Annotated in this window: 103 protein-coding genes, 2 tRNA genes and 1 other RNA gene (1 of these 106 only partly in view); 38 read left to right on the forward strand and 68 right to left on the reverse strand. The window is 41.3% G+C overall.

Annotation, left to right across the window (positions count from 1 at the left end):
• Positions 1-227 precede the first annotated feature (227 nt).
• The gene (locus BMZ78_RS00270) at positions 228-980 is read left to right on the forward strand and encodes a carbohydrate-binding protein (protein ID WP_093226977.1); all 753 of its coding nucleotides are present in this window, start codon (positions 228-230) and stop codon (positions 978-980) included.
• Positions 981-1,027: 47 nt separating this feature from the next.
• Here the strand turns inward: BMZ78_RS00270 and BMZ78_RS00275 are convergent, their stop codons facing one another.
• Entirely contained in the window at positions 1,028-2,374 is a 1,347-nt protein-coding gene (locus BMZ78_RS00275) for an O-antigen ligase family protein (protein ID WP_093226979.1), read from the reverse strand.
• Between the two features lie 346 nt (positions 2,375-2,720).
• On the opposite strand from BMZ78_RS00275, the gene BMZ78_RS00285 reads away from it, so the two are divergent.
• Positions 2,721-3,530, forward strand: a complete 810-nt coding sequence (locus tag BMZ78_RS00285) for an ABC transporter ATP-binding protein (protein ID WP_093226982.1) — start codon at positions 2,721-2,723, stop codon at positions 3,528-3,530.
• A gap of 72 nt (positions 3,531-3,602) precedes the next feature.
• Here the strand turns inward: BMZ78_RS00285 and BMZ78_RS00290 are convergent, their stop codons facing one another.
• Positions 3,603-5,372, reverse strand: a complete 1,770-nt coding sequence (locus tag BMZ78_RS00290) for an adenine deaminase C-terminal domain-containing protein (RefSeq protein ID WP_093226984.1) — start codon at positions 5,370-5,372, stop codon at positions 3,603-3,605.
• Between the two features lie 120 nt (positions 5,373-5,492).
• On the opposite strand from BMZ78_RS00290, the gene BMZ78_RS00295 reads away from it, so the two are divergent.
• The 7 genes from BMZ78_RS00295 (at position 5,493) to BMZ78_RS00320 (ending at position 15,538) form a co-directional block, all read left to right on the forward strand.
• Positions 5,493-5,732 (forward strand): YgaP family membrane protein, encoded by a 240-nt coding sequence (locus BMZ78_RS00295; RefSeq protein WP_093226985.1) that lies wholly within the window; start codon positions 5,493-5,495, stop codon positions 5,730-5,732.
• Positions 5,729-5,854 (forward strand): EYxxD motif small membrane protein, encoded by a 126-nt coding sequence (locus BMZ78_RS19295; protein WP_281244505.1) that lies wholly within the window; start codon positions 5,729-5,731, stop codon positions 5,852-5,854. The genes BMZ78_RS00295 and BMZ78_RS19295 overlap by 4 nt, the downstream gene beginning before the upstream one ends.
• 457 nt (positions 5,855-6,311) lie before the next feature.
• Positions 6,312-8,288: a sigma-54-dependent Fis family transcriptional regulator gene (locus BMZ78_RS00300; RefSeq protein WP_093226987.1), complete on the forward strand. Its 1,977-nt coding sequence runs from the start codon at positions 6,312-6,314 to the stop codon at positions 8,286-8,288.
• 259 nt (positions 8,289-8,547) lie between these two features.
• The gene (locus BMZ78_RS00305) at positions 8,548-10,686 is read left to right on the forward strand and encodes a hydantoinase/oxoprolinase family protein (RefSeq protein ID WP_093226988.1); all 2,139 of its coding nucleotides are present in this window, start codon (positions 8,548-8,550) and stop codon (positions 10,684-10,686) included.
• A gap of 20 nt (positions 10,687-10,706) precedes the next feature.
• Positions 10,707-12,926, forward strand: coding sequence for a hydantoinase B/oxoprolinase family protein (locus BMZ78_RS00310; RefSeq protein WP_175482213.1), 2,220 nt, complete (start codon positions 10,707-10,709; stop codon positions 12,924-12,926).
• 23 nt (positions 12,927-12,949) lie between these two features.
• Complete coding sequence (locus tag BMZ78_RS00315; protein WP_093226991.1) at positions 12,950-13,444, forward strand: acetone carboxylase subunit gamma; 495 nt, start codon at positions 12,950-12,952, stop codon at positions 13,442-13,444.
• A gap of 102 nt (positions 13,445-13,546) precedes the next feature.
• On the forward strand, positions 13,547-15,538 hold the full coding sequence (locus BMZ78_RS00320) for an acetoacetate--CoA ligase (protein ID WP_093226993.1): 1,992 nt from the start codon (positions 13,547-13,549) through the stop codon (positions 15,536-15,538).
• A gap of 170 nt (positions 15,539-15,708) precedes the next feature.
• On the opposite strand, the gene BMZ78_RS00325 is transcribed toward BMZ78_RS00320, so the two are convergent.
• The 6 genes from BMZ78_RS00325 to gatC all read right to left on the reverse strand — a co-directional run bounded on the left by BMZ78_RS00325 (position 15,709) and on the right by gatC (position 20,307).
• A complete protein-coding gene (locus tag BMZ78_RS00325) occupies positions 15,709-16,380 on the reverse strand; it encodes a YidC/Oxa1 family membrane protein insertase (RefSeq protein WP_093226995.1) in 672 nt (223 codons plus the stop codon).
• Positions 16,381-16,406: 26 nt separating this feature from the next.
• Positions 16,407-16,655 carry a hypothetical protein gene (locus BMZ78_RS00330; protein ID WP_093226996.1) on the reverse strand — a complete coding sequence of 83 codons (249 nt, stop codon included), beginning with the start codon at positions 16,653-16,655 and terminating at the stop codon, positions 16,407-16,409.
• 83 nt (positions 16,656-16,738) lie between these two features.
• Positions 16,739-17,044: a hypothetical protein gene (locus BMZ78_RS00335; protein WP_093226998.1), complete on the reverse strand. Its 306-nt coding sequence runs from the start codon at positions 17,042-17,044 to the stop codon at positions 16,739-16,741.
• Between the two features lie 64 nt (positions 17,045-17,108).
• Positions 17,109-18,542, reverse strand: coding sequence for an Asp-tRNA(Asn)/Glu-tRNA(Gln) amidotransferase subunit GatB (gene gatB / locus BMZ78_RS00340; RefSeq protein ID WP_093226999.1), 1,434 nt, complete (start codon positions 18,540-18,542; stop codon positions 17,109-17,111).
• Positions 18,539-20,005: an Asp-tRNA(Asn)/Glu-tRNA(Gln) amidotransferase subunit GatA gene (gatA, locus tag BMZ78_RS00345; protein WP_093227001.1), complete on the reverse strand. Its 1,467-nt coding sequence runs from the start codon at positions 20,003-20,005 to the stop codon at positions 18,539-18,541. The genes gatB and gatA overlap by 4 nt, the downstream gene beginning before the upstream one ends.
• 11 nt (positions 20,006-20,016) lie before the next feature.
• Entirely contained in the window at positions 20,017-20,307 is a 291-nt protein-coding gene (gatC, locus tag BMZ78_RS00350; protein ID WP_093227002.1) for an Asp-tRNA(Asn)/Glu-tRNA(Gln) amidotransferase subunit GatC, read from the reverse strand.
• Positions 20,308-20,642: 335 nt separating this feature from the next.
• Between gatC and BMZ78_RS00355 the strand changes: the two genes are divergently transcribed.
• Complete coding sequence (locus tag BMZ78_RS00355; protein WP_093227004.1) at positions 20,643-22,718, forward strand: carbon starvation CstA family protein; 2,076 nt, start codon at positions 20,643-20,645, stop codon at positions 22,716-22,718.
• Positions 22,719-22,722: 4 nt separating this feature from the next.
• Positions 22,723-22,938, forward strand: coding sequence for a YbdD/YjiX family protein (locus BMZ78_RS00360; RefSeq protein WP_093227005.1), 216 nt, complete (start codon positions 22,723-22,725; stop codon positions 22,936-22,938).
• A gap of 118 nt (positions 22,939-23,056) precedes the next feature.
• On the opposite strand, the gene BMZ78_RS00365 is transcribed toward BMZ78_RS00360, so the two are convergent.
• The 7 genes from BMZ78_RS00365 to pruA all read right to left on the reverse strand — a co-directional run bounded on the left by BMZ78_RS00365 (position 23,057) and on the right by pruA (position 29,326).
• Complete coding sequence (locus tag BMZ78_RS00365; protein ID WP_093227007.1) at positions 23,057-23,245, reverse strand: twin-arginine translocase TatA/TatE family subunit; 189 nt, start codon at positions 23,243-23,245, stop codon at positions 23,057-23,059.
• A gap of 193 nt (positions 23,246-23,438) precedes the next feature.
• Positions 23,439-24,053, reverse strand: a complete 615-nt coding sequence (gene uptA / locus BMZ78_RS00370) for an undecaprenyl phosphate transporter UptA (protein ID WP_093227008.1) — start codon at positions 24,051-24,053, stop codon at positions 23,439-23,441.
• 238 nt (positions 24,054-24,291) lie between these two features.
• On the reverse strand, positions 24,292-24,945 hold the full coding sequence (locus tag BMZ78_RS00375; protein ID WP_093227009.1) for an amino acid ABC transporter permease: 654 nt from the start codon (positions 24,943-24,945) through the stop codon (positions 24,292-24,294).
• A gap of 14 nt (positions 24,946-24,959) precedes the next feature.
• On the reverse strand, positions 24,960-25,610 hold the full coding sequence (locus tag BMZ78_RS00380; protein ID WP_093227011.1) for an amino acid ABC transporter permease: 651 nt from the start codon (positions 25,608-25,610) through the stop codon (positions 24,960-24,962).
• Between the two features lie 186 nt (positions 25,611-25,796).
• Positions 25,797-26,645, reverse strand: a complete 849-nt coding sequence (locus tag BMZ78_RS00385; RefSeq protein WP_425263895.1) for a glutamate ABC transporter substrate-binding protein — start codon at positions 26,643-26,645, stop codon at positions 25,797-25,799.
• Between the two features lie 18 nt (positions 26,646-26,663).
• Positions 26,664-27,392 (reverse strand): amino acid ABC transporter ATP-binding protein, encoded by a 729-nt coding sequence (locus BMZ78_RS00390; RefSeq protein WP_093227657.1) that lies wholly within the window; start codon positions 27,390-27,392, stop codon positions 26,664-26,666.
• 389 nt (positions 27,393-27,781) lie between these two features.
• Positions 27,782-29,326 carry an L-glutamate gamma-semialdehyde dehydrogenase gene (pruA, locus tag BMZ78_RS00395; protein ID WP_093227014.1) on the reverse strand — a complete coding sequence of 515 codons (1,545 nt, stop codon included), beginning with the start codon at positions 29,324-29,326 and terminating at the stop codon, positions 27,782-27,784.
• Positions 29,327-29,645: 319 nt separating this feature from the next.
• On the opposite strand from pruA, the gene BMZ78_RS00400 reads away from it, so the two are divergent.
• The 4 genes from BMZ78_RS00400 to BMZ78_RS00415 all read left to right on the forward strand — a co-directional run bounded on the left by BMZ78_RS00400 (position 29,646) and on the right by BMZ78_RS00415 (position 33,589).
• Positions 29,646-30,566, forward strand: coding sequence for a proline dehydrogenase family protein (locus tag BMZ78_RS00400; RefSeq protein ID WP_093227016.1), 921 nt, complete (start codon positions 29,646-29,648; stop codon positions 30,564-30,566).
• 395 nt (positions 30,567-30,961) lie between these two features.
• Complete coding sequence (locus BMZ78_RS00405) at positions 30,962-31,453, forward strand: Lrp/AsnC family transcriptional regulator (protein WP_093227018.1); 492 nt, start codon at positions 30,962-30,964, stop codon at positions 31,451-31,453.
• Complete coding sequence (locus tag BMZ78_RS00410) at positions 31,450-32,643, forward strand: aminotransferase class I/II-fold pyridoxal phosphate-dependent enzyme (protein WP_093227020.1); 1,194 nt, start codon at positions 31,450-31,452, stop codon at positions 32,641-32,643. Before BMZ78_RS00405 ends, BMZ78_RS00410 begins: the two co-directional genes overlap by 4 nt.
• Positions 32,644-32,854: 211 nt before the next feature.
• The gene (locus BMZ78_RS00415) at positions 32,855-33,589 is read left to right on the forward strand and encodes a YheC/YheD family protein (protein WP_175482214.1); all 735 of its coding nucleotides are present in this window, start codon (positions 32,855-32,857) and stop codon (positions 33,587-33,589) included.
• A gap of 286 nt (positions 33,590-33,875) precedes the next feature.
• On the opposite strand, the gene BMZ78_RS00420 is transcribed toward BMZ78_RS00415, so the two are convergent.
• The 6 genes from BMZ78_RS00420 to BMZ78_RS00445 form a co-directional block, all read right to left on the reverse strand.
• The gene (locus BMZ78_RS00420) at positions 33,876-34,484 is read right to left on the reverse strand and encodes a hypothetical protein (protein WP_093227024.1); all 609 of its coding nucleotides are present in this window, start codon (positions 34,482-34,484) and stop codon (positions 33,876-33,878) included.
• A 145-nt stretch (positions 34,485-34,629) separates the two neighbouring features.
• Positions 34,630-34,971: a DUF4309 domain-containing protein gene (locus BMZ78_RS00425; protein WP_093227026.1), complete on the reverse strand. Its 342-nt coding sequence runs from the start codon at positions 34,969-34,971 to the stop codon at positions 34,630-34,632.
• Positions 34,972-35,014: 43 nt separating this feature from the next.
• On the reverse strand, positions 35,015-36,295 hold the full coding sequence (locus tag BMZ78_RS00430) for a DUF4309 domain-containing protein (RefSeq protein WP_093227028.1): 1,281 nt from the start codon (positions 36,293-36,295) through the stop codon (positions 35,015-35,017).
• 437 nt (positions 36,296-36,732) lie between these two features.
• The gene (locus tag BMZ78_RS00435; RefSeq protein WP_093227030.1) at positions 36,733-38,508 is read right to left on the reverse strand and encodes an acyl-CoA dehydrogenase family protein; all 1,776 of its coding nucleotides are present in this window, start codon (positions 38,506-38,508) and stop codon (positions 36,733-36,735) included.
• Positions 38,509-38,566: 58 nt separating this feature from the next.
• Positions 38,567-39,745 (reverse strand): acetyl-CoA C-acyltransferase, encoded by a 1,179-nt coding sequence (locus BMZ78_RS00440; RefSeq protein WP_093227032.1) that lies wholly within the window; start codon positions 39,743-39,745, stop codon positions 38,567-38,569.
• A gap of 29 nt (positions 39,746-39,774) precedes the next feature.
• Complete coding sequence (locus BMZ78_RS00445; protein WP_425263896.1) at positions 39,775-42,156, reverse strand: 3-hydroxyacyl-CoA dehydrogenase/enoyl-CoA hydratase family protein; 2,382 nt, start codon at positions 42,154-42,156, stop codon at positions 39,775-39,777.
• Between the two features lie 407 nt (positions 42,157-42,563).
• Between BMZ78_RS00445 and BMZ78_RS00450 the strand changes: the two genes are divergently transcribed.
• Entirely contained in the window at positions 42,564-43,370 is an 807-nt protein-coding gene (locus tag BMZ78_RS00450; RefSeq protein WP_093227034.1) for a PIG-L deacetylase family protein, read from the forward strand.
• Positions 43,371-43,454: 84 nt separating this feature from the next.
• On the opposite strand, the gene BMZ78_RS00455 is transcribed toward BMZ78_RS00450, so the two are convergent.
• From BMZ78_RS00455 to fabI, 9 genes are all read right to left on the reverse strand, one after another.
• Positions 43,455-45,239 (reverse strand): HAMP domain-containing sensor histidine kinase, encoded by a 1,785-nt coding sequence (locus BMZ78_RS00455; RefSeq protein WP_093227035.1) that lies wholly within the window; start codon positions 45,237-45,239, stop codon positions 43,455-43,457.
• Positions 45,236-45,952, reverse strand: a complete 717-nt coding sequence (locus BMZ78_RS00460; RefSeq protein ID WP_093227037.1) for a response regulator transcription factor — start codon at positions 45,950-45,952, stop codon at positions 45,236-45,238. Before BMZ78_RS00460 ends, BMZ78_RS00455 begins: the two co-directional genes overlap by 4 nt.
• Before the next feature lie 118 nt (positions 45,953-46,070).
• On the reverse strand, positions 46,071-46,916 hold the full coding sequence (bioC, locus tag BMZ78_RS00465; RefSeq protein WP_093227038.1) for a malonyl-ACP O-methyltransferase BioC: 846 nt from the start codon (positions 46,914-46,916) through the stop codon (positions 46,071-46,073).
• Between the two features lie 167 nt (positions 46,917-47,083).
• Positions 47,084-47,938 (reverse strand): sporulation protein, encoded by an 855-nt coding sequence (locus tag BMZ78_RS00470; protein ID WP_093227040.1) that lies wholly within the window; start codon positions 47,936-47,938, stop codon positions 47,084-47,086.
• Positions 47,939-48,086: 148 nt separating this feature from the next.
• Positions 48,087-49,091, reverse strand: coding sequence for a biotin synthase BioB (gene bioB, locus BMZ78_RS00475; RefSeq protein WP_281244507.1), 1,005 nt, complete (start codon positions 49,089-49,091; stop codon positions 48,087-48,089).
• A 218-nt stretch (positions 49,092-49,309) separates the two neighbouring features.
• Entirely contained in the window at positions 49,310-50,158 is an 849-nt protein-coding gene (locus tag BMZ78_RS00480; protein ID WP_093227041.1) for a hypothetical protein, read from the reverse strand.
• A gap of 204 nt (positions 50,159-50,362) precedes the next feature.
• Positions 50,363-51,871 (reverse strand): carboxypeptidase M32, encoded by a 1,509-nt coding sequence (locus tag BMZ78_RS00485; protein ID WP_425263897.1) that lies wholly within the window; start codon positions 51,869-51,871, stop codon positions 50,363-50,365.
• Between the two features lie 132 nt (positions 51,872-52,003).
• Positions 52,004-52,405 carry an adenosylmethionine decarboxylase gene (speD, locus tag BMZ78_RS00490; RefSeq protein ID WP_093227044.1) on the reverse strand — a complete coding sequence of 134 codons (402 nt, stop codon included), beginning with the start codon at positions 52,403-52,405 and terminating at the stop codon, positions 52,004-52,006.
• Positions 52,406-52,704: 299 nt separating this feature from the next.
• Positions 52,705-53,478, reverse strand: a complete 774-nt coding sequence (gene fabI, locus BMZ78_RS00495; protein WP_093227046.1) for an enoyl-ACP reductase FabI — start codon at positions 53,476-53,478, stop codon at positions 52,705-52,707.
• A gap of 236 nt (positions 53,479-53,714) precedes the next feature.
• On the opposite strand from fabI, the gene BMZ78_RS00500 reads away from it, so the two are divergent.
• Positions 53,715-54,068 carry a L,D-transpeptidase gene (locus BMZ78_RS00500; protein ID WP_245739680.1) on the forward strand — a complete coding sequence of 118 codons (354 nt, stop codon included), beginning with the start codon at positions 53,715-53,717 and terminating at the stop codon, positions 54,066-54,068.
• A 46-nt stretch (positions 54,069-54,114) separates the two neighbouring features.
• On the opposite strand, the gene BMZ78_RS00505 is transcribed toward BMZ78_RS00500, so the two are convergent.
• Positions 54,115-55,038 (reverse strand): alkaline phosphatase family protein, encoded by a 924-nt coding sequence (locus BMZ78_RS00505; protein ID WP_093227049.1) that lies wholly within the window; start codon positions 55,036-55,038, stop codon positions 54,115-54,117.
• A 158-nt stretch (positions 55,039-55,196) separates the two neighbouring features.
• Here BMZ78_RS00505 and BMZ78_RS00510 point away from each other — a divergent pair, with 158 nt between their 5' ends.
• On the forward strand, positions 55,197-55,592 hold the full coding sequence (locus BMZ78_RS00510) for a DUF4383 domain-containing protein (protein WP_093227050.1): 396 nt from the start codon (positions 55,197-55,199) through the stop codon (positions 55,590-55,592).
• Between the two features lie 392 nt (positions 55,593-55,984).
• On the opposite strand, the gene BMZ78_RS00520 is transcribed toward BMZ78_RS00510, so the two are convergent.
• The 5 genes from BMZ78_RS00520 to BMZ78_RS19300 form a co-directional block, all read right to left on the reverse strand.
• Positions 55,985-56,218, reverse strand: a complete 234-nt coding sequence (locus tag BMZ78_RS00520; RefSeq protein WP_093227053.1) for a DUF2553 family protein — start codon at positions 56,216-56,218, stop codon at positions 55,985-55,987.
• A gap of 337 nt (positions 56,219-56,555) precedes the next feature.
• Positions 56,556-57,518, reverse strand: coding sequence for a 4-hydroxy-3-methylbut-2-enyl diphosphate reductase (locus tag BMZ78_RS00525; protein WP_093227663.1), 963 nt, complete (start codon positions 57,516-57,518; stop codon positions 56,556-56,558).
• 354 nt (positions 57,519-57,872) lie between these two features.
• Positions 57,873-58,016 (reverse strand): hypothetical protein, encoded by a 144-nt coding sequence (locus BMZ78_RS18650; RefSeq protein WP_175482215.1) that lies wholly within the window; start codon positions 58,014-58,016, stop codon positions 57,873-57,875.
• A 124-nt stretch (positions 58,017-58,140) separates the two neighbouring features.
• The gene (locus tag BMZ78_RS00530) at positions 58,141-58,326 is read right to left on the reverse strand and encodes a hypothetical protein (RefSeq protein ID WP_093227055.1); all 186 of its coding nucleotides are present in this window, start codon (positions 58,324-58,326) and stop codon (positions 58,141-58,143) included.
• 3 nt (positions 58,327-58,329) lie between these two features.
• Entirely contained in the window at positions 58,330-58,461 is a 132-nt protein-coding gene (locus tag BMZ78_RS19300; protein ID WP_281244509.1) for a hypothetical protein, read from the reverse strand.
• A 230-nt stretch (positions 58,462-58,691) separates the two neighbouring features.
• Here BMZ78_RS19300 and BMZ78_RS00535 point away from each other — a divergent pair, with 230 nt between their 5' ends.
• Entirely contained in the window at positions 58,692-59,594 is a 903-nt protein-coding gene (locus BMZ78_RS00535) for an ABC transporter ATP-binding protein (RefSeq protein ID WP_093227056.1), read from the forward strand.
• Positions 59,595-59,619: 25 nt separating this feature from the next.
• Positions 59,620-60,300: an ABC transporter permease gene (locus BMZ78_RS00540; RefSeq protein ID WP_093227058.1), complete on the forward strand. Its 681-nt coding sequence runs from the start codon at positions 59,620-59,622 to the stop codon at positions 60,298-60,300.
• 59 nt (positions 60,301-60,359) lie between these two features.
• Here the strand turns inward: BMZ78_RS00540 and BMZ78_RS00545 are convergent, their stop codons facing one another.
• The 3 genes from BMZ78_RS00545 to holB form a co-directional block, all read right to left on the reverse strand.
• Entirely contained in the window at positions 60,360-61,694 is a 1,335-nt protein-coding gene (locus BMZ78_RS00545; protein ID WP_175482216.1) for a helix-turn-helix domain-containing protein, read from the reverse strand.
• A 227-nt stretch (positions 61,695-61,921) separates the two neighbouring features.
• Complete coding sequence (locus tag BMZ78_RS00550; RefSeq protein WP_093227061.1) at positions 61,922-62,149, reverse strand: hypothetical protein; 228 nt, start codon at positions 62,147-62,149, stop codon at positions 61,922-61,924.
• Between the two features lie 255 nt (positions 62,150-62,404).
• Complete coding sequence (gene holB / locus BMZ78_RS00555) at positions 62,405-63,388, reverse strand: DNA polymerase III subunit delta' (RefSeq protein ID WP_175482217.1); 984 nt, start codon at positions 63,386-63,388, stop codon at positions 62,405-62,407.
• Positions 63,389-63,659: 271 nt separating this feature from the next.
• On the opposite strand from holB, the gene BMZ78_RS00560 reads away from it, so the two are divergent.
• Together BMZ78_RS00560 and BMZ78_RS00565 are read left to right on the forward strand one after the other, a co-directional pair.
• Positions 63,660-65,000, forward strand: a complete 1,341-nt coding sequence (locus BMZ78_RS00560; RefSeq protein WP_093227064.1) for an APC family permease — start codon at positions 63,660-63,662, stop codon at positions 64,998-65,000.
• Positions 65,001-65,510: 510 nt separating this feature from the next.
• Positions 65,511-66,677 (forward strand): polysaccharide deacetylase family protein, encoded by a 1,167-nt coding sequence (locus tag BMZ78_RS00565; protein WP_093227066.1) that lies wholly within the window; start codon positions 65,511-65,513, stop codon positions 66,675-66,677.
• A gap of 79 nt (positions 66,678-66,756) precedes the next feature.
• On the opposite strand, the gene murC is transcribed toward BMZ78_RS00565, so the two are convergent.
• Positions 66,757-68,091: a UDP-N-acetylmuramate--L-alanine ligase gene (murC, locus tag BMZ78_RS00570; RefSeq protein ID WP_093227067.1), complete on the reverse strand. Its 1,335-nt coding sequence runs from the start codon at positions 68,089-68,091 to the stop codon at positions 66,757-66,759.
• Positions 68,092-68,358: 267 nt separating this feature from the next.
• Here murC and pgsB point away from each other — a divergent pair, with 267 nt between their 5' ends.
• The 6 genes from pgsB to pyc all read left to right on the forward strand — a co-directional run bounded on the left by pgsB (position 68,359) and on the right by pyc (position 77,212).
• On the forward strand, positions 68,359-69,573 hold the full coding sequence (pgsB, locus tag BMZ78_RS00575) for a poly-gamma-glutamate synthase PgsB (RefSeq protein ID WP_093227069.1): 1,215 nt from the start codon (positions 68,359-68,361) through the stop codon (positions 69,571-69,573).
• A 12-nt stretch (positions 69,574-69,585) separates the two neighbouring features.
• Positions 69,586-70,053: a poly-gamma-glutamate biosynthesis protein PgsC gene (pgsC, locus tag BMZ78_RS00580; protein WP_093227070.1), complete on the forward strand. Its 468-nt coding sequence runs from the start codon at positions 69,586-69,588 to the stop codon at positions 70,051-70,053.
• A 16-nt stretch (positions 70,054-70,069) separates the two neighbouring features.
• Complete coding sequence (locus BMZ78_RS00585; protein ID WP_093227072.1) at positions 70,070-71,251, forward strand: CapA family protein; 1,182 nt, start codon at positions 70,070-70,072, stop codon at positions 71,249-71,251.
• Complete coding sequence (gene ggt / locus BMZ78_RS00590) at positions 71,241-72,872, forward strand: gamma-glutamyltransferase (RefSeq protein ID WP_093227074.1); 1,632 nt, start codon at positions 71,241-71,243, stop codon at positions 72,870-72,872. The genes BMZ78_RS00585 and ggt overlap by 11 nt, the downstream gene beginning before the upstream one ends.
• Positions 72,844-73,428: a hypothetical protein gene (locus BMZ78_RS00595; RefSeq protein WP_093227075.1), complete on the forward strand. Its 585-nt coding sequence runs from the start codon at positions 72,844-72,846 to the stop codon at positions 73,426-73,428. Before ggt ends, BMZ78_RS00595 begins: the two co-directional genes overlap by 29 nt.
• A 337-nt stretch (positions 73,429-73,765) precedes the next feature.
• Positions 73,766-77,212, forward strand: a complete 3,447-nt coding sequence (gene pyc / locus BMZ78_RS00600; protein WP_093227077.1) for a pyruvate carboxylase — start codon at positions 73,766-73,768, stop codon at positions 77,210-77,212.
• A gap of 83 nt (positions 77,213-77,295) precedes the next feature.
• On the opposite strand, the gene BMZ78_RS00605 is transcribed toward pyc, so the two are convergent.
• Both BMZ78_RS00605 and fdhF read right to left on the reverse strand, forming a co-directional pair.
• Entirely contained in the window at positions 77,296-77,784 is a 489-nt protein-coding gene (locus tag BMZ78_RS00605) for a helical membrane plugin domain-containing protein (protein ID WP_093227078.1), read from the reverse strand.
• The gene (fdhF, locus tag BMZ78_RS00610; RefSeq protein WP_093227080.1) at positions 77,784-80,792 is read right to left on the reverse strand and encodes a formate dehydrogenase subunit alpha; all 3,009 of its coding nucleotides are present in this window, start codon (positions 80,790-80,792) and stop codon (positions 77,784-77,786) included. The genes BMZ78_RS00605 and fdhF overlap by 1 nt, the downstream gene beginning before the upstream one ends.
• Before the next feature lie 329 nt (positions 80,793-81,121).
• Here fdhF and BMZ78_RS00615 point away from each other — a divergent pair, with 329 nt between their 5' ends.
• Positions 81,122-81,595, forward strand: a complete 474-nt coding sequence (locus BMZ78_RS00615; protein ID WP_175482218.1) for a DinB family protein — start codon at positions 81,122-81,124, stop codon at positions 81,593-81,595.
• Between the two features lie 270 nt (positions 81,596-81,865).
• Here BMZ78_RS00615 and BMZ78_RS00620 read toward each other — a convergent pair whose 3' ends face one another.
• Together BMZ78_RS00620 and BMZ78_RS00625 are read right to left on the reverse strand one after the other, a co-directional pair.
• On the reverse strand, positions 81,866-82,687 hold the full coding sequence (locus BMZ78_RS00620) for an SDR family NAD(P)-dependent oxidoreductase (protein ID WP_093227083.1): 822 nt from the start codon (positions 82,685-82,687) through the stop codon (positions 81,866-81,868).
• Between the two features lie 119 nt (positions 82,688-82,806).
• Positions 82,807-83,934, reverse strand: a complete 1,128-nt coding sequence (locus BMZ78_RS00625; RefSeq protein ID WP_093227084.1) for a glycerate kinase — start codon at positions 83,932-83,934, stop codon at positions 82,807-82,809.
• A gap of 316 nt (positions 83,935-84,250) precedes the next feature.
• On the opposite strand from BMZ78_RS00625, the gene BMZ78_RS00630 reads away from it, so the two are divergent.
• Entirely contained in the window at positions 84,251-84,559 is a 309-nt protein-coding gene (locus BMZ78_RS00630; protein WP_217644976.1) for a DUF5052 family protein, read from the forward strand.
• 364 nt (positions 84,560-84,923) lie between these two features.
• Here the strand turns inward: BMZ78_RS00630 and BMZ78_RS00635 are convergent, their stop codons facing one another.
• A complete protein-coding gene (locus BMZ78_RS00635; protein ID WP_093227086.1) occupies positions 84,924-85,130 on the reverse strand; it encodes a DUF1657 domain-containing protein in 207 nt (68 codons plus the stop codon).
• Between the two features lie 140 nt (positions 85,131-85,270).
• On the opposite strand from BMZ78_RS00635, the gene BMZ78_RS00640 reads away from it, so the two are divergent.
• Positions 85,271-86,131 (forward strand): DUF421 domain-containing protein, encoded by an 861-nt coding sequence (locus tag BMZ78_RS00640; protein WP_093227087.1) that lies wholly within the window; start codon positions 85,271-85,273, stop codon positions 86,129-86,131.
• Positions 86,132-86,340: 209 nt separating this feature from the next.
• On the opposite strand, the gene BMZ78_RS00645 is transcribed toward BMZ78_RS00640, so the two are convergent.
• The 4 genes from BMZ78_RS00645 to BMZ78_RS00655 all read right to left on the reverse strand — a co-directional run bounded on the left by BMZ78_RS00645 (position 86,341) and on the right by BMZ78_RS00655 (position 88,888).
• Positions 86,341-86,811, reverse strand: a complete 471-nt coding sequence (locus tag BMZ78_RS00645; protein ID WP_093227089.1) for a PepSY-associated TM helix domain-containing protein — start codon at positions 86,809-86,811, stop codon at positions 86,341-86,343.
• A gap of 95 nt (positions 86,812-86,906) precedes the next feature.
• On the reverse strand, positions 86,907-87,047 hold the full coding sequence (locus BMZ78_RS18655; RefSeq protein ID WP_175482219.1) for a hypothetical protein: 141 nt from the start codon (positions 87,045-87,047) through the stop codon (positions 86,907-86,909).
• On the reverse strand, positions 87,025-88,287 hold the full coding sequence (locus tag BMZ78_RS00650; RefSeq protein ID WP_093227090.1) for a sensor histidine kinase: 1,263 nt from the start codon (positions 88,285-88,287) through the stop codon (positions 87,025-87,027). The genes BMZ78_RS18655 and BMZ78_RS00650 overlap by 23 nt, the downstream gene beginning before the upstream one ends.
• Before the next feature lie 241 nt (positions 88,288-88,528).
• Entirely contained in the window at positions 88,529-88,888 is a 360-nt protein-coding gene (locus BMZ78_RS00655; protein ID WP_093227092.1) for a hypothetical protein, read from the reverse strand.
• A gap of 87 nt (positions 88,889-88,975) precedes the next feature.
• Here BMZ78_RS00655 and BMZ78_RS00660 point away from each other — a divergent pair, with 87 nt between their 5' ends.
• Positions 88,976-89,647 (forward strand): hypothetical protein, encoded by a 672-nt coding sequence (locus tag BMZ78_RS00660; RefSeq protein ID WP_093227094.1) that lies wholly within the window; start codon positions 88,976-88,978, stop codon positions 89,645-89,647.
• A gap of 78 nt (positions 89,648-89,725) precedes the next feature.
• Here BMZ78_RS00660 and BMZ78_RS00665 read toward each other — a convergent pair.
• Both BMZ78_RS00665 and BMZ78_RS00670 read right to left on the reverse strand, forming a co-directional pair.
• Positions 89,726-89,801 (reverse strand) — tRNA-Ala (locus BMZ78_RS00665).
• A gap of 353 nt (positions 89,802-90,154) precedes the next feature.
• Positions 90,155-90,856: a TerC family protein gene (locus BMZ78_RS00670; RefSeq protein ID WP_093227095.1), complete on the reverse strand. Its 702-nt coding sequence runs from the start codon at positions 90,854-90,856 to the stop codon at positions 90,155-90,157.
• A gap of 405 nt (positions 90,857-91,261) precedes the next feature.
• Between BMZ78_RS00670 and BMZ78_RS00675 the strand changes: the two genes are divergently transcribed.
• On the forward strand, positions 91,262-92,560 hold the full coding sequence (locus tag BMZ78_RS00675; protein WP_093227097.1) for a homocysteine synthase: 1,299 nt from the start codon (positions 91,262-91,264) through the stop codon (positions 92,558-92,560).
• A gap of 108 nt (positions 92,561-92,668) precedes the next feature.
• Here the strand turns inward: BMZ78_RS00675 and sat are convergent, their stop codons facing one another.
• The 6 genes from sat to BMZ78_RS00705 are packed head-to-tail and all read right to left on the reverse strand — an operon-like array spanning position 92,669 to position 98,200.
• Positions 92,669-93,835, reverse strand: a complete 1,167-nt coding sequence (sat, locus tag BMZ78_RS00680) for a sulfate adenylyltransferase (RefSeq protein WP_093227099.1) — start codon at positions 93,833-93,835, stop codon at positions 92,669-92,671.
• Between the two features lie 19 nt (positions 93,836-93,854).
• Positions 93,855-94,577 carry a phosphoadenylyl-sulfate reductase gene (locus BMZ78_RS00685; RefSeq protein WP_093227100.1) on the reverse strand — a complete coding sequence of 241 codons (723 nt, stop codon included), beginning with the start codon at positions 94,575-94,577 and terminating at the stop codon, positions 93,855-93,857.
• 13 nt (positions 94,578-94,590) lie between these two features.
• The gene (locus BMZ78_RS00690; RefSeq protein ID WP_093227102.1) at positions 94,591-94,824 is read right to left on the reverse strand and encodes a DUF3906 family protein; all 234 of its coding nucleotides are present in this window, start codon (positions 94,822-94,824) and stop codon (positions 94,591-94,593) included.
• On the reverse strand, positions 94,821-96,446 hold the full coding sequence (locus BMZ78_RS00695; protein WP_093227103.1) for a nitrite/sulfite reductase: 1,626 nt from the start codon (positions 96,444-96,446) through the stop codon (positions 94,821-94,823). Before BMZ78_RS00695 ends, BMZ78_RS00690 begins: the two co-directional genes overlap by 4 nt.
• Positions 96,447-96,458: 12 nt before the next feature.
• Positions 96,459-97,271, reverse strand: coding sequence for a sirohydrochlorin chelatase (locus BMZ78_RS00700; RefSeq protein WP_093227105.1), 813 nt, complete (start codon positions 97,269-97,271; stop codon positions 96,459-96,461).
• Positions 97,272-97,297: 26 nt separating this feature from the next.
• Positions 97,298-98,200: a sulfite exporter TauE/SafE family protein gene (locus BMZ78_RS00705; protein ID WP_093227107.1), complete on the reverse strand. Its 903-nt coding sequence runs from the start codon at positions 98,198-98,200 to the stop codon at positions 97,298-97,300.
• A gap of 483 nt (positions 98,201-98,683) precedes the next feature.
• On the opposite strand from BMZ78_RS00705, the gene BMZ78_RS00710 reads away from it, so the two are divergent.
• Positions 98,684-98,884 carry a copper ion binding protein gene (locus tag BMZ78_RS00710; protein WP_093227109.1) on the forward strand — a complete coding sequence of 67 codons (201 nt, stop codon included), beginning with the start codon at positions 98,684-98,686 and terminating at the stop codon, positions 98,882-98,884.
• Between the two features lie 187 nt (positions 98,885-99,071).
• Positions 99,072-101,489 carry a heavy metal translocating P-type ATPase gene (locus BMZ78_RS00715; protein ID WP_093227111.1) on the forward strand — a complete coding sequence of 806 codons (2,418 nt, stop codon included), beginning with the start codon at positions 99,072-99,074 and terminating at the stop codon, positions 101,487-101,489.
• Positions 101,490-101,637: 148 nt separating this feature from the next.
• Here the strand turns inward: BMZ78_RS00715 and BMZ78_RS00720 are convergent, their stop codons facing one another.
• The 5 genes from BMZ78_RS00720 to BMZ78_RS00740 all read right to left on the reverse strand — a co-directional run bounded on the left by BMZ78_RS00720 (position 101,638) and on the right by BMZ78_RS00740 (position 107,445).
• Entirely contained in the window at positions 101,638-102,069 is a 432-nt protein-coding gene (locus BMZ78_RS00720; protein ID WP_175482220.1) for a VOC family protein, read from the reverse strand.
• 65 nt (positions 102,070-102,134) lie between these two features.
• Positions 102,135-102,587, reverse strand: a complete 453-nt coding sequence (locus BMZ78_RS00725) for a pyridoxamine 5'-phosphate oxidase family protein (RefSeq protein ID WP_093227115.1) — start codon at positions 102,585-102,587, stop codon at positions 102,135-102,137.
• On the reverse strand, positions 102,584-103,789 hold the full coding sequence (locus BMZ78_RS00730; protein WP_093227117.1) for an acyl-CoA dehydrogenase family protein: 1,206 nt from the start codon (positions 103,787-103,789) through the stop codon (positions 102,584-102,586). Before BMZ78_RS00730 ends, BMZ78_RS00725 begins: the two co-directional genes overlap by 4 nt.
• Positions 103,790-104,001: 212 nt before the next feature.
• Positions 104,002-105,453, reverse strand: a complete 1,452-nt coding sequence (locus BMZ78_RS00735) for a sigma-54 interaction domain-containing protein (protein WP_093227119.1) — start codon at positions 105,451-105,453, stop codon at positions 104,002-104,004.
• 522 nt (positions 105,454-105,975) lie between these two features.
• Positions 105,976-107,445, reverse strand: a complete 1,470-nt coding sequence (locus tag BMZ78_RS00740) for a catalase (RefSeq protein WP_093227121.1) — start codon at positions 107,443-107,445, stop codon at positions 105,976-105,978.
• A 342-nt stretch (positions 107,446-107,787) separates the two neighbouring features.
• Here BMZ78_RS00740 and mutT point away from each other — a divergent pair, with 342 nt between their 5' ends.
• Entirely contained in the window at positions 107,788-108,192 is a 405-nt protein-coding gene (gene mutT, locus BMZ78_RS00745; protein WP_093227667.1) for an 8-oxo-dGTP diphosphatase MutT, read from the forward strand.
• Here mutT and BMZ78_RS00750 read toward each other — a convergent pair.
• Positions 108,169-110,337, reverse strand: coding sequence for a DUF3427 domain-containing protein (locus BMZ78_RS00750; RefSeq protein WP_093227123.1), 2,169 nt, complete (start codon positions 110,335-110,337; stop codon positions 108,169-108,171). The two genes, mutT and BMZ78_RS00750, sit on opposite strands and share 24 nt — an antisense overlap.
• A gap of 360 nt (positions 110,338-110,697) precedes the next feature.
• Here BMZ78_RS00750 and BMZ78_RS18660 point away from each other — a divergent pair, with 360 nt between their 5' ends.
• Together BMZ78_RS18660 and BMZ78_RS19525 are read left to right on the forward strand one after the other, a co-directional pair.
• Positions 110,698-110,868: a hypothetical protein gene (locus tag BMZ78_RS18660; protein ID WP_175482221.1), complete on the forward strand. Its 171-nt coding sequence runs from the start codon at positions 110,698-110,700 to the stop codon at positions 110,866-110,868.
• A gap of 107 nt (positions 110,869-110,975) precedes the next feature.
• Positions 110,976-111,323, forward strand: coding sequence for a C40 family peptidase (locus tag BMZ78_RS19525; protein ID WP_425263900.1), 348 nt, complete (start codon positions 110,976-110,978; stop codon positions 111,321-111,323).
• Positions 111,324-111,680: 357 nt separating this feature from the next.
• Here BMZ78_RS19525 and BMZ78_RS00760 read toward each other — a convergent pair.
• From BMZ78_RS00760 to BMZ78_RS00780, 5 genes are all read right to left on the reverse strand, one after another.
• Positions 111,681-111,756, reverse strand: a tRNA-Thr gene (locus BMZ78_RS00760).
• Between the two features lie 21 nt (positions 111,757-111,777).
• Positions 111,778-112,138: a transfer-messenger RNA gene (gene ssrA / locus BMZ78_RS00765) on the reverse strand.
• Positions 112,139-112,213: 75 nt separating this feature from the next.
• Positions 112,214-112,681 (reverse strand): SsrA-binding protein SmpB, encoded by a 468-nt coding sequence (gene smpB / locus BMZ78_RS00770; RefSeq protein WP_093227124.1) that lies wholly within the window; start codon positions 112,679-112,681, stop codon positions 112,214-112,216.
• Between the two features lie 214 nt (positions 112,682-112,895).
• Positions 112,896-115,184, reverse strand: a complete 2,289-nt coding sequence (gene rnr, locus BMZ78_RS00775; protein ID WP_093227126.1) for a ribonuclease R — start codon at positions 115,182-115,184, stop codon at positions 112,896-112,898.
• Positions 115,185-115,202: 18 nt separating this feature from the next.
• A protein-coding gene (locus BMZ78_RS00780) for an alpha/beta hydrolase (RefSeq protein WP_093227128.1) crosses the window boundary here: on the reverse strand, positions 115,203-115,343 show its 3' end. Its footprint extends 633 nt past the window's final position; only the last 141 of its 774 coding nucleotides appear in the window; the start codon falls outside the window, past its right edge — the gene reads right to left on this strand; its stop codon occupies positions 115,203-115,205.

Genomic DNA, 115,343 nt, shown 5'->3' on the forward strand with positions numbered 1-115,343 from the left:
TTACTTTTTCGTCAATTTTAATAAAACGGGCAATAATCCCTTCGTAAAAATATTTTTAGACTCTTATTGAATAGAACATGTATATAATTAAAATACAAAAAGATTTTCTGGACATAATTTGATTCATTTTAACAAATATATGATTAGAATATTTATATTTATTGATTTTTTTCTTATCTATGCTATGATTAAATTCCAAGAAGAGACAACTGGAGGTTCTGACTTCTATGAAACAAAAACAGGGTAAATCGGTGAGACCCAAAAACTCAAAACCAGTGATCCCTACTCCTCCACTTCCTAGCAGGAAGCAGCGACATAAAAAGCATTCACCGAAGTGGTTTATTGGATTTGGTGTAATAGCTTTACTATTCATGGTTTCCGGCGTTATTTATGCAATGCAACCAAGTCAGGATGAGACAAAAAGCAATTATGCTGCTAAATCCAATCAATCCAATCCAAACCATACACCACCAACAACTCCAGAACCAGAAGAAAATCTTGCTGAAGATAATGATATGAAGGCGAGCGACACAGGCAATAAAACCACACAGACTTCATCTTCCTCTAATTCAGATGAATCTAAAACGGATTTGAGTCAAACAGGCTCTTCCGTTAAAAATGATGGGTCTGAAAGTAGCAGTAGCAATCCATCCACCCCATCTGATTTGGAGAAACCTTCCAAACAGCCTGATCAAACAAAAGAGGAACCTTCGACAGAACCACCAACAAAACCAGAAAAACCTGACAAACTGGAGGAACCGAAAAAACCGGAGAAACCAAACCTGCCCAATCCTTCAGAAAATCCAAAGCCCAATTTGCCGCAAATACCTGCTTGGCAAAAAGGGAAATGGTACCAAGCCGGAGACAAAGTTTTCTATAACGGAAAAATATATCAAGCTACCATGTTAAATAAAAATACGCCACCAGGACAATTTATTTTCTTTGGTTTAATCAATCCGTGGAATGAGGTCGAATCTTAAAAGCCCCTATGATCCATATATGGCAAAAGAGAGCTAGTCTGTTTGATCTAGCCCTCTTTTTTTAGTTTAAAAACATTCTTTACTCCCATAATAACAGCTGACAAGGACTTCGGTACCATGAGTTTTAGTGGATATAGGTTTTGTCCTGTATTCCCCTTTGTCTGATTTTTCTCCACACGTTCCGCCAATAAATGAATCATAATGATACTAAGCATAAAAATGAGGCCTACTTGTGGTGTAAGTAATGGATAATCATACAACCCATGTCCCAGCAAAGCAATGATTAACGAAACAAGCATACCTGCTAAACATTTTTCCTCTTTGCTCTTTGTCTGTTTGCGCCAAGATCGTGCCTTGATGATGGTCACAATAATTAATGTCATAAACAGGCTCAAACCAATGATCCCAAATTCCACAGCAATCCCAACAAATACATTGTGCGCATGATATACAGCCATTCCCGTTTTTTCACGAAAGAGTTCTCCAAAGTGCAGTGGAAGCGTTCCAAGTAACCAATTCTCTTTAAAGATCTCCAAAGCCACCAGCCATATTTTTAAACGAGCCTGGAAAGTAGACATCATGGTTTCTGATCGTGGAATCAGGTTTGGAAATAGAACCACCAAGCCAGCCAAAGAAAAAGAAATGCCTAGCGTAATCTTTCGATAACCCATCATCCATACTTGTGCAAATAATCCAGCGACCAAACCAATCCATGCACCACGTGAACCTGTGACATAAATGGCATAGCAAAACAAAAAGAAAATAGCGAGAGTTGTGATCTTCTGCCATCTTTTTCGCAAAATAAATAAAGAATAAACACTCATCAGAGCAAAACAAATTAATAATGCTGCCGTAATATTGGAGTTTCCCGTGGTCCCAACACTGCGACTCGTGTTTTCAGACTGCCACTGAAATTCCTTGTAAAACTGTAACACATCTTTTAACCATGAATCAGGCCAATGAGTCCAGTCCAGCTGCTGAAGAAAAACAATCGCCACAACATATAATCCACTTAACCAAAACTGTAAATACATCTTTTTTACATCTTCAAAAGACCAACAAACGATCCGCTTCAACCAAATCGTTAAAAGATAATAAAACCCAAATAAAAAAACAGGAATAATTCCTACGGGAAAAGCTTGTATGGGTACAGGCTCCGTGGTAATCGTATACCAACTTGGATTGAATAACCAACTGACCGCACTAAGAAGCAGAAAGCTTAAAAAAATCTTTTCAGGCCAGCGATTCACAAACCAACGCTCTTTATAAATAAAAAACGTAATAATTCCAATAAAAAACAAAAAAACAGGTGGTAAGTAAGGAGTAAACAAAATCGAAAAAAATAGCAATTTAGTTAATCCTACAACCCACTTTCTTGTGATGTTCGGTTTCAAGAGTATAAACTCCCTTTACTTAATATAAAAATGTCTATAGTATTATAGCGATTACCATAAAAAAGGGCAAGGCAGGCTATGTAATATGAGATTTCCTATTATCCCTGATCCTGACTAACACTCCGATATATGTCAATTTCTCCACCACCTCTATTAAAATCCTGCCCCTTTTGAAAAACGGCATTTTCTTTTTACCCGTTTCCATCCATTTTATTGCAACATTGCCCGTTTTTTCTCCATTAAAGAGAATGATACTCATTGACGATTGAGAATGATTTTCATAAAATGAGATCAGAAGCAAATCGTTGACAGGTACTTTTTTGACCCACATCTGGAGGGGATCATCTTGTCACAAGGACTGGAAACAAAAAATTTAACTTTATCTTATGGAGCATCGACCATTATTCGAGAGCTCAATCTCACCATTCCTCAAGGGAAAATATCTGTTTTGGTCGGAAGTAATGGCTGTGGAAAATCGACGTTGTTACGTTCACTGGCCCGTCTGTTAAAACCGCAAACGGGAGCCATATTATTGGATGGAAAAGAGATCTCGAAACAGCCAACGAAAGAATTGGCCAAACAGTTAGCGATTTTACCCCAAAGTCCAGAAGCACCAGAAGGACTTACTGTTATCCAATTGGTAAAACAAGGACGTTATCCTTACCAGACGTGGCTAAAACAATGGTCCAAAGAAGATGAAGAAAAGGTTCAATGGGCGTTGGAAGTGACACAAATGTCCGATCTAGCCCATCGTTCCGTTGACTCCCTCTCTGGAGGACAACGTCAACGTGCTTGGATCGCCATGACCCTGGCCCAGGACACAGACATCTTACTATTGGACGAGCCTACGACTTATCTGGATCTGACACACCAAATTGAAATTTTGGATCTGCTCTTTGATTTGAATGAAAAAGAAGGACGCACCATTGTTATGGTTCTTCATGATTTAAATCTGGCTTGCCGCTATGCTCACCATATCATTGCCATACGCAACCAGACGGTATATGCTGAAGGAAAACCGGAAGATATCGTAACCGAACAGATGGTACGGGAGGTCTTTGATCTTCATTGTCAAATAACTGAAGATCCGATTTTTGGAACTCCTTTATGTATAGCACATGGAAAAGGAAGAAACTTGCTTTTGTCTGCAAGTTAATAAAATGTGGGGACGATTACAACGATTCATTGTCCCCTTTTTCCATTTTGCCATGATTCATTTGATAGCGACTTATGTCCTTTTGATTGATGGATATACAATCTTTTTCTCTTTCACTCGTAACAAACCATCTGCTGTTAGACGAACCTGGGGCAAATGAGTCGAAGACAAAAAGAGGAATGTGTAAATGGGATCCGAAAAGGCATATCCAAAAGCACGCAGTCTGTTCATAAATGGCTCCAATTGCTCTATCAACTGATCCACTGAATCCATGCTCAAATAACCATTAATTGGAAGAGGGAGATGAAAAACAATCTCTCCATCTTGAACCCAGGTAATGCCCCCGCCTTGTTCCAATATATGATTGGCTGCCCGTACCATCGCATTGCGATTCCGTCCGATTACGAGCAAGTCATGAGATCCATTATAACTCGAGGCTAATCCATCAATTCCTCGACCAAACCCTTTCAATACAGCAGAAGAAATCCATTTTCCTGCTGGGTCAATTAGATAAACCAGTAAACGATCATCTTCTGTTCGCCACTTGATCCACCCCTCTTCCACATCCAGCGGTTCTTCCGACAGTTTGGTAATCACAACATTGATCATTTCAATCGTTGGTGCCAAATGGTTGCGAACCGGTGGCAAAGGCAAATCACATTCTTGCAGCCGCCAGTCACTTCCCCATTTGGTTCTTCGATACTTCGACCAGTCCATTCTGTTCCATGATCGAGTTAAAACACCTCCTTTAGCCACCATTTCTCCTTCAGCGATCACCATCACAGGAGTAGGTTCCTGTAAAGAAGCTAACACATTGATATCCGCCAGTCGGCCAGGAGCCAATCCTCCAATATGCTCATCCAGCCGATAATAATTCGCAGGATTAATGGTGACCATCTGATAAGCATGAATGGGGTCACAGCCATGTTCAATGGTCAAACGAATGACATAATCCTGGAAACCTTCCTTAAAGTAAAGAGGTGTTGCCCCATCCGTCGTTAACATCAAGCGATGCCAAGGCACTCTTTCTTTTTGTAATAATCCTTTTATCAATGTAGGCAAATCAGGTCGAATCGAACTATGGCGAAGGGTTGTCATATAACCCAATTGCAAGCGATTCCAAACTTCATCAACGGAAATGCTTTCATGATCAGCCGTAACCCCTGCAGCTGCCAAGCGTGATAAAGTACGATAGGACGCTCCTGGTGAATGCCCTTCAACTCTTTTTCCCAATCGTTTGGTTGTATAAATCCATTTAAGCATGTTTGAGTCGCCTGCAAGTAATGGCGGCCAGTCTGTTAGCTCACCAGCTTGAACAACCAGTGGATGAGCCAAATGTTCCTTGACTCGTTCGAGTGAAAACAGCTCCTTTTTCTCTTCCACCAAATAGTTTTGTGAATCCAGGCGAGTCCACCAAAACTGTTTCACAGGATACTGATCCAGTTGTTCCAATAAATGGAATATTTCATCTAAATCCCACATCGAAAAAAAGAAGAGATTATCGTTGATAACCGTAGTGGTTCCCAATGTCGAAATTTTTTCAACAAAAGTGAACGGATTATACACTTGGGTTGGATGCGCATGCGGTTCAATGTACCCTGGTACTAGCACATATCCGGTAAGATCAAGCTTTTCCACTGTATGATCGATGTCCAAACCGCTTTGTCCCAAATCCCCTATATAAGCGATTCGACGTCCAGCTAAAGCGATATCTTTTCTTTCCAGACAGCCTGTATAAACATTTAAAACAGTTCCACCTGTAATGAGTAAAGACGGCTTTTTTCTTCCCATGGCCACTTCCAATAGATATTGTTGTTCCTCCTGTGTGAATCGTATCAACACAACATTCCCCCCTATCACTTGGATCTTTCCTATATACTTTCGATACTTGAATTATTTATCCTCCGTATAAGATATAGCTGTCTGTAAATAATAACTACAAACTGACAAGGGAGTGAGGATATGCAAAAAAATATCGGCACATGCAATTCGATGATCCGTATCACTTGTGGTTTGGTTGGATTAGCATGGAGCACCGCCCGCATGGTTCGTTATCCATGCCGTGGTCTTCCATGGTTGATTGCAACCATGTCGGCTATGAAAGTAGCTTCCGGCGTTACACGTTATTGTCCAGTTACTGCTTTGATTAAAAAGTCCTCCCAAGAAACGGAATCAAAAGAGACGAGGGACAATAGCATATGAATCGCATGTTTTATGAAGCAATTAGTGATTATGGTTTCGTTATTCTGTTAGCGATTGGTATGATTGTGACCGCTGCTTTAATCTTTGATTTGTATCGCCGACGTCGCACAACTCGCCCCTAATCCAACCTCCTCTGCCACATGAAGTGGTGAGGGGGTTTTTAATATGAAACCTTTACCCAAGTATCCGAAATTCGCTGAGTGCTGGATTGTTGTTTAGAAGAAGACAAAGGAATTCAACTCTTTTTTGTAGAAATAATCTATACAAAAAAAGCAAACTTTGAGAAGTCATTCAATCTTTGAACCTTGGTTCTTGTTTTCAAAACAGAATATTCTGATGAATATCTCCTTGTCCGCTCCCCCAACTAAAAGCAGTGATTACAAACGATCTACAACTCCCAGTATTCAAATGCTGTTTTTCTTGCAGGTTGATTCCCAGTAATGACATAAACGGTCCGGCAACACATGTCCCATGCCTCCCCGGAAAAAGAACCAGGTACTCCTTTCCATTCTCTTTTCACCAGGAAGTAAGCATGATTTAGGTTTGTACTACCAGATTTGAGATAAAGGAGGAGGAGAAGTGAAAAGTGTCGTTATAACCAAGTTTGATGAATTCAATGATATTGACCGTCTTCTAATGGATAAGTGGGAAAAGCTGTTATCTGATAGTGAAGTACCAGAATACAATCGCAGTATCATCACCTCATCATGGAAACGATGCCTGGCTAAAAAAATTGATCCGTTGCGCAAAGAGGCGGATGTAATTTATTCTGGGGATGATCTGAAAGAGCAGCAGGAAAAAAATCAATTTTTGCTGGAAATCGCTTCGCCATATATTGATGAGTTGTTTGAATACTATTCAGGTCAACCTACACTTGTCATGCTTACTGATCCAAAAGGGATTATCCTTAAGGGGATTGCGACTTCTGAAGCATGGGCTAAAGTAGATCCTATCCGTTTCGTTCCGGGAGCGGATTGGAGCGAAGAGGCAAGCGGAACAAATGCAATCGGTACTGCGATTATTGAAGGAAAACCGACTCAGGTTTTTGCAGCTGAACATTTCTGCCAAGGATGGCATCCATGGGTATGCTCGGCAGCACCCATTCGCGATCCCTTTACCAATCAATTGCTGGGTGTATTGGATTTAACAGCAGAAAAAAGGCTGGTTCAAGCCCACGATCTCCATCTTATCACAAGCCAAGTGCGTAAAATCGAACATGAAATAAGAAATATTATTTCTAAACAGAATTTAACGTTAATTGAAAATATAATGGATATCATCCATGACCCTTTGGTCATTTTTGATGCACAAGGCAGGATCACCCGTTATAATAGCCCTGCATTACATCTTCTGCGTATTCAGTCCGGTGAATTCATCCAAACCCTTTTTGGCTGTTCCATGAATGATATAAAAGATAAATCATGTACTATGAAATTATCGAAACACGGTCAGGAATGGGCTGTGCAGTTTCAACCTTACAAAATAGACACACGTTTTATGGGCGGTATGGCTTTATTTAGAAAAATAACCCCTTCCAATACCAAATTCAAGCAGCTCTCTACCACTTCTTTGTCCCTCCCTGCTTCTTCAACAAGATACCGCTTTGACCAGATCATCACCCGCAATCCGAAAATGAAGCATGTGATTCAATTAGCCAAAAAAGCAGCGTTTTCGGATAAAACGTTGTTGATTACCGGCGAATCAGGAGTGGGCAAGGAAGTATTTGCTCAATCGGTTCACTCTTTAGGTCCACGAAACCGCTTTCCGTTTGTTTCCATCAACTGTGGTGCGATCCAGCGGGATTTGTTGGCCAGTGAACTGTTTGGATATGCCCCCGGTACATTTACCGGTGCTGATCCAAAAGGGAAAAAAGGCAAATTTGAACTGGCTCACAAAGGAACTCTATTCTTGGATGAAATCGGCGAGCTGCCCTTGGAAGCTCAAGCCTATCTTTTACGCGTTCTGGAAGAACAAGTTGTAGTACCTGTGGGAGGTAGTGACCCAATTCAGGTTGATGTTCGAGTCATTGCCGCAACGAACAGAGATCTTGCCCAAGAAGTAAAAAATGGTAATTTCAGAGAAGATTTGTTTTATCGTTTAAATGTTCTTCACCTTGAAATTCCACCATTACGCGAACGAAAAGAAGATATCCCTCTGTTGGTCAACCATTTTTTATACAGTCAGAAAGAAAAGGATCAAATACAATTGATTGATACTTCAGCATTGGAAAAATTGATGCAGTACCACTGGCCTGGGAACGTTCGCCAATTAAAAAATGTCTTGGATAAAGCGATGTTTCACGACCAGGACGGTTGCATTTCCGAGGAAGATCTGCCAGCAGAGATCATTGGTTCCGCTAAGCGATGCGAGAATAAGGCCAGTGATGGTGATTTTAGAGACAAGAAACACAAATTGTCCAATCCAGTTATAACGAAGGAAATGTTGACTCAAACACTTAAGTTAACCGGTGGGAATATATCAAAAACAGCTCGCTTGCTACAGGTCTCCCGGACGACCATCTATCGAAAAATGAGTAAATTCGGTCTTTTGATGTAAACATGTACATGTTCACCTCCATTATGTGACACTTTCTGTGACAGGCTTGGAAAACACGTTATTTCTTAAAAATAAAAAGAATACTTTATTTACCGGCAATCCGGTCTTTTTTTTTTGCCGTTTCTCCTTTGGCATCTATCTTGCTTAATACTTGATGCGAGGAGGTGACTCACCCATAAAAGGGGCCTTCCATCCGTTTGACATGGATGCAAAAAAGTTCAGCTTTTCAGGGAGTAAAAAAGCAAGGGAGGAGATGCCAATGACGAACAAAAACACGATCCAACCAAGAATTTTGGCAATCGATGCCGGTGGTACCATGACAGATACGATTCTCGTCAACGAAGAAGGGCAATTTGTCGTTGGAAAAGCACAGTCCAATCCTGAAGACGAATCGATTGCTTTTATCAATTCCCTCCGCGACGGGCTAAATTACTGGAATTTGACGCTCGAAGATGCGGTTCCGGCATTGGCTTCAAGCATTTACTCAGGAACAGCCATGTTGAATCGGCTATTGGAAAGAAAAGGGCGGAAGCTCGGTCTCATTGTAACGGCAGGGTTTGAAGATTACTTGCGTATGGAGCGGGGTATTCAGACATATCTAGGCTATTCCTATTCGGATCGTCTGCATCTGGTAACCCATCGACACAACGAACCACTTGTTCCGCGTGAGCGTATTTTCGGGGTTCGAGGAAGAATCGACTTATTTGGCAGCGAGCAAATTCCGCTTTATGAGAATGAAGTACGTGAAGCAGTCCACAAGTTGATCGATATGAATGTTGAAGGGATTTGCGTCAACCTTTTGCATTCCTATGTCAATCCGGAACATGAAAAACGTGTAAAAAACATTGCCCAGGAAATCATCCGTCAACGTGGAGCTGATACGCTGTTGTTTATCTCTTCCGAGTTGTACCCCGTATCGCAAGATTTTGCCCGTCTAAACACAGTACTGGTGGAAGCCTACGCTGCCGATCCGTCACGAGATCAGTTTAAACGCATTAACCGTAAGATGCGAGAGTTAGGGGCCAATCACGAGTTACGCGTGATGGCATCCCATGGAGGAACCATTTCTACAGAAGCGAAAGAATTGGCTCGTACCCTCGTTTCCGGTCCGATCGGTGGTGTGGTGGGAGCCCAATACCTAGCTAAGGAGCTGGGATTCGAAAATGTTGTCTGTACTGACATCGGCGGTACCAGTTTCGATCTCGCCCTGATCACTGGAGGACAATTCACCATCAAGACTCAGCCGGACATCGCCAGATTTATGCTCAAGTTGCCTTTGATCGAGATTGACTCTGTCGGAGCAGGTACTGGTTCCTTTGTCCGGTTGACGCCCAGCTCAAAGCGTATTGAAATCGGTCCCGATTCCGCCGGCTATCGAATCGGTGTCTCCAACCCGGTTAGCGGTTTGTCTACGGTGACCATCAATGATTGCAATGTCGTACTTGGCTACCTCAATCCAGACAACTTCCTGGGCGGAGATGTAAAACTGGACAAGGAACGGGCGTATAACGCGATTAAAGAGCAAATTGCAGACCCCCTCGGGCTCGACGTGTATGAGGCGGCAGAAGGTATCATTTCTCTGTTTGAAGATCATCTGCGAAACGAAGTAATTTCTCGCGTATTGGGAAAAGGGTATGCCCCAGAAAACTATCGCCTCATTTCCTACGGCGGAGGTGGCCCAGTACACGTCGCTGGATACACCGCTGGTTTGAACTTTGAAGATATTTTAGTTCCGTCTTGGGCAGCAGGTTTTTCGGCCTACGGCTGTGCATGTGCTGATTACGAATACCGCTCGGATAAAACCGTTCAGGCGCAAATCGCTAATCTGGAAGACAATATCACTCCGTTTGCCGAAACGATCAATTCTGCCTGGCGGGAATTAAAAGATCGGGTCATCGAGGAGTTTGCGAAAAGTGGCGTTAAACCTGATCAAGTAGAATTTCGCCATTTGCTCCGGGTTCAGTATGTTGGCCAATTAAATGATGTTGAAATCCTCTTCCCAGGTGACGAAATAAAAACGGCAGGGGATGTCCAGATTATTATCGATCGTTTTGAAGAAGCGTATGCAAAAATGTATTCGCGGTCTGCTCGGTCACCGGAGCTTGGTTATCTTGTCACTACGGCGATCATTACGGGTGTCACCGAGAGCGAAAAGCCAAAGTTGCCGACAGAACCTCTTGGACCGGCTACACCTGATACAAAATATCAGGAAACACGCCTTGTATATTACAAGGGAAACTGGGAACAGGCAAATGTTTATCAAATGGATCACTTGCGCCCTGGAAACACGGTTTATGGATTTACCATTATCGAATCGCCAAATACCACCTTTGTCGTTCCGAAAGGATACAAAGCGTATCTTGATGCCCACCGTATTTTCCATTTGAGTCCAGAATGATCCGAAGGAGGTTTTCTGCGATGAACTTGAAAAAGGAAACTTTGGTGAAGAAAAAAGGAATTGGTTGGAACGGGATGCGGCTGAAGGACATGCTGGAGCAGTCAGAACAATTGTTTCGTGAGACCAAAAGGTACTGGGGAATCGAAAAGCTGGAATTGCGAGAAAAAGATCCGATTCGCTATGAACGCATTTTTTCCTCCCTGCGCGGCGGCCTAGTCAATGCCCGGGAAACAGCTTTGAACATTTCCGCTTCCCCGATTGTGAAAGAGATCGGTGAACTGTGTTTTGCCCTATATACCCCGGAAGGGGATTCCATTGTCCTGTCTACAGGGATTATTGTCCACGTACACACCATGAGTGACGCCATTAAGTACATGATTCGCAACAACTATGAAGAAAACCCCGGCATTCGTCCTGGAGACATTTTCTCCAATAACAATTCCATTATCGGTGATGTTCATACCGCCGATGTACACACCATTGTTCCTATTTTCTGGGAGGGTGAACTCATCGGTTGGGCCGGCGGTGTAACCCATGAGATTGATGTTGGTGCGGTAACACCAGGTTCGATGGCTTTCGGGCACGAAGACCGTTATGGTGACGGGTTGTTGCTCTCTTGTGAAAAAGCTGGAGAAAATGATGAATTTTACCAAAGTTATTTAAAGAAATGCGCCGATTCAGTTCGGGCAGAGCGATACTGGCTATTGGATGAACGAACACGTCTGGCTGGCTGCCATATGATCCGGGACCAGGTATATCGGGTCATTCAAGAAGAAGGTATTGAAACCTATAAACAGTTTATCCGGGAAGTCATCGAAGAAGGACGGCGCAGTTTTAAGGAACGTGTAAAAGAAATTTTGTTTCCCGGCACCTATGAATCCCCCCGTTTTACTGACGTGCCATGGAAAAATGATCCGACTGTGTCGGCCAAAGCACGGCGAGATCTAATCATGCATGCCCCGTTGACGCTGAAAGTCAGTGCTGATGGCGAGTTACACATGTCATTTGAAGGAGCCAACAAATGGGGGTACCACTCATTCAATTGTGCACCATCCCCGATGCAAGGAGCACTTTGGGTGCAGTTGACCCAAACGCTCATTCCCAATGACAAGATCAACGACGGCGCTTACTACGCAACCTCACTGAAATTGCCTTACGGTTCATGGTGTAACCCTGATTATGAAAAAGTGTCCACCACACTATCCTGGCATTTTCTGATCCCGGCATTCAGCGGTATGATCCGCAGTCTAGCCCGTGGTTACTATGCCCGTGGTTACCTGGAGGAAATAAGTGCCAGCTTCCCAATGACGGGGAACATTCTGCAGGGCGGTGGCGTGAACCATTTTGGCGTTGAATCCGCTTTCACCAACTTTGAAATGTCTTCAGAAGGAACTGGGGCCATGTACTTCAAGGACGGGGAAGACTGTACGGCTGCAATGTGGAATCCCGAAGGAGATATGGGAGAAGCAGAAACTTGGGAGGTACTCGAACCGCTCCTCTACCTTGGACGTAGTATCAAGCCGATGACATCTGGTCCTGGAAAGTACTGTGGCGGAGCTGGAATCGAGACTGTGCGTATGCTTTACCGTACGAAGCAGCAAACACTCTTTAACGGATTGGCTGATGGACATGTTTTTGGTAGTGCAGGCATTTTCGGCGGGTACCCAGGAAATGCTGGATATCGCCACAGCTTGCACGGCACGAATATGAAGGAGATTATTGCTAAGCAACTTCCTTACCCAACCCATGACGGGGACCCTGAAAATTCAGAAGTGGACCGCTTGGTTCAAGCGCGGGAAAATGTGTTTGACAAGATTGCAACGGCGGGGCCGCAGCTTTTTGAAGAATACGATATATATGTCTCCGTGCATCGTGGCGGTCCTGGTCTTGGAGATGTCCTCGAACGCGATCCGGCACTGGTCGAGGCTGACTTGAACAGCGGAAAACTTCTTCCACGGTATGCCGAGTCGATTTATGGCGTAGTCGCAAAGCAGAACGACGAGGGAAAATGGCAGGTAGACCATAAGCGTACCGCAGAAAAACGAAAGGAAATGCGGTTAAATCGCTTGAAAAAGGCTGTACCGGTCAAGGAATTCATGAAGAAAGAGCGCGAACGTATTCTGAAGCGTGACTTTATCGAACCTGTTCGGGATATGTATCAGAGCTCGATGGAATTGTCATCGGAGTGGCGCGAAAAGTTTATCACGTTCTGGAATTTGCCGGAAGATTTTGAGATGTAAAGGGAAAGGAAGCGTGATGAAGTATGCGAGAGTATGATCTGGAGACATTAAGGCAACTGAAACGCGGCGAATTACCCTTTGAAAAAGTTCACGAAATGCAGTCCTCCCACAAGGACCGGGACCGATTTCTCAAGATGCTGGCCATTGCTCAAGAGTCGGTGCCGTGGAACGATCGGATCCTTCTGCCTTATGCTGAACATCTGTATGTGGTGGAAAAGCCAGATAAAAGCCGAGTTGTGAAATGCGATTGCGGTTATGAGTTCGGTGATGTCAAACAAAATTGGAAATTGTCAGCCCTTGTGTATGTCCGTGACACCAAGGAAAAAATCAATGAAATTTACCCGGACAAAATGGGATGCGATCCTGATTGGATGCACATTCGTGAGTACATTTGTCCAGGGTGCGGAGTCCTTCTGGAAACTGAAGCAGTACCGCCGGGTTATCCCATTGTCTTTGATTTCCAGCCTGATATTGACACTTTCTATGAAAAATGGCTGAACCAACCTCTCTCTAAGTAATAAAGTTACAAACTGAACTCTGCAAAGTATTTGTTCCTTTAAGAAAATACTTTGCAGAGTCCTTCTTCCTCTCATTAAACATATGGATGGGTGAGTGCACGGATGGAGCGAAAAATCAAAGAGGGAGCGGTGATCTGGGAGCCGCCATACGATTTTCAGCATAATTCCAATATTTTCCGCTATATATCCTGGCTTAAGTACAAAAAAGGGCTTTCTTTCCGGGATTATCATCAGCTATGGAAATGGTCAGTGAATGACATTACTGGATTTTGGGAAACAATTTGGGAATATTTCGATATCATTGCTTCCAAACCGTATAAGGCTGTTCTAGAAAATCCGGTTATGCCAGGAGCCAAGTGGTTTCCCGGAGCCGAGCTAAATTACGCTGAACATATCTTTCACAATCGAGATCTGAAAAAAACAGCACTGATCCATGCTTCAGAGCTAAGGCCACTGGCTCACATGACTTGGCGTGAGTTGTACGATCAGGTAGCGGCAATGAGGTTGGCACTTAAGACTCTCGGGGTAACACGCGGAGACCGTGTTGTTGGATATTTGCCCAATATCCCTGAAACAATAGTCTCTTTTTTGGCTTGTGCCAGCATTGGCGCCATATGGTCGAGTTGTTCACCTGATTTTGGCAGTTTATCTGTTATTGACCGTTTTAAACAAATTGAGCCAAAGGTGCTCATCGCAACAGATGGTTACCGATATGGCGGAAAAGACTTTGTACGAACGGATGTAATCAAAGAAATTCAGCAAGCGATTCCCACCTTGCGAAAAACAGTAATCGTCCCTTATTTATCTAATCACCCCAACACATCACAGCTGGCCAATGTGGACCGGTGGGATGAGCTTATAGCGGCAAACCGCGGGCAAGCATTAACCTTTGAACAAGTGCCTTTCTCTCACCCGCTTTGGATTTTGTACTCCTCAGGGACAACGGGAATCCCTAAAGCGATCGTCCAAGGACACGGGGGAATCTTGCTGGAACATTTAAAGATGGAAACATTTCATATGGATCTGAAACCGAATGATCGTTTTTTCTGGTTCACGACCACAGGTTGGATGATGTGGAATGTTGTCGTCAGCGGGTTACTGACAGGAGCAACTGCTATATTGTTTGACGGGAATCCTGGCTATCCGGATCTAAATACGTTGTGGAAGCTGGCTGAGGAGACCCAGATGACCGTTTTCGGAACCAGTGCCAGTTTTATCAAAGCTTGTATGGATGCCGAGATTCATCCCGGACGCAATTTTGATCTTAGCCACTTAAAGAGTATCGGATCCACTGGGTCACCGTTATCGCCCGAAGGATTTCAATGGGTGTATGATCACGTCAAAGAAGATTTATGGTTGGTGTCGACAAGCGGCGGAACAGACCTGTGTTCCGCTTTCGTCGGAGGATGCCCACTCCTTCCGGTCCGTGCCGGCGAAATTCAATGCCGGGCATTAGGGGCAGCTGTAGAGGCTTTTGACGACAAGGGAAAGTCTGTGACAGATACCGTTGGTGAATTGGTGGTAAGGAAACCCATGCCATCCATGCCCCTCTTTTTATGGAACGATATTCATGGTTCGCGATATCAAGAGAGTTATTTTGACATGTATCCAGGGGTATGGAGACATGGTGATTGGATAAAAATCACCCGGGATGGAGGCTGTGTCATCTACGGCCGTTCCGATTCCACGATCAACCGTGGTGGAGTCAGAATCGGTACCAGTGAAATTTATCGGGCAGTTGAAAGCATTCCGGATATCGTGGATAGTCTGGTGATTGATGTGCAACGGAAAAAGAGTGAATCAGAGATGTTGCTGTTCGTTGTCCTGAAAAATGGAAAAACACTTGACGAAGAACGAAAGAAAGAGATCAAACAACGAATTCGAAGTAATTGTTCACCCAGACATATCCCAAATGATATTTACGAGGTTCCCGACATACCGCGGACATTAAATGGTAAGAAATTGGAGGTGCCCGTGAAAAAAATATTGCAGGGAGAACCGCTTGAAACCGTAGTGAATAAAGGGGCTTTAAGCAACCCTGATTCTCTTCAGTTTTTCGTCAAGCTTCAGGAAAAATACACAAAGGGTGCATAAACGTCCTATCCATGCAATTCCTATCCATACGATCCCACCAGAAATAAAGGTAGATGAATAGAACCAGCCAAAGTCATCTTCTTTCTGATCAGTATTGTAGTTTACAATAAAGAACACAGGGTGAATTGATTTTCCCTGTGTTCTTTTTGTTGGGGTTTATTGGCCATCATTCACACTGAAACAGATGTCTGCAATCCCTCTTGTTCAATCTGCTTTCGTACACGTTTTCGCCAAAGGATACGTTCAAACGCTCCCCAAAGACTGGAAGTACAGTAATAGAGCGAGATAGCTACAGGTGCTGACCATAAGATAAGCAATGACACACCTGTAATCAAGTAAAACGAAAAATGGGATGGTGATGAAGAGGTCGTTAAATCACCAGGAATGAGAGTGATTTTAGACAATAATCCACTTAAAATAGCAACCACAATCGGCAGGATCATAAGAGGATCAGGAAGACCAATACTGCTTACCCATGGGACCAAAACCGAATGGGCTGTTGGACCCAGATGGCGAAACAATGCATACACGGTCATAAAGATGGGGGCCTGAATCACAACCGTTGTCAACATCCCCAATGGATTAAACCCTTTTTCTTGCATCATCTTGGCCATTTCTTCCGCCATCTTTTCCTGATTTCCTTGCATACGTTCCTTTAACTCGGCCATTTGCTGTGAAAACAAATATTGTTTTACAGCAAAATCGGATTGCCGACGTGAAAAAGGAATCAAGCAAAGCCGTACCAATACAGTAAACAAAATAACGGCAAGCCCCCAATCACCTACTCCGTGCTCCAGTAGGATAAAAAAAGGTTTGACCCATTCCATCAATTGATTGATCAAGTGGTATACCTCCCTTGTTTTGTTTTTTACAAAACAAGGGGCATGGTATCGCTCTCTTGATCATCCTCTCCTATTCGTAAACGTTTCGTAAAAAATATTTGGATCCGCAAGAAAACAGCAGGTGAAACACGTGAAAAACAAAGCCGTTTGGGAGAAGAAGATGGTTCCATTCCCAACGGTTTTACCTGATATTGGACTCGCCACACGATCGCACTGATAAACATGGCCATGAATAAAATCATCCAATTACAGGTAGACCAAAGATCGAGTTCCATTCTTCTCCTCCCTCTCTTCATCATTCATATCCAGTTTATCACAGACAATCCCCAGATTCTATCTATAAAAAACGGTCCGCTTTTTACTTCCATGCTTTCAAACGTTTCAGTGATTGCCAGGCAGAAAAGGCAAACAACAGGCTAATGACCCCGTGAAATATGGATTGGATAAAAAATAATTGGAATACTCCGTCTGCAACCAATAACAATGTAACTAAGTAGTATACTGGCAATTGAAATGGTTTACCATATATTTCATAAATGGTTATAAAGAAATATAAACTAAAAATCAACATATGCACGGCATAAACAGGTTCTTGAACCACAAATAAGGAATGAATGCCATAAAAAAAACTGATCAACATAAATAAAACATAAATAGCTACCAAAGTTATTTACCTCCCTCTCCACAAAAAGGAGCTCGTCCCGAATGGGACGAGCTGGTCGCTACACTCATACACCAATCTGTTCGCGAATCAGCTTATTGACCAACTGTGGATTGGCTTTTCCTTTTGTCGCTTTCATCACTTGCCCAACAAGGAATCCAATCGCCCGGTCCTTCCCATTTTTGAAGTCTTCAACGGATTGGGGATTATTGGCCAACACTTTTGCAACTTCTTCTTTCAGTTGACTTTCGTCGCTAATTTGAACCCAACCTTTTTCTTCCACAATTTGTTTTGGTTCTTTCCCCGTATCCAGTATTTCTTTAAACACTTTCTTTGCTAACTTCGAGCTGATGGTTCCATCTTGGATCAGGCCAATCATCTGAGCCAAATGTCCAGGCGTCATTCTCACTTGATGCAGCTCTAATCCTTCACTATTTAAATAACCGAGCAAGTCACTTATAATCCAGTTTGCCGCAAGTTTAGGATCTGCTTTTTCAACGACCGTCTGCTCGAAAAATTCTGCGGTCGCTTTGGAAGCTGTCAAAATCCCCGCATCATAGCTGGATAGCCCAAAATCACGCATATATCTCTCTTTTCGGGCATCCGGCAACTCCGGAATAGACGAACGGATCTCTTCCTTCCAGGCTTCATCGATATAGAGACGAACCAAATCAGGCTCTGGGAAGTACCGATAATCATGAGCTTCTTCTTTGGTACGCATCAATTTGGTTCGGTTTTCATTTTCCAGCCAGCGCAACGTTTGTTGGACAATCTCCTCACCGCGATCCAGCATTTCAGCGTGACGTTTTTGTTCATACTCAAGTGCCCGTTCCACATTGCGGAAGGAGTTTAAGTTTTTCAATTCGGTTTTTACACCAAATTCCTTACTGCCTGCAGGACGTAAACTGATATTGGCATCACAACGCAAAGATCCTTCTTCCATCTTTACGTCGGAAACCTCAATGTATTGCATAATCGCTTTGAGTTTTTCCAAATAGGCTTTTGCTTCTTGCGGAGAGCGCAAGTCAGGCTCTGAAACGATTTCGATGAGTGGTACACCGACCCGGTTATAGTCCACCAGTGAAGCTTCTCCATCTTCCTCATGGTTTAACTTCCCAGCATCTTCTTCCAAATGCACACGGGTAATCCCAATTCGTTTCTTTTCGCCATCCACTTCGATTTCAATCCACCCATTTTGTCCAATGGGCTGATCATATTGTGAAATTTGATACGCTTTCGGCAGGTCTGGATAAAAGTAGTTTTTCCGATCAAATTTACTGTATTCAGCGATTTCGCAGTTGAGAGCCATTGCCGCTTTGATCGCATAGTTCACCGCTTCACGATTCAGTACAGGCAACACTCCTGGGTGTCCTAAACAAACAGGGCAAGTGTGTGTATTGGGAGGGGCACCAAATTCAGTCGAACAGCTGCAAAAGATTTTTGTTTTGGTCGACAGCTCGACGTGTACTTCCAATCCAATCACTGTTTCATATTTGCTCATACACGGATCCCTCCCACTTGCGGTACTGGCAAACGCTCACTTGCCTGTTCAAAGGCATGTGCCACACGTAGAATGGTTGCTTCATCAAATGCTTTACCAATGATTTGCAAGCCAACAGGCATACCTTCCGACAAACCACAAGGAACACTGATCGCAGGTAAGCCTGCTAAGTTTACAGGGATAGTCAAAATATCATTCAGATACATCGTTAAAGGATTATCTATTTTTTCTCCGATTTTGAAAGCAATCGTTGGCGCGGTCGGTCCTACCACAACATCATACTTCGCAAAGATTTGCTCAAAATCTTGCCGAATCAATGTCCGCACTTTTTGCGCTTTCAAGTAATAAGCATCATAGTAACCAGAACTTAGCGCATAGGTTCCTAACATAATGCGCCGTTTTACCTCTGGTCCAAATCCCTGGCTACGCGTTTCAAGATACAGATCCAACAGGTTTTTTCCTTCTTTACGCACACCATACCGAACGCCATCATACCGGGCCAGGTTGGAAGAAGCCTCAGCTGGTGCAATCAAATAATAGGTAGCTACTGCATAATCAGCGTGTGGCAAAGACACTTCTTCAATCACTGCACCCAGTTCTTCCAGTTTGGCAAGCGCATTTTTCACCTGTTCACGAACACCTGGCTCAATGCCTTCTCCCATCATTTCTTTCGGTACTGCTACCTTTAACCCACGAATATCCCCGGTCAAGTGAGAAAGATAGTCCGGTACATCCACTTTCGCTGACGTGGAGTCCTTGGCATCATGCCCGGCAATTACTTGCAAAACATAAGCAGCATCTTCCACGTTTTTGGTCAGTGGTCCGATCTGGTCTAAAGAAGAAGCATAGGCCACCAATCCATAGCGGGATACACGGCCATATGTAGGTTTTAAACCAACCACACCACAAAAAGCTGCAGGTTGACGAATCGATCCACCCGTATCCGATCCCAAGGCAAAATATACTTCACCTGCTGCAACAGCCGCTGCAGAACCACCACTTGAACCACCAGGTACCCGTTCCAAATCCCATGGATTATGGGTCGGATAGAAGCCAGAGTTCTCATTGGATGAACCCATGGCAAATTCATCCATATTGGTTTTTCCCACGGTAATGGTTTGCGCAGCAGCCAACTTCTCTACAACTGTTGCATTATAGATTGGCTGATAATTCGCCAATAGCTTACTTGCACAAGTGGTTCTCAAACCTTCTGTACACAGATTATCCTTTAATCCAACAGGCAAAGCCGCTAACAAACCACGTTTTTCTTCTTTAGCCAGCTCGGCATCCAGTTGATCTGCTCTCTTTCTGGCTCCCTCTTCATCTACCGTCAAGAAGGCCTTTACTTGACCATCGACTTCTTCAATGCGTTTCAGCGACTCTTCCACCAAATCTTTTGCTGAGAGTTCACGTTTGGCCAAACGATTATGTATTTCAGTTAAGGGTAAACGCAAAAGCGACATAGTTCTCCTCCTTATTCTTCAAATACAGCTGGTACGCGAAACATGCCATCTTTTTGATCAGGTGCATTTAGCAAGGCCTTTTCACGTGGAATAGATGGACGAGCTTCATCATCACGCAGCACATTGGCGATCGGCAATACATGACTGGTTGGCTCAATTTGTTCGGTATCCAACTCATTCAGCTTTTCAGCAAACTGAAGGATGTCATTAAGTTGTTGGGTAAATTGCTCAGCTTCTGTTTCTGTCAGTTTCAGTCGAGATAAAGCAGCTACATGGTACACTTGTTCTTTTGATATAGCCACTCTCGTTCACCTCCGCTTTCTTCATGCCAAAACTATATATCAACCATCGCTTTAATAGCTAGTGTATCCAGCGTGCTCTTAAGACAGTATAGCATAAATTTCACTTCTTTCCTTGTTCCTTCTTCAATCCAATAAAAAAAATCATTTTTCCCCACTTTAAGATGCAACTCAGGGAGTACGGGAAAACATTTACTGAGATTTTTCACCTATATTTTCCTTATTCTTCATTATCTGTTTTCTATTAAAAAAGTCATTTATTTTTCTATTTTTTTGTGTATAATAAATGGTAAAATATAAAGATTAATTATTCAATTAGCAAAGAAGGGGCTGATCAAATGAAGAAGCGATGGTTGTCTTATGTAATTTGGGGACTCATTTCTGCTCTTGGTGCTGTTGCTTTAGCTCTTATCGCATTGCAACGTGGTGAAACAGTCAATTCCTTTTGGTTATTAACCGCCGCTGTCTGTATTTACGCGATTGGCTATCGCTTCTATAGCCGTTTTATGGCTCGTAAAGTTTTTGAATTGGATGACAATAGAAAAACACCAGCCGAAGTTCATAATGATGGCAAGGATTATGTTCCAACCAATAAGTGGTTTCTGTTTGGTCACCACTTTGCAGCTATCGCCGGAGCTGGCCCTCTCGTTGGCCCCATTCTGGCTGCACAAATGGGCTATCTACCTGGTACTCTCTGGATCGTGATAGGGGTTGTTCTGGGTGGAGCAGTTCAAGATTTTATCATCTTGTTCGGCTCCATGCGTCGGAATGGTAAATCCCTTGGAGAAATCGCGAAAGAAGAAATAGGTCCTGTTGGTGGATTTATTGCTCTGATTGCTATTTTAGCCATTATGATCATTCTTCTTGCTGTGTTAGCCCTTGTTGTTGTCAACGCTCTGGCAGCAAGTCCTTGGGGTATGTTTACCTTGGCGATGACGATCCCAATTGCTTTGTTTATGGGTGTATACATGCGTTATATCCGGCCAGGTAAAGTTTTGGAAACTTCCATTATTGGATTTGTTCTTCTTTTCTTCTCTTTATGGGCCGGAAAATACGTAGCTGATCATCCCGGTCTCTCCAAGATTTTCACATTAGATGGTGAAACGATCGCATGGCTTATGATCATCTACGGTTTTGTTGCTTCGGTGATCCCTGTCTGGCTTTTACTCGCACCGCGCGATTATTTGAGTACATTTCTCAAAATTGGAACAATTTTTGCCCTTGCTCTTGGTATATTGCTGGTATTACCAGAACTGCAAATGCCAGCTCTCACTAAATTTATTGATGGAACAGGCCCAGTCTTTGCCGGAAACTTATTCCCGTTTGTCTTTATCACCATTGCCTGTGGTTCGATTTCAGGCTTTCACGCACTGGTTTCATCAGGAACCACTCCAAAGATGATCGCCCGTGAGTCACATGCTCGTTTGATCGGTTATGGTGGTATGATTACCGAATCATTTGTAGCCATTATGGCCATGATTGCTGCCTGTGTACTCACACCAGGCGTCTATTTTGCCATGAATAGCCCGGCCGCTGTAATCGGAACCGATGTAGCCACTGCAGCGCAAAAAATCACTCAAATGGGCTTTACGGTTACACCACAAGACTTGCAACAATTGGCAAAAGATATTGAAGAAAACAGCATTCTCTCGCGTACAGGCGGTGCACCCACTTTAGCTGTGGGAATGGCAACCATCTTCTCGAACATCATCGGTGGTAAGGCGTTTATGGCTTTCTGGTATCACTTTGCCATTCTATTTGAAGCGGTCTTTATCTTAACTACCATTGACGCGGGAACTCGTGTCGGCCGTTTTGTTCTTCAAGAACTATTGGGACATATTTCACCGAAACTCGGAAAAACAGATTGGTATCCAGCCAACGTACTGGCAAGTGCAATCATCGTCGCTGGATGGGGTTATTTCCTCTATCAAGGTGTCATTGATCCACTGGGTGGAATCAATACCTTGTGGCCGTTGTTTGGGATCGCAAACCAAATGCTGGCTGTTGTAGCTCTGGTCGTTGGAACCACCATTCTCATCAAAATGGGTAAAAAAGCCTATGCATGGGTAACATTGGTTCCTCTTGCCTGGCTCACCACTGTTACAATGACAGCAGGATGGCAAAAGCTGTTCCATGCGAGCCCTAAAATTGGGTTCCTTGCCGCAGCGGATAAATATAAAGCCGTAGCGCAAGCTGGAAAGGTACTCGCTCCAGCAAAAAGTCTCGATGACATGTATCGTATTGTCTTAAACAACCAAATTGATGCGGTACTAACCGCCATCTTTATGATTCTGGTCTTGATCATTATTATTGATGCCGCTCGTGTTTGGTATAAAGTGGTCATTAAACATGAAAAATTACCACTGAAAGAGTCCAAGTATATTCCAAACGAGCCAAGTACAGTGGGAGGTTGATCAAATGGATCAAGCCAATCAAGCTTGTCCACGTTGGAAAAAACCTTTCCGGCTCATCGCTGAGTATCTGAATACCATGGCAGGAGTTCCCAGCTATGAAAGATATTTGGAACATTTTCGCAAGCACCATCCTGGAGAAACCCCTATGAGCGAAGCAGAATTTCACCGTAAGGCTACAGACGAAAAATATGGTGGTGGAACGATCCGTCGTTGCTGTTAAGCAAAACATCCCTGGTGAATAGAAAACATGATTCACCAGGGATGTTTTTTACTTCCCATTTCGCTCAAAAACAAAAAAACTGCCAACCACCGTGAGTCAGCAGTTTACACAGCTACATTCAAGCTTTAGGCGTTTCTTCTTTTTTCGCTTGTTTTTTATCTTCATCATCTAGCATACCACTAGTAGCTTGTTTGAACTCACGAATACTTTTTCCCACTGCTCTGCCCAACTCAGGTAACTTTTTTGGACCGAACAAGATCAACGCAACAACAAAAATTAAAACCCACTCAAGTCCTCCGATACTCATACGTTTGCCCGTTTATTCGAACATAGACAGATGGAAGATCTTCTTGCTTCGTCCCATTCTCCCTCGCCGAAGCTCCACCTATGTCTATGCCAACCACTAACAGGGCTCCACCTCCTTTGCTTAAAAGGCGAGCTACTCGTCTGGGACTCTGCACCTCTATTATACTACTTTTTACACGGAGGTATTTAGAAAATCAATAACGATTATACACCGGTTTTGATTTTTTTTTCTTATACCAGCTGTAAAGAAAATATAAAACCAGCAATATACCTGCACCGATTGCAATCTTGGTAGTATAAGGACCAGCGACTTCTTCGATTTGATCCCAGTGATTTCCTAATTTATAGCCAAGATATATAAATCCGATTGACCAAGGAATAACGGCAAGTGTGGTTAAAGTGGTAAAACGAACCCAGCTCATCTTTGCAATACCTGCTGGAATTGAAATCGCATGACGTACCACCGGAATAAAACGGGCTCCGAAAATGACACCCATTCCGTAGCGATTAAACCAACTTTCAGCCACATCCAGATGTTTTTTGTTTATGAGAATATATTTTCCATACTTTTCCAACACCGGACGCCCTCCATAGTATCCCAACCAATAGAGGAAGAGCTGGGCCAATACTCCACCGATCGTTCCAGCAATGACTGCACCGATAAAACTGATCTTTCCACTGCTTACAAGAAATCCTCCATACGCTAACACAATTTCACTTGGAATGACTTCCACCATCAATCCAAGCATAATTCCGAGATATCCCAAATCAGCAAGCCATTCAAGAAACGACATGATAAACTCTTTCATACGTCCCCAACCTTTTCGACTATTTTTCTGTCAACTTGATGATAACGAATCCCCCTTGATGCGTCTACCTTTTTGAAAACCTGTCACATAAATATGCGAATCTGAGATAAAAAAACACGCCCATGAACACATGGACGTGAAATCCCTTTTTGGTTCAGTTTTTTTTTGCCTGTATGGATTGAGCGGGAATGAAACCTCTGACAACTAGTCAAAAACCCAACCCGTATAGAAACATTTATTAACCTGCCAATCTTCTTTCCAAATAACGGCTAATCAATGATAGTGTATAGTTAATGACAAAGTAAATCATGGCGACCAAGATTAACAGAGGAATCGTTGCATTATATTTAGAGTTATAAATAATCTGGGCAGCATGGGTTAACTCCGGCAACGAAATCGCTACAGCCAGCGATGTATCTTTTAAAAGAGAAACGAACTGGCTAACCATTGGTGGTATCATTTTCTTCAAAGCCTGGGGCATAATGATATACCAAAGTGTTTGTATATAAGTAAACCCTTGGGAACGAGCCGCTTCAATCTGTCCTTTGTCCACCGAATTCAGACCACTGCGTACAATTTCTGCTACCAATGCTGAAGTAAAGACAGTCATGCTAATAATAACAGATAGAGTAATCGGAATCTGAATTCCCCAATCTTTAAAAGCAAAATAACCAAAGAAAATAATGAGGAGTAGCGGCAAATTACGAATGATTTCAATATAAAGGGTAGCAATATGTGACACAACGGGAATTCGCGTATAACGAAGAACACCCAAAATAATGCCAAATACAAAACTAAGTGCAATGGCTGAAAAAGCAACAGATAGTGTGACTTGCAAGCCACTGAGTAAAGCAGACCAATGCGTCGGGTCAAATACACTGGAAAAATCCACAGATTCCCCCCCCTTTATCCCTTTTTGGCCCATCGTTTTTCCAAATAATTAACACCGATACTGAGCGGGATCGTAATCACCAAATACAAGAGGGCTACCAAAACATAGACAGAGGTCACATCATAGTTCGCAATGGCAACATCTGCGGCATACAGCAAGTCCGTACCTGCAATAATCGCCAATACCGATGAGTTTTTTACCAAATTGATAAACTGGTTACCAAGCGGTGGAATAATCAATTTGAAAGCTTGCGGTAAAATCACATGCCACATGGCCTGAACATATGAGAGCCCCGAAGAACGAGCGGCTTCCATCTGACCTTTGGGAACCGCCTGAATACCTGCACGAATCGCTTCCGCCATAAACGAGCCGGTATAAATGGCTAAACCGAGAGAACCTACAAAGAATTTGGATAGATTAATATGAATGGAGGCTAAACCAAAATAGAAAAAGAATACTTGAATCACGAGTGGAGTATTACGGAAAAACTCAACATAAGCTGTACCAATCGCTCTCAAAATAGCTAAAGGAGAAATGCGAAATATAGCGATAATGGTACCGATGATCAAACTTAATACCAAAGCTACCAGACTTACACTCAAAGTAGTCAAGAATCCATCAATAAAGTCTTCTTTATGAACCTCAAGAAAACTAAAATCCATCAAATCACTCCTTCCCTAGGCTGAATGGAAAAAATGGGCTTTATTAAAAAGCCCATAGCTTGTTGACAAAGTTTCTGTGATATGCCGGTTTTCCTTCTCCGTTTCACTCTTCAAGCAAAAGTCGTTCAACTGGAAAAAGAAAACCGGGTTTGTCAACAGCCTCAATAGGCTATATTAAAAAGCCCATCTTTACTTCGGATGTTTTTGAACAGCATCTTTCGGCAAGTTTGCTGGTGGTTCTTTCTTGAACCATTTTTTATAAAGCTCTCTATATTTTCCATTCTTTTGAACTTCATCCAGGAATTCGTTCACGAATTTTTTCAGCTGTTCATTTCCTTTCTTGATTCCTAAACCATATGGCTCTTCTGTAAACTTTTCAGGTAATACGACATAATTGTTATCGCTTTCAGCCATACCCAGAAGAATACTATCATCCGTGGTTACTGCATCGACTTTTTTACTTTTTAAAGCAGTAAACGCATCTGCATAATTGTCATATTCTTCAATAATGACACCAGGGACATACTTTTCCAAGTTCTTTCCACTTGTTGCTCCCTTTGCTGTAGAAACCTTTTTCCCTTTTGCATCTTTTACTGTTTTAATTGAACTGTTTTTCGGTACTAACAGAGATTGTCCAGCCATATAATAAACATGAGAGAAATCCACTTGTTTTTTCCGCTCTTCCGTAATGGTCATTGTCGCAGCAATTAAATCGATATCGCCACTTGTTAACATTTTGATTCGTGTTTTTGAAGTTACTTCTTTAAACTCTACTTTGTTGGGATCACCAAACAATTTTTTTGCCAATTCGCGCATCAAATCCACTTCAAAACCTTTTACCTGGTTATCCGCTGGATCTTTGTAACCAAACAACCGTGTATCATATTTCACACCTACTATTAACTTTCCGCGTTTTTTGATCGCATCCAAATCTCCACCCGCTGCTTGATCTTTACCAGAAGAACAAGCTGCCATAACCAGCACAAGCAATAGCGAACAGGCGAGCGCAAACCATTTCTTCATTACTTTCATAAACATCCCCCTTTATACTATCAATCAATGATGTAGAATTCGGCTCAAAAAGAGCTTTGTTCGTTCCTCTTTTGGATTATTAAAGAACTCTTCTGGGGTTCCTACTTCCAAAATCCTTCCTTCATCCATAAAAATAATGCGATCAGCCACTTCGCGCGCAAATCCCATCTCATGTGTCACACAGACCATGGTCATTCCTTCTTTGGCCAAGGTCCGCATAACATCCAACACTTCTCCAATCATTTCCGGGTCCAAAGCAGAAGTAGGTTCATCAAACAACATGATTTTGGGCTTCATGGCGAGTCCTCTGGCAATAGCAACCCGCTGCTGTTGTCCCCCAGATAATTGAGAAGGATAAGCGTTGGCTTTCTCAGGAATCCCTACCTTGGTCAGTAATTCCATCGCCCCTTTTCTAGCCTCTTCAGGATTCATTTTTCTTACTTTGATCGGCGCCAAAGTAATATTCTCCAAAACAGTTTTATGAGGGTATAGATAAAAGTGTTGAAAAACCATTCCGATTTCTTGCCGCAAAAGATTAATATTTGTATTTTTGTCATGAACCTTGAAACCATCTACAATCAGTTCACCTGAGGAGATATCCTCCAAACGGTTGATACAACGGAGTAAGGTACTTTTTCCTGAACCACTGGGGCCCAGGATAACCACAACTTCTCCAGATTGGATGGTTAAATTGATATCTTTTAATACATGAAAATCACCATAATACTTATTGACATTGGTAAACTGGATAATGGTCATCCCCTCCTTTTTGTTATTTTTTTGAATCTTGTAAAAATATAAGCTTTTAGTTATAGATTAGTACGAATATAGACTCTATTATAATATAAAATTTATACATAAAAATGTCAACAATTATACTAAATTAATTGTTATTTATTGTGTTTCTTTATTATATAATTTCGTTTTCAATTTTTATTTTGTCCTTCCTATTTACAGAAAAACGAATACCTTGTACTCCAGCATCGTATGATCTTATGAAATTTCTTGTTGAATCTTACGGTTTGGTCCGCTCTAACAAAAAGTTATTGGCTCCGTTTTATATATGATCGCTGGTGCCTATTGTCACATGATCATAAAAAACCTAACACCCTCATCGAGTGTTAGGTTTGCCTCCTAAATCTTTACAGCTGCTCAGAAACGAGTTTTTGTTGCATGAAGAGCAAGAGATAGTCTCTTCCACCCGCTTTGGAGCAAGTACCAGACATGTTGTATCCACCAAATGGATGAACACCAACCAGAGCTCCTGTACATTTCCGGTTGAAATACAAATTACCAACATGGAATACTTCGCGTGCTTTTTCCAATTTTGCACGATCGCGGGCAATTACTGATCCAGTTAATCCGTATTCGGTATTATTGGCAATTTCCAGGGCATGATCAAAGTCATTGGCTTTAATGAAAGCAACAACAGGTCCAAAGATTTCTTCCTGAGCAATCCGAGCTTGTGGATCCACATCCGCGAAAATGGTTGGTTGAATGAAATAACCATTTCCTTCTGCTTTCCCTCCACCGATCATGAGACGGCCTTCTTTTTTACCAATCTCAATATATTCCAAGATCTTGTTATAAGCCTTGTCATCAATAACTGGACCTAAATCAATACCCAGTTCCTTTGCTTCTCCTACTTTTAGCTGTTTTGTTCTTTCGACGACACGGCTTAGGAGCTCATCATAAATATCTTTATGAGCGATGACGCGAGAGCAAGCCGAACATTTTTGACCAGAGAATCCAAATGCGGATTTGACAATGGCATCCACAGCCAGATCCAGGTCTGCATCGCTGTCAACTACGATGGAATCTTTTCCTCCCATTTCTGCCACTACACGTTTAATCCATTTTTGACCTGGAACCGTTTTCGCAGCAAGTTCGTTGATCCGCAGCCCTACTGCACGTGAACCGGTGAAGGAAACAAAACGGGTTAAAGGATGAGTAACCAAATATTCCCCTACTTCTGTTCCAGGACCTGGCACGTAGTTAACGACACCATCTGGCAAACCTGCTTCTTTGAGGATTTCCATAAACTTATAAGCAATCACATTGGTTGGGGTTGCTGGTTTCAATACAACCGTATTACCAGCCACAATTGCCGAGGTGGTCATTCCTACAGTAATCGCAAGCGGAAAGTTCCACGGTGGGATAATGGCTCCAACACCAAGAGGTATGTACGTTAATTCGTTATCTTCACCGGGGATCGATGTAAGCGGTTGCGGTTTGCCCAAACGAATCATTTCACGGCCATAAAACTCCATAAAATCGATAGCCTCTGCAGTGTCAGCATCAGCCTCTGGCCAGCTTTTTCCTGCTTCGAGCACCATCCAGGCAGAAAACTCATGTTTTTTACGGCGCAAAATCGCAGCTGCTTTAAAGAGAATGCGCGCACGTGCCTCTGGTGAATATTTTTTCCAAGTTTCAAACGTTTTTACAGCTACTTGCATTGCTTTCTCGGTTAACTCTTTATCTGCTTCATTAACAATTCCAATCACTTCATCCAGATTGGAAGGATTAATGGATTTGACTTTACGATCCGTCTTGATATGTTCGCCACCAATAATGATATCGTATTCTTTTCCTAATTCGGAACGAACTTTGTTCAAAGCTGCTTGAAACGCCTGACGATTCTCTTCTTTAGAAAAATCTGTGAAAGGCTCATTTTTAAATTCAATCATTAATCTATAACCTCCCAATAATGGTTTCCTAAACCATTTTAACGTACAACCTTTTTTACTTCAAATCAATTTACCTAAATATAGTTTATTCCTTTTTCGTTTGTATAATAAACTCTTTTTTTACGAAGTTAAGAATAGAGATCAATATCTGCATGCCAAAATCTTTATCTTTCGTAGTGTCGATTCCCTTTCTCGATCTATCATGGGTTGAAACGATTTATTTAAGAAAAAAATCCTTTTTCCATGCAAATTTTGGATCATCAATACTGCTGATATTACGAAGTCATTACAAATCCATTCCAGAAAGAGGGAAAAACTTATGTCTTTTTATCGTAGCCTTGTTTTAACGCTAGCCCAAAATCGCCTTGTTACCTCCTTTGCTACGAAATATGGGATGAAACTGGGTGCATCCCGTTTTGTAGCAGGAGAAACTTTGGATAAAGCGATCCAAGTCGTCCAACAATTAAATGCGGAAGGTCTCGTTGTCACATTGGATCACTTGGGCGAAAGCGTTGCTCACAAAAACGAAGCCATCGAAGCTACCAATACGGCCATTCAAATCTTTGAGGCCATTGATCAATCCGGGGTTCAGTCAAATGTATCTGTTAAGCTTACCCAGCTCGGTTTAGATATTGACCCCTCTTTTTGCCTTGAAAATATGGATCGAATCGCTGCAAAAGCCAAAGAAAAAAACAATTTTGTTCGAATCGATATGGAAGACACCCCTCGGCTTGAAGCAACGATGGATATTTTTCACAAACTCCTGGATCGCTATGGAAAAGAACACATCGGCCTGGTCATCCAATCTTATTTATACCGTTCCGAACAAGATGTAACGGAACTCGGAAAGAAAAAAGTCAACCTCCGAATTGTAAAAGGAGCTTATAAGGAACCGGCCACGGTCGCCTTTCCAAACAAAAAAGATGTAGATATGAACTACATCCGGCTCGTCCAACAACACTTGCAAAATGGCTGTTATACTGCGATTGCTACACATGATGAACAGATCATCCATACATTAAAAGCCTGGTTAAAAGCCAACCAAATCCCACATCATCTGTTTGAATTTCAAATGCTATATGGCGTACGAAACGGACTGCAGCGACAATTAGTCAAGGAAGGATACAAAGTGCGTGTGTACACTCCATTCGGAAAAGATTGGTATCCATACTTTAGCCGTCGTATTGCCGAAAGTCCAGCCAATACCATGTTTGTGCTAAAAAATCTGTTTAAAAGCTAGTGTCCTTCAGCCGTATTACCACCCCAGTCTAATGGCTTGTTTTTAAGGAATCCCGTTTTTTTATGGCTATACTTTAGTCACCAACCGATCAGGACAAACTCTACTCTGACACCAATGAACATCAAGACCTGTTATACAAATCCTAAGAGATGTCTGTTGACAATCCCGGTTTTCCTTTTCCGACTAAACGACTTTTGCTTGATTTGATGGAGCGGGAATGAAACGGAAAAGGGAAACCGGCATAAAAAGCTAATAATGTTTCATTATTTTTATTATCAATGGAAAAGTGATATGATTAAACGTCTTTTTCTGTTTCTTTCTGTACCATTTCCGTTCCCCAGTAGTACTATTTGTTATATAATAAAATGTGATTTTGTTTAGGGAGGGTGTAAGACATGCCTGACCCACTTCGGCTGGAAATCCTCTCCTTATTGGAAGAGAATGCCCGTTTGACTCCAGAACAGATCGCTCATATGTTAGACTTATCGAAAGATAAAGTTGAAAAGATCATTCAAGAATTGCATGATGAAGGCATTATTTTAAAGTATGGAGCTGTAATCCATTGGCGTAAAGCGGGTAAACGCAGGGTGAATGCTTTAATCGATGTGAAAGTAACACCCCAGCATGGGTATGGTTTTGATGCAGTCGCCAGACGCATTTATCTGTTTCCGGAAGTGCAAAGTGTTTATTTAATGTCGGGAGCATATGATTTGTCTGTTGCTTTGGAAGTGGATACCATGGAGGAAGTGGGTCGCTTCGTAGAAAAACTAGCTTCCTTTGACTTTGTTGTCAGCACGACAACACACTTTGTACTCAAAAAATACAAAGAAGACGGAATCATCCTGGATGAACCAGACAAAGATCAACGGTTGGTGATAAGTCCATGAATCTCGAAGAAAAAATTTCTCCAGTAGTGCGTAACTTGGCTCCTTCTGGTATTCGCCGTTTTTTTGACCTCATCCATTCACGGCCTGATGCGATTTCTCTAGGGGTAGGCGAACCAGACTTTACCACTCCATGGCATATTCGTGAAGCTTGTGTCGACGCATTGGAACGTGGCCTGACTTCTTACACTTCCAATCAAGGCATGCCTGAATTACTTGAAGCGATTAGCCAGTATTTATATGAACGTTTTTCTCTGTCTTATCATGCGGGATCAGAAATTTTAGTCACTTTTGGTGCGAGTGAAGCGATCGATATTGCTTTGCGTACGTTGATCACCCCCGGAGATGAGGTACTTGTTCCTGAACCATGCTATGTTTCCTACACTTCATGTGTACAACTGGCTGGTGGAACTCCTGTCTCCATTCCCACTTACGCACAGCATGGCTTTAAGTTGCGGGCAGAAGATCTGGAAAAAGCGATTACTCCTCGCAGCAAAGTGCTGATTCTCTGCTATCCCAACAATCCAACCGGAGCTGTCATGCGTAAGGAAGATTGGGAACCGATTGCAGAGATCATTAAAAAACATGAATTATTGGTCATTTCTGATGAAATTTACGCGGAATTGACTTACCGTGGTAAACATTTCTCGTTGGCTTCTTTGCCTGAAATGAAAAATCACGTGATCTTGATAAGTGGATTTTCCAAAGCATTTGCCATGACTGGCTGGCGGCTCGGCTACGTCGCAGCTCCACCTGTCTTACTGCAGGCCATGTTAAAAATTCATCAATATACGGCTCTATGCGCTCCGATCACCAGTCAAATTGCAGCTCTGGAAGCCTTAAAAAATGGCTTGCCGGAGTGCGAAGCCATGGTTTCGCAGTATGATCGTCGGAGACGTTTTGTAGTGAAAGCCTTTCAAGAAATTGGACTTACTTGCCATGAGCCTCAAGGTGCTTTTTATGTTTTCCCATCCATTCAATCGTTGGGAATCGATGCACATACTTTCGCAGAACAACTCATTCAAGAAGAAGGCGTAGCAGTAGTGCCCGGAGATGTGTTTGGCCCCAGTGGAGTGGGACACATCCGCTGTTCTTATGCGACTTCCCTAGATCGCTTGGATGAAGCTCTTCGACGCATTGAACGATTTGTCAAAAGAAAACGGGAACAACTCCCTCTCTCATCCATCTGTTAATAGCCAAAGCCAGTTACCCATTCAGGGTAACTGGCTTTTTCATGTTCACTCTTGTTGATGCTGCAAAATATTTTTTATAAACCCAAACAAAGGATTTTTCATTCTACAACCCAAAAAAGAATTTTTTCTTGCAGGACGTAAACCCTTCCGGGTCCAGACCATGCATCATATTTTATATAAAACAAATGATAAAAGCAGGAAGGGAGATAGAATGAGTATTATTAATAAAATCGAAAACACCCGTCACCTGTTAACAAACCAACATATCGCTCCACATATCCCTGAGACCAAGAGATTATCTGAACAAAATCTGAGAAATATGCTTAAAAAATTTTCGACTGTATACCTGAAGCCCGATAATTCCTGTCAAGGAAAAGGGATTATGCGCATAGACCGTCAACCAAATGGTACCTATCTTTTGCGGATCCAATCCCAACCATGGAAATGGATTTACAAACATCCTTTTCCACTATGGAAAAAAGTACTTCAATTAAAAATGAAACGTCCCTACATTATTCAACAAGGAATCGATAGCTTTACATCAGCCGGAAATGTCTTTGATATTCGCACACATCTGCTCCGAATCGATGGCGAATGGGTAGTTGGCGGAATCATCGGCCGAATCGCAGCAAAAGATCATATAGTCACGAATGCGTATAGTGGAGGGAAATCAAAAAAAATCATTCCTTTACTTATGGAAGAGCTGGGCATGGATACTGATGAAGCCCATCATACAATCAATCAATTGATTCAGTTATCCAATGAATCAGTCAATGTCATCAGCCAAGTCCACCCCAAATGGTATGAATATGGGCTGGATATTGGGATCGATTCCAAACGTCATCTATGGATTTATGAAATCAATATCAAGCCTGGATTGCTCGTTTTCAAAGATGATCCCGAAACACATCAAAAAATCATGAAATTACGTGAACAAGCTTCCTAAAGACAATGGGGACGAAGAATCCTATTACTTCCATCCCCATTGTTCATTTTTATCTGTTCGTGTATGATTTCAGTATTTATAGCCAATTTGCCAACTTTTTCCATTGATAAAACAGCTGGAAAGACAGTGTTTTTCATTGCTTATGCTTTGTTGGACAGCTCTAGGATGCCCACTTTTTTGAACGCCACATTTTTCCATCCGCTGCCGAATGTACGGTTTGTTTCCTTACTTTTCCTGATCAACTTTTTCCAAGTGAGTGATCTCATGCACCTATTGATTATTCTTTCTAGTTTTTAAGATTACGCAGAACAAATTCTTCCGAAGGAGTGGATATGGCCTTCTTTTTCTTTTGATCCAGATCCGCTGCTTTTATGGTCTTCACTATCAATATGAATTGTTTTTCGTCAGAAATGATCGGCAACTGCCATTCCCATGTCACTGTTCCGTTTATTACATCTGTCCCTGCCATGTGCAAATTGCCAGATTCGGAGTCAGCATACATTTTTCCGGAGGAATCGACTAATTGAAGATGAAAAGAGGGAATCACTTCTTTTAGGTTTAAAGCCTGACTGGCTTCCGTTTTTCCCTGATCCGTGAACTGCGCAATGAATCGCAGGAAATTTCCCTGTTCCGTTTTCTTGATCCCTTTCAGTACCAGAATAACACGATCATCGATAATATATGGCTCATTTACTTTCAAATCTTTTTGAGTCCAGGGTAACTTCATCCCCTGAACGAAGAAGTAAGTGGCAAAAACAGAAAGCATCACAACCATGATTACCATTCCCACTAACCAAATAGGCTTCAACGGTGGTAAAAATGAAATCCTTTTCTTCTGTTGATCATCCTGCTCCTTCTGATCTATACCAATTTTTCCATTCTGGATTTGAGACAATTTCCATCACCGCTTTTCTTTATCCTCTTATAATATTTCTATTTCCATGGAGCATCCCTCTTTGGCCATCACCGTAAAATGGACCAGACGATATTGATCATTCAGTTCCAGATCTACTGCAAAGAGTAACTTAAATGGCAATGATTCATCCCAAATAGTAATGATAAAGAATGTTCACTCCGCCATTATAAAAATACAGCTCTTTAAACATTTCCTGTATCTTTTTAAAAGAGACCATCTGATACCTTGCAGGAATTTGAGCCTTTATCTCGCCTGATGAATCCGGTTTAACATGAACATATTTAATGCCACAAACTTTTTGGTTTTTATTTACGAATAATTCCACATCCCTATCCCAATAACCATACTTGGTCGTTTCTGAATCTATCGATTCCGTTTTTGCAGGATTACCCCAAGCTTGTACAACCTTTTTGATGGGTGTACCGATTCCAAAAGGAATCCCATACACTTTTCCATCATATGCCAAAAAAAATTTTTAAATCTCTTTACATCTGATTAAACAGAATCGTCTATTTCACTTCATTCATGTTCTGTTCCGTTCGTTCCATCATCTGCTTTAATTGAAGACTCATAAAGGCATTGCATTTCTCCGTTCCTACCGTAAAACCGACAAGGGATTCTTCTATATATAAAGGACTAGCCCCTTCACTTATTTCTAGCAGATACGGTAAAGCTTTATATAGATGTAAATTGTGCCCCCGCCAATAATCCTCATAAACGGGTTGACCAAAATTATTTTTTATATCAGAAATGAAAAGACCTTTATATCGCTTCGGTAATTCCCTTGCCGGAAAATGATCTGGTCCATTTTCATGGGAAAGGTGAATCGAACAGACTCTTTGTCTGTCATCTGTATGTATTATCACATCCTTTTGATCTAAAAAATAATACGCTTCTTTTCCTGACTGATTAGATGCCCCCCACGCTTGTTCCACCTCTTGAATGGGAGTCCCAACTTTAAAAGGAATTCCAAAAACATGTCCCTGTTTGGCCAACGACTGGATTTCCTGTACTAATCTTGTTTTCTCATTCACCGGTTCTTTGGCCATAATCTTTGCGAGCGATGGCAAATCCAGTTCAATCGCTTCAGGCTCAACAGCCATATATCCCTTTCCGACAAAATTGAGATCCATAAAGGGGATTTTGGTAATTTCCATATAAAAACTGTTGGCTTTTTCATTGAACCGCTTGGGAATGGCATATTCATAGGTCACTCCCTGCTCATCCCGTTTGATAAACTGTGCATGAATGGAAGAAGCAGAAACCCATTCACGATCCTGATCATCCAACAGGCGAAACTCGATGAGAGGCATCACCGGAATTTTTTCCTGGAGCTTTAATGCCCCCTTTTTTCCTTCATCCGTCAGTTTCATATTGATCGTAAATACAGTGCCTTGTTCACTTTTTCTCACTTCCTTCAACTCAAGGACAAGAAGGTCTGCTACGGTTACAGGCTGGTTTAAGGCAAGTTTTTTTGCATGAAGCTTAACCACGAAAATAACAACGATCACAGATAGCAAAATGACGAAACTGGCTATTCCTATCCACAAATGTTTTTTCCTTTTCGATTGTATTGTTTTTGCCTTTTCATCCAAATTCGATTGAATACGTAACAGTTGTTGGTTATATATTTGACGTTTCTCCACATCTAATAGGACATTTTGAATTTCTTCAAGTAATTGAATCATCTCATCTGACTGATTCGCCAATTTTTTCGTATCAATGGCTTGACGAATTTCCTCTGTTGTAGCTGTTTGGGATATTCCTAATATTTGATAGTAGTTTTTCATCAAACCTCTTCCTTTTAAAATATTAGTCTAGGTAATTTTATATTTATCATTATTCTTATTATTTAATGTATTATTTTATCATTAACATATCTTTTATACAATCAAAAATAAAGCAATTTATCTTCATTGAAGTATATTTAAAATTTAATTCATTAAAGAATAATTATAGAATACCCTTTATCAAGCCCAAGTTTTTTTAACTCATACCTGAAATTTAGTAGATCGTAGCGAAACCACTTCCCTTTTATATTAGAAAAAATAATCAGATCAGACAAATTGCTGCACTTAACATTACTAACGCGAAAGCCTGGCAATACTTGTTGATCACTAGAGAGTTGTATCTACAAAAAAGCTAACATGATATCGTTGGTTTATTTCTCATTCGTGAAAAAGAAAGGAGTTGGATCTTCTCCAACTCCTCAACATTTTCCTTTCCCTTAAACCACATATTTTTCAGCATCAAGAACCCGTTTCGCAATCGCACGTTTGATTGCAACTTCATTTAATGGCTCAATGCGGGTGAATTTTTTCAGCATGGAAAGCTGGGTACGCAAGGTATCTCCTTCTTCCATTGCTGCCAAAGCATGACGTGCGAAGGCATCAACACGTTGCATGGATTCATAGATAAAGGCGCGGCAGAGATCAATTTTAGCTTGTTCTTTGGCTTCTCCATTTTTTGCAATCGCTTTGAGTGTACGCAAGAGAGCACTTTCCATCGCAAAAGTTTCAATCACGATATCTGAAATATCCCGAACAACTTCCTGCTCACGCTTAATATCGTCACCATATTTGAGTGCAGCCAACCCAGCAATCATCAGGAAAATCTTTTTCGCATTTTCTACATAGCGTTTTTCAGCATCCAGTACAGGTGCATCTTCTTCCGGCATGTATGGCATATACGTTAGAATTTCTTCCTGAAGCTGTTGTGCAGCCTGGAACAGCGGCAATTCGCCTTTCATCGCTTTTCTCATCAGTGTAACAGGGATGAGCAACCGGTTGATTTCGTTAGTTCCTTCAAAAATGCGGTTGATCCGGGAGTCACGGTACATATTTTCGATTTCATACTCGGACATAAATCCATAACCACCGTGAATTTGTACCCCTTCATCTACCACATAGTCGAGTACTTCTGAACCGAATACTTTTGCCACAGAGCACTCCAGTGCATATTCCCCGATCGCATTGGCCACTACAGAGCCCTCAGCATCCTCTACTCCTTCCAGACCTGCATCAAACTGTCCAGCAATGCGGTAGGCCAAGCTTTCAAGTGCATAAGTTTTGATAGCCATATTCGCGATTTTTTCGCGGATCAGACCAAATTTTGCAATGGGGATATTGAACTGTTTCCGTTGATTTGCGTACTGAGCTGAAATTTCAATCGCACGTTTTGCGGACCCCAATGTACCGACAGCCAGTTTATAACGCCCAATATTCAAGATGTTAAAGGCAATTTTATGCCCTTTACCAATTTCACCCAAGAGGTTTTCCACTGGTACTTTTGCATCTTCCAGAATGAGGGTTCGAGTAGAAGAACCTTTAATCCCCATTTTCTTCTCTTCTGGACCTACAGAAACACCTGGGAAGTCACGTTCGACGATGAATGCAGAAAATTTATCTCCATCCACTTTTGCATAAACCACAAAGACATCCGCAAAGCCAGAGTTCGTGATCCATTGCTTTTCTCCATTCAGGATATAATATTTGCCACAATCACTCAGTTTTGCTGTTGTTTTTGCACCTAAAGCATCCGAACCTGAAGAAGGCTCTGTTAATGCATAAGCAGCGATTTTACGGCCTGTCGCCAGATCAGGAAGATATTTTTTCTTTTGTTCTTCATTACCGAAGAATACGATCGGCAATGTACCAATTCCAACATGTGCACCATGTGACAAACCAAAGGAACGTCCCAAGGACATTTTTTCGGTAATCAAGCTAGAGCTGATTTTATCCAGCCCAAGACCTTCGTACTTCTCTGGAACATCTGCACCGAGAAGACCAAGCTCTCCTGCTTCTTTTAGCAATTTAACTGTATGCTCAAATTCATGTTGTTCAATTTTTTCAAGTACAGGCCAAACTTGATTTTTTATGAATTCTTCTGTGGTTTTGGCAATCATTTTTTGCTCTTCAGTAAAATCTTCTGGAGTAAAAACGCCAGATGGTTCTGTTTCTTCGAGCAAGAAAGCGCCACCTTTTACTTTTTTTACATCTGCCATTGGTAACCTCTCCCCTTTTTTCTTGATAAAAATCATGGAATCCTTTCATATACTGACTCTAAACACGCTCAATCAATCCAGCAGCTCCCATACCGCCACCAATACACATAGTCACTAAACCATATCGCTTTTGCCGACGCTCTAGCTCATTGATAATCGTTACAGTTAAACGTGCACCTGAACAACCCAGTGGATGACCTATCGCAATCGCACCGCCATTGACGTTAACAATTTCAGGATTCATATCAAGTTCACGAATAACAGCCAAAGATTGGGAAGCAAATGCTTCATTTAATTCAATCAGATCGATATCCTGTAAGCGGACACCCGTTCTTTTGAGAAGTTTTGGCACAGCGACAACGGGTCCGATTCCCATTACATCCGGATCAACCCCACCGACTGTAAAGCCACGGAAAACAGCTAATGGTTTGACACCCAACTCTTCCGCTTTTTCTCTGGACATAATGAGTACAGCCGCAGCTCCATCACTGGTTTGTGATGAGTTCCCAGCCGTAACCGTTCCATTTACTCGGAAAGCCGGGCGAAGTTTTGCCAACGCTTCTAATGATGTATCTGGACGTACGCCTTCATCCGTTTCGAAAATTTTTTCCGTTTCCTGTAATTTACCCTTTTCATCGATGTAGCGATCTACTACCTTAATCGGCACAATTTCATCTTTAAACTTTCCAGCCTGGATCGCTGCATATGCTTTTTGGTGACTGGCCAAAGCAAAGCGATCCTGATCTTCACGGGAAATGTTATACCGTTTCGCTACTTCCTCCGCTGTATGCCCCATCGACATATAAGCTTCTGGCATATGTTCAATCAGATAAGGGTTTGGTGAAGGTTTAAATCCAACCATGGGTACCATACTCATGCTTTCAATTCCGCCAGCAATCATGATATCCGCAAAGCCTGTCATAATTTTCTCTGCTGCAATCCCGATCGTTTGTAAACCTGACGAACAAAAGCGATTAACCGTCATGCCAGGAACACTGGTCGGTAACCCGGCACGCAAGGCAACAATCCGTGCCAGATTCATGCCTTGCTCTCCTTCAGGGAAGGAACATCCCATAATCACATCGTCAATCTCTTTGGGATCTACTTGAGGAACACGCCGTAAGAGATCTTTCACTACAGCTGCACCGAATTCATCCGGACGGGTATTTCTTAGCGTACCTTTGTGAGCTTTTCCGACCGCGGTTCTAGCCCCCGCGACGATAACTGCTTCACGCATGGGATCTCTCCTCCTTTATTTCTCTTCCCTTAATTGCGTAATGGTTTTCCTTTTGCGAGCATATATTGCATCCGCTGTTGTGTTTTCGGCTCCCCGATCAGACTGAGGAACGCTTCACGCTCCAGATCCAACAAGTATTGTTCACTGACCAATGTTCCTTCAGGTACATTTCCACCTGCAAGTACAAAGGCCAATTTGCAAGCGATTTTATAGTCATGCTCTGTAATATATCCGCCCAAGAGCAATTCACGAGCCGCCAATTTCATCAAGCTATAACCTGTTTCACCTACAACAGGAATTTGGACCGGTTGTGGTGGTTTGTAACCGGATTTTGCCAAGCCGAGAGCAACCTGCTTCGCATCATAGAGGAGGTGATCACGGTTCACAGTGATGCCATCACACGGACGCAAGAATTTGTACTTACGTGCATCCAAGGCACTCGTCGATACTTTGGCTTGCCCAATGGCCATAAATACATGGTTTACCATTGGTTGAAGTGCAACTTTGTCTTTTGGATCAACGCCTTCCATCCAACGGATCAACATTTCTTTGTTACCGCCACCACCTGGAATAAGACCGACACCAACTTCAACCAGTCCCATATACGTTTCAGCAGCTGCCTGAATCCGATCGGCTGGTAAACATACCTCCACACCGCCACCTAATGTCATGCCAAATGGTGCAGCGACTACAGGTTTATCTAAATAGCGGAGAGAGCCCATCGCTTTTTGGAATTGACGAACCATCAGATCAATCTCGGGCCAGTTATAATCTTGCGCCTCCATCAGCATTAACATCAGGTTCGCACCTACACAGAAGTTTGGCGCCTGATTACCGATCACTAACCCACGATAGTTCGCAGAAACTTCCTTGACTGCATAGTTGATCATCGTAATAATCTCTGCACCAATCGCTTGTTTTGGCGAATGGAACTCCAAACAAGCAATATCATCTCCGATATCAATCAAGCTGGCACCACTATTTTTCTTAATCACTTTGCCTTGCTCTTTCAAAAGAGCCAGATTAATCACTTTCTCATGTTCTTCAACTTCTTTCCATTTACCACCAATATGGAAAGCATGAACTTTTCCTTCTTCTTTTTGATAGAAAGAGGTTCTTCCAGAAGCAAGCAGGTCTTCAACCAACTTTGGAATCGTTTCTCCTTCTTCCCGCATACGGGCAACGGATTTTTCGACTCCAATTGCATCCCACATTTCAAATGGACCTAAATCCCAATTGAAGCCCCATTTCATCGCTTGGTCAATTCCGACAATATCATTCGCAATTTCTTCCAGATGTTGTGCTGAATACAAGAGGACTTTCTTCGTGATCGTCCAAGCCAATTTACCAGCGGTATCATTGGAATAAACCAATGCTTTTAGCTGGTCTGCCAAGGTTTTTCCCCGTTTTGCCTGATCCAATGAAGGCGCTTTTAATTTTTTGCGCGGACGATACTCCAGTGTTTTCGGATCAAGAGCCAGAATTTCATTACCTTTATCGGTTTTTACTTTTTTATAGAAACCTTGTCCAGTCTTGCTACCCAGCCATTTATTATCCACCATTTTTTGCAACAAAGGCGAAACTTTAAAAACAGCTTTCTCTTCTGGATCATTCACGTTCTCATAAACGTTATTGCATACATGTACATAGGTATCCAATCCAACCAAATCCAAAGTACGGAACGTAGCGCTCTTGGGCCGCCCCATCGCCCGACCTGTTACTGAATCGACTTCATCCGGTCCAAGTCCCAGATCTTCCATTGCTTGCAAGGTCACTTGCAAACCATACGTACCGATTCGGTTAGCGATAAAGTTCGGAGTATCTTTACACAAAACCACTCCTTTACCCAACACTTCTTCTGCAAACGCTTTCATTGATTGTACAATCGCCTTGTCTGTGGAATGACCAGGTATAATCTCCAGCAATTTCATATAGCGTGGGGGGTTAAAGAAGTGTGTACCTAAAAAATGCTTTTTAAATTCTTCAGAACGACCTTCCACCATTTGATTGATGGAAATACCGGAGGTGTTTGAGCTCACAATGATACCGGGTTTCCAAACTTTTTCAATCCGTTCAAACAAATCTCTTTTGATCTGCAAATTTTCAATAACCGCTTCCACAATCCAGTCCACTTCACTTAATTGATCAAAGTCATCTTCCAAGTTGCCAACCTTGATCAAACCAGCTACTTCCTTGCTATATAGCGGAGAAGGCTTTTCCTTAAAAAGACGATCCTTACCTGCTTGAGCCAAACGATTTCTTGCTTTTTTATCTTGCTTTTCCTCATCGGTTAAATCCCGTGGAACAATATCTAACAAGTACGTAGAAATCCCAACATTAGCCAAATGCCCAGCGATGGCTGCACCCATGACTCCAGCGCCGATTACGGCAGCTTTTTTGATTTTCGCCAAGGTGATTCCTCCTCCTACATCCAATATGAATGAACAATCATTCATTTTTCGTGATAAAAAAAACATCACTAACAACGACGATTCATATCAAAAATTGAACTTCTTTTTTAACTCATTACAATAATATTATTTATCGGTTTTCAATCTGAGTCAAGGGGGATAGACATAGTTTTGTTATAAAAAATAATATAATATCCCTTGACAAAAAATTCCCCCTTTTCACAGGAACCATTTATATAAAAACGTATCTTTTCCAAGGTACCTTTGAATTGTCAACGACCTGATATCATCACTAATCTAACAGCAGCTAAAACGGTTTTGATGCAATTCATCATAAGACAGATGAAACTGTGAAAAATTATGTTATGATAAACAAGGAATGCTAGAAATTAGAGGAGTAGAACAAATTGAAACAGAAATCGATCATTATTCAATTGATCGTAACAGCAATATTATTTTTAACCATTGGCTTTTATGTCACTTCTGGCCAAGATATTGCAGCAGCTGAACCACCTCAATCTCGAGGAGATGATGGTACCAAGACAGTCATTTACTACGCTCCTCATGCTGATGATGAAGTATTGACTTATGGAATCCCCATTATTAATGATATTCGTGATGGGAAAAATGTAGTTTTGGTTCTTTTATCACAAGGAGAAGTTTCCAAAGCTTTGCATAATATCAATCGACGACTGAAAAAAAAGATTACCCGTGAAGAATTCGCCAAAGCACGGGTCAGGGAGTTTCACCGGGCCGCATCCATACTGGGAGTCAAAGCGGAAAATCAGTACGATTATAAACTCAAAAACATGGACTTCGATCACAAAGAACTGCAACATATAATCCTTTTCTTCGAAAAAAAATATCCCCATGCCATACACAAGGGGATGAGCATATACGACTATCACAAAGACCATGCTGATGTAGGACGAGCACTTCTTACCTTAAAGCTTCAAGGAAAGATTCAGCATTATGTCACCTATGCTTCAATCTATACGGATCGTTTAAACAAAAATCGCATTCCGAGTCATCGCATTTCTGGCAGAATTATTCATTTACGGACATACTCGGATGCTTTGATCCTTGATCGTGCAATTCAGGTGTATAAAGACTGGGACCCGGAAAATGGTTGGTATGCTTGTGGATACCTTAGTGTTCCAAGACAATTCAAGCTACTTCAATATCGCAAATATACCAAGGAAACCAACTACTGATTTCAGTGATTGAATCGTTGCAGAATCGGTTTCTTGAATTTAGCCAGAAACCGATTCCTTCACTTAGCTACTGTACTTTTTGGACTATGGAAATTTTTTCTCCTCCAGTTGAGCGACAGATGCTTCCAATAAAAAGCTCAAGCGAATTTTGGTTCCTCTACCTATTTCACTTTCAATATCAATCCTTCCATCATGCGCCTTAATCAACTGCTCAGCAATCGCCATTCCAAGACCTGTACCTGTCTCATTCTTTTTGGCACGGGTACCACGAAAATACCGATCAAACAAGTGTGCCAACGTTTCCTGATCCATTCCAACCCCATTATCTTCGATTACAATAAAAATCTGATCTTTGGTGACATCTTGTTCAACGCTTACATTTATTTTGGTACCTGGAGGATTATGAACGACTGCATTTATCAATAAATTATTTAAAGCTCGCTTAAACCACTTCACATCCACTGGATAAATCAATTCTTCTTTCGCTGGATGAAACTCAATTTCCATTGCCTCTGCCCGTGGATCATTGACGATATCAATGACAGCTCTTCGTACCAATTCAACCAAATTAAACGGTTTCTTTTGTAGATGGAGTGCATCATTTTTCAGGCGGAAGGTAAGATTCAGATCGTTAATTAAATTTTCCATGTAATTGGCTTTATCCTGAATGACTTTTGCATACTGGCGTACCTCTTCTTTACTCCATTCGTATTGAGGTTCTGCCAACAAATCTGCATATCCCTTTACGGCTGAGAGAGGAGTCTTTAAATCATGGGACACCCCAGCAAGCCATTCCTCACGTGTTTTCTCCAGCTTTCGCCGATCCTGATCATTTTTCTTTAATACAAAAGTAAGGTATTTCAACGCTTGAATGACTTCAATAAAATCACGGTACGACCTTTTCAGGTCTCCAGTAAAACGGCTAATACTGCGAGGAACACCGTTTTTGCTAGGCTCTTCATAGATGCCTACAGCCAACTGTTTCAACCATTGCATAATATGCAACATGGGAGAGGTAAAACGCAAAGCAAAAATAATCGACACGATGACAAGCGACAGTACAAAGCTGACAATCCCTCTCAAAGTCGTATATGTCGCTTTTTCTGCTATATCTTGGGACATACCAAAATCACGATAATATTTTTCTAGAATTGGCTCGGAAAAGCCAAATAACCATGTCAACCTTTTTCCATTTACTGTATCCGTCATGTGAAAAATGTGTTGCTGTAAATTAATGGTTTCATCATAATAAACAAATTCACCGGGTGCATAATGACGAGGATATGAATCGGGGCGATGATATTGGTATACTTCGTTTCCATTTTCATCCAAAATCTGGAGCCAGGCATTTGCTAACCGAATTTCCCGTAAAGCCTCCTCTGAAACAGCTATTTTATCTGCACTTACAACGGTGGATTTTTTGACTAACTCTGTATCAAAGGGTGCATAACCAAAAACCCAAGTCAATTTTCTGTCATTGACCGTTGAATAAAATGTATACACTTGATATCCTGTTGAAAAGTTTCCTTTTTTCAGATCCGTCAATTGTAAATAGGTATACTTCTCTGGCATCGTTTTTGGTTTTTGATATTGATAAATCTCGTTTCCCTGTTCATCTAAAATTTGGAGCCAATCTTTCCTGGCATCCAATTTTCGGAGGGTCTGAGTCGAGATCGAAACTTGATGATTATGGAAACGGGTTTGGTTCATAATCTCTTGATACAGTTCTTGTTTCCCTTTTTCCTCTGCATGTTCCCATGGCCATCCATACACCATGTAGTAACCAATGCTGTTAAAAAAAATAAACAGAAAGAGATACAAAAACACGATAGCCAGCAGGATGAAAATAAACCTTCCCCAAGTTCTCATTTTATCTTCCCTCGATCAACTACCATCTTATATCCCAAACCCCTCACCGTTACCAAATACTGTGGGCGACTTGGATTTGGCTCGATCTTTTCACGAATGCGTCGAATATGTACCATGACCGTGTTATCGTCCCCCAGACTCTCTTCACCCCACACCTGTTCATATAATTGCTGTTTACTAAAAATTTGATTAGGATGTGCACATAAATAAGCTAACAGCTTAAATTCCATTGCAGGACATGGCACTTCCTGTCCATCTACCATCAGTTGTCCGGAATCCAGATCAAGACGAAAATGTCCATAATCATACACTTTTCTCTCCTTTTGCTCTGGAAGATGAATTCGATGGATTCGCCTGAGTTGCGCTTTTACACGTGCAGCCACTTCCAGTGGGTTAAATGGTTTGGTAATATAATCGTCCGCTCCCATACTGAATCCAACCAATTTATCCAAATCGGTATTCTTGGCTGTCAAAAACAAAATCGGAACATCTGTAAACTTTCGAAACTCCCGGCATACATCAAATCCTTCCATATCCGGTAACATCACATCCAGAATAATGAGATGGGGATGGAATCGTTTTCCTATGTTGATCGCAGTTTGTCCATCCAATGCGGTATAGATATGCCGAAAACCTTCTTTCGTTAAGACAATTTTTAAAAGATCTATAATCGATTGTTCATCATCCACCAATAAAATGCGTGCTTCTGACATACCTGACTTCTCCTTTATTTTGAGTCAATCTCTCATTATTTTAGCAAAAAAGATCCCTCTTACAGGGATCTTTTATGAAAATTTAGGATTCGTTAAGATAAAAAATAATACCAATTCCTTAATACATTTCTTGATTTTTAGGCATAGGATTTCCAGTTTTCCTACCTGAAATAAAGATCATGTGATAGGTAGCATACACTTTCTTCTTCCAACGAAATGCAAGCGAATATTTATCCATTACTTCCTGTAATATATGCGAACTTGTAATAATATTCCGTCTCATATCACTAAAACTTTCACCAGTCGCTTTAATGGTATATAAAAAGTCACGACAACTTGGATATAATTGTCTTAGCCACTTTTCCTTGGAATCAACATCTGCATATCCACCTTGTCGGAAAAAACCTTCCCAAATATCTGAGGGATAAAATGGCAAGATATGAACTCCTGGTACTACCCCCATGTCATTTTCCACTTTTCGAAACAGATCAGCAAGTTCTTGTAAAGTATCAGGCCCATAAGTGGACAATAAAAGAGCACCCTGCGTTGTCAAGGCTTTTCTCCATTTACGAATCGCTTTTAGTGGTGATTGGAACCAGTGAATCGTTGCATTCGAAATAATTAAATCAAAACTGTTTTCCTTCCATTCCATCTCTTCCGCATCTTCTACAATAAATTGAACCCGAGAAAGTGGACTTACTTTTTCACGGGCAAGCTGAACCATATTATCTGCAAGATCCACTGCTGTTATCTTCACTTCCGGATAGTAGTCCAATAAAAGCTGGGTCAGATAGCCAGTCCCACATCCAATTTCAAGGATATGCTGTCCACACCATGCACTGTTTCTCAATTGCCATAAGAGCTGATAGGCCATTCGTCTTTGGATCACTGCGTGTTCGTCATAGGTGAATGCCGCCCGATTAAAGCGTTTCGCTACCCATTGTTTATCGATATATACTTCCAATCATGATCGAAAACATAGTCAAAGATGACTTGTTTTCTTCCTCCTTTCATATAAATTCATTTGTATACAAATTTGCTATTCTTCCTCTTTTTTTACTTTTATTTCCTTTCATGCATATCAATAAGAAGAAGAGCCTCTCGCCAAGCACTTCCTCTTATAAGAGCACGTCACAAACAACCGATATGATCTAAAATAAATTGCTGAACTGTTTGAGTCGCTTGTTCGATTGTGGCTAATTCATTGAAGCGAAAACAAAAGTTTCCCTTTTTCTCTCCCGTGTTCGCATATCCTTCTACGGATCCATCCAAGTTGCGAGCTTTTTTATGAAATTTGAACAAACCACTTACTTCCTCATTGATGTTGGTTATCTGATACATAAAGATGATTTCATCCAGTTGATCATGCAACCACATTTCAGGATAAAACTTTAGAATCTGAATCGTTCCGAATTTGGCACCTGTATAACCTTCATTGTGCAATCGAAAACCGAGTGCTTCAAAAGCTCCCAAAAAATTTTTTTGTAAACCAATCGGATGAACAGCCACATAATCTCGATCAAATGAGTCCAAACCGTATTTAATTTCCAAATTGCTCTGGAAATAGAAACGCGTATGGATGCGGGAAACGGGCAAGCACTTAGGACAGATAAATTGAAATGGAAATTCCCTTGTTTCTCCTTCTTTGATTAAAGTCCTCTGATTCACTTGAATCACAGCGACCGTTTCATCTATATCAATAAACTCCCCATCTTTTTTGAAACTGGAAGCGAGTCGAAAATCAACATATAAGCTTTCGATTTCTTGTTCAACTTTTCCCCCTTTCAACACAATTTGACCGATAACAGGTTCTCCCATCGTCAACGATTCCTGATTTAATATTAAATCAATTTTGGCTGAACCAATCCCCGCAGAAGCCAATAACTTCTTAAACATAAAGTAATCAACTCCTTTGGGGATATCGTAACATAATATGTAAATGATAGAAACCAAAAAGGGCTGATCCAATGGATGTCGATTTATCATGAAACCCCCTAAAAAAATAACCCGTATCACAATCAAGTGATACAGGTCAATCCAGCTTGTTGACAAAGTATCTGTTATGTGCCAGTTTTCCTTTTCTGTTTCACTCCCGCTCTATAAAAACGAGCAAAAGTCGTTCAACCGCTCCGAATCACAATGCACATTCTTCAATTTCAAAGCCCAAGTCTTCAATCATTTGATGGTCAAGACTGGCAGCCTGACCTTCTGTCGTCAAATAATCTCCAACAAAAATGGAATTGGCTGCATAAAGAGCAAGCGGTTGCAAGGAGCGCAAATTCACTTCCCGTCCACCTGAAACCCGAATTTCCTTACTTGGACAAATGAAACGGAACAAAGCGAGAACCTTTAAACAATATCTGGGATTTAACTCTTTCATATGCTCAAGCGGAGTTCCTGGAATTGGATTTAAGAAGTTTACCGGAATCGAATCTGCATCCAAATTGCGCAATTCATAAGCAATCTCCACTACCTGCTCATGGGTTTCTCCCATTCCAATTATGCATCCTGAGCAGGGAGAAATACCCGCTTCTTTTACTTTTTCCACTGTTTGCACACGATGATCATAAGTATGTGTAGTCGTAATATTTCCATAGTGACTTGCACTCGTGTTCAAATTATGATTATAGCGATCCACACCCGCCTCTTTTAAACGCCGAGCCTGTTCTTCATTTAAAATTCCCAGACAAGCACAAATTTTAAGTCTATATTCTTTCTTAATCTCTCGTACTGCTTCAATGACTTCATCCAATTCTTTTGGAGTGGGACCTCGTCCACTCGCTACAATACAATATGTCCCCGCCTTTCTGGCCAAAGCTTCTTTTGCCCCTTCAACCAATACGTCTTTTTTTAACATCGTATATTTTTCTATAGGGGCCGTGGAAATGATCGACTGGGAACAATAGCCACAATCCTCTGGACACAAACCACTTTTGGCATTAATAATCATGTTCAGCTTAACTTTTTTCCCATAAAAATGGCGCCGAACTCGAAACGCCGCTTGCAAAATGGCAAGCACTTCATCATCATCTGCCTGTAATACAGACAATGCTTCTTCCTTGGTCAGACACTCCCCGGCCAAAGCTTTATCAGCGTATCTCTCCCACCGAGAATAAATATGTACAGTTGACTGGCTCACTTTTTACCCACTCTCCCATTTTATTGTAAACTATATATCAATAATAGTTTACATTATATAACTCAAGTATATCATGCTCCCCCTCTTTGATCTACCTTTTTTCAGATCAATGATCCCATTCAAAGCAAAAAAGACTCTTTTCCCTGGCCATGGAAAAAGAGCCTTTACTCTTGTTGTCTAAAACTTGAATAAATATATAAACAGTCCCACATGATTCCTTATAGATACTTCTTGATAATTCGATGTACTTCCTGAGAAGTTTGTACTGAATCAACCAGTTCATTATCAATATATACATCTAAAAGAAGCGGACCATCTTCCACCTGACGACCTTTTACCTCAATGATTACATCCCGATCATAGCGTCCCCATTTCCATCCATCTTCAAAGAAATCAAAAGGATATACTTGCCATGAACCTGTTGGTTTATTATTTACCATCTTGATATAGGGCGCTTCCTGATTACCGGTTGCCTCAAAATATCCTTTATTCACTTTCACCCAGCCAGACGCTGTCTTCTCCCAACGTTTTTGGTAATATTTACCTTCAATAACTTCGAAGCCATACAATTCCTCTTCAGAGAAGAAATCTGCTGGGAAGCAACGAAATTTCCCAGTTTCAGGATCTTTGATCAGTTTCGCCGGATCACCCTCTGCCAATCCTCTACGGCGAATTTTCTCCAGTTCTGCTTTTTTGCAAGCATCTTCAAGTGCTTTTAACACAAAATCACTTTTTTTCATCTTTTTCTCACGGATCGCTTCTTCCATCCGTTCTGCCAATTCTGGAGGAATTTCGCTAATCAGATACTTTTCGGGATTGCTACGCCAACGTTCAACCCATGCATCTTCTTCCCAACTTTCATCGTCCAGCGCATTCCCCTCATCATATACTTCATATGGACTCTGTTGCAAGCTTTTGGAACTGATCGGTTCCACACTTAAATGTGTTTTTTCTTCCTCTAAAATCTCCTGCAACATATTTTTGTCTTTCGCCAATTCGCTCTCCAGTTCAGGAAAACGCATATATTCGATTTCTTCCGCTGTATCAAATCCCTTTTTTATGCTCAATCGCCAGACACCCTTTCTCCATTGAATACTCTTATATAATGATACCTAAATCCGGTTGTTTCGACTCAATTAATTTATGACAAAAGAAAGAATTTACAACCTTCGATTTAATAGACAAAAAGAACCATTTTTCTGGTTCCTCGATATTTCCTTGGCTTTATTACGTTCTCCAGAAAAATGATTCTTGTTAATCACATTTACTTCCTATGTTATTCGATATAATTCTTTATATTTTTTACGTAAATAGTTCATATATGGTTGGATCGTTAGCGAAGACCCAGTAGCACGTTGTACAATTTCTTCTGCTGTATATTTACTTCCATAACGATAAATATTTTCTTTCAACCAATCATGCAAGGTTGTAAAGTTTCCTTGTTTGATCTGATTTGGAATGTCCGGATGCGCTTTCAATGCTGCCTCAAAAAATTGCGCACTTAAAATATTTCCTAGTGTATAACCTTGGAATGCACCACCGATCAGTCCAGCATACCAATGAACATCCTGGAGGACACCCCTTTTCTCATCGGGAGGAGTCACGCCCAAATCAGATTGATAACGGCTCCGCCAAGCTTCTGGCAAGTCTTTAATGCGTAGTTCACCTTCCAGCAAAGCCAACTCCAGCTCAAACCGGATAATCACATGCAAATTATAAGTCAGTTCATCGGCTTCTGTCCGGATGAGAGAACGTTTTACATGGTTGATCCCACGATAAAATTCATCCAAGGAAACCTGACTCAACTGTGCTGGGAAAACAGCTTGTAGTTGTGGATAAAAATACTCCCAAAAGTCCCGGCTTCTCCCCACGATATTCTCCCATAAGCGCGACTGGCTTTCATGTACACCACTGGAAATTCCATCATACAACGGAGTCCCTTCATAACTCGGGTCAATCCCCAGCTCATACAAAGCGTGTCCTGTTTCATGGATCACACTAAACAAACAATCGGCCAGATTTTGCTCATCTACCCTTGTGGTGATCCGAATATCTCCGTGTGAAAAACGGATCATAAATGGATGAGGAGATAAGTCAATCCGGGCACGCTTTTGATCCAGTCCTAATCTTCCAGCGATGTAGCGACTGAATTCAAGTTGTCTTTCTTTCGGATAGTGTTGGTGTAAAAAAGAGAGATCTGCTTCCGGTTGTGATGTGACCTGCTCTACCAGTGGAACCAATTCCTCTCTTAATTCGCGAAAAATTTTTCGAATGGCAGAAGCTTTCATTCCATAATCCGACTCAGCAATCAACGGGTCAGCAATATGTTCATAACCTGGAAAGAATTCAGCATAAGCCCGACTCAGTTCCAATGTTTTTTCCAAATAGGGCTCCACTTTTGCAAATTGGTTTTCTGCACGCGCTTCTACCCAAACCTGATATGTTTTAGCCAGATGCTCATTCAGTTCGGCTACGAATGGAGTGGGAAGACGAACTGCCTTTTCATACTCTCTTTTGGCAAGACGAACCAACGCTGCTTCATCTGAATCATAAGGCAAATTTTTAGTCCAAGGAATGAGTTCCTCGATTAATTTCCCCAGTTTCGGATCTGTTTGCTTTTCATGGGCAATTTTTCCCAATACTGCGAAATGGCTACCTCTGGCATTGGCGCCCGCTGGAGGAAGATATGTATTTTGATCCCATGTTAAAACGCTCATGACGGATTGAAGATAATAGATTTCATGTAAGCGTTTTTTCAGCTCTTCAAATTTTTTTTCCAATTCAATCACTCCTTTCCCTCTTTATATCACAGCTTCTTAAAAGAATAAACAAGAAGATTTAGAATGATTTCCTGTTCAACTTTGATCCATTTAAAAATCCCTCTACCTTTTTGTAGAGGGACTCCATTTTAATCAAACGGTAACAGGTTTTTTGCTTTCTGTTGGTTGGATGACCTCAATAGGTCCATCGCCTCTTATCAATGCCTTTGAATAAGATTGGGTTGGCTTTAACACATCGAGCATGTACTGGATTGCAATCATGGGGTCAACCGTGTGACCACAAGTGTAACAATCAAGAGCAGCAAAACCTTTTTCCGGATAAGTGTGAATTGACAGGTGACTTTCTGACAACATCACCAAGACCGTCACACCCTGCGGGTCAAACTTTTTTGCCTGTGTGGAAAGAATGGTGGCTCCACACGCCCTTGCAGCATTCTCCAAATGATTTTTCAAGGCGTCAACATCGTTGAGCAGATCAAAATTAATACCCCATGCATCCATGGCAACATGCCTTCCGAAAGTAGAAAATTCCATCTCTTTCGGCCCCCTTCCTAGCAAAAATTTGTTGTGAGCCAAATTCCGCTAGGATCTGCTCGTTCACCACGGGGGAAGGTTAGTCCAATGAGGTCCCAACCCTTTAAGTGAATCTCCGATCCTACTAGCTCAGTTGTTTTGCACGGAATATAACTTATCACATAATGATCTTGACTTCAATACCTTATTTTATTTATTAATTACGCCATTTTCATGACAAATTTTAGTCGTTATTAAAACAAAAGACCCTTTCGAATCGAAAGAGTCTCTTCATCTTACAGATTTACCTCTTACTTCCATCACATTCCCATAATATTATAACCGCCATCTACGTGGACGACTTCACCAGTAATTCCTCGAGATAAATGGCTTTGCAAGAATAAAGCCGTATCTGCCACTTCTTCCACTTCTACAGTTCGACGCAATGGAGATCGCTCAGCGACTACATGCAACATGGAATTAAAATCTTTGACTCCACGAGCTGCCAAGGTACGAATAGGTCCAGCAGAAATTGCATTTACCCGAATATTGGATGGCCCTAAGTCATAAGCTAAATATTTCACGTTTGCTTCTAAAGCTGCTTTGGCAACTCCCATCACATTGTAATTCGGAATTACTCGCTCTGCCCCCATATAAGTAAGGGTAACAATGCTACCACCATTTTTCATCAAATCTTTTGCGGCCCGTGCAACAGCAATGAGCGAATACGAGCTGATATCTTGCGCTAAAGCATAACCATCACGTGATGTTTCAACAAAATCCCCTTCCAGGTCTTCAGCTTTAGCAAAAGCAATACTATGTACCAAGCCATCCAAACTTCCCCATTTTTCTTCTATCTGTTTAAATGCACGGGTAATTTGTTCATCTGAAGTTACATCACATTCAAAATAAAGGGAGCCAGGCATTTCTTCCTCTACCAATTGTTTTATATTTTTGGCTAACCGTTCACCTTGATACGTAAATGCGAGCTCTGCTCCCTCGCGATGTAAAGCTTTGGCTGCAGCCCAAGCAATACTGCGTTTGTTGGCAACGCCCATGATTAATACCTTTTTCCCATCCATCAACTTCGACATTGTGGGAACACCTCTTTCTGTCATTTGCCAGTTCAAATTAGTACCAGCTACTAAATAGCGTAACGAAAAATAGAACGCATGTCAATCTGAGAAAAAAGGGTGACAATCGATCCAATCATATCATAAACCAACAAATCAGGTCATATTTGATCCAACCTCTCACCGCTTATGGAACCAAGAGATAAACACAAGTCCCCCTTTCGCTTCATACAATATGGCAAAAAGGGGGATTTCCTTTGTACTCCATTCTTATTAGTTTGTCAAAAAGACGCCTTTACTTATACAATAATTCCAAAATCGTAAAGAGCTACCCGATTGGAGTCGGAAAAATCGCCACTCAAACCCCTGTCGGAAATTATCGCATTATCAGCAAAGTTCCCTATCCCTACACTTACCCTGGTGGTCCGCTAACAGTATTTGGAACATATTGGTTAGGTTTATCACGCCCGCATTATGGTATTCATGGTACGAACCGTCCATCTTCTATTGGCAAAATGGTATCCAAGGGCTGCATACGCATGCATAATCGGAACGTCGAAGAACTGGCTCGCTATGTAAAAATCGGGACAATGGTTTCCATTCGTTGGTAATAAACCCTTTCGGTAATGGGACTAGTACATTTTGAAATCGTTCACCTTAATCTTTCTGGTTCATTTGATGCTGTACCAACTGATGCAATAACGGGGCAATGTTCGTTAGATCCCAATTTTCCAGTTCACAGTTTGCCATGCCATCCCTTTTTCCAATAATCAAAGTTGGAACTGAATTTTCCGTATGTGTCTTAGCCCGTAAATCCTCGCTGTTTCCGTGATCGCTCGTTAGAACAATGACATCTTCTTTCTTTTTTAGACGTACCAATTCCCCCAAAAACCGATCATAGGTTTCCACAACCCAGGATATGAGTTTCAGATCCTGTTTATGTCCTGCATAATCACTCAAGAAAAACTCATGTATGACCAAATGTGCCTCTTGCGCAATTCTCCATAAATCAGTAGCCGCTTGCTCAGGTGAAATCTCCGCTATGTCAGGCAAAAATCGTTTTAATGTTCGACGGGTTAAATCATGATATACAGCTCTTCCTGCCAGCAAATCAGGCAGCATACGAATGGGCTCTTTACTTGAACGAATCGCCGCTGTTGATACAGAGACCCACCCCCTTTTTGTAGCTGGCCTTTCAAAATATTCCTTCGTATAACTATTGGCAAAAGTCGCTTTCCACCCTTTTTTCTCAAATTGTAAATAGATATTATCTCTCTCTACCCACTCCCGCAGCCTTTTAAAAGGGAAACCGCTCATATGTGCTCCCATTGCTAACGGTGCATTTCGACCAGTAAAAATCGTTGCTTGTCCGGTTGCGCTTTGCGGAATGCCAGGTACCCCCAATTTCGCATCCGTTTCTAACAACAAAATCTCTTCTCCATGTTGACCAACTGCTCGTCTGGTTAAGGAATGCCCGCTTAACAATTGACGTAGATGTGGCGTTGCATGTGTAAACCAAGGATTGTACTCCGCCTCATCTCCAAGACCTACCCCATCAATAAAAAGCAAAATAACTGCCATTTTCTCCAACTCCCACTTTCTTTCGTCCTTATTCTTTCATGATCTTTTACAGGCATCTCACTAAAAATCGGATTTTTTTACAGATATAGGAATTTTAAGGGAGTGTGTCTAATTATATAATACTAGGTCGAAAATTCCAAAATAGGGGGTAACTAGTCATGAGAAAAAACATTATGCAAGTTCTTGGAACCGTGTTTGTACTTATCGGTTTACTTGGATTCTTCGTTCCAAGCCAAGGAGCACTAAACAACCTATTTCATTTAACTTTAACACATAACCTGATTCACTTCATAACCGGCGCACTCTTTTTAGGCGTTAGCAACTTTGACAAATACAGTCAGTGGACAGCAAGGGTTTTTGGAGTGATCTACCTGGCAGGTGCCATCCTTGGACTATTTACCAATAACATCTTCAATGTCATTATGGTAACTCCTCTGATCGAGGTCATTCATTTTATCGTCGCAGCTGTGACACTTTATGCTGGATTTGCTAAAGAATCCATTTCGACCAAATCTGCTTCATCTCCCTCTTCTACACAAAATCTGGATCAATAAATGGAACAAGGCCAACTGATTTACCCAAATCAGTTGGTCTTTTCAATTTAGAAACAAAAATCCATAGATAAACATTTATTTTGTTTTGAAGGATAAATTGAATATATTTTGCCTATAATACATGCTAGGAGGTGCATTTTCGGTGTATTATGTCATCAGAGACTCGGAAAAATTACCACCATCGATCATTCATGAAGATCACTATTTTGCTTGGTACAATCCTCTTAAAAAAGATCATCGTGTCGAATTTCGCGGTACAATGAATCAGTGCTACGATTTTATGTCTAATCATTACCCACAAACAAAACGTTTCTCCCTTAAATGAAAAATTCTAAAAATAATGGACATTTTTCAAACGAAAAGCGGCCACTCAAAAGGCCGCTAGATTTTTATCAGCACCAGCCCAAATCACAATTATCTACATAATGTGAGATATATGGTTGGTGCCCTTCATTCTCCTTTATCATCGCATAGATACGATCTCCGTCCACTTTAAATCCTTCATTTAACAAAAATTGTTCCTGATCCAATTGTACCTTGCCAATCAATCGATTTTGATAGAACAGAAACAACTTTCCATTTTGGAATTTACCCACTACTTTCGTTGTGATATCTTTTGTTTTCATAGTACACTCCTCCCATTCTGTTTATTAAGAATATTGAATTATATATATTTATTTCAATCATATAGAATTGATATATATTTCCGCAATTATCATATCCCAAGAATATCACATTATTAGTTTATAGTCAATATCAGTTTATAATTATTATTATATGTGATTCTTTATCATTTTAGATTCTACGATAAAACAAGGGACAACCTTCGTAGGTTGTCCCTCACTTGTTGACAAAGCTTCCGTTTTATGCCGGTTTTCCTTTTCTGTTTCACTCCCTCTCTATAAAAGCGAGCAAGAAGTCGTTGCTGGAAAAGGAAAACCAAGTGATCTCCAGATTATCCTTTTACCGTTTTTTTATGATGTTTTTTTTCTCTCTCACAGGTGGAAGGATTTTCTTTTTATCGACGGTTCGTTTTGGAATCCAAGTGGAAGGATCATTTTCATCAAACTGCTCAAGGAATTGAATCACTTCGCGTGTAATGGGGGTTGGCGTAGAGGCTCCAGAAGTCACACCTACTTTTTTCTTCCCTTTTAACCATTCGATATTGATTTCAGTTACATCCGCAACACGGTATGCTTTTACTCCAGCAATTTCTTCTGCTACCTGTGCCAAACGGTTGGAATTATTGCTTCTTGGATCTCCTACTACAATAACCAAATCTGTTTCTTTTGCTTGCTCGGCTACCGCTTCTTGACGTTCTTGGGTAGCAAGACAAATCTCATTATGAATTTCAACAGTAGGAAACTTTTCTCTAACCTTATTCATTAAATGAGCAATATCCCACTGGCTCATCGTTGTCTGATTGGTTACAATCAATTTATCTGTGCTAAACTGCAGTCGATCTATATCTGCCTCTTTTTCCACCAGGTGCACATGCCCCGGAGCTACTCCCAACGCTCCTTCTGGCTCGGGATGGCCAGCTTTCCCAATATAGATCACCTCATAACCTTCTGCAACTTTTTCACGAATCAATTCATGGGTTTTGGTTACATCTGGACATGTAGCATCCACGATGGTCAATCCCTTTTCACGTGCTCGACGACGCACTTCTGGTGAAACTCCATGTGCAGTGAAAATCACGGTACCTTTATCGATTTTCTCCAATAACTCTAAACGATTCTTTCCATCTATCGTAATGATTCCTTCTTCCGTAAAAGCTTCAACCACATGACGATTATGAACAATCATCCCCAAAATATAAATGGGACGAGGTAAGTCCAAGTTACGGGCTGCCTGGCGAGCCAATACCATTGCATCCACCACGCCATAGCAATAGCCACGCGGAGTAATTTTCAACACTTCCATGATCATCGTCCTTCCGAAAAGGTTCTCAGTTTATTATCCCTTCAAATGATCCGATCCGCAAGAGCCAAAGATAGGCGAATTCATCAGTTACATCTACACAGAGACCGTCATAAGATACAATGTATCACTAAACAAGAAAGGATCGTGATTTTATGGAGAAAGAAAAAAGGGTTGAACCAAAACCACCCATTATGCCTCCTCGTCCCAAACCTCCCATGCCTAAACTACCCATCGAAATGCCGATGATGCCAATCGCTCCTCCAACACATATGCCATGCATTCCTTGTGATTACCGTATGTTGAAACAAATGTATCATCATATGAAAATGTGCCATAAATATGAAAAAGACATGATCAAATGGATGATGAAACACTGCCGGAAACATATGCCACACCATTGTCACGAATCTTCTTGTCGCCACCGAGAATCATCAGAATCATCTCATCTCCACCATCATCGCTATTACGAATCATCATCGATGGGCTATTATGGTTCATCCAGCTCATCCATTTAAAAAAAAGCGACTTCACTCCTTTTTCAATAAGTGAAGTCGCTTTTTTTTAAACATATCGATCCCCAACAAAATTCTGTATGGCCACCAGAAATATTTCCCAAGCGATTTTATTCTTCCTCTTCAAATAAAAGCGGAAAACGCAACATCTCCATTTTCTTATCCAATCGAGCCAACTCTTCTTCCTCTTGATGAATGAGATATTCCAATTCTTTTTTATATCTTCGTATTCGTCTTTCCAAATCCGTCCTCTTATTGATATGATCATCATCAAAATATGCTGTCCGCTCTTTCATTTATTACCAACCTTTTTTCTCTTGTTCTACTTCTTTAATTGTTTTCTCTATCTCTTTATATGTCTCAAAGATTCTTCTTTGCAAATCTTCTTTTCTCTCCTGACCACTTTTGAACTCTTCTGGCGCCAAATTCACTTCACTGGCTCCTCCTTTCTCAAATATCAAATACAATATAGCATAAATATTTTAATATTCAAATACCTATAACTATTTTTCATCTTAAAGAAACAGATATTTTAAAAAGAATAGGATAATATCTTTCTCTTATTTAATAGCAAAGTGAAGATTCCATTAAGGTATATGTAAGCTATCGTTTAGCTTCACCGATTATAATACCCATATCCAGATAGTTGAGGTGAATGACCATGTCAGATCTCGTGATCGAAACAAAAAACCTCACCCGTTGCTATGGTGAGTTCGTAGCAGTGCAATCTATGAATATGCAGGTACTTCGTGGTAGCATTTATGGATTTTTGGGGGAAAATGGTGCAGGAAAAACAACGGCCATTCGTATGATATTGGGGTTAATTCATGCCACAAATGGCGAAGTATATCTATTCGGTCAATCACTTAAGAAAAACCGTCATGCTTTACTGAGGCATGTGGGGGCATTGGTCGAAACTCCCAGTGCCTTTGGTCATTTAAGTGGAAAAGACAATTTAAAGTATATCTGTAAATTACGAAATATTCCTTATAACCAAATAGATGAAGTGCTTGATATTGTTGATCTTGCTTATGCCAAAGACAAATTGGTACGAAAATATTCACTCGGTATGCGCCAACGATTGAGTATTGCCATGGCTTTACTTGGACAACCTCAACTCCTCATTCTTGACGAACCAACCAATGGTTTAGATCCGAGCGGAATCCGCGAAATACGGGATTTGATTAAAAGCCTCCCCGCTAAAGGCTATACCATCCTGGTTTCTAGCCACTTACTTTCAGAAGTTGAACAAATCGCCTCCCATGTAGGCATCATTCATGCAGGCCAACTCTTATATCAAGGTGAAATCGAAAACTTTACCAAACGTGGACAAACGATGATCCATATCAAATGTTCTCCCATTACCAAGGCAATGCAATTACTGGAAGAAAATTATCCACAGGTCTATCTTGAAAATGGCCTGTTCCAAATGCCAGGATCCGAGGAACAAATTGATGAAATTGCCCGCTTGTTAGTGTATAACCAAATTTCTATCCATGGCATTTATTTGCAGCAGTCGAATTTGGAATCCCTTTTTCTTGATGTTATTCCAAAAAAACAATAGTCCTCTTAAATAAAGGGGTGAAAGTATGCAATTGCTACGTGCCTATTCTGCAGAATGGTTAAGAGCCAAAAGAACTCCACTCTTATTTTTGGCCTTAGGCGTTCCCTTGATCATATCCATTTTTTCAACTCCATCACCCAAACATGTAAATTGGGATTTCCTTTCCAACCCATCCCCAGGTTGGACATTCTTTATCTTGCCCATTGGCATCGTGATTCTCGGACTCTTGTCGGCACAACTCTATTCAAGCAATCATATGTGGAAAAGTACCCTCATACAGCCAATCTCCCGATCGACGATCTATTTTGCTCACTTATTATTTCTATGCAGTATCGTCCTGCTTGGTTTTATCGTTCTGATGATTGGACAAATCATAATCGGAAAAATACTTGGACTAAAAGGGTCTTTTTCTTTTTTTAGGGTTATATCCAGTTTTTTTCTCTCTTATCTCGCCAGTCTCCCGATGATCGCACTACAAGTCTGGTTAGGAATGCGGTATAAAGGAATTACTGTACCATTAACCGCAGGATTGGGTGGATGGATTTTTAGCACAGCCTTGTCCAATCAGCTCCCAAGTTTCGCAATGTGGCACTATCCACTATTTGTTACGAGTCAACCTGCGATCTTTTTACCAATCAGTCTGGGTTTGGCTTTTATTTTGATTTTGGTGGGGCTGATTTCCTTTATACGTATGGATGTTCACTGACCCAATAAAAAACTGCCTTTCATCTAAACAAGGTGAAAGGCACACTTTTTGCCGTTTTTTTATAACAATTGGAATAATCCATCCTTTGCATCTATTTCTTTTTGTACTTCATTCATAAGATCAAAATATTTTTTCATATTTTCCTGATCACCCAATTGTCTATAACATAGGGCAATCTCGAAATAACAGCGGAAAATGGCCGGATACGCTTCCATTCTTTTAGCTAATTCTGAAGCACGATGATAGTGAGATATCGCCTGCTTATATTCACCTTTTTGTCTTTTTACTTTGCCTAATAAAAAGATGGAGTGAACCAATTCTTTAACTCCCTTGATTTTTTCTCCCCACTCAATAGCCTGGACAAACGCTTTTTCTGCCTCGTCCAAACGATCTTGCAACAAGAAGATACTTCCCAATATATTGTTGGCCAAGAGCAGTTTGTTTTTATCCTGAATTTGATCTTGAAAACTGAGGACAAGTTTAAAACATGTTTCAGCATCTTCTTTATTCCCCAGTTCCAAATAAAGTGTTCCTAAAGTTGTCCATAAATAAGTCAGATTATTGTAATCTCTAGCACTTACTGCCAGATTGATTCCTTCTTTTGCATAGCGAATGGCATCATGATATAATTTTATTTTCCTTAATAATTCGGCTTTTAAGGCATGAATTTGAATCAAGACCGTAATATCACGAACTTCTGAAATTTCTTCCCATAATGTTTCAGCATGATTAAGGGCTTCTTCAATTCTTCCTAACTTTTCAAGATAAACAACCCGATTCATCATTAACTTGTATTTGATTTGATCATCTTCTCCACCATTTTTTCCAACAACTTCCAAACCTCGTTCAATATATTTGAGAGCTTGCTGCAAATGATTTTGTTTATACGAACAGCAGGCAAGTGAGTAATAGTTGATCGCTTCCAAATTCACTTTCTTGGCATAAGGATCTTGCTGGATTAATAAGTTGGACTCTGTCAATTCCCTTTCTGCACGCCGCCACTTCTTACATTGCAAATAATATCTTCCTTTAAGTGAACGAAGCGTAGCTTGATATTGGAACGTAGACTCTTCTGAAAGTTCTTTAAGGCTTTCCCAGGCTTGATCCAGTTGTTCTAAATGCAACATGTTCTCAATTGCATGAAATTTCAAGAACATGCTTTCCATATCTTCGTTTTCTTTCACTAGAATTTCAGGAAGCTTGTCCATGTCCAAATTCAGCTTTTTCATCAGATACAGGACTTTCTCTTGATTGACATGCGGCACACCACGTTCAATATTGCTAATCGTTGCTGTAGAAATTTGATCATCTGACAAATCTTCCAATCGTAAGCCTTTTTCTTTTCGCATCTTGCGAATAAATTTTCCAATTTCCGCTATTTGAAAGACGTTCAAAATGACCCCTCCATTATTTGAATATTTCATATATAAAAACTGCCACTCTCGCAGTAAACGTATTACTTGCCAGATAAACCAATTCTTTTTGGTTTATTTGGCATAACTTGTGAAAGGGCCTAATTTATTTATTTTTTCTATTAATGTTATCATTTGTTTTTAAATACTGCAATTAGAAAAAAGAAATATTCTACTAATAAGATAAAAAAGGAATATCATCATCTCATTTAAAAAAAATAGAGAATTTCGCTGTACATTAGGCCCTTTTCATCTTTAGTACAACGATCTATTACCATTAATAACCAATTTAGGCAGCTATTTTTTCTTATAATTACAAGCTCCTGATCTGTGACGCTTACAAAAACATCCGCTTGTGTCGCTTCTCCATGTCGTTTGGCATTTGTCAATGCTTCTTGTACGACTCGATAAATAATAAACCGATGGGTCGTTGACATATAGCCATAATCTCCTTGCACTTTTAAGGTCGTAACCAATCCAGTTAATACAGAAAATTCAGCCAACAATTTCTGGAGTGATTCGACCTAGTTTAACGGTTCTGTTACATGTTTTGGATTTTCTTTTCTAAACAATTGCAAGTCGCTCATGGAAATCACCATTTTTTCTGACACAGCGATCTTATTCGTAGAAAAACCCGCCTAAGACTGGCGAGCAACTAAGCACAATCAGGAAACATGATCATACCCTCCTGTTTAAGGACCTTCCTGGATTTTCAACACCATCTGTTCCAAAATCGCTTGCGGCTGGACAAATTTTGTGAGTTGTGAACGTGCATACATGACCGTTTCCATGGCATGCAGCAAACGTGGTTGCTCCCAAATAAAAGCCTGTTTGCGACATTCCTGTTCCCAATCTGGAAACAGAAAAGCTTTCTGTCCCAACTGATAGTAGAGTAATTCTCTTAGCCAAAGCAATAACAGGTCCAATATCAATGACAATTGATTCTCTTCCATCGCCGTTTGAAGCCACTCATACTGAATCTCCAATAAAGCCATGGAACCCTTGGTTAAGATATCACCATTCCACGTGATCAAACGTTGACACCAATCCTCTACCACCTTTGGGGACAATCGGTCTTCGCCTTCTTCAGGTAACTCACTTGGAATGTGAGCCAATATCCGGGCTAAATGCGGTGGAACACCTTGTTCTTTTAATTTTTCCAATCGAATATTGGGATGAAGTTCCAAAAAACGAACTTTTTGACAACGAGATAATACAGTCGGCAAAATCGCTTGAATTTGTTCTGTAAGTAAAATCGCTACCATGGGTGAAACAGGTTCCTCTAAAAACTTAAGCAGACTGTTGGCAGCTTCGGGTCGCATCTTTTCTGCTTGCTCTATAATGACCACTCTCATGATACCTGTAGCAGCTCGATATTGAAACTGTTCTTGCAGAGCACGAAGTTGATCGATTTTTATAAAGGAGCCATCTGGTTGGAGAATGACTATATCTGGATGATTACCATGCTCAATCTGCCTGCATGTAGGACAATCGTCGCAGGCATCTGCAGTTTGATGTTCACAATTGATAGCTTTGGCCAATTCCAAGGCCATTTTCTTCTTCCCTGTACCTGCAGGACCATAAAAGCAATAAGCATGTGCTATCTGTCCAGTAACAAGGGCTCTTTGCAGAAAACGTATGACCTGTGGCTGATAACCAATCTTTTGAAAAGACAAATTCATCACCTCTTTTTTCAGGAAAAGGAACGGACAAGCAGTCTTGTACTATTATAACGGAAAATGTTAACGAGCCGACAGATTGTTGGCAACGTTTCCGTTCAATGATGGAAAAAAAGGAAAAAGCAAGGTATTTCAACATCCTACCTGTGAACAATGGTTTGTTTTAATTCATCCATTTTTAATATGGTAATAGTTTAGTTATTTACCTTATTAAAGTAATAATGTTATAATCGTGAAGAATTTATTTTATAAATACAGGTGATTTTTTATGAAAAAAATATCAGAAAACCAATTAAAAAGGGATCTGGGCTTTTGGCCGACACTCTCGCTAGTTATTGGTGTAGTGATCGGATCCGGGGTATTTGTCAAACCAGGAACTGTTTTAGGATATGTGGGTGGAAATACCAACTTGGCCCTACTGGCTTGGCTATTAGGTGGTATCCTTACTCTAGCTGCAGGGCTTACGATCGCTGAATTAAGTGCACAAATTCCTAAAACGGGCGGGCTCTATGTTTATTTGGAAGAAACATATGGTAAGCTTTGGGGATATTTAAGTGGTTGGATGCAAAGTATCGTCTATCAACCTGCACTCATTGGGGCCATGGGTTTATATTTCGGATCATTGGTTGCCCACTTCTTTTTCCTCGATCCGTCTTGGGGGTTGTGGATTGGTTTAAGTGCAGTACTATTCCTAGCGATAATTAACAGTTTAGGGGTAAAGTATGGTGGTGTCATCCAGGTCATCACAACTGCCACAAAACTGCTACCCATCCTGTTGATCGCTGTGTTTGGGCTGTGGAAAGGAAATAGCCAGATTTTCTTTAGCCCATCAGGAATGGAAACAGAATGGAATTTAGGTGCAGCGATGTTAGCTACTCTGTTTGCCTATGATGGATGGATTGCCGCTGCATCTGTGGCGGGCGAAATGAAAAATCCTTCCAAAGTATTACCGCGAGCCATTTTCACTGGATTGATCATTGTTATGATAGCCTATTTATCTGTCAATCTGGCTTTATTGAAAGTATTACCTGCTATTAAAATCCAAACATTGGGGGAAAATGCAGCAAGCACTGCATCTGGTATTCTATTTGGAGAAATAGGTGGAAAACTGTTAAGTATTGGCATCATTGTTTCCATTTTTGGTGGTTTAAATGGAAAAATATTAAGCTTTCCACGTATTCCTTATGCAATGGCAGTCCGAAATCAATTGCCTGGCTCTCGTTGGCTAGCTCGTGTACATCCAAGATTTGGCACACCTATCATTGCGATCGCTTTTCAAATTGCACTCGCCATTTTATATATGTGTATCAGTAATCCAGATTGGTTATCTGAAATCTCGATTTTTGCCGTTTTCCTCTTTTACATTCAAGCATTTATTGCTGTGATTCTTTTACGAAAACGAAATCAAGCACAAACTCCATCCTATCGTGTTCCGCTTTATCCCATTACTCCGATCGTAGCCATCTTGGGCTCACTCTTCGTGGTGATTAGCACAATTATTCATGATCCTACTGGTACCTGGATCGCATTGGGAATCATTTTACTTGGCATTCCTGTATATGCATGGATACAACGCCGAACAAAACAGTTAGCAAAAGCGAGTTCTTAAAAGACCGAAATGGCACTGACCAAATAAATGTTCAGTGCCAATTTTTTTCAATAACTGTTTCTACCAACTTTTTCCTTTATATGCCGGTTTGTCAACAGCCTTACTCTACCTGTATTATTCCCTTATATAGCCAAGTCAGGAAATGAAACGCCATTTCAATATAAATGTTACATTATTTAAACATTTTATATAGGATTGTATACAAAGATTTATTTAGTAAGTAGAATGTTTTATGTAATTATACAATAATCCACTGATTTACCATCAACTCATGCAAATAAACGAGACACTGTATATGTGGCATTTTAAACACATAGAACCATGCTAGCAATCTTCGCTTATTTACATGTTTTATCGTCAATTTGTTGGATTCATCATGAAATTGATCATGAGTTTTATAGTAAAAAAATTTATTTTATTAAAAATTAATATGAAATAATTGCATTAGATGATATCCTATAAGTAGACAAAGCTTTATCGTAGATTTAATAACAGATTAAAGGTGATTGCATGTCCAAAAAATTCTATCTCTTTATAGCTTTGCTAATCATAGGCGTTGTGGCAAGTCTGGCGATCTATTTGCAATTCACACCGAATCCATCTGCTTCTACAATTGCTAAACCTCCCGCCAAAAAAACAGGTTATCAGCCTTACAAACATAAAAACCTGGCACCCTACAATGGTCCTGTGGAACATCTCTTCTTTCACCCATTGATCGCTTATCCGAAAAAGGCATTTCGTGGCGATTTTCAATCCAAAGAGATGGACAAATGGTTTGTGACGATCCCTGAATTTCACCGTATTCTTGACTCGCTTTACAAAAGAAACTTTATCTTGGTCAATATTAACGATGTATACGGTGAAATTGAAAAAAATGGCGAAAAAGTAATCGAACGAAAAAAACTAATGGTTCCCAAAGGAAAAAAACCGATTATTATTTCAATTGATGATCTGAATTACTACCAGGAAAATCACATCGATTATGGAACGGTCAGTAAACTGGTTTTAGATAAAAATGGCGAGATCGCAACTTTATCCGTCGATGAACAAGGCCGGAAAGTAATTTCTAAAAACAATGAAATCGTACCCATTTTAGATGACTTTGTGAAAAAACACCCCGATTTCTCACTCAATGGAGCCAAAGGAACCATTAATTTAACCGGTTATGAAGGGATTTTAGGCTATCGTACAAATGTTAAAAAATATAATCCTGCAACCAGACAATTCGATTTAGATAATCCACAATATCAAAAAGAGCGAGAAGCAGTCAAACCGATTATCAAGCGTTTGAAAGAAACGGGATGGAATTTTGCTTCCCACAGTTACCATCATCGGGATCATAGCAAAATCACTCTCGAAAAACTGATTGATGATAGTACTAAATGGAAAAAGGAAGTTGAATCGCTCGTTGGTCCAACCAAAATTTACGTATATCCATTTGGAGCATCTATTCCAGCAGGTGATCCTCGTATTGAACATCTTTACAAAATGGGCTTTCGGATCTTCCAACCTGTTGGATCGCAAACATATGAAGAATATCATGGAAAAATGCTATTTATTGATCGTCGTCATGCAGATGGAATCGGATTACGAAAACAAGCCCATCTATTTACGGACCTTTATGATGCCAAATCCATCTTGGACACGAAAAACAGGCCTGCCAATCCTGGATACTAACAAAGCCAAAGCTGTTGATCTCCAAGTCAACAGCTTTCATTTTTATGAAAAACGAACAAAGTTTCTTAATGGGGAGTCATCACTTTTTCTGCTGATAATCAACATTTTTTATTTCTTGCATCTTCTCCGCTATTAGCCACTCCTGATATTTCTGGATATCCCCCGCTCCCATAAAAAGTAAAATGGACGAATCATACTCTTTCAAACAAGTAATATTATCACGTGTTAAATATTTGGCAATCGGCAGTTTATGAAGTAAATCTCGAATCGAAATATCTCCTTCACTTTCTCTTGCCGATCCAAATATATCACATAAATAAATATCATCGGCTTCTTGTAGCACTTCGGCAAAACCATCCAAAAAGTGCTTTAACCTTGAATAGGTATGCGGTTGGAAAATAGCTACCAATTTCTTATCGGGATATTTATTGCGAGCAGCTTCCATCGTTGCTTGAACTTCTCTCGGATGATGTGCATAGTCATCGATGATAATATTGGTTCCCCACCTATTTTCCGCAAACCTTCTTCTAACACCTTGAAAAGTGGGCAAAAGTCGTCGTACATGTGACAAATCCATATCCTCTAACACGCAAATCCCAATAACAGCTACAGAATTTAAGACATGATGCGTTCCATACATAGGAATCCGAAAAAATCCAAGCGTATTTCCTTGGTAATACAGCTCAAAAACCGTCCCCATTTGATCTCTCTTCAAATTCTTTATGATCAATTGGTTATGTTCCTGAAAGCCATAGTAAAGAATGGGACAGCTTGCCGTTAAAAAGGGAGTATGCGGATCATCTCCACAAGCAACTACAGCCTTTTTCACTTGAAGGACCATTTGTTGAAAGGCATCCTTTACATGATCGATTCCAGAGAAATAATCAGGATGATCAAAATTGATATTCGTAATCACTGCATAGTCCGGAAAGTAAGATAAGAAATGTCGCCGATATTCGCAACTCTCCAACACGAAATATTTGTAATTTTTACCACCCCGACCTGTACCATCCCCAACAATATAAGCAGTTGGAGTAATCGAACCAAGTACATGTGCCAACAATCCAGATGTCGAAGTTTTTCCATGCGTCCCTGTAACGGAAATACTGGTAAACGGTTCGATTAGACGTCCCAAAAATTCATGATACCTGTAAAATTCAACTTGTTTATGTAGTGCTTCTCTTACTTCCTCATGGTCATCTTGATAAGCATTCGATGCGATCACAATATATTCTTTCTGTATATTATTCCGATCAAATGGCAGTATTTCGATCCCTAAAGCTTCAAGTGGTTTCTGTGTAAAAAAATGGGTCGATTGATCTGATCCTCTTACTTCATAACCCATCTCATGTAATACTTGTGCCAATGCACTCATCCCAGCTCCCTTGATTCCAATCAAATGATATTTTGCCATTTTGTTCCCTCCGGCCGATTCAAATTTATTAGCATTATATACACTTTGCTTTATTGTGTTATATTCATAATTATATGATAATTTATGATCTTACTCTTGGAACATTATTAACAAAAATTTCAAACCCATATATGTTTTTTCTTGAAAATGAATGATTTATAATCATTATCGAATGGTTTGGTGGCCTTATTCTGTGTTTAAACTTGTAGAAAATTATAGTTTGTTAGAAAAGTTACGAACAAGTACACATTAAAGGAGTTAAGTATCATGTGGCTTATCCCCTTGTTTTTAATTGGTCTTCTAATAGTTGGAATTATAGAAAAAATAAAGCATCAAAAAAATATTGATTCAATTCCCATTCGGATCAATGTCAATGGTATCCGTGGGAAATCCACGGTTACCCGCTTAATCACAGGAATCATGGTCGAAGCTGGATACCGTACAGTAGGAAAAACCACAGGTACCGCTGCCCGCATGATCTATTGGAACACAGATGAAGAAAAGCCGATCAAACGTCGATTGGAAGGGCCAAATATCCGTGAGCAAAAAATGGTCGTTGCTGAAGCTGCCCGCTTAAAAGCAGAGTGTTTGGTTAGTGAATGCATGGCAGTGAATCCTGACTATCAGATCGTTTTCCAAGAAGAAATGTTACAGGCCAATGTCGGCGTAATCGTAAACGTGTTAGAAGACCATATGGACGTGATGGGACCAACACTGAAAGAAGTCGCTGAAGCTCTGTCAGCAACAATTCCTCGAAATGGTTATCTGATCGTCAATAATAGCCCCTTTGTCTATTATTACAAGCGTTTAGCCAGAAAGCGGAACACTCAAGTCATCGTCGCAGACAACTCTCGAATTTCAGAAGAATTTCTCCGACAATTTGACTACATGATCTTCCCAGAAAATGCTTCCCTCGCACTTGCTGTAGCAGAAGCACTCGGAATCGATGAGGAAACAGCCTTTCGCGGTATGTTAAACGCTCATCCAGATCCTGGTGCCATGCGGATCTTAGCACTGGATACTTCCGATCATCCTCCTTATTTTGTGAATGGATTTGCAGCAAATGATGCCGCATCTACACTAAATATCTGGGAACGTGTAAAGATGTTAGGCTATCCAACAGAGGATCCCATTGTTATCATGAACTGTCGTCCTGACCGTGTGGATCGGACAGAACAATTTGCCCACGATGTACTGCCACATATGCAGATTGATACTTTGGTACTAATCGGTACGACGACTGCTCCGATCGTGGAAGCTTACAAAGCTGGAAAAATTGAATGCAACGAGTTGCTGGATTTAGAAGATCAACCCACTCGTGTTATTTTCCAGGAAATCAAAAAGCGTATGGCTGGAAAAATGATCTATGGTGTTGGTAATATTCACGGTGCCGCTGAACCACTCTGTCACATTTTTGAAGAAACCAACAAAAGAGTAAAAGAAATCAAGAAACGACAACAACGTTCAAAACATATTGTTTAGGAGGAAGGAGCATTGTTTGGATCCGACTTATATATCTCATTGATTATTGGTGTCGTATTAAGTCTTCTTTATGCTGAAAAAACGGGTGTTATGCCTGCAGGATTAGTTGTTCCTGGTTATATGGGCCTGGTTTTTGACCAGCCAATTTTTATTGCGCTTGTCTTTTTAATCTCGTTTCTTACATATTTCATTGTTACCAAAGTTGTTGCCAAATTTACGATTCTCTACGGCCGAAGAAAATTTGCTGCCATGTTAACAACGGGAATAGCTTTAAAATTGGTATTTGATTTAATTATTGCCTATACTTTTCCTTTACCTTTTCTGCCATTTGAAACAGCGGAATTCAGAGGGATCGGGATTATCGTACCTGGGCTGATCGCCAATACGATGCAAAGACAAGGATTGGTTCCAACTGTAGGAAGCACGTTATTACTTAGCGGTTCTACCTTTTTGATTATGTTTGTCTATCATCTGTTTTAGGGAAGGGAAATGACAGATGTTAACCTGGAAACAGCGAATGCAGCGATATATTAAGAGACAAAAAAAGAAAACCTTTTTGCATACGAGTATTGCAACTGTATGTTTGCTCATTTTTATTCCTGCTTACTCACTTTTAACCAGCCCGGATTCTCCACCATCTGTAAACAAAGATCCACAGGATCAATTAACGTTGACCATGGTGGGTGACATGATGTTTGGGCGATATATCGATGACATCATTGTCCCAAACAAAGGGTATGACTATTTCTTTCATTATGTCGCTCCATATTTCAAAGCTTCTGATTATGTAACAGGAAACTTTGAGCATCCCATTTTATTGAAGGATCCAGAGAAATACCAAAAAAAGGATAAATCAATCCACTTATTCACCCGGGAAAAAGTGACGGAAGCACTTAAAAAAGCAAACTTTTCAACAGTCAATTTGGCAAATAACCATATGACTGATTATGGAAATGAAGGATTGCAAGAAACACTGCTTTCATTTTCGCGAGCCGGGATTGATGCAGTCGGTGCAGGGCGTGATGCGAAAGATGCCAGAAAAATTTCCATCAAGGAAGTCAACGGTGTTCGTATTGCAACCATCGGCATCTCGGATACCATTCCCAAAGGAGGAGCTGCACTAAAAAATCGGCCTGGTGTTGGTTCAGCTGATCCAAAAGTATTTATCCCATTGGTCGCCAAAGCAAAAAGTAGCGCTGATTTAGTCATTGTGCATTGCCATTGGGGTGTTGAATATGATAGTGGTTACCATCCCAGACAGCAGGCAATTGGACGGGCATTGATTGATGCAGGAGCAGATATTGTGGTAGGGCATCATCCTCATGTATTGGAACCTATAGAAGTTTACAAAAACGGTGTTATCTTCTATAGTTTAGGTAACTTTATCTTTGACCAAGGATGGTCTCGTACACGAGAATCTGTTTTGGCTCAATACAAAATCCGAAAAGATGGAACAGTTCGTTTGGAACTTCACCCGATGTATATCCGAGAAGGTCAGCCACGTCCGGTGACAGGATGGACAAGTGCCTATCGCAGAGAAAAGATTTTTAACCAACTAACAGAAGAAACCATGTATACTTCTAAGTGGGACCAAGTTTGGAAACGAGAAGGAGACAAACTCGTTCGTGATCTGAAACACATCAAGCTTAAAGTTGGAGGACAGAAAAATGCCTCATAAACGCTTAAATATCATTCTCTCGATCATCATTGTAATCGGAATGATTGGCGTTTACATTTACAAACAACAGTCTGAACCGGGTGGCTATTTCAACAAACTACTCGCCAAAGAACAGAAATATGCTGTATCTACTGCCCACCCGGAAGCTTCCCGAGTCGGCATGCAAATACTGGAGCAAGGAGGAACGGCAGTCGATGCTGCCATTGCCATTTCCTATGCCTTGGGAGTGGTTGAACCCTTTGGATCGGGAATTGGCGGTGGCGGAACCATGCTCGTTTATCCCAAAGGCAAAGACCCTGTCGTATTTGACTATCGGGAAACAGCCCCATTCACGGGTACAATACCAACTACCAATGTAGGCGTACCTGGCTTTGTCAAAGGAATGGAAATGGCTCATAAAAAATTCGGCAAATTACCGATGGACAAACTGATTCAACCATCGATTGATTTAGCGGAAAAAGGGGTAGCGGCAAGTGATGAGCTACATAATCGCTTGAAATTTGCCCAATATCGGATCGATTGGAGATCGATTCCCCATCTCTATCCAGGTGGAAAGCCGATTGAACCACGAAAACTGGTGGTACAAAAAGATCTGGCCAATACGCTTAAACAGATTCGGGACAAAGGTTCCCAAGCATTCTATAGCGGTCCTTTGGCAGAAAAAATCGCTCTACAATCCAAAGGATTACAAGTGAGTGACTTGCAAAAATATCAACCCGAAGAAAAAAAGCCTCTCATCAAAAAATATAGGGACTATGAGATGATTTCTACTGCGCCCCCGAGTGGAGGCGTCATGTTATATCAGTCACTGGTGATGGCAGATCAGATTAAAGCCCAATCGGAAAAAGACCTGTCTGCTGAATTTATCCATCTTCTAGCCGAAGTCAATAAACGTGTTACAGCTTCCAAAAGAGAAAATATAGGGGATCCCAAATTTACCAAAGTTCCTACAGAAGATATCACTTCAGCCAGTTACATCAAAAAATTGGCCACAGATATTCAGCGAGACAAAATCTCTACAGGATATAAAGAAGTGGTTGATACCATCGCCGACAAAGAAAATCATGACAATACTACCCATTTTGTCGTCATCGATAAAGAAGGAAATGTGGTATCCACAACTAACACTTTGAGCAACTTTTTCGGTTCAGGCATTTATGTGGATGGCTTTTTCCTGAATAACCAGCTAGCCAATTTCAGTGAATCAAAAAACAGCCCAAATAAACCAGCGCCAGGCAAAAAACCCATCAGTTATACTGCTCCAACCATCCTGGCCAAAGATAATAAACCCATTATTGCGATCGGAAGTGCCGGAGGACGCAATATTACCCCTGTGTTGACCGAAATACTTATTCGCATCATTGATTTCAATCAGCCATTGCAAAAAGCCATCGATGGTACCCGGTTTATTGTTGAAAAGAATAATGTTATTTTAGAAGAAAACATCCCTGACACAGAAAAAGCCAAACTCATCCGAATGGGATATCAAGTGGAAGTGAGAAAGAATAATCCATCCTTCTATGGTAGTGTTCAAGGGATCAAAATTGATTGGGATAAAAATACGATCGATGGAGGAGCTGACTTACGTCGCCATGGAGATTTTAAAGTCTCGGAAAGCTAAAAGGATTATGGGTTTTGTCAGCCCATTTGTAATCGTGTTGGCCTTAATGTTGTTCATGACACAATTCCGCCAGGTGCAAACATTGGATCCCCAAGAGTTAAAAGCAATTGAAACCTATCAACAACAGGTCATTAAAGGAGCGTTAAACAATAACAAAGGAATATTCACTGAAGAGGACTTTAAAACAATTAGCAAGTCAATGGACCGATTGCACCAATATGCCAACTACCTCATTTGGGGGCCACAATGGGGATATAAAATTGATAACGTTGATCAAGAGTTTGCAACGATCGAAAGCATTATCAATAAACCCGAATATAACAAACCAGAATATGCTGATTTCTTCAAGGCTCTGAAAGAAGATCTGGCTGAAGCGAAAAAAGATTATGGTTCACGTCCTTCTCATGATATTTTGGACGATCTCTCTTCGCTCGTATTTACAGATGCGATTCTCCAAGGTGAGAAACAATGGGGAAATCCCAAAACCATTCAATTGATGAAAGAAAAAGGAATGAAAATGTTAGTCAAGAAAGAACCATCCTCTCCAAAAAAATAATCACAAGTCCCTTCTTCTTGTTTTAGGAAATCATTTTCTTATAAAAATGATTTCCTATTTTTTTCGAATGGATTAAATGTGTTATCATAATTTATAATAGAGGTAGAAATAAAAATAAAAACCTTGACTTCATTCCTTCTCTCTTTCCACTTATCGGCAATATCGACTTCATAGATACTACGAATACTCTTTTTAGTGTATAATAAAATGAAATATTATATTATTCGTCTAGAGTATTTCTTTAAGTAAAACAAGTATGTTCAGAATCATTTTTCTTAACCACTCAGACGTGGTCTACCGCATATCCCTGAAAAATAAGTACTAGGAGGAATGTTATTTGGAACGTAGAAAAATCAGACGACTGCTAGTAGCCAATCGTGGCGAGATCGCGATCCGTATCTTTCGTGCTGCAACAGAATTGGGAATTCGTACCATTGCCATTTATTCTGAACAGGATAACTTTTCTCTCCATCGATTCAAGGCAGATGAATCCTATCTGGTTGGAGCTGGAAAAGGACCGATTGAAGCCTATTTAGATATTGAAAGTATTATCGAAGTAGCCAAAAGGAATCAGGTCGATGCCATTCATCCCGGGTATGGATTTTTAGCTGAAAATGCAGAATTCGCTAAACGTTGTGAGGAAGAAGGCATTATTTTCATCGGCCCTTCTCCCGACCTGATTCATAAGTTTGGTGACAAAGTCGAAGCGCGTAACATGGCTGTAAATGCAGGAATCCCTGTGATCCCTGGAACAGAAGAACCCATCGAATCTGTTGAAGATGCCATTCAATTTGCCAAAGAATTTGGATATCCGATTATCATCAAAGGAGTTTCTGGCGGTGGCGGCCGGGGTATGAGGATTGTGCGCAGTGAAGACGAATTGCAGGAAGCGATTGAACGCGCACAATCAGAAGCACGTTCTGCTTTTGGCAATGCCAAAGTTTATTTGGAGAGATATTTAGAGAAACCGAAGCACATTGAAGTGCAAATTATCGGGGACCAACATGGAAATATCGTCCACCTGTATGAACGTGACTGCTCCATTCAGCGTCGTCATCAAAAAGTAGTCGAGGTAGCCCCCAGCCTTTCCTTAAGCAAAGATTTGCGTGAGGAAATATGTGCAGCAGCTCTCAAATTAATGAAATCGGTCGGCTATACGAACGCAGGAACCGTAGAATTCCTGGTAACTCCTGACCAAAAATTCTATTTCATTGAAGTAAATCCCCGAATTCAAGTTGAACATACCATTACCGAGCTAATCACAGGAATCGATATTGTCCAAACCCAAATTCGCATTGCTGAAGGTTATGCGTTGAATGATCCAGAAATTGCAATTCCTGCCCAAGAAAATATTCAAACAACCGGTTATGCCATTCAGTGCCGTGTAACGACAGAAGACCCGGAAAATGGATTCATGCCAGATACAGGCCGCTTGCTTGCCTATCGTTCAGGTGGAGGTTTTGGTGTTCGTTTAGATGCTGGAAATGCTTATACGGGTGCAACCATTACACCTTATTACGACTCTCTGCTTGTTAAAATTTCCACATACGGCGTTACCTTTGAACAGGCAGCCCAAAAAATGCTTCGCACCCTTAGGGAGTTTCGGATTCGTGGCGTAAAGACTAACTTATTGTTCTTGGAAAATGTCGTTACTCACCCCGACTTTTTATCAGGAAATTATGACACTTCATTTATTGATACCAAGCCAGAACTCTTTAAATTTAAACCACGCCGGGATCGTGGCACGAAACTGTTAAATTATATCGGTCATATCATTGTAAACGGGTATGAAAACTTGCCAAAGGTAGAGAAAAAACCGCACTTTGAACCGCCACGCATTCCAAAAACATCTGTATCCCAACCGTATCCAAGCGGAACCAAACAGATCCTTGACCGTGAAGGTGCAGGCGGATTGGTTCGTTGGATTCAAGAACAAAAGAAAGTATTGATCACGGATACAACTTTCCGGGATGCTCATCAGTCTCTATTGGCTACCCGTGTGCGCACCTATGATTTGGTAGCGATTGCGGAAGCGACAAGCAAATTGGCGCCTGAATTATTCTCCATCGAAATGTGGGGCGGGGCAACGTTTGATACGAGCATGCGATTCCTCAAGGAATCACCTTGGGAGCGTCTGCAATTACTCAGAGAAAAAATTCCAAACATCTTGTTCCAAATGCTACTCCGTGGCGCAAATGCCGTCGGATATACCAATTACCCAGACAATGTCATCCGTGAGTTTGTAAAAGCATCTGCGGAGAATGGCATCGATGTCTTCCGTATTTTTGACAGCCTCAACTGGTTGCCAGGCATGCAACTTGCCATTGAAGCGGTCAGAGAAACAGGAAAAATAGCTGAAGCGGCGATCTGCTATACAGGAGATATTCTCGATCCATCCCGAACCAAATACACACTCAAATACTATATCGATCTGGCAAAAGAACTGGAAAAAGCCGGTGCGCAAATCCTGGGTATCAAGGACATGGCCGGACTTCTCAAACCGTATGCAGCATATGAATTGGTACGCGCCTTGAAGCAGGAAATTGGGATTCCAATCCATTTGCATACTCATGATACCTCAGGTAACGGTGGAGCTATGCTCCTGAAAGCAATTGAAGCTGGTGTCGACATTGTGGATGCATGTGTGAGCTCGATGTCCGGTCTTACTTCTCAACCCAGCTTGAATGCGCTGATTGCTGCACTCGAACGTACAGAACGTGATACGGGTCTAAATTTGGAAAACTACAACAAATTGGCCGACTACTGGCATGATGTGCGTACCTATTACCAAGGTTTTGAAAGCGAAATGAAATCAAGCAACACAGAGGTATATATCCACGAAATGCCTGGTGGTCAATATACCAATCTGGAACAACAGGCAAAAGCCGTAGGTCTGGGCGGCCGTTGGGACGAAGTAAAAGCGATGTACGCAACGGTAAACAAACTGTTTGGTGATATTGTCAAGGTCACACCATCATCCAAAGTCGTTGGGGATATGGCTCTATTCATGGTACAAAACAACCTGGATGAACACAGCATTTATGAAAAAGGAGAACGTCTCGATTTCCCAGATTCGGTTGTACAGTTCTTTCAGGGATATCTGGGTCAACCACCAGGGGGCTTCCCGAAACGTCTGCAGGAGATTATCGTAAAAGGCCGGGAGTGTTTCACCGACCGTCCCGGTGAACGTCTTGAACCGATCGATTTTGCAGAAGTTAAAAAAGAACTGGAAGCAAAAATCGGCAGAACACCAAGCGATCTGGATGTACTTTCTTACATTATGTATCCACAGGTATTCCTGGATTTTGAAAAAAGCAAAAAAGAATACGGTGACCTGTCTGTACTCGATACGCCGACTTTCTTCTATGGACTTCGCCCAGGTGAAGAAACTGCCGTTAGCATTGAAAAAGGAAAAACGCTTATTATCAAGCTAGCTGGTGTAGGAGATCTGCTCCCAGATGGAACCCGGATCGTTTACTTTGAATTGAACGGCCAACCACGGGAAATTCGTATTCGCGATCATTCAGCCCAAGTCAGTGAAATGAAACGCATCAAAGCGGATCCACAAAATCCAAATCATATCAGTGCGTTCATGCCAGGCAAAGTATTAAAGGTACTCGTCAAAGAAGGCGAAAAAGTAAGCAAAGGTGAGCATCTATTAATCAGTGAGGCCATGAAAATGGAAACGACTGTACAAGCTCCAGCTGATGGGGTCATCAAATCCATTCTCGTCAAAACAGGTGACATGATTGAAGCAGGTGACTTGCTGATCGAAATGGAATAACCATACCTGCTCTTCCAATTTTGTTCTACCTTCTATATAACAAAGCCACCCAGGACGGGTGGCTTTCATTCATATTATGATTCCTATTTCTCCTCTTGTTTCAACCCTTCACCCATTCCTTTTAAAAGGTGAAGCCCAAAGACAATGGCTCGATTGATATCTGGATCTTTCAGCGCTTTTATCAAATCAAAAAGACCTACCTTCGTATCCGTTTTTACACTTTCTTCTGCCTTTTTAAGCCCCTTGGCGACACTTCCCGCGATTGTTTCTGTCGATTTCGGATCCAGTTCCGCCAGTACACCAGCTACTGCCATCAAATTATTAATCGCATGGGTAACCGGTGGACGAAGCATTTGCCCTACCGCGATCTTGGCCACCTTTTCTCTGGCTTCCACCAGAGCATGGAGTGCCTCTAAAATGCCACTTTCATGAAGCTCCTGGAGCAATTTTAGTGTATCTCTTATCCCATCTGCATGTTTGGCTACATCTTGCAGTACTTTTTCCAAAGACTGCTTCTGTTGTTCTTCTTCATTCAAAACCGGTTTCGCCATTTTAGAAATCGGCTGAGCCATTATTTTGCACCCCCAGTTACATTGACATCAGCAATCGGCTCATAATCGTTCCGCGCCCATTTCCGTTCCACTTGCACTCCCATCTGCGGGTTACGCTTGGCATATCGCGGATTGTATTTGGGAAGCGGATTTTTCCCTTCCACTTCCAATACTTCCATCCGAACTCTGGTTTGTTTATAGGCAGGCGTTTGTGTCCGGACATCGACTGCATTCCCAGTCAACACATTAATGGCATTCTCATGGCTTGCGGAATTCATCGGTACAAACAATTCCTTTCCTTGAACACGGTTGGTTACCACCGCACGCAGCTTAATCGCACCATAAGGTGAAATGAGGCGTACCAATGAACCATCTTTTACATTGCGCTCACAAGCCAATTCAGGCGAAATCTCGACAAAGACTTCAGGAACTTTATACTTGATGCCTTTGGACTTATACGTCAGGTTTCCTTCATGGAAGTGTTCCAGAATACGGCCGTTATTCACAACCAGATCAAATTCCTGTGGATATTCAACAGGTGGAACAAATTCAACAAGTGAAAGACGTGCTTTTCCATCCGGCAAATTAAAGCGCTTGGTATATAGAAGCGGCTCATCAGTACCATCCGGTTGTACAGGCCATACCAGACTATTCCAACCCTCTAGCCGTTCATATGACACTCCTGCAAAAACAGGGCATAAACTTGCAATCTCATCCATGATCTCTCCTGGATGCTGATAGTTCCAATCTGCTCCCAGATATTTTGCAACCTGTTGGATAATCCACCAATCGGGCTTGGACTCGCCCATCGGCTCCAGTGCCTGGTAAAAACGTTGAATCCGTCGTTCTGTATTGGTGAATGTTCCTTCTTTTTCCAAAGATGGAGCAGCAGGTAAAATCACATCTGCAAACTGGGCTGTTGTGGTAAAGAACACGTCCTGAACTACAAAGAAATCCAATTTGCTGAGTAATTCCTGCACATGATTGGAGTTCGAATCTACCCAGGCCATATCTTCCCCTACCAGGTAAATTGCCTTCAGTTCTCCTTTTTCAATCGCCTTTAACATTTGAGTGCTAGTAAGTCCGGGTTGATTCGAAATTTTTACTCCATACGCTTTTTCAAACCGCTGGCGTGCCATATCATCACTCACATGCTGGTAACCTGGCAGCCATTGTGGAAGCGCTCCCATGTCACAAGTGCCTTGCACATTGTTATGTCCACGCAATGGGAAAGCACCAGCTCCTGGGCGGCCAAAGTTACCTGTGATCAGTAACAGGTTGGCGATTGCTGCTGAGGTATGAGAACCTCCAATATTCTGGGTAACCCCCATCCCCCACAGCACACAAGTGCCATCCGCTTCATGAATCATCTTTGCTGTTTCTATCAATTGTTCCTTCGGAATACCTGTTACTTCTTCGGCATATTCCAATGTATATTTCTGCAGGAGCTTCAAGTATTCATCAAACTGATTGACACGCTCCCTGATAAACGCTTCATCATGCCATCCCTGATCAATGATATATTTGGCGACTGCAGTGATCCAGACGAAATCCGTACCTTGTTTCGGATGCAGATACAGGTCTGCACGCTCGGCCATTTCATTCTTACGCAGATCAGATACAATGAGTTTTTGACCAAACAGCTTTTTGGCCCGTTTCACTCTGGTAGCAAGCACTGGGTGTGATTCTGCCGGATTCGCCCCTATGATGATGACCAGACCTGCTTTTGCGATATCTAGAATCGTTCCCGAATCGCCACCATATCCCACCGTGGAAATCAGCCCATCTGTTGCAGGAGACTGGCAATAGCGGGAACAGTTGTCCACATTGTTGGTTTCAAATACTTGACGTGCCAGCTTTTGCATTAAATAAGCCTCTTCGTTGGAGGTTTTCGATGAACTGATAAATCCCAAAGCATCTCCACCATATTTCCGTTTAATCTCGCCCATTTTTTCAGCTATAAGCGAAAGCGCTTCATCCCAGGTGGCTGGGACAAACTCGTCGCCTTTGCGAATCAAAGGTGTCGTCAGGCGCTGATCACTATTCACAAAGTCCCAACCAAATTTCCCCTTGACACAGGTAGAAATACTATTCACTGGCGCTTGTTCTGTGGGTTCAATTTTCAATATTTTGCGATCTTTTGTCCACACTTCAAACGTACATCCAACTCCACAGAAAGTACAAACCGTTTTCGTTTTCTTAATCACCTGTTCCCGCATCGCAGCTTCCACTTCTGAAATGGCCAAAATGCTACTATATCCAGGCTCTACTTCTTTGACTAATTGAATCATGGGCTTAAGCAAGCCCTCATCCATTCCTGTCATAAAACCTGCTTCGCCCAGCATGGATTTTTCCATGAGCGCATTACATGGACATACCGTCACACACTGTCCACAAGAAACACAGGAAGATTCATTAATCAGTTTATCATTATCCCAGATGACTCTCGGAATCTCTCTTTCCCAATCAATGGTCAATGTTTCGTTGACCTGTACATCCTGGCAAACCTCCACACAACGCCCACACAAAATGCACTGATTGGGATCATATCGATAAAACGGATGAGACATATCCACTTCATAACCTTTTTCACGGAAAGGCCGTGTCTGGTGCTCCACTTCTAACAGTTTGACCATATTGTGAACCCGACAGTTTCCGTTGTTGTTATCACAAACCGTACAATACAGCAGATGATTTTCAAGAATCCGATCCATCGCTTCCATCTGCGCACTTTTGGCCCGTTCTGAGGAAGTCAAAATATTCATCCCATCTTGCAAATAAGTAGAACAGGCCCGCATGATCTTTCCATCAATCTCGCACATACAGGTATCACAGGTCTGAATGGGTCCCAAATTCGGTGAATAGCAGATATGAGGATGCTCGATCCCTTGATCGAGAAGATAATCGAGAATACGAGTGCCTTCTTCTGCCTCATGAGTTACCCCATTGATTTGAAATTGAATCTTTCTTTTCACCAGAAGCCCCTCCTTTATAGAATAAAACCCACCATAAAACAACTTGTGGCTCATCAATGGTTGACCCAAGTTTGTTTTATGGTGGGTTAATTACCAGGCATGGTCCATACCCGTAACCAATCCCGCCATATTTATAAGAAGCCGTGATGAATGACCAACAGGCATTAGCCAAACATCAACGATCTTCATTCTTTGATTATAAATTAATTATAAAGCAATCTATTTAAAATGGAAATATAGAACTTTTTGTGAATTCATCCTAATCCATTTTTAATGATTCCACTTATCATTTCTATACTTCGCCATGACAAGATCGCTTATAATAGATGTGAAGAGACAAGAATTTAACATATGGAAACACCCTAATGATCAGGAGGGAAACAATGAGCAAAGCGGAAAACGTGTTAAAAGCCTGGTTACGCCATCGCCTTGTGTTGCTTGAAGTATTGGATTTGTTAGAGGATCAGCATCTGAACTACAAACCTTGGGAAAATGCCATGACCCTACAACAATTGGTCACCCATATACTTTTTTCTGCTAACATGTTTGCTAAAGCAGTCAAAGCAGGCAAGATCGTGCCTCCTGCTTCTTCCAATCCTCCCGAAGTACAGACTGTATCAGATTTGAAAAAATTAGCTGAAGAAATAACGGAGGAAACCAAGAAAACCATCACTGAATTTTCCGACGAAAAACTGGAAACCCCTGTTGATATGACACAATTATTTGGTACACATCTGCCTGGAAAATCCATCTTGCGAATCATGAACGAACACGAAATCCATCATAAAGGGCAACTTTATGTATACTTGCGCTTGGTTGGGGTAAAAGAATTACCGTTATTTGTAAAAAGGCAATAAAAACAAGAGAATGGCCCTGGTTAAGGGCCATTCTCAGTTTGTTGACAAAAAATCCGTTATATGCCGGTTTTTCTTTTCCGTTTCACTCCTTCTCAAAAAAAACGAGCAAGAAGGCATTCAACTGGAAAAGGAAAACCGGGTTTGTAGAGCGGTCTTAGACCCTAATGGTCATTCTCTTGTTTTACAGGTGTAGGCGACAACTTGCTGAGAATAATATGACACTGAACATCAAAAAAGTATTCGCGCCAAAATCATATTCGATATATGGACCTATATTTTATGAAAAAACCACTCAATCAAACGAAAAGGCACAAAACGCTTGATAAAATAAAGCCATCTGGCATCTCCACCACATATGTAACGCATCCGCGGAGACTTTTTCTTCGCAATCGCTACAATTTTCCTGGCCACAATTTGAGGGTCTTTTGCGTGATTGGCAAAACGGTCCACAAAGGACTGAACTCTCTGTGCATCGATAGCGTAAGGTGAAGACGGTGAAACACGGGACTTTTTTTGCAAGATATTGGTTTGATAAAAACCCGGTTCTACCAAAACCACATGAATGCCAAAAGGAGACAACTCAAATCGGAGTGATTCGCTAAACCCTTCTACAGCATATTTGGAAGCTGTATACGGAGCCGTATAGGATGAACCTAAAAATGCAGCTCCACTACTAATATTCACAATCAATCCCCGCTTTTGCTGACGCAACATTGGCAAAAAAGCCTGAGTCACCGAAACCACACCAAAAAAATTGGTCTCCAGCTGTTTCTTCCAATCAATCAGGGGAATTTCTTCTGCGGCCCCTGTAATCGCTATACCTGCATTGTTAACCAATAGATCAAGCCGTCCATGCTTCTCCCAAACCCATTTGGCAACCGCATTTACCTCTTCCGGTTTCGTAACATCTAATGAATGGATTTCAATGTTCTCAAGCACATTGGCCTCTTTTGCCTGCTGGAGAAGATGGCCTTTTTTTTGTAAATCCCTCATTGTGGCGATCACATGATATCCTGCTTTTGCCAGTTCAATCGAGGCTGCAAGGCCGATACCACTTGATGTCCCGGTAATAAAAGCAATCGGTTTTGTCATCTGATACCCTCTTGTTTTCAGATTTGATCGAGTTTCCTTATACCTATATCGTAACAAGAGATATCACATTTTCATATGGCTCAATTCCTTAGACTTTATCAAAAGAACCATGTTTCATTTCAAACAGTGAGTGCGATCAATCTGGCCAAATTTCTGGCCGAATCAAACAACAATTCCTTCACTTCATCCATTGCCTGTTCCAGCGGCATCGGCCGGCGCATAATCGAATGCAGGCTGACAAAATACTCATATAATTGATCACATCCAGAGTCAACGCTACCAGACAATAAAAGAGCTTTCACCCCATGCTTTTTAGCCAGACTTGCCACATACATGGGTAATTTCCCATAGTACGTTTGAAAATCGGTCTTTCCTTCCCCTGTAATCACCCAATCGGCTTGTCGTATTTTTTCTTCCAAACCCGTCGCTTGTGCCACCATTTGGGCACCCGATTGAATCCTGGCTCCCAGGAGCAATAAAGCAAAACCAAGTCCTCCAGCTGCCCCCGCTCCCGGATGATGTTGGAACGATTTTCCGACATTGGTTTCAACCAGATGTGCATACTGTTGCAACCATTGATCCAGTAATTCCACCTGTTTTGGCGTGGCACCCTTTTGCATGCCAAACACATAAGATGCACCCTTTTCTCCACATAGCGGATTCGTTACATCACATGCAACCAACAATTCACACTCTTTCAATCTTGGATCCAATGATCCAAAATCAACCGTCTTAATCTCAGCAAGTTCAGCTCCAATCGGTCGAACTGGCTCTCCCTCCTGATTGTAAAACCTTGCGCCTAGCGCTTGTAGCATTCCCAGACCCCCATCATTCGTCGCACTCCCTCCCAAACCGATAATGATGCGACGATACCCTTGCTCCAATATCATCTGCATCATTTGTCCGAGTCCATAGGTCGACGTTTGAAGCGGATTTCTTTTCTCCTTGGGAACCATCGTCAGTCCCGCTATATTTGCTACTTCAACAACAGCTGTCTGTTCATCCCCAAGGACTCCAAAATAACTGTCCACTGGATCCAATAGAGGCCCCAAAACCTTCATTGGCTTTATTTTTCCGTTCGTTGCATAAACAAGTGCATCGACAGTTCCTTCTCCACCGTCTGCCATCGGAACAACGGAAATCGTGGCATCACTCATCACACTGGAAAAAGCTTTCATCACCGTAATCCCTACTTCCTTGGCCGACAAACTTCCCTTATATGAATCAGGCGCTATCACAATTCGCATAACAACCCCTCTTTTTTCTGAAATGTTTCCTTGTCATAGACATTTCTTCTGAACCCATTGATTGAGCAAAGACTTTAAAAAATATTCCTTCGCTATAAAATCGAATATCTTTTCTTATACATGAAGAAAAATCCCTTTCCTTTTCGCAAAAATACCCCTCTCCAATTGAGGGAGAGGAGTATTATATTGTGATTCGGTTACCAAAACAAATGAAAATCGCACATAAACAAAAAGGAAATTATTTATTATTTATCGAATTATATTAATTAAATAAAATATCAATCATTTACAAATCATGATTGATTGGGAAAATACAATGAAAGGGTTGGACCGTGTGAGAAAAGGGATTCTTTTATGTATAATAGCGATCATCTTATTACTTGGTGCTTGCACTCCGCCTCCACCCCCTACAGCTGAACAAGAACGGGATCTGAAGGACTCTCAATCCAATTGGTATGGTGGTCTCAATCGGATTGTAACCGTATACGACCAAAATGGAAAGCCAATCAAAACCTATGAAGGAAGAATTGATATAGAGCCAACGGATGGAGGAAAAGTGAAGTTTGAAGTGAATGGAAAACGGATCATTATCTACAATGCTACAGTGATTGCTGAAGAAAAGTAAGCAGATTTGATAGAGAGACAATACTTTGCGCAACATGCTTGTATTCGTACTGGATTTTAGGTTATCATCATGGTTCTATTTGATAATTGTACACTACTTTCTCTATTAAACTCTACCATGTTTTTTCGTATTTCTTCCATAAGTTTAAAAATAATTGCCGACTTCTATCCAAATTTCTTGTACAAAGGGATTGGATGTCTTGTATCTCTTTTTCCATGATTTTCATTCTCCTACAGGCACTCCATTTTTTCCCTTGAGGATCTGTACAAACATATTGGATTGATTCCCTGAAGAGTCATAATGATTACCATTTATATACAGAATGATCTTATTCTCCCTCATTTTGTAGAGGGAGATTTTTCTTTCAAAACCCTTTATACTGCGGTTCTTCACTTTCTAACTGCTTGATACGACTTTCCACTTGTTGAATCACTTGCTGTGTGGTTTGGGCAGCGCTCGTGAATAGTTGTTTCGCCTGTTGGTTTTGTGTGCTTAATGCAAATTGTTCAAGACTGGCTTGAGCACTTTTTAAATTGGCAAGACAGGTTTTCACGTCAGATCCGACAGTCATGTAACGATCTCCTTTCTTTTGACAGTTGTATAAAGCTTAATTTTTCCTCGACATAGGAAATAAATACAGATTTCATCCATGTATATTTACCTGTTTCCTTTTCAAATCTATATCATAAAACCTCTGTGGAGGGAGTCTTCATGCCGGATTGGTTACAAATTATTCTAAGAACATTCATAGCGGTTACTAGTCTATTCATCGCAACAAAGTTCTTAGGGAAAAGACAGGTTTCTCAACTTTCCTTTTTTGAATACATTACCGGGATTTCCATCGGCAGTATCGTTGCCTATACTTCCCTGGAATTGCAGCAAAAGTGGTATTTAGGAGTTGTTTCTTTGGCAGTATGGGTAGCCATCGCTTTTGGAATGGAGATGATTCAGTTAAAAAGCAAAAGATTGAGAACCCTTATTGATGGCAAAGAAACCGTATTGATCAAACACGGGAAGATTTTGGAAGAAAATCTGAAAAAAGAACGCCTGACGACCGATGAACTACTCGAACAGCTACGGAAAAAGAATGTTTTTCTCGTATCTGATGTAGAGTTTGCCATGATAGAGCCGAGTGGCGATATTAATGTCCTTTTAAAGAAAGAAAATCAACCACTTACACCCAAACATCTGGGAATCAAAGTAGGTCCAGAGGAAGAACCTCAAGCTGTCATCATGGATGGTAAAATTCTGGATGAACCACTCACAAAACTGGGTTTGAATCGTGACTGGTTAAAGACGGAATTGGAGAAAATCGGTGTAACCTCAGAGAATGTTTTTCTCGGACAAGTTGATTCCTATGGTCAGTTATATGTAGATCTGTATGATGATCAGATACAGGTTCCACAACCACAAGAAAAAGCCTCATTACTTGCCACGCTGAAAAAATGTGAAGCAGATATGGAAATGTTTGGCTTGTCAACCAACCATTCAGACGCCAAAGCGATGTACGAACAATGCTCCAGACAACTGCAAAAAGTGATTGAAGATGTGAAACCTCTCCTCATCCGCTAAAAGCTACTGAGAAAAATTAGTAGCTTCAGCTTGTCGACAAAGTTTCCGTTATATGCCGGTTTTCCTTTTCCGTTTCACTCCCGTTGCTTAAATACGAGCAAGAAGTCGTTCAACTGGAAAAGGAAAACCGGGTTTGTCAACAGTCTGAAGCTACTGAGAAAAATCAAGTAGCTTATTTTCTGTGCATAGAAGATCTCAAGATTCCGTTTTTAATGTGCTTCTGATTCCTTCAGCTTTCGGCTTTTCCTTTGCGCTCGCAATAATTTCACAGATAAATATACACCTGATAATGTCAAGAAAATCATGCTAATAGCGGCAATATCAATGATCCACTTAATGTCCATATCCCCTAATCGCCCTTCATGGAGGCCTTTAACGATTCCCATTAATGAGTTTTCACCCTCTCCTTTTGGGAAACCTTTCATTGACCCGAACTCTTTCTGTTTAGAGTCCGTATCTATTGACTTTTCTCCTTGTTTAAGATTGCCTGTTGGAGGTTGCGTCTGTTCAGCCTTCCCTTCTGAAGGTTGCCCTTGCTCTTGCATACTCATGGGCCGACTCTTCGGCTGCTGCCCCATTAGCCACGGTTCAGTCAATAACAACCCTGTAACGGCTTCCATAAGCAAAAAAGCAGATGTAACCAATCCGATCCATAAATGCGCTTGTCTCATCTTTTTCATACTTGATCCTCCTTGTACACTCTTGAACAAGATTTGAGTTTAAAGGAGAATGGTGAAAATATGATGAAAAATAAACGCAAGATATTCTAATAACCTTATGCGAACTTGTTGACAAAAGTATCCGTTCTTGCTCCGGAATCCGCTTCTTTCTCCGTAACGACCTCGATTTCCCTCGCTACTACGAAAGATACCGATTCCTCCAGCTTTGTCATCTCACCCTGACGCAAGGTTTTCATCACTAACCTTACACCTTCTTTTTTGTGTAACAGAGAAGGGAATTCTGATCGTAAAAGTGCTTCCTTTTCCCAATTCACTGGAAACATGAATGGTTCCCTGATGAGCTTCCACAATCCACTTGGCAATCGCCAATCCCAACCCATGTCCGCCCATTTGCCGGGACCGTGATTTATCCGCCCGATAAAAACGGTCAAATATACGATCATAATCTTCAGGCTTTATGCCAATTCCCGTGTCTTGCACCACTACACATAACATTGAACGATGTTCGCTCGCTTCAACAGAAAGGGACAGATGGACTTCTCCACCGTTCGGAGTGTATTTAATCGCATTATCCAGCAAAATATACAATAGCTGTGTTAATTTTTCTGAATCTCCATGTATAACAAGCGTTTCAGGAACGTGTAAATGGAGATTGATCTGTTTTGACGCCGCAAGCGGTTGAACCGCTTGAATTACCTTTTCCGCATGAGGTCGAAAATCAAATGTTTCGTGCAATATTTCGATTGTCCCGGAATCCGAGCGAGCCAATGTCAATAAATCACTAACAAGTTTGGTCATGCGCTTTACTTCATCTTTCATATTGGACAGCAGCTTGCGGGAAAAATCATCCGCTTCTATACTTTCCGTCATTTCCATTGCATTAATAGAAGATAACATGACACTTAAAGGAGTGCGCAACTCATGAGATGCATCCGCTACAAATTCACGTTGCCTTGTAAAAGCTTGAATAATGGGAACCATAGCACGTTTCGACATCAAATAACCAATGAACAGAGCAACTCCAAAAAATAAAACAGCCAATCCCACCAGTATTACCAAAAGCCACCTCAACAATTGATAAAGAAATGAAATGTCTTTTCCTATATACAGGGTCCCGATCAGTTGGTCTCTATAAAAAATGGGACAGCCAGTCATGATAAGATCAATTTCAATATCCTCTGATGGTTGAAATGATTCCTTTCCACCCATTTTCTTATTCTTATCGTGTCTCTCCCATGCAGGACGGGCTGCCCGCAATCTCTCATGACGAATTTCTTTATGTGCCGGAACCCATCCCTGTATGAGATTAAGCAAGTCCGGACGCAGTCGCGGGCTGATTTCGTTTCCCAAAATAAGCTGTCCTTTAGAATCGACCACATAATAAAAAAATTGATTCTCTCCAGCCGTAATGGCCTCTTGTTTCTGACTCTCTGGAGGGATCATTCCGTTGTTTTCCTTTAAATAATCTTCGAGCATTCTTCTTTCCTGGTTGACCTGTAATTGAAGTTCATGTTTCTGATTATGTAAAATCCCCACGTAAAGTATCTGCGGATTCGTATCTGGTTAACAATAACTTCAAATGTTGATTAAATGACTGGAAAAACGTTCTGACTTGTAATTAGGAGCGATTTTTTATTTGTCTAAATATAAGGAAGAGTGCTGACCCAAAAGGTCACTTAAAGTGATCTTTTGGGTCAGCACCAATTGATTTCACTTCTCACTTGAAAAACAGGTCAATTAAACTGATCACCAACTGGGAAGAAGCAAGCATCCCTCTGTACTGATCAAGTCGATCACTAAACTGACGAAACTTCCCCTCATTTTCTTTTGCTTGACCTGAATTTAGATCTCTTTTCAATGACCTAATATCATTTAATAAACCATCCTTTTCTTCAGCAGGCAGATCAGAATCATTAACTTCATTTTGAAGCTTGGTTAACCCTTTATTTAAATTTATTGTAACTTCAGAGTGAGTGGAATTCATATATCCTGTTGCATTGTCTCCAGATATAACCTGACCATAATTGTCACCACCAAAATTAACTCCGCCTGAATTTTGTCTTTTTTCATTATTCATCCATATCACTCCTTGCTTAAATGAAAAAAACTATATTATAATAATACAATAAATACTTTGAAAATTCTATGTAAAGGAGTGGCCTTATTGAAAAAAAATAATCGCCCTAATGTTCGATTTGAAGGTGACAACTACGGACAAGTGAATGTAGGAAATGTAGCAAAAGGAGATATGAATGTCATCATACAACCAGATGACTATGATGAAATTAATAAGGTAAAATTAGAGCACGGGCAGCCAGTATCAGAAAAAGGAACGTATCCATCCTGGATAATCACTCTCGCTAAAATATATTTCGTAGCTGAAAAACTATATAAGTTTGGTTTGCCAATAGGTATATTAATTATGTTACATCATACTTATCATTACATTGGCGGTATTATTGCAATCATCGGAACAATTTCGCTTATGTATTGTAAGATAGTAGATTTTATTTACAATCGAGAATATTATCTAGTGTTTGTCGCACAAGGTGTTTATTGGACAATGATATATTATTTTTCGAAAGTTACCAGTTTAGGCTTTTTACATTCTTTTAATGCCCTTGCTAATGCTGTAGCTTTTTACTTTGCTTGGTCAATTATTACAGCTGGACCATACTATTTAATACAAAAAATAAAAGGAAAATTATCCGGAAAAAAAAATCAGCTTACTCATATATATGTAGTTCCACAGGAATACAAGATAATAAATATTTTAAATACGCAGTATAATGTTTCACTTGGCGGCAATGATAAAAACAAAACAAAGTCACACTAGACCAAACTACCTTTCAGGGTGTCTCTATTTACAAATCCTGAGAACAGCAAAAAGCCGCGAGATTTCGCGGCTTTCCTTTGGTGGAGCATAGCGGGCTCGAACCGCCGACCTCTACACTGCCAGTGTAGCGCTCTCCCAGCTGAGCTAATGCCCCATGTATAACTAACAACTTTATTTTAAAAAAACCTTTTTCAAATGTCAAGAGGCTAATTGGCTTTAAATAGAAAAAGATGATCCTTAAACCAATGAACTGTATGAAGTACTTCTAAATGATACTCAAGATCAACAAAAACATTGTTATGCGCATGATCCCCCACGATTGAGCATGCTGGAAAGTGCCTTTACAACCAAAAGAAAATCAAGGTAGCATGCCCAATCGCAGAATAATCACGCAAAAAAAGCTTTAAAGGTAGATAAAAACGGCTCCTCTAAACACGTTGACCCATCACTAAGTAACCATCTGCTTGGCAGGCATCCAAACTCTTTTGTTTCAAAAGTCCTGCCTTCTTATTCCGCGTAATCCACATCTCTGATCTGAACTTGCTTTTTGTGCTTCAGTTTTTTAAACAAATGTCCAGCCCATGGCACAATGGCCACCACAATCAAAATAAATCCATATTTGATCAAAGGATCCTGGAAATACATGGTGATCAACTTTTCATCCACAATCATTTTCGCAGCTGTAAATGCCAATACACCTGAACCGACATAAATAATCCATGGGAGCTTCTCCATCAGTTTTAGAATCATGGTACTACCCCATACCATAATGGGTACACTGATCATAAGCCCCAGCAAAACCAGCCAAAAGCTGCCATGAGCCGCCCCTGCTACCGCCAATACATTGTCCAATCCCATGACAGCATCTGCAATAATAATGGTGCGAATCGCCGCCCACATACTACTGGTCGCTTCGACATTATGATCTTTTTCTTCAATCAATAGCTTAACTGCGATCCAGATTAGAACGATACCACCCATCAGCAACAAACCTGGAATTTTCAGTAACCATACCACTGCCAGTGTCGCCAGTGCTCTAACAATTACCGCTCCAATCGTTCCCCAAACAATCACTTTCTTTTGCTTGTCCTTGGGAAGATTGCGCGCCGCCAAGCCTAATACAATGGCGTTGTCTCCTGCCAACACCAGATCAATGATGACAATGGACAATAAAGCAGTTAAAAATTCTGTTACACCCATGAAACTCATACCCCCCAAATTTATTTGGTATCCATATGAAATAAAAAGACCTTTACTTTTTCATGCCGAAAAAGTAAAGGTCTTGCTAACAACATCGAATGTTGCCAACAAAGCCGAGGCCAATGCCTGTAATGACGACTTTGTTGTAATAGCTACTCCCCTTTAACTCAAAAAGAAATGATTCTATTAAAATTCCTCTACTATAATAATCGAAATGATATCTTTAGTCAATAAAATTTTTAGAAAAGATAGAGTAATGGTAATCAACTCCATTCGGGTAAACAAAAAAGTTCCCCTCATTCGCCATTTATTAAAAGAACAAATTTTCCTCCTTGTCATACAAAACATTTTCGTTTAAAATCAACTAAACAGATAGGAATTATAGATTAATATAAAAAAGAAAGGAATGATTTTATGAGTGACCAACAACAATGGCGGCTTGAAACAAAAGCGGTTCATGCCGGGCAAGAACCTGATCCTGCCACTCGTTCACGAGCTGTACCCATTTACCAGACATCCTCATACACTTTTGACTCTCCCGAACATGCTGCCAATCTCTTCTCCTTGGCTGAGCCTGGAAATATTTATACACGTATCATGAATCCTACCCAAGATGTCTTCGAAAAACGGATCGCTGCCCTGGAAGGCGGAATAGGCGCTTTGGCCGTCAGTTCCGGACAGGCTGCTACCACCTATGCCATTCTTAACATCGCCAAGAGTGGTGATGAAATTATATCCTCTTCCAGCTTGTACGGAGGAACCTATAACTTATTTCATCATACACTGCCCAAGCTGGGTATCCATGTAAAGTTTGTAGATCCTCGTGATCCCAACAACTTTAAACAAGCCATTACCCCAAAGACAAAAGCGATCTTTGCTGAAGTCATCGGAAATCCGAAATTAGATATTTTTGATATTGAACAGGTAGCCCATATTGCCCATGAAGCCGAAATCCCACTCATTGTCGATAATACAGTGGCAACTCCGTATCTCCTGCGTCCCATCGAATTTGGTGCAGATATTGTGGTCCATTCGGCAACCAAATTTATTGGCGGCCATGGAACAACGATTGGCGGAGTAATTATTGATTCAGGCAAATTCCCTTGGCCGAAGAACAAATTCCCGGACTTCCATGAGCCGGATCCAAGCTATCATGGACTTTCCTATGTAAACGATATTGGAGAGGCTGCTTTCATCTTAAAAGCAAGACTTCAACTCTTGAGAGATGTCGGTGCAGCGATTTCACCATTTAATTCTTTCTTGCTTCTGCAAGGCCTCGAAACACTTCATCTCCGCATGGAACGTCATAGTCAAAACGCATTGAAAGTCGCTGAATTTTTAGAGAGCCATCCGAATGTAGAGTGGGTAAGCTATCCGGGGCTCAAAAGCCATCCGTCTTACGATCTAGCTCAAAAGTATCTCCCACATGGCCAAAGCGCAATCCTTACGTTTGGAATCAAAGGCGGACTGGAAGCTGGAAAAGCATTGATCCGGGAATTAAAACTCTTCTCGCATCTGGCAAACATCGGAGATGCGAAGTCACTGGTCATTCATCCAGCCAGCACGACTCATCAGCAATTAACAGAAGAAGAACAACTGGCCACAGGAGTTACGCCTGAATTGGTACGCTTATCGATTGGGATCGAATCAGTAGAAGATATTATTGAGGATTTGGATCAAGCATTAAGAAAAAGCCAAAATGCTAATGCTTAAGTAAATAAAACAGCCTTTGCTTCTTTTTTGGAAACAAAGGCTGTTTTTTATTTGTATTCTATTTGGTTCACAAAACTGATCTTATTTATTTCATCTCTAAATGTGGTTCTACTTTGAAACGGTTTGTTTTTTCCTTAATCCTTCAATTAATACTTGCACCACTTCTGGACGTGAAAATTCAGGTGGTGGCATTTCACCTGCATAAAGCATTTGACGTACTTTGGTACCGGACAAAATCACATGGTACTCTGATGGATGCGGACATGTTTTGTAAGAAGCCATTCCTGCACATCGCCTGCAGTAAAAACTGTGTTCAAAGAAGAGAGGGGTAATGCCCAATTCTTCTGCCGTGAACTGTTCAAAAATCTTTTGCGCATCATAGGTACCATAATAATTGCCTACACCCGCATGATCCCGACCGACAATAAAGTGAGTACAACCATAATTTTTTCGGGCAATGGCATGAAAAATCGCTTCACGCGGACCAGCATATCGCATTGCCGCTGGAAAAACGCCTAAAAAGACCCGCTCTGTTGGATAGTATTCTTTTAAAATGACTTCATAGCTTTTCAAACGCACATCTGCTGGTATATCATCCGCTTTGGTCGCTCCCACCAAAGGATGCAGGAAAAGCCCATCCACTGTTTCCAAAGCGGATTTTTGAATATACTCGTGGGCTCGGTGAACAGGATTCCTCGTTTGAAATCCTACAATTCTCCGCCAACCACGATCGGCAAAAATTTTCCGTGTTTCTGCCGGTTCATAGTAGTGAGAAGCAAACACACCAAAATCAGGACGATTCAAAAGCCAGATATCCCCACCCACATAAAGGGAACTCTGGTTGACTAAACGGGCAACGCCTGGATGATTGACGTCATTGGTCCCAAATACTTTTTTTGCTTCTTCCTCCACATCCACACGGTATACACTTTCGATTTGGACAACCGCAAGAATCATCCCATTTGGGTCTCGCAAAGCAAGATAAGCGGCTCGACGAACGGTTTCTTCCAGCTCTTCAGGCACCGGCAAAGTGACAGGAATACTCCAGACCGTACCATCAGCCAACCTCATCTGGTCGCGAACGGAAATATAATCCTCTTCCTTCATAAAACCGGTTAACGGTGAAAAAATGCCTGTAGCCAAACATACCAAATCGGATCGGGTCACTTCTGAAACGGTTAGAGAAGGAAACTGTTTTGCCTTTTCCAACCACTCTTCTCTTCGTTCTCCATGCAGTACTCGCTGTACCAATGTTCCGCCATGTGGTGTGATCATCTGCCAACTTCCTTTCCAGCTATTTCAACGGTGTATTATGGAGTCCACATTCGATTTTCTGTGTGCCTGCCCAACGTCCTGCTCTTGGATCTTCTCCTGGTTGAACAGGGCGTGTACATGGTAAACAGCCAATACTTGGGTAGTTTTGATCATGCAATGGATTGTATGGAATATTTTTTTCATGGATATAGTTCCATACCTGTTTTGAATTCCAAAATGCCAATGGATTCAATTTTACCAAGCCAAATGTTTGATCATACTCAACCACTTCCGTATGTGCACGAGTGGGAGCCTGTTCACGGCGAATCCCTGTAATCCAGCCTTGATATCTTTTTAAAAACTCTTTTAATGGCTCCACTTTCCGCAACCGACAACATATATCCGGATTTCGTGTCCAAAGTTTTTCACCATACTGTTTTGCTTGTTCTTCTAACGTTAACGTTGTAGCAACGCGGATAAACTCTTTCTGATAACGTTCAGCCAAACGATCTCGTGTTTGATATGTTTCAGGAAAGTGCAGGTCTGTGTCCAGATAGAAGATGTCTATACTTGGGTCTACCTCCAAAACCATATCGACGAGTGCCACATCTTCATATCCAAAACTGCATGCAAAGGTAAAAGCTGATGTGCCCAAACGTTCCAGTCCCCATCGAATGATCTCAATCGGATGGGCATCTCTCAATTCCTGTGCTACCTGCTTTAATTCTTCTTTGGATGGAAACTCTTTTACAACCTGACTCATATTTCTTCCTCCCTCATTCTGTTTCTGTTGGATCAATGACATACCCTGAACCCGAATGGACACGTCTTTTCTCAAGTAACAGCCATTCTTTCACCTTTGGAGTGACAATCATGTGTCGTTCCAGTTCCTGTTCGGCAAAAGCAAACGCCTTTTCATCAGAAGGAGCGAGCACGACGATATACATCGTGCCTTTGGTTTCCTCCTTTACTTGTACACGATAAAGAAACAGTTCTTCTTGCTTGCTCACCCAGAAACCTCCTGACTTAACAGCAAATCCAAACGTTGCTGGAACGGTTCAATTCCTACTCGCTCCACAAACTGGCCAAACGTTTCATTCGGCTTTCTTTGCTCTTTGTAAAAGAGAATAAGCCCTTTGAGTACAGGGGCGACCTCATCTGCTTGTATGCGCCCTTTTAATTGTGTATTAAACTTCCCTGCTCCAAACAAATGCCCTCCGATCGAAATCGTATAGGCTTCAACCATGCCTTTGGCAGTCCTCATCTTTCCACCCATGAGACCAATATCGGCAATTTGTTGTTGTCCGCATGAGTTCGGGCACCCATTGATATGCAATCGAATCGGTGTATCCAACTCGACTTCTTCATCCAGGTACTCCGCCACTCGTCTCATCAAGTCTTTAGTCTCTGTCAATGCCAGATTACAAAACTCATTTCCAGTACAGGAGACAGCATATCCAGTAAAGGTTTTTGGCTTGGGCGACAAGCGTTTCAAGAGGGGTTCTTCGAGTAATTGCTCTACCTTATCTTCCGGGACATCAGGAATGATGATATTTTGTGTATTAACGGTCCGCAGTCCACCCGATCCATATTTGTCAGCAAGATCAGCCAGTTGGAAAAACTCATCGGCAGAGGTTCGCCCAATCGGGATATTAAGCCCAACATAATACAATCCTTTTTGCTTTTGCGGGTGAACGCCATTGAAGTAACCTGCATTCCAGGAAACGGTTTTGTCGATCCCGCGTGAAGGATAAGGTCCAATGACTCCTGTCAGCACTTCCAGAAATTTGTCAACGCCCCAATCTGCCACCAAAAACTTCAATCTTGCTTTATGGCGTTTTTCCCGATATCCATAATCACGGAAAACAGTGGTAATCCCTTTTGCCACTTCCACCACTTGTTCCGGGCGAACAAAAATATCTAACTGCTTAGCCAAATGCGGCCGGTTGGACAATCCTCCTCCTACCCATACATGGAAACCTACCACTTCTTCTCCATCGATTTCTTTGACTGCCGGGGTGAAAGCCAAGTCATTGATTTGGGCATTGGCCGGGTTATAGATGCTTGCAGAAACAGAAATTTTATATTTCCGTGGCAGGTTGGAAAATTCCCGGTTTAGCAGGAACGTTTTTTCCAGCTCTTCGACGATCGGGCGTGTATCGATTAACTCATAGGGGTCAATTCCCGCTAATGGGTTACCCACAATGTTTCGCGGACAGTCTCCGCAAGCTTCCCACGAATGAAGTCCGACTTCATTCAATCTCCGGAAAATATCCGGGAAATGTTCAATCCGTAACCAGTGGTACTGAATCGCCTGTCGAGTAGTGACATCAATGAGTCCCCGTCCATATTCCTGTGCAAGCTGTGCAATGACGCGGACCTGCTTGCTGGTCAGGATTCCGCTTGGAATCCGTACACGCAGCATGAAGTACCCATCAGATTTGGGTCTTTGTTGGTAAACACCTGCCCACTTAAATAGCGCAAACTTTTCCTCTGGAATGGACTCAAATCCTTCTTTTGCATAAATATGGATAATTTCATCGATAATGTCTAATCCATCTTGTTTTAGTTTTAATTGTTCCACTTGATTCAGTTGATCTGCTCGATCTGCCCATGGCCACTTTTTCGCCATACTATTCACTCCTTATCCTGTTTTTGCTTGGATCTCCAAAGAAGAGTGGGAAAGATAGGGTTCTGGCCGGATTTCCAAATCTTCAGGGACTCTTCCCTTTTTTTGCATTCGCTCCAGGAAAAAATGAACCAAACTTTCATCCGCTCCCAGATAACGACTCATCTTGCAACAGATGGTTGGATTTTTTGCTTGAAACTGCTTTAAATTTTCTTCCATGCGTTTAATGAGGACTCCGGTAAACAACAAATAAGGAAGCACAACAATCTCCTTGGCACCCAAGGCCAGGCAACGCTCCAATCCTTCTTCAAACCGCGGATACGTTACTCCATAATAGGCCACTTCTACCCATCGGACTTGCGTTTGTTCCCAAAACATCCGTGCGATTTTGTACAAATCACTGTTGGCATCCATGTCACTGGAACCACGTCCAACAATCAAAACCGCTGTATCATTTCCTGGTTTTGGCTGTACCGCATGCAGGCGTCTCTTTAAAATCCGCAACATGCCTTTATCCACACCAATGGGCTGTTCATACTCAAATTGAATATGAGCATGTTTTCTCTGAGCTTCAGAAATAGCCATCGGTATGTCTACCTTCATATGTCCAGCCGAAAAGAGCATAATGGGCAGCAAGGTAATTTTTTTCGCACCTTTTTTTATACAAACTTCAATTCCTTGCGAAATATCTGGTGATTCCCATTCTAAAAAACAGGTTTCCCGTATAGGTGTCTTCAGCTGTTCCGATACTTTCCGTGTAAAACGAAGTAACTCTTCATTGGCCTCTGGAACCCGACTGCCGTGCCCGACAAAAAGCACCGCCTCCATACTCCCCCTCCTTCCCACCTTGTTTCCTATAAAGGTAATTCCTTTTTCAATTTCGACTGTTTCAAATGTGCCATAATTACATAGCTGACAGCTACAGCCCACAGAATCCCAAAAATAATGTAAATATGGCTCTGCCAACCTGCTGGAATAAAGGAAAAGGAGTTGATAATATTTCGCAAATTGGTAATCACAATGAGCCCGCCTACAAGCACACCCAAAATACGTGCCGGCATTAACTTAACAAGCCAAGCAGCAATCGGTGCAGCAATAATCCCTCCGATCATCAGGGCGATCACCCATTCCCATCGGATTTGCTCCCATCCCAATGAAATGAAGAAACCCAGCGTAGCAGAAACAGCTACAGCAAATTCACTGGTATCAACGGTTCCGATCACTTTGCGTGCTTCCGTATTCTTTCGTGAAAGCAGTACAGGAGTGGTTAAAGGCCCCCAACCTCCCCCACCTGTGGAATCAACAAACCCTGCAACCAGTCCCAGTGTAGCAAGAAAACGACGCTCTTTTTTTGGCAATGGCTTGCTCTCGTTTTTTTCCTGTGTGATTCTCTTCATCATCAAAAAACGAAACAGCACATAAAAACCGAGTAGAAGCAAGAAAGTAGAAACATAAGGTTTCACCACGTCACCGGGCAAATAACTAACAAAGCAAGCGCCTAAAAACGCTCCAATGGAGCCGGGAATAACCAAGCGAACCACGGCTTGCTTATCTACATTTCCAAAACGAAGATGTGAAATGCCCGATGCGGCTGTCGTTACGACTTCTGCCATATGTACGGAAGCGGAAGCCACTGCAGGAGCTACACCTGCTATTAATAGAAGAGAAGAAGAAGTGACTCCATAAGCCATCCCTAATGCCCCATCTACCAGTTGAGCGACAAAACCGATTAAAGCCAATACAATGAGCCGCTGCATTTTGGATCCCACCTTTATCAATCTCTATAATTCATATTAATTTAGTCTGTTTTATCAGATAAAAAATAAATACTTATTTTGGTAATGCCCGATTTATCAAAGATGGACCAATTATTATAATTCCTATTAGTTTACTTATATATTGTTACGAGGATTGTACTATAAATGATAAAAATGTGTCAATACTTAAATATCCTTTATTATACTAAAATACTTATTCATTAAATGATGGATCCTGCCGAATAAACCATATAATCCTTCACATCTTCAAAGCATTCAGTTCCTATATCACAAGTTTCACCTCGATAAATCAGACATGATTGCTCCAATGAACAACTGAACACCCTTTTTCAATATGAATAAAATCATCCTTTACATACCCTACAGGGGTATTGTATTATATAGATATAAGTCGAACTCCTGTGATTACTAAATAGACAAACTTCGGGAATACTGGTCATTAGAGAGATGGAGGGATCCTACATGAAAAAAGAAATATTAAACGTAAAAGGTATGTCTTGCCAACACTGTGTGAACACCATAGAAAGCACATTGAAAAATATGGGAGCTTCGGCTACAGTAAATTTATCTAACCAAACCGTCACAGTTGAATATGATGAAAGAGAAATCAGCCTTGCTTCCATTAAAGAAGCCATTGAAGACCAAGGATACGATGTCATCTGATTCTCAACCTAACCGTAAAAATAAAAAACCGATTTCTCATCCTGAAAAAAATACGGTCGAATCTATTGAGAAATCGGTTCGAATCCAGAACACTTCTCTTCCTATATATCGGAAGAGTTATTTATTATATAAATTATACCCTATGAGGGTATAAGACTCCCAATCATTAGAAGGAGGCTCCACCCTCATGCCAACAAAACAAATCTCCATTCAAATAGCTGGAATGACTTGTGCTGCATGCGCGAATCGGATTGAAAAAGCTCTATCGCGAATGGATGGAGTCATGGAAGCCAACGTCAATTTTGCTCTAGAAAGAGCAAATGTTTCCTATGACCCTGAGAGAGTGGATCTAACAGAAATCGAAAAGAAAGTAGAGGCTTTAGGATTCCAAACCATAAACGAAACTGTTGAATTGCATCTCATGGGAATGACTTGCGCTGCCTGTGCCAACCGGATTGAAAAAGGTCTAAACAGGCTGCCGGGTGTATCTCAAGCAACTGTAAATTTCGCATTGGAAACAGCACATGTGGAATACTCTCCAGCAGAAGTCAGTCCAGAAGATCTGATACAAAAAGTAAAACAGCTCGGCTATGATGCAAAAATAAAAGAAGAAAAAGGTGAAGAACAGGATCATCGTCAATCAGAAACACAAAAACAAAAAAGGTTATTTATCCTTTCTGCCATTTTATCTCTCCCGCTTTTGTGGACAATGGTCAGTCATTTTTCCTTTACTTCTTTTATCTGGGTGCCAGATATTTTTATGAACCCATGGTTTCAGCTCGCTTTGGCCACTCCCATCCAGTTTCTCGTCGGTGGTCGATTTTATATCGGAGCATATAAAGCTCTGCGCAATAAAAGCGCGAACATGGATGTCCTTGTTGCACTTGGGACATCAGCAGCTTATTTCTACAGTTTCTATTTAACCCTAACAACACCTCTACATGGTTCCCATCATATGGTGAACCTTTACTATGAAACCAGTGCGATTCTGATCACTCTGATCCTGCTTGGCAAATGGCTGGAAGCTAAAGCCAAAGGCCGTACCTCTGAGGCCATTAAAAAACTGATGGGTTTACAGGCGAAAACAGCCATTGTCCTTCGAGATGGGCAAGAAACTCAGATTCCCGTTGAAGCAGTTGTTCAAGGAGATTTATTGTTGGTTAAACCAGGTGAAAAAATTCCGGTGGATGGAGAAGTTGTGGAAGGATTGTCTGCCGTTGACGAGTCCATGCTGACAGGTGAGAGCATTCCCGTAGAAAAACAACCTGGAGATTCCGTCATCGGTGCAACCATCAACAAACAGGGTCGTCTCATTATTCGGGCTACTAAAGTGGGAAAAGAAACAGCCTTGGCCCAAATTATTCGTGTCGTGGAAGAAGCGCAAGGATCAAAAGCTCCCATTCAACGGATTGCCGATCAAATTTCAGGTATATTTGTTCCCATTGTCGCAGGCATTGCTCTTGTTACCTTTTTGATCTGGTACTTCATCGGGGAACCAGGCCAATTTGCTTCTGCATTGGAAAAAGCCATCGCTGTACTCGTGATCGCTTGTCCCTGTGCCCTGGGTTTGGCTACTCCTACTTCCATTATGGCTGGATCAGGCCGTGCTGCAGAACTCGGCATCCTGTTTAAAGGTGGAGAACATCTGGAGACCACTCAGCAAATCAATACTGTCATCCTGGATAAAACCGGAACCATCACCCATGGGAAACCGAAACTCACGGACCTGATCGCTGCCACTGGCTTCCCAGAAGAAACATTCCTGAAACTGGTCGGAGCAGCTGAAAAAAGTTCGGAGCATCCTCTGGCGCAAGCCATTTTGGAAGGGATTCAAGCTAAAAAAGTTTCACTCCCAGATCCAGACCATTTCGAAGCCATACCCGGATATGGCATTCGGGCCATGGTTCAAGGTCAAGAGGTTCTGATCGGTACACGCAAACTGATGAAACAACACCACATTTCAATCGAAGCAGTAGAAAGACACATGCAAAAACTGGAACAAGAAGGCAAAACCTCCATGCTCGTTGCCATTGACCAGAAGTATGCAGGTCTCATCGCTGTAGCAGACACCATCAGGGAAACATCAAAACAAGCCATCGAACGTCTAAAAGCATTAGGCATCGAAGTGTTTATGGTTACAGGAGACAATGAGCGTACTGCTCAAGGAATTGCCAGGCAAGTGGGCATTCAGCATGTTTTAGCTGAGGTACTTCCTGAAGAAAAAGCGAATGAAGTGAAAAAGCTGCAAAACCAGGGCAAAAAAGTTGCCATGGTCGGTGACGGAATCAATGATGCCCCTGCCCTCGCTACTGCTGATATCGGAATGGCCATTGGCACCGGAACTGATGTGGCTATTGAAGCAGCAGATATCACCTTAATGCGCGGGGATTTAAACAGCGTCGCAGATGCCGTTTGGATGAGTAAAAAAACAATGGCCAACATTAAACAAAATTTATTTTGGGCGTTGGCATATAACAGTATTGGCATTCCAGTTGCTGCACTCGGATTTTTGGCCCCTTGGGTTGCCGGAGCAGCCATGGCCCTCAGTTCTGTCTCTGTTGTACTCAATGCCTTGCGCTTGCAAAAAATCAAAAAGTTACAGTAAGATGTTAAAACCGCAAGGTTGTGGACAAACAAAGGGTTCCTTTTCCAGTAGCGGAAGCGAAACAGAAAAGGAACCCCAACACCAAAAAGAAGGCTTTTTCAGTAGAGGCTCCAGTCAAAAGACCAGATCCGCTCAAGGAAAGGATCATTTAAACATAGTATTTTAAATACACTGATTCGTAATGGGGATTACTTGGATCCGGTGTGACGATTTCAATCATGTGACCATCCGGGTCTTTAAAGAAGAGCTGCCGCAAACCACTTGGCGCATTTTCCAACTCATACCAGGGTATTTCCTCATCCTCCAGTTTTTTTATGATATTCTCAAGTTCTTCGACACTTTCTACACGAAAGGCAAGATGGGCGTCTTGCGCTGAGATATCAGCACGATCCACATTCTTAGGCTCCCTTGCTGTCTTGATTATGTGAATCATTACGTCGCCCAGCTTGTACCAAATACCTGGAAAGTTAAAGTCCGGTCGGGGAATTTGCTGCAACCCTAAAATCCGGCCGTAAAAATCCCTTGCTTTTTCAATATTAGTCACCGCTACACTCACATGGTCAATTTTCGACAGTCTCATCATGCAGTCTCCTTTCAAGATTGATTTAAATTTTGATTGCACAATATTTGTAAAAAGATATTTCTTTATCTCGCTTCACGCAACGTTTTGTAGATTGCGGAATCCAATTTTTTTGACAACTCGGCAGAATAGGTTTTTTCATACTTTGCTTCCGAGATGACAAGTCCTCCGTAAAACATAATGTCATCCACCTGATCTACCTCCACTTCCACACACGACATCGGAAATGCGACATCCGGAATGGGTTGCGGTTGCACTCGTGCTCTTCCTTCAATCGCCAACACATAACCAGGAAGTGTTACCAAAATTTTGATTCTTGGTTGCTGCTTTATATTTTCGAGAAGAGGGGATTTGGGCGATATGGCAAACCGGATCAGGCTTTCATCCACTGCCACCAGCCAGGAAATTGCTGTTGCATGGATTTCTCCGGCAGTGTTCACACTTACAACAAATACCAGTTTTTCGCCCTGTAGTTGTTGGACAACGTCTTCGGGTAAAACCATGGCAATCTTTTTCATGCTGGATCACCGCCTTTTTGCTTTGATTTTGGCAACCAACCGCCTGAAACTTCAAAACCGAGACTTGCTTTCCCTATGATCTCCAGACATTTGTCATTGTTGGGAGGCATCACCATCCCTGCACGTGCATCACGGTGAATTCGTTCCAGCGAATACTTCTTCATATAAGCCCGCCCACCGCAGATGCGAATCGCCATATCGGTGACTTCCAGGACCATTTCCGTAGCAAAGTATTTTGCGAGTGTGATAGGAACCACCCGTTCCTCTTCACTGCCATGGTCTCGAACATAGGAGGCGTGTGCCAACAATTGATTGGCAGCTTCAATTTTCACAGCCATCTCAGCAACCCTTTGTTGAATATTTGGATAATGGCTGATGGGATGTGGATCCGGCTTAAAGGTTGTGTTTTTTACATAATGCGTTGTAAAGTCCAGGGCGGCTTCCGCCAAACCGGTATAGACAGACGCAAAACCAAAAGAATAAATATCTGTAACATTTTTACGAAGCGCATCCCCAGGAGCTCCAATAGCATTTCGTTCTTCCACAAAGCACTCGTTAAAATGAACGGTGTTGCTCGCAGTTCCCCGCATCCCCATGGCATCCCATGTCTCTTTCACGGTGACGCCGGCGCTCTCGCGGGGGATCACGAGCATAATGGCGCCATCTTCCATCGATTCCGCTCCTTCGAGAAAACATAACGTATTGAAATAATCGGCCGCAGAACTTAACGATGCAAAGTGTTTCGTACCGGTAACCACATAGCCGCCTGGCACCTTCCGAGCGATGGTACTGGGTTTGAACGCTCCCCGGAGGCTGCTTGAAGGTTCACTCGTGACAGAAGCAAAAAGTTTTCCATGTGTGAGAACTTCCGAGAAAAACCGTTTCTTTTGCTCTTCATTTGCCATTTCGTTTAAAATGTGTATGACTGAGCAGTGCATGTTAAAAGTATTCGCGGTGGATCCATCACCTTTGGCGATTTCCTTTAAAACTTGCGCCAACAAAAGAGAATCCGCTCCAAGTCCGCCGTATTGCTTGGGGATGACCAGTCCGAGAATCCCGTATTCCTGCAGGTCTTTGTAATTCTGATAGGGAAAACTGTTTTCCTGATCATACTTGCCAGCACGGGGTGCAAAGTTGTCAATTGCCAAACGTTTGACAATACTGATGATTTCCTGGGAACTTCTTTGGAGTTTTAATGCCATGCAAAAACCTCCTGTATTGAAATCTTTATGGCACACAGATAAAAGCGGGTATCCGCCTATATGAAGTGGTTTGCTATAGATTATTAGCAATTTTCGTGCCAAGTCTAAAAACCGGGGTTTATTTAATGGAGAGTCATTTTTTCTTTACAATTGGTGAAATATATCACCAATCCCAACTTTTTTTGGTGCAAAAAAACACCTCTTTTAAAAATTCAAGCTTTAAAAGAGGTGTTACCATTATGTGGAATATTTTTTCCCAGTATCGACTTATAATCGATTTCGAGTTGTTGAATCTTTCTAACCAAAGTAGAATGGTCCACTTTTAGAAGCCGTGCGGCTTGACGAATCGACCGGCATTTCTCGAGCGTCTTGATAATTAACTGTTTTTCATAGTGCTTTAGCGCTATTGTCAATGGAGGCGTTTCCCACAGTGAATCAGGGGGAGTGGGACTCATTCGCAGGTATTCAGGGAGATCTTCGAGGGTGATCTCTTTTTTGGTGGTGATGACAACTAACCGTTCAATGATATTTTTTAATTCCCGGACATTTCCTGGCCAATGATAATGCACTAACTTATCGAGAACCACCGGGCTGATTTCGACCTCCCGGTTGTAGATTCTTCTGAATTCGTTCAGAAATTGAGCGATCAACAGCGGGATATCCTCTTTTCGTTCACGGAGAGGAGGAATGGTAAAGGGAACCACATTTAACCGATAATATAGATCCTCACGGAATAATCCATCGGCAACCATCTTCTCCAAAGAACGATTAGTCGCAGCAATTACCCGGACATCGACAGGTATGGCTTGTCTAGCCCCGATTCTTTGGATTTCTTTTTCTTGCAACACACGGAGCAGCTTGGCCTGCATCCTTAAAGGAAGTTCCCCGATTTCATCCAAAAATATTGTTCCTTTGTCTGCCGCTTCAAACAGTCCCGCCTTCCCGCTTTGTGCACCAGTAAAAGCACCTTTTTCATAGCCGAACAGTTCAGACTCAATTAAGCTTTCCGGTAAAACAGAACAGTTCACTTTTATATAGGGTTGTGCACTGCGTGGGCTCATTCGGTGAATCCAATTAGCCAAGACTTCTTTTCCTACTCCAGATTCGCCCAGAATCAGTACAGTGGATTGGGTGGAAGCCACACGTTTGGCTGTTTCAAAAAGTTGGACCATAGTTTTGTTTTTCATAATGGGTGCATTGCCCAGTGTCTGAAGCTGCTCCTGAAGTTTCTGGATTTCCATCTCATAGTGATGGATTAACTTTCTCTTTTTCTCGATCTCTTTTTGAAGCTCGGTAAGCTGGGTAATATCTCGTACGTTGCAGACAATGCGTGACAGTTTATGGTTCTCGTCAAAAACCGGAACACCGGTTACCAGCAATTGCTTGTCGCCCATTTTATTGATGATCGTCACGGGTTTATGGGTTTTCATTACACCTGGAATCGCCGAATACGATAATACACCTGATTCCATCAGCTCCTGTGCGCTTCTCCCGAGTACACTTTTTGCTTCAATGCCTGCGAGGCGTTCATAAGCTTTATTGACCCAGATCGTTTTTCCTTCGTGATCGGCCACCCAAATCCCGTCAAAGCAAGAATGAAAGATTTCTTCCCATTCCTGTTCCTTTAATTTAAAAGAATGTTCCCGAACTTCTGCATCACTCATTAACAATTCCCTCACTTTTAGCCTTGATGCGTTAGAGCAATAATGAATGCGACGAAAATTCAGGATCTAAATGTGGAATTTATGCTCATGAAGAAACCTGCCTCAATTCGCCTAACTTTTCGAATAATTTATGTTTTGAATTTATTATATATCAAGTGGTTAAGAAATGCACCATCTATTCATTTCTTCTTAGAATAGAAAAAAAGAAAAGGTCGCCCACTTGCACCAGGCGACGGGTTTGACCACTCCCCATGCGTAAGCGCAGGGGATTCTTGGGAACTCCTATCTACTGACAGGATATTGACCAAGCTCAACCCGCTAGTCCAGCGGTGAAAATTTTTTTTTCAAACTAGACCTATTGCTTGGTTTTCGCTTTTCAGCCTAGCGAAAGATCAGCTTGCCTTGATGATACCAAAAATTGTCATGCTTGCAAGAAGATTAACACCATCCCTCGTCCGAAGCTCGCTCTCATCCCCATAGGTTAAGCTATGGGTGTTTTCTCGCTCGCATTCTATAAATAGGTTACTCCGCTGGCTGTTTCAAAACAAAGTCACTGATATCGATTCCCAGTCCTTCTGCGACTCTGGAGCCGTATTCTACATCTGCACGATAGAAGTTGCAAATAGCACGTAGTTGGATCTCACGATTGACAGCTTTAAGATCATTGACCAAGTTTTTAATTAAGTTATTGCGTTCAGCTGGGGTAAACTGGCGATAGCGTTCACCTGCCTGGGTAAAATCATCGGCTTTGGCAATCTTCTTACGAACAACCGGCCCGCTGATTTCATATTGACTTTCTTTATACGCTGGTGCCTCTTTTGGACTGTCTGAATAACTGTTTGGCTCATAATTGATCGGTGATGGATCCTGTTTGACATTCATCCATCCATCCCGCTGATGATTATGGACAGGCGCAAAAGGACAGTTCACTGGAATTTGCAAATAATTCGGTCCCAAACGGTGACGCTGTGTATCTGGATAGGAGAACAATCTTCCTTGTAACAGTTTATCTTCAGATGGCTCGATCCCAGGCACCATCACACTGGGCGCAAACGCTGACTGCTCCACTTCTGCAAAAAAGTTTTTGGGATTCCGGTTCAAGGTCATCGTCCCAACTTTCACAAGTGGAAGGACATCTTCTGGCCATACTTTCGTTGGATCAAGAGGATCAAACGAAAAGGAATCCATATCTTCAGGATGTAGAATTTGCACATATAGATCCCATTTTGGATAATGGCCTGCCTCAATCGCTTGATAAAGATCTTCTGTGGCATGGCTGTGGTTTTTACCTCCGATCACTTCTGCCTCTTCAGCCGTTAACGTTTTTACCCCTTGAAGTGACTTCCAGTGATATTTGACATATACATGCTCGCCCTTTTTATTCACCCATTTAAAAGCATGAACTCCAAAGCCATCCATTTGGCGATAGTTCGCCGGGATTCCCAGATCGGAGAAAAGCCAAGTTAACATGTGTGTCGATTCAGGACTAAACGACATGAAATCCCAATAATGATTCGGCGTTTGAATATTGGTATGGGGAGCTGGCTTTAGTGCATGTACCATATCCGGAAACTTGATCGCATCGCGGATAAAAAACACGGGTAAATTGTTACCCACCAAATCATAATTTCCTTCCGTCGTATAAAACTTCACTGCAAATCCACGTGGATCACGAAGTGTCTCCGGCGAGCCACTTGGATGAATCACGGTCGAAAAACGAACAAATACAGGTGTCTCAGTCCCCGGTTCTTGCAAAAAAGCGGCACGGGTATACTTTGCCATGCTCTGTGAAGTGACAAAAACACCATAAGCCCCTGCTCCACGAGCATGAACCACTCGTTCGGGTATACGCTCACGATCAAAATGAGCCAGCTTTTCGATCAAATGATAGTCTTCGAGCAAAGTGGGACCATGCTGGCCTGCTGTTTTTGAATTTTGATTATCCGCAACAGGGGCTCCTTGATTGGTGGTAAGGATTTTTTTGTTTTTCATCTCTCCATAAACCTCCTGGCATAATAAAATAAACTCTATTTAATAATGATTATTAATAAGTAATTGATATCGTTAAATAAAGATTATCATTTTCATTTCGTTTTGGCAACACATATTATACAAATTATTATTAATTAAATATTCTGATAATAATAAGCGGATTGACTAAAAGAACAGAGTCTGGGATTCCATATGTCGCCAGGTCCTCATATTTCCCGAAGCAATAGTGATTCTCTTAGGACTCCTACTTTCGTAAATCTTATTTTTAATCAGCACCAGATCCAAGCTTAGGATTCGTGCTATCATACTATACAACGCAATTCTAAAATGAAGGAGATCATCATTATGAAAAAAGTAAAGGTGTGCGGCGCAGTCATTCGCAATGATCAGAATGAAATCCTGTGTGCTTTACGTTCGCCAACCATGTCACTTCCGAATTTGTGGGAGTTTCCTGGAGGGAAAATCGAAGAAGGAGAAACTGCTGAAGAGACATTAGTTCGCGAGATCAAGGAAGAATTGGGTTGTACAATCGAAGTCTATGACAAAATCGAGGAAGTTGAATATGTATATCCACATATAATCGTCAATCTAATTACATATGAAGCGAAAATTATCGATGGAAGACCTCAAGCAAAAGAGCACGCCAAGATCGAATGGATCCCTCTCGACGTGCTCCAACAATTGAATTGGGCTCCAGCAGATATCCCAACAGTGAAAAAGCTGTTAGCTAATAAGATCTATAAATAGATCATCAGGTACTGGATGGTGTAGCTTCCAAATAATATTCATTGGCTTATCGCCATGGCTCTCAACATAATCTACTTCACCCAGATAGGTAAATGGCAGAGTCATCCCATGCATCTTTTCAAATTTACGGACAAATAGATGAATATGATACCCTCTATCTTTATGATGAATATAATTCTGACCAACAGAGGAGTCATGTGATGTTTGGTTTTGACTCTGCCAATGAAATGTAGATTGATCTATAAAATAATCTTGATAACGTAAATGTTCCTCTACTGTTTCATTCTTTTTCAAGTTTACAAATAAAAAGTAATGTTCTCCTACCCTACGAACTCCTTCTCTCCATGACCCCGGCTTTGCACCTGACTCAGATAAAAAGATGATATCATCACGTGTATAATTCTGATATAAAATTAAACGCTTATTTTTTCCTAAAAAGTACTCTGGTTTAAAAGTTCTACGAAACTCGATCATTCCATAATTTAATCGCTCTTCAACATAACTTCTTATTTCATCATCATTACGTACCATCTCGATAAAACGGTCATTTACATAAAAGACATGATTATCTATCGAACCAAATATCCAATTCTGTTTTTTATAAGGAGAAGCTAATTTAGCCATAGCTTGTACTATTAATCCCTGGTGTTTTTCAATATCCATTTCCAGTGCAAAACGTTGCTGAAGATGTTCTACTACGTCTTCTACCATTACCTGTTGCTTTTTTAAGGCAAGTTCTAAAATAGCCAGTTCATAAGGCCATTTAATGGGGAGCATCTGCTCGATTCGCTCCACAACCTCTACAGCATATGTATTTTCAAGAAGTTTTTGATCAAATTCGTTTAAGTCTTTCATCTTTTCTTTTGTGCGAATCCAACTACCAAAGCGATTAAGGAAAAAGTAAAGGCTCGGTACTTTTTCAATATAAAGGAAATCTTTAATTTCAGGTGAACGTCCCAGATCTTTCTTTAATTGAACATAAAAGTTTTTAAGTGTTTCTGCTGAATCCATCCGAACTCGCTCTAGCTTTTCTAGTATTTGCTTTTTGGAAATACGATCAAACTCCACATAAGATCCATTAGGTAAATCTGCGAATTCATTTTGAACCGCTACTCGTAATAAATCTTTGTCAAACATATGATTATTCGTCTGACCTGCCAAAGCTAACGGTATCATAAAAGACCTTTGATAGTTCCCTATAAAATCAAGAATGGTAACAAATTCTTTCCCTTCTGCCTTCCGCAAACCACGCCCCAATTGTTGAATAAATACAGTAGAAGATTCGGTAGGACGTAAAAATAAAATAAGATTTAACTTTGGAATGTCTACTCCTTCATTAAAAATATTTACGGTAAATATAATCTCTAGTGGATCATTTTCATCTTCCAATTGTTCTATAATCTTCTTCCTTTTTTCTGGTGAATCTTCTCCGGTTAGATAGGTCGTCCAATATCCTCGTTTATTAAACTCCCGAGACATATACTTTGCATGTTCAACATTTACACAAAATCCTAATCCAATTAATCGATCCCCATCATATCCATATCTATTAATCATCTCAATAATATAATCTACACGCTTATTTGTACTTAATGCTTTAACTAATATTTGTTCATCCAAAGTGCCTTGAGACAATGGAATTTCATCATAATTTACTGTTTTATCTACAACACCAAAGTAGTGGAATGGACACAATAGATCAGCTTCCAGCGCATCACGTAACCGAATCTCATAAACTACATTATAATCACATAAAGCTAAAATATCTTTTCCATCCATTCTCTCAGGTGTAGCTGTTAATCCTAACAAAAACTTAGGTCGAAAATACTCTAACACTTTGGTATATGTAGAAGCCTGAGCATGATGAAACTCATCTATGACAATATAATCAAACTCATCTGGAGAAAACTTTTTTAGATTCTCTTCTCTATGCAAAGTTTGGATCGTGCTAAATAAAAATTTCCTCTCAATCTCTTTTTTCTGCCCCGTCATTTTTCCACATAGGTTCGGTTGATTAAATACTTTATTAAATGTCTCAATTGCTCCCTCTAACAGTTCATCCCTGTGCGCTATATAATAACAATGTATTGCTTGCATACTTGGTACATAACCTGAAAAAAGCATGAAATAAATACCGAAGTTCATGCGGAATCCCTGTTTTCCAAGAAGGGAAGCGGATTAATAACTCTGTATTCCTAAATACGAAAAAGCCTTCATCCCTTTGCAGGATGAAGGCGATTATACAAGTTTGGAGCCTTCTGGTGCTGATGTTTGACTCAAACCTTGTTCCTCTTCATTACGAGTGAAAGAACTTCGATTCATTTGGTTCCCAGAAGACCTGATAATGGTATCCATGCCTCTCTTCCAGGATAGTCAGAATATATCCGTCGTAGATCATCGCTCTATTCTAAATCGTTTAATTCAGTTAACAATCAGGGTTTTACCTATACATAAATGCATTTTTAACTACAAAAGATAACTTACAACCATATAAGGAGGAGTGGCATGAAAAAGTTCTTATACATGTTCGAAATGCTCATCATAGCAAGCCTGTTGGTTGTAACCGTAGGTTGTACCACACAGCCAAAACAACAAGGATCTGTTCGAGATCAAGCAATCAGACCGAAACCGACTTCTTATGAAACTGCTCCTGACTTTAGAACCCAAATCCAGTAAAACCGGGAACACCGGAAAGGATCACTTCACCAAGAACAACAGAAAAAGGAAGAAATCAATCTTCTCAATGGTTAGCAGACCAAATTATTCAAACAGGCGAAAGGTATATCGGGACTTCCTATCACCTTGGAGCAAAATCAGGTCAAACCGATGCTTTTGACTGTTCTTCATTCGTTCAGTATTTATACGGGCTTTATGGCATTGATCTTCCACGTAATTCCCGTCAACAAGCGAATGTAGGAATCACTGTACCAAAATCAGAAATTCGTAAGGGTGATCTACTCTTCTTTAAGAGAAATGATACAGGTGACAACATAGGTCATGTAGGGATCTACGCAGGCAATAACCAAATCCTCCATACATGGGGGCCGGGTGGGGTGCGATACGACAACATAGAACAAGGATGGCTTAAGGAAGGATTCGTTGTAGCAAAGCGTGTTCTTCCAGAATATTAGCATCAACAAAAAAGACCACTTCAATAACTGATTAAAATTCAGGCATTGAAATGGTCTTGCTCTTTGTCTACATACAAACTACTTCATTTTGATTGCGACCCTCAATCTAGTCTCACGATTAGAATGAAGGTAGCCATATATCCATCCCACTGAGTGGATTGTATTTCTCATTTTGTTCTTTAAGATTGTTCCCATAAATTTAGTTTTGTGTTGCCTACTCCAAAAAATCCTCAAATGCAAATTTAAGCAACAAAAAAACCACTCCCCACATGATCAAATCCATGCAGTGAAGTGGTCTAGCTCGTACAAAAAATTGTCCCAGTGTGACCTCTTCAGTGAAAATCGCTGAAAGCCTTCTGGTGCTGGTGACAGGATTCGAACCTGCGACCCCTTCATTACGAGTGAAGTGCTCTACCAGCTGAGCTACACCAGCGTGTTATGCCATTTGGATTCTTGGTGGAGGCGAGCGGAGTCGAACCGCTGTCCGAAGACATCGCCACGCCAGATTCTCCGAGCGCAGTCACTGTATTATATTCTCACCTGCAAAACTGCCCAGTGACAGGCGATTTCACAGGCCAGCCACGAAGATTTCACTTTCCAGCCTGTGGCGAGCTGGTCAGCTAGCCTACTAACGGTGAGACCCGACAGCTCCACGTAGGCGATGGAGAAGCGGATCCTAGCTGGTTAATTAAGCAGCTAGAGCGTAGTTTTCTTGTTTGCCAGTTACATTTGGCCCTGCGTGTTTAACGAGAAGCGCAGCCCCTCGGCTCGCTACTGACGCTCGATCTGTCCCCGTCGAATCCCAAAACGCCCCCGTACTTGAGGAACATGAGATCGACTGGCTACGTCTCTATATTATAACAGGTCTATTTTAAAATGCAATACCTTTTTTATCGGTTATATTCTTTCAGTTTTCGTTGAATCATGCGCTCAGCATCTCTTTTGGCCATGGCTTCCCGCTTGTCATAAAGCTTTTTCCCGCGTGCCAGCGCCAATTGGACCTTGGCAAATCCATTTCGCAAATGGACATCCAATGGCACCAGGGTGAGTCCCTTCTGTCTTGTCATTCCAAGCAGTTTATCAATCTCTTTTCGATGCATGAGTAATTTGCGAGTGCGGGTGGGATCAACATTAAAGCGGTTTCCCTGCTCATATGGGCTAATGTGCATACCAATGATAAAGATTTCACCTTTATCAATACGGGCATAGCTATCTTTTAAATTGACTCGCCCTTGGCGAATCGATTTAATCTCTGTTCCTGTCAACACAATTCCAGCTTCATACGTTTCTTCAATATGATAATCATGAAGCGCCTTTTTATTACGTGCGATAACTTTAACCCCTTTGTTATTGCCCATCATGTCACCCGCTTTCACTAAAATACAGCAAGTTACATTATATCAAATCAAAATGAAAATAGTCAATATAATCATAACACCGCCAGAGAGAACAAAACCTCTTCTTGGAACCCTGCTCCAGAATCGGTTTCTTATCCGGTCACACCTCCATACGACTAAGGGTGACACTGTAAGAAACCGATTCTTTTACAGTTGTTATCAAACATCGATATAATCATTTTTTTTTCTTTGCTTTTTTCCGTTTCGCTTTTGGTTTTGATTTCTGCTTTTTCTTTTCGGCTTTCTCTTTTACTTCTGCAAAATCAATCACCTTTGCTTCTTTTTTGCCTTTTTTCTTCTTTTTCTTCTTGGCTTTGTCCCGTTCCCCAAACTCTCCGAAATGCTCAATGAGTTCAAAATCGATTTTTCTTTCTTCCAGATTAACAGAACTGACACGGACGATCACACGATCACCGATGCGGAAGATCCGTCCTGTTCTTTCACCGATAAGGAGATATGCCCGATCGTCATAGTAATAGTAATCATCCGTTAAATAGCTGACATGAATCAGACCTTCAATGGTGTTAGGCAATTCAACAAAGATCCCAAATGAAGTCACACTGCTGATGGTTCCTTCAAATTCTTCACCGATATGTTGTTGCATAAATTCTGCCTGTTTCAAGGCCTGAGTTTCACGTTCTGCATCCACGGCAAGCCGTTCACGAATCGATGAATGCTGAGCTGCATCTGGCAAGTAAGAGTTGAGCTGATCGATTCGTTCCACCGTTAAACTGCCCTGCGTGATGACTTCACGGATAATTCGATGGATCAGTAAATCCGGATAGCGACGAATCGGGGAAGTAAAGTGAGTATAAAAGGGCGCTGCCAATCCAAAATGCCCTACACATTCAGCTGCATATTTCGCTTGTTTCATCGAACGAAGCATGACCGTACTGATTGCCTTTTCTTCTGGACGGCCACTGATTTTATCCAGCAGTTGCTGTAGGGAACGTGGCTTCACTTTATCTGGTTTTCCCTTGATGGTATAACCAAAGCTGCTTACAAATTCATAAAAGGATTGTAACCTTTCCGTATCCGGATTTTCGTGAATCCGATAAACAAAAGGAACATCCAGTCGGTAAAAATGTTCTGCAACTGTTTCATTGGCTGCTAACATAAATTCTTCAATCAAACGCTCTGCAACCGTCCGCGGACGTTTCACCACATCAATCGGCTTCCCGTTTTCATCCACAATCACTTTGGCCTCGTCAAAATTAAAATCAATAGCTCCCCGTTGCATCCGTTTACTCCTTAATGTCTCCGCCAATTCAGCCATCAGACGAAAATCCTCAACCAATGGCTCATATCGTTCAATGAGCTCAGGATCTTCATCCACCAAAATTTTCTTTACAGCTGTATAAGTCATTCTTTCATTGGTCCGAATGACACTGGGGTAAATTTCATAGTCGACTACTTGTCCATTGGAGTCGATTTCCATATCACAAGTCATGGTTAACCGATCCACTTGTGGATTCAAGCTGCAAATCCCATTCGATAAACGCTTGGGCAGCATCGGAATCACCCGGTCAACCAAATACACACTACAACCCCGTTCATAGGCTTCTCGATCCAAAGCACTTCCTTCTTTGACATAATAACTCACATCAGCAATGTGCACACCTAAGCGAATATTCCCATTGGGAAGCCTCTCTACAGAGACAGCGTCATCCAAATCCTTGGCATCTTCTCCGTCAATGGTTACCATCTTGCGTTCGCGTAAATCACGCCGACCTTGGATCTCCTCTTCACTGATAGTTTCGGGGATGGCTTCTGCTTCTCTGAGTACATCCTCAGGAAATTCTTCCGGCAATCCATGCTTCCGTATAATTGAAACAATATCAACGCCCGGATCGTCCTTATTTCCCAGAATCTCAATAATTTCCCCTTCTGCACTATACCGGCCTGTTGGGTAATGCAACAACTTCACAACGACCTTCTGTTTATTTTGAGCGCCCATTCGATGTTCAGCTGGAATAAATATATCCGCCGTCAGACGTGGATCATCCGGGATAACAAATCCAAAATATTGATTGAGGGCTATAAACGTACCCACAACCGATTCACGTCCTCTTTTTAAAATCCGAACAACCTCACCCTCCGGGCGCCGATCATGTCTCTTTCTTGTATGGATCCGTGCGAGAACCAGGTCCCCATCCATTGCTCCATTCATATCATTGGGTTGAATATAGACATCTTGCATTTGGGCTGAATCGGGGATCACAAAACCGTAACCTTTTGTACTTCCCTGCAATGTTCCGCGCACCAAATTAAAACGTTCAGGGACGCCATACCGCTTGGCACGGGTTTGTACAATTTTTCCGTCTGCTTCTAACTCATTTACCAGTTGAATAAAATTCTCTTTTTCCTCCTCTTTCACCGCAAAAGACTCCATTAACTCTTCCAAAGTAAGCGGCTTATATGCTTGTTCCAGCATAAATCTCCGAATTTCTTGTTCTGTTGTCATCTAGCTAGCTCCTTTCAATCAAGCCAAACCTTTTATACTCATAGAGTTTTCAATTATAAAATGTTCCACCTCTTGGAATAATTTCCCTCTTTCTTTATCTAATGTTATAATATGACATGAATTTTCATACCAAGATAGTTTTTTCTTTTCAGAAGAAAT

Source organism: Thermoflavimicrobium dichotomicum (genome assembly GCF_900114055.1).
Taxonomy (GTDB): domain Bacteria; phylum Bacillota; class Bacilli; order Thermoactinomycetales; family Thermoactinomycetaceae; genus Thermoflavimicrobium; species Thermoflavimicrobium dichotomicum.

Bases quoted from the DNA above. Each gene is read 5' to 3' on its own strand.
- BMZ78_RS00540 (WP_093227058.1), top strand. From the start codon at position 59,620: ATGCAATTGCTACGTGCCTATTCTGCAGAATGGTTAAGAGCCAAAAGA.
- BMZ78_RS00630 (WP_217644976.1), top strand. From the start codon at position 84,251: ATGAAAGGGTTGGACCGTGTGAGAAAAGGGATTCTTTTATGTATAATA.
- BMZ78_RS00715 (WP_093227111.1), top strand. From the start codon at position 99,072: ATGCCAACAAAACAAATCTCCATTCAAATAGCTGGAATGACTTGTGCT.
- BMZ78_RS18650 (WP_175482215.1), bottom strand. From the start codon at position 58,016: ATGAACCATAATAGCCCATCGATGATGATTCGTAATAGCGATGATGGT.
- BMZ78_RS00405 (WP_093227018.1), top strand. From the start codon at position 30,962: ATGCCTGACCCACTTCGGCTGGAAATCCTCTCCTTATTGGAAGAGAAT.
- BMZ78_RS18660 (WP_175482221.1), top strand. From the start codon at position 110,698: ATGAAAAAGTTCTTATACATGTTCGAAATGCTCATCATAGCAAGCCTG.
- pgsB (WP_093227069.1), top strand. From the start codon at position 68,359: ATGTGGCTTATCCCCTTGTTTTTAATTGGTCTTCTAATAGTTGGAATT.
- smpB (WP_093227124.1), bottom strand. From the start codon at position 112,681: ATGGGCAATAACAAAGGGGTTAAAGTTATCGCACGTAATAAAAAGGCG.
- BMZ78_RS00740 (WP_093227121.1), bottom strand. From the start codon at position 107,445: ATGAAAAACAAAAAAATCCTTACCACCAATCAAGGAGCCCCTGTTGCG.
- fdhF (WP_093227080.1), bottom strand. From the start codon at position 80,792: ATGAGCCACAAGTTGTTTTATGGTGGGTTTTATTCTATAAAGGAGGGG.
- BMZ78_RS00720 (WP_175482220.1), bottom strand. From the start codon at position 102,069: ATGAGACTGTCGAAAATTGACCATGTGAGTGTAGCGGTGACTAATATT.
- uptA (WP_093227008.1), bottom strand. From the start codon at position 24,053: ATGAAAGAGTTTATCATGTCGTTTCTTGAATGGCTTGCTGATTTGGGA.
- gatA (WP_093227001.1), bottom strand. From the start codon at position 20,005: ATGTCGCTTTTGCGTTTACCCTTAACTGAAATACATAATCGTTTGGCC.
- BMZ78_RS00270 (WP_093226977.1), top strand. From the start codon at position 228: ATGAAACAAAAACAGGGTAAATCGGTGAGACCCAAAAACTCAAAACCA.
- BMZ78_RS00635 (WP_093227086.1), bottom strand. From the start codon at position 85,130: ATGACTGTCGGATCTGACGTGAAAACCTGTCTTGCCAATTTAAAAAGT.
- BMZ78_RS00675 (WP_093227097.1), top strand. From the start codon at position 91,262: ATGAGTGACCAACAACAATGGCGGCTTGAAACAAAAGCGGTTCATGCC.
- BMZ78_RS00565 (WP_093227066.1), top strand. From the start codon at position 65,511: ATGTCCAAAAAATTCTATCTCTTTATAGCTTTGCTAATCATAGGCGTT.
- BMZ78_RS00365 (WP_093227007.1), bottom strand. From the start codon at position 23,245: ATGAGTATCGGAGGACTTGAGTGGGTTTTAATTTTTGTTGTTGCGTTG.
- BMZ78_RS00455 (WP_093227035.1), bottom strand. From the start codon at position 45,239: ATGAGAACTTGGGGAAGGTTTATTTTCATCCTGCTGGCTATCGTGTTT.
- BMZ78_RS00410 (WP_093227020.1), top strand. From the start codon at position 31,450: ATGAATCTCGAAGAAAAAATTTCTCCAGTAGTGCGTAACTTGGCTCCT.
- BMZ78_RS00550 (WP_093227061.1), bottom strand. From the start codon at position 62,149: ATGTCAACGACCCATCGGTTTATTATTTATCGAGTCGTACAAGAAGCA.
- BMZ78_RS00685 (WP_093227100.1), bottom strand. From the start codon at position 94,577: ATGAGTCAGGTTGTAAAAGAGTTTCCATCCAAAGAAGAATTAAAGCAG.
- BMZ78_RS00360 (WP_093227005.1), top strand. From the start codon at position 22,723: ATGGATCAAGCCAATCAAGCTTGTCCACGTTGGAAAAAACCTTTCCGG.
- BMZ78_RS00670 (WP_093227095.1), bottom strand. From the start codon at position 90,856: ATGAGTTTCATGGGTGTAACAGAATTTTTAACTGCTTTATTGTCCATT.
- BMZ78_RS19295 (WP_281244505.1), top strand. From the start codon at position 5,729: ATGAATCGCATGTTTTATGAAGCAATTAGTGATTATGGTTTCGTTATT.
- BMZ78_RS00320 (WP_093226993.1), top strand. From the start codon at position 13,547: ATGGAGCGAAAAATCAAAGAGGGAGCGGTGATCTGGGAGCCGCCATAC.
- BMZ78_RS00400 (WP_093227016.1), top strand. From the start codon at position 29,646: ATGTCTTTTTATCGTAGCCTTGTTTTAACGCTAGCCCAAAATCGCCTT.
- BMZ78_RS00730 (WP_093227117.1), bottom strand. From the start codon at position 103,789: ATGGCATTAAAACTCCAAAGAAGTTCCCAGGAAATCATCAGTATTGTC.
- BMZ78_RS00710 (WP_093227109.1), top strand. From the start codon at position 98,684: ATGAAAAAAGAAATATTAAACGTAAAAGGTATGTCTTGCCAACACTGT.
- BMZ78_RS00640 (WP_093227087.1), top strand. From the start codon at position 85,271: ATGCCGGATTGGTTACAAATTATTCTAAGAACATTCATAGCGGTTACT.
- BMZ78_RS00430 (WP_093227028.1), bottom strand. From the start codon at position 36,295: ATGAAAAACTACTATCAAATATTAGGAATATCCCAAACAGCTACAACA.
- BMZ78_RS00700 (WP_093227105.1), bottom strand. From the start codon at position 97,271: ATGGAGGCGGTGCTTTTTGTCGGGCACGGCAGTCGGGTTCCAGAGGCC.
- BMZ78_RS00615 (WP_175482218.1), top strand. From the start codon at position 81,122: ATGAGCAAAGCGGAAAACGTGTTAAAAGCCTGGTTACGCCATCGCCTT.
- BMZ78_RS00595 (WP_093227075.1), top strand. From the start codon at position 72,844: ATGGAGATTTTAAAGTCTCGGAAAGCTAAAAGGATTATGGGTTTTGTC.
- BMZ78_RS00620 (WP_093227083.1), bottom strand. From the start codon at position 82,687: ATGACAAAACCGATTGCTTTTATTACCGGGACATCAAGTGGTATCGGC.
- BMZ78_RS00530 (WP_093227055.1), bottom strand. From the start codon at position 58,326: ATGAAAGAGCGGACAGCATATTTTGATGATGATCATATCAATAAGAGG.
- BMZ78_RS00385 (WP_425263895.1), bottom strand. From the start codon at position 26,645: ATGTTTATGAAAGTAATGAAGAAATGGTTTGCGCTCGCCTGTTCGCTA.
- BMZ78_RS00520 (WP_093227053.1), bottom strand. From the start codon at position 56,218: ATGAAAACAAAAGATATCACAACGAAAGTAGTGGGTAAATTCCAAAAT.
- BMZ78_RS00460 (WP_093227037.1), bottom strand. From the start codon at position 45,952: ATGTCAGAAGCACGCATTTTATTGGTGGATGATGAACAATCGATTATA.
- BMZ78_RS00470 (WP_093227040.1), bottom strand. From the start codon at position 47,938: ATGATAAATCGACATCCATTGGATCAGCCCTTTTTGGTTTCTATCATT.
- BMZ78_RS18655 (WP_175482219.1), bottom strand. From the start codon at position 87,047: ATGAAAACCTTGCGTCAGGGTGAGATGACAAAGCTGGAGGAATCGGTA.
- BMZ78_RS00725 (WP_093227115.1), bottom strand. From the start codon at position 102,587: ATGAAAAAGATTGCCATGGTTTTACCCGAAGACGTTGTCCAACAACTA.
- BMZ78_RS00750 (WP_093227123.1), bottom strand. From the start codon at position 110,337: ATGAACTTCGGTATTTATTTCATGCTTTTTTCAGGTTATGTACCAAGT.
- BMZ78_RS00415 (WP_175482214.1), top strand. From the start codon at position 32,855: ATGAGTATTATTAATAAAATCGAAAACACCCGTCACCTGTTAACAAAC.
- ggt (WP_093227074.1), top strand. From the start codon at position 71,241: ATGCCTCATAAACGCTTAAATATCATTCTCTCGATCATCATTGTAATC.
- BMZ78_RS00315 (WP_093226991.1), top strand. From the start codon at position 12,950: ATGCGAGAGTATGATCTGGAGACATTAAGGCAACTGAAACGCGGCGAA.
- BMZ78_RS00535 (WP_093227056.1), top strand. From the start codon at position 58,692: ATGTCAGATCTCGTGATCGAAACAAAAAACCTCACCCGTTGCTATGGT.
- BMZ78_RS00295 (WP_093226985.1), top strand. From the start codon at position 5,493: ATGCAAAAAAATATCGGCACATGCAATTCGATGATCCGTATCACTTGT.
- BMZ78_RS00650 (WP_093227090.1), bottom strand. From the start codon at position 88,287: ATGCTCGAAGATTATTTAAAGGAAAACAACGGAATGATCCCTCCAGAG.
- BMZ78_RS00440 (WP_093227032.1), bottom strand. From the start codon at position 39,745: ATGCGTGAAGCAGTTATCGTCGCGGGGGCTAGAACCGCGGTCGGAAAA.
- speD (WP_093227044.1), bottom strand. From the start codon at position 52,405: ATGGAATTTTCTACTTTCGGAAGGCATGTTGCCATGGATGCATGGGGT.
- BMZ78_RS00310 (WP_175482213.1), top strand. From the start codon at position 10,707: ATGAACTTGAAAAAGGAAACTTTGGTGAAGAAAAAAGGAATTGGTTGG.
- BMZ78_RS00705 (WP_093227107.1), bottom strand. From the start codon at position 98,200: ATGCAGCGGCTCATTGTATTGGCTTTAATCGGTTTTGTCGCTCAACTG.
- BMZ78_RS00505 (WP_093227049.1), bottom strand. From the start codon at position 55,038: ATGGCAGTTATTTTGCTTTTTATTGATGGGGTAGGTCTTGGAGATGAG.
- BMZ78_RS00525 (WP_093227663.1), bottom strand. From the start codon at position 57,518: ATGGAAGTGTTGAAAATTACTCCGCGTGGCTATTGCTATGGCGTGGTG.
- rnr (WP_093227126.1), bottom strand. From the start codon at position 115,184: ATGACAACAGAACAAGAAATTCGGAGATTTATGCTGGAACAAGCATAT.
- pruA (WP_093227014.1), bottom strand. From the start codon at position 29,326: ATGATTGAATTTAAAAATGAGCCTTTCACAGATTTTTCTAAAGAAGAG.
- BMZ78_RS00560 (WP_093227064.1), top strand. From the start codon at position 63,660: ATGAAAAAAATATCAGAAAACCAATTAAAAAGGGATCTGGGCTTTTGG.
- BMZ78_RS00735 (WP_093227119.1), bottom strand. From the start codon at position 105,453: ATGAGTGATGCAGAAGTTCGGGAACATTCTTTTAAATTAAAGGAACAG.
- BMZ78_RS00655 (WP_093227092.1), bottom strand. From the start codon at position 88,888: ATGAATAATGAAAAAAGACAAAATTCAGGCGGAGTTAATTTTGGTGGT.
- BMZ78_RS00435 (WP_093227030.1), bottom strand. From the start codon at position 38,508: ATGGCAGATGTAAAAAAAGTAAAAGGTGGCGCTTTCTTGCTCGAAGAA.
- BMZ78_RS00355 (WP_093227004.1), top strand. From the start codon at position 20,643: ATGAAGAAGCGATGGTTGTCTTATGTAATTTGGGGACTCATTTCTGCT.
- BMZ78_RS00605 (WP_093227078.1), bottom strand. From the start codon at position 77,784: ATGGCTCAGCCGATTTCTAAAATGGCGAAACCGGTTTTGAATGAAGAA.
- BMZ78_RS00625 (WP_093227084.1), bottom strand. From the start codon at position 83,934: ATGCGAATTGTGATAGCGCCTGATTCATATAAGGGAAGTTTGTCGGCC.
- gatB (WP_093226999.1), bottom strand. From the start codon at position 18,542: ATGAGCAAATATGAAACAGTGATTGGATTGGAAGTACACGTCGAGCTG.
- BMZ78_RS00510 (WP_093227050.1), top strand. From the start codon at position 55,197: ATGAGAAAAAACATTATGCAAGTTCTTGGAACCGTGTTTGTACTTATC.
- BMZ78_RS00695 (WP_093227103.1), bottom strand. From the start codon at position 96,446: ATGGCGAAAAAGTGGCCATGGGCAGATCGAGCAGATCAACTGAATCAA.
- murC (WP_093227067.1), bottom strand. From the start codon at position 68,091: ATGGCAAAATATCATTTGATTGGAATCAAGGGAGCTGGGATGAGTGCA.
- BMZ78_RS00645 (WP_093227089.1), bottom strand. From the start codon at position 86,811: ATGAAAAAGATGAGACAAGCGCATTTATGGATCGGATTGGTTACATCT.
- sat (WP_093227099.1), bottom strand. From the start codon at position 93,835: ATGATCACACCACATGGCGGAACATTGGTACAGCGAGTACTGCATGGA.
- BMZ78_RS00330 (WP_093226996.1), bottom strand. From the start codon at position 16,655: ATGGAACTCGATCTTTGGTCTACCTGTAATTGGATGATTTTATTCATG.
- fabI (WP_093227046.1), bottom strand. From the start codon at position 53,478: ATGTCGAAGTTGATGGATGGGAAAAAGGTATTAATCATGGGCGTTGCC.
- BMZ78_RS00305 (WP_093226988.1), top strand. From the start codon at position 8,548: ATGACGAACAAAAACACGATCCAACCAAGAATTTTGGCAATCGATGCC.
- BMZ78_RS00585 (WP_093227072.1), top strand. From the start codon at position 70,070: ATGTTAACCTGGAAACAGCGAATGCAGCGATATATTAAGAGACAAAAA.